Genomic DNA, 107,088 nt, shown 5'->3' on the forward strand with positions numbered 1-107,088 from the left:
AAGGTTATCAACAAGGCCTGATTGAGTAAAATTACTAGACCCGGTAATGACTCTCCCGGTATCCCTGTCACCTTCCACAAAAGTCATAATGTAAAGCTTTGCGTGGATATTTTCGGTGGGATAAGCCCTGATTTCCAGTTTTCCGTTTTTCAGCCATTCAATAAACTTAAGGATCCCCCCTTCAACTTCTGTTCTATCCTCAGCATTTTCTACTTCTTCCGTGACAGATTGTTCGAATTGTTCTTTTACTTCGGCGTGAGAATATGGAAGGAATGGCTGGTGATTGTTTTTTGCTTTTTGAATGAGTTCTATTGCCTGTTTGTTTGTACTTATCCCGATAAGAATCCTGATCTTTTCGGTATCTTCCAGGGATTTGTAGATGGCATGGAATCCGCTGGTATAGAAATAACCAACGAGTACATCAAAGAGCCGGGTGTCTGCAATAAGGACCCTGAATCTTTCCAGGAGGCTTCTATTTTCTTCATTGGTAATAAAGGTTAAATCTGAGTTCACAATGCGGCTATTCCCCATCTTCATTAAGAAGTCTTTTGTAACACTTTAGATTTTTGAAAAAACACCGCGAAAAGCTCCGTTAGCACCTTTTTGAAAATTAATATTCAATATTCAATGCTCAATGTAAAAGAATAGAGGCAAATGAGCAACAATTTGAGAATTGAACATTGAGAATTGAATATTGAACATTTTTCCTTGTCTGCGGAATTTGGGCTTGTAATTAGAAGGTGTTTCGTCATTGGTCATTGGTCAATTGCAGGGACATGGTGCTCCGTGTTCCTACGTTTTTTTAATCTGTACAATCGGGAGCATTCCCGTTTTTTTGTAACCGTTAATGATGGGGTCAGGACGAAACAACCCTGTCAGGGTTAACACTACTGCAACGTTTCATTAAAACATAGCGGAAGTTACAAAAAATCAGGAATGCACCCGTACAATCGCTGTAATCTGAGGGATCAATAGAGTTCTTCCTTATGGATGCAAGTACATCGCCAAAGCTTTCCAGCTTCATGCCGCACTCCAGTCATCGTGAAACATAACGACAGAAATCAGCGGTGGACTATTAGCCGTCCGCTGAATTTGATTGTTATACGGTTTTTTTTAATTTAAGTATTTTAGCTTGTGATGATTCCAATATTGAATCGCGAAGAAAAGAACTTGCCTCTAATATTTCTATGCCAATTAATTCTCCGCTTTCATTCAGCTCCGCTGTAATATTCGGGCTTAACTCAATGCTATCTGCTTCTTTTTCCTCAGAGATAATTATATGCAGAATATCTTCATCTTTAAAATATGCCATCTTTGTTTTATCCATATATGAACCTCCCCGTTTTAAGTCGGAAATTAATTTGTTGACGCGTAGTAGCATGAATTGAGATAGGTGTTATTTCACACCCCTGTTTCTCATATGGAATTATAACCAGTCTATCATCATGTTTACCTACTGCAATTAAACGTTGGGTTGCAGTATCGAAGTATATTTCTCCCGAATACCGCAATATATTTTCAACCTTAAGTAGTTCAAATCCTCTTAATTCGGCTCTATATTTCATATAGTCAGTCCATACGATCTTTGACTCTTCAGGGGTTCTCACATCCCCTCCAATGTTTTATATTTAATTACACTCTTATCTAAATTAAATTTTCAAGAAGCCAGTGGCCTTATTGGACACCAATGATTTAATTATACCGCATAACGACAAAGCCCACCTGCCGCTATGGAGCGCAGCGGAATCGCGGTCAGGTGCAGCGGTTTGTTAGACACCAAATCCTCATGTTTCAAATTCACCCCGAGGCAGCCCTGATTGACGGATGATGGATTGAAGCGTTCCAATTCTGACTTCATCAAGGTCTGGGACAGTAACCGTTATTGTGCCTTGGGGAAGTTTTTTTGCATGACGATGTGGCTACCACGGCGACGCACTTCTATGAAACCATGTGCTGCCAAAATCGAGCATACATCTTTGCCAGACAAAACTCGGAGTTTACCCAACTGCCACCTCAACCTGCGTTACGAAAACATCATCGTGAAGTCGATGTTTTATCTCTTCAGCGGATGCTGTCTCAAAAAACAGTTCTAATGCTTCCCGAAGGTTGTCCCGTGCTTGTTCAATACTATCACCTTGGCTTGCAATATCTAACTCCGGACACAGTGATACATGTCCATCACATTCACGTTCAATAATTGCTGTAAATTTCATTGATAACCTCCTATCTCTCTAAAATTACTCATCATATAAGGGGTGTGTTTATTATTCTAAAACCAGACGCTTTTGACTATAACCCCGAGCCGTACATAAGCGAGGCCATGAACCACTTATCGTCCGTCAAGTTTGCAAGAACAGCTTTCACTTCATCGCGAGTCATAACCACTGGCAAGCGTGTTGGTTTGCGGGTACATATGACCTTGCCGAGATCGCCGATTTCGCGGCCGATCACATGGCGATATTGGTATCTTTATACTTTTTTGTTGCGGCTTATTTTCGAGTCATTGGCTATCATTCACTGTTTGAAAATATCAAGTTTCTTTTAAATGGAGAGAGGATAGGAAATTGCGTTTCCCTGGAAAAGAAAGGATGGTAACACAAAAATAAAGAAGAATGCAAATTTTTTCCCGTATTTTACGTTTTACGAACCAGTCATCATGCCGCTTTAGCGGCACCCAGAAACGATGAAAATGTGTCTGGGGCATGCGTATATTGTAAACCGACCGGAAGACCGACATGAAGGACTGTGAGTGGATTGCGCAACTGCTTCAGCATGGGTTGTTGAACTCCAGTTTTGTGCCGCCAACTCCTTTTCTTTCCATTTTTTAGCATATTGTTGCAAAATAATAAATATTTACTTTTAAAATCATTACACCTTTGCTAAATTACTCTCTAAACCGGAGGAGGGTTATGTGAAAAAAACAATTATCATTATTTCTATTATTGTTATTACCGCGTTGTTAATTGAGCTATACGTTTATTATAAACATCATTAGGCAAATGAAAGGAGTTGCATAACGTGTCTGAAGAAAGAAGGGTTTCTCCAAGATTTGGGACTAACTTTCCTGTCACATTGTGTGTGGATGGCAATACTTTTCCCGCGAATAGCATAAATTTGAGTGAACGGGGGGGGTGTTGCGAGACCACAGAATATTTGCCCTCTTTTACGCCGGTTAAAATAACATTTGATCTGCCTGTTAAGAACGAAACTGTTGAGGGCTTTGGAATAATTGTGCGCGTTAGAAATGGAATGTATGCCGGGGCGAAGGAAAAAACATATCTGGCCAGTATACATTTTGATAACATTGGCGCCGATGAAAGATAAAAAATAGCAACGTATCTTTCTGAAGCCGGCAATATTAATGTGGGATAGAATTGCACCGGCAAGCACCTATTTTGAAAAAATGATTACAAACTATCCGGAGATGATATTAACATGGAAGACGGCTTAAAAAGGAGAAGTATACAATTGACAATTAATTTTGAATCTGTACAAAACTCGCCCATAAACATCGATAACGCCAGAAAAGCATTACTGCAAGCACTTATAGAAAGATCGTTTAAGTATGATGAAAGGCCTGTTTTCAAGCTTACATCCGGAAAGACAAGCAATTATTATATTAATTGTAAGGCGACAACCCTTAATCCATCCTCAATGTTGCTTATTGGCAGTCTTTTTTATGAAAAAATCAGGCATCTTGACGTAGATGCCATAGGCGGCCTAACCCATGGCGCAGATCCTATAGCATTTGCAACCGCCATGGTAAGCGCTATGTCAGAAGCCAGAGGTCAGAGGTCAGAGGTCGGAGATCAATGGTCAGACCTCAGAGTAAAACCAGTTCAGGCATTTGTTATCAGGAAGGAAGCCAAATCACACGGGCTTATGAAGGTTATTGAGGGCAATGTGTCGGAAGGCGATAAGGTGGTGATTGTGGACGATGTGGTTACCACAGGGGGTTCTACTATTCAGGCCATAGACAGGGCAAGGGAACACAAACTTGAAATTGTTAAGGTAATTGCGCTTGTAGACAGGCAGGAAGGCGGCAGGGAGAATATAGAAAAGAAAATGGTTATATTTGAGTCCCTCTTTACGCGGGATGAATTGATTGACGCTTATAAAAACAAACCGTAACCCTATCTCTCCCCAGCATAAGCCGGCACCCTCTCATTATAAATATAGTCAGACAAATAAGGTTTTCGAAAAATTGACACACCCCCCGGCCCCTCTTTTTAGAGGGGAGATGATGGGTGGTAAAAAGGTTACACATTAAATCTGAAATGAACGATATCGCCGTCTTTCATGACGTAGTCTTTGCCTTCCAGCCGCAAAAGCCCTTTTTCTTTTATCTTTTGTTCAGAACCCAGGGTGATAAGATCGTTATAATTATAAATTTCCGCACGGATAAAACCCCGCTCGAAATCCGAGTGGATTACCCCTGCCGCCTGAGGCGCTTTTGTGCCTTGAAGGATAGTCCATGCCCTTATTTCCTTTGGCCCGGCGGTAAAATAGGTAATCAATCCCAGTAATTGGTATGTTTCCCGGATAAGCTTTTCGAGTCCCGATTCCTGCAGCCCCATTTCTTCGTAATACGCCTTCCTTTCAGAAGGTTCCATTTGCGCAATTTCAGATTCGATATCTCCGGAAATGACGACAAACCCGGAGTTTTCTTTTTTTGAAAACCCGGTAATGGTGTCGATGTATTTTTTGTCCTGTTCTATGTCAAAGATATTTGCCACATATAATACGGGTTTCGACGTGATTAAATGCAGGTCTGCAATGTCGGCTTTTTCCTCATCGGTCAAACACAATAACCGTACCGGTACGCCATTGTTCAGGGCGTTTTTAACCTTTTTCAGAACATCAATAGTTGCCAGGTTTTTTTTGTCCCCGGTCTTTGCTAATTTTTCGCTCCTGTTTAATCTTTTATCTACCGTTTCAATATCCGCCAGGATCAGTTCTGTATTAATAATGTCGATATCCCTTTCCGGGTGAACACTACCTTCCACATGGATGGTATCGCTTTTTTCAAAACAGCGCACTACATGCAATAGGGCATTTACGTTTTTGATGTGTCCCAGAAACTGATTCCCCAGTCCCTCGCCCTTGCTTGCCCCTTTTACCAGTCCTGCAATGTCAACGAATTCAACTATTGTAGGGACAATTTTTTCCGTTGATATTATTTCCGCTATTTTATCCATACGTATATCCGGCACCGATACCACACCCACATTGGGGTCGATTGTGCAGAAGGGATAATTTGCAGATGCTGCCTTGGCAGATGTTAGCGCATTAAAGATGGTAGATTTCCCAACGTTTGGCAAACCTACGATACCACAGTTTAAACCCATTTTTTATCCCCATTTTTAAATGTAGAGACGCATTGCATGCGTCTCTCTGTTTTTGTCAACATTTTATTCACGCGCAGCAGTTTCCAGACGCATGCAATGCGTCTCTACAAGAATATTGAAATTCCTGAACGTTGTATTTATTAAAAACATACAATTTGTAAAAATACATACTACCTGTAATTTATCTTTTTCGCAAATTTGGATAACTATATGGACTTTACGGGGTTTTCTCAATAAAAAATTTGAAAATTATCGTAACGCTTTAGTTTTTTGAAAAATTCCAATAATAGCGATGTTTGCCGCACAGTGTAGGGACGAAGCATTTGCCCGTTTTGGGTATGAACGCATGTATGACAATTTGCGGCAAATGCTTCGCCCCCTACTTTTTCAAAAAACTAAAATGTTACAAATTATCAATAGGATAGTTATTTACCGCAGAAAGGACGGCTCTTATATTATATTGACAAGAAAATATGCGTGCGTTAAACTTTAGTACGAATAAAAAAAACGATTATTATGCTTTATATCTCCTCCTAATACCTGCGTTAAAACTGTTGTCGGCTAACCCGTGACGGTATAATATGTTCATTAAACACCTTTCCGATTTTTATAAAAGATACCTGTTTGCCCTCCTTATTATTGTTTCTGTAGCAATCCATGGCCTTTTTTTTTTCTTTTCTCCTCAGGGAAATCAGTTATTAAGCATCAGATCGCTCAGAGATAGTTTTGTGCGTGAACCGGATGAATTCACAATTACATTTGACCTGGAAAGTAAGGACGATAAAAAAGAACTCACGGCTTCTGAAGTATCGAAGGAAAAAAGCCTATTAGAAAAGGAGAAGAAGGATAAGACGTTTACGGATACTTCCCAAAACAAAGAAGAAGAGGAACCCTCCGCCGAAACAGACAGGATTGGTGAAAAAGGGGCTTCCGCAAAAGGCAAAAACCCGGATGACACAAGTGTGCTTAACAACGAACCATACGCAGGCGGACAGTCAAAGGTTCCTTTGCTGGGAAAAGGCGAACAGGGCATTTCCATTGAAGACCAGCGGCAAAACCAGGCGCAGAAAACGGTTGAAAAGCCTGGCAGTAAGGAAGAGAGAGTTGCAGAAAACAATGCTGCCAAGGAATCTCGGCAGACAGAAAAAAATCCAGCTCCTCAGAAAGAACAAATTGACTCCATAGGTATGCAGCAGGAAAGGGTTGACGTAAAAGAATACAAAAGAGTGCCCTCCGCGGGAAAGGCAGATGAAACCGATAAAACCACTACCCTGACGGATACCGATGGAAAAGAACTGCAGAAACAAACGTTAGCGGCAGAAGCCGGCGTTAGGCAGGAAAGATTCCCCGAGAAAATTTCCCGCCAGGAGGGGATACATGTTCTGGAAGAAACAAGGAATATTAAAAATGCGTCAAAGGTGGAAAAAGGCGAGTTGTTACCAGAGCCGCAAGAATTGCAAGGCATAAGGAAAAGTGAAATAACGAAAGAAACTGGAAAAGAGAGAAAAGACCATGTAACTACACCGCCAGCAGGAACATACGGTGTTACACAGCAAAATAAAAGAGAAACCACCGGGGAAAGCCAGAAGGTTGTAGCTGAAAAGGAGCAGCCCAAGGCCTCCTTTAATGTTGCTGCCAAGGATGAAGGCTCCGGCAATGATCCGGTGTTGTTTGAAGATACGCTGTCTAATGCAGAAATTCCAGGGGCGCCGTCTTTTAACGTTAAACAACACAAGTATGCAGCATATTTTAAACATATCCGGCAGAGAATATCATTGTATTGGTTTCTGGGATATGGCACACGGGCAGAGATTAACCTGGTGACGAACAAAGACAAGCCGATTATTATTGAATTCAAAGTGTTGCCAAATGGTGCTATTGAAGGGGTAAAAATTGTGGAGGATGCGGGTAATTTTCAACTTGCCTCGCGTATTGTTTCTTCTATTAAGAGTGCTTCTCCGCTGGACCCCTTTCCCTCACACATTAAGGAATCATCTATTAATGTAAAGTTTAATTTTTATTTTTTCTAATTATTCAGAAAAATACATAACAGGAGGAATAGTAATTTGGAATGGCTATTGGGAGCAGGGCCGATAATGATACCGTTATTGGTATGTTCGGTGTTTTCACTCGCAATTATTATGGAGCGGGCAATTAATTTAAGAAAGAACAAGATACTCAAACCTGAAATAATACAGACAATAGAAGCAATAAAGAGCCCGAGAGACATACCGTTTGCAATCTCAAAATGCGAGGTAATAGAAGGCCCTTTTTCGAATCTTTTGCGGCGTATTCTTTCGAATAACCACCTCTCGCGGGAAGAAAAGTTTATTGATATCCAGGCCATGGGAAGGCAGGAAACAAGGGTGCTTGAAAAGCGTCTTTGGCTTTTGGAGGTTATTACCGCAATCGCTCCCTTGCTGGGGTTGCTGGGTACCGTATTAGGGCTGGAAGATATCTTCGCCATTATCTCTGAACTGGGACTTGGACATGCGAAGGCGTTTGCCGGAGGCCTGGCGGTTGCCATACGTACAACGGTGTTTGGCCTGTGCATTGCAATTCCTTCTTTGGTTGCATATAATTATTTTGACAGGAAGGTGGATGGTTATGTCCGTGAAATAGAAGAATATTCCCTCACTATTCTCAACAAGCTTTATCCACCCGAAGTATAGAGAAAAGATATTTTTTGTTTGGAGTTACAATAAAAGGGCTTTTCAGAAAAGAATTAAAGGAAGACAATACATCGAAAACAAGCTTTAGAAAAAGGATAGATTTTATGAAGTTGCCATTAATTATCGAATCCTGGAAAAAAGGATAGTGGTATTTGGCGCGTGTGCCAGTTAATGGCAATGCCAACAAACCTGATGAATAGTAAAATCATAAACTAATTTTGTTTTGAAAAGAGGGCTGACAAATGAAATACCCGGTAGTGGTGCATAAAAGTGAATATGGCTATGATGTGCATTGTCCAATCTACCATGGCTGCCACAGCCAAGGAGATACTTTAGAAGATGCTCTGGAAAACATTAAAGATGCAATTCATACATATTTAACAATGCTTGCTGAGGAAAACAAAGGCGCTATTTATGAGGTAGAGGTAAATGCCTGATGCTATTTACTGGTAACACTTTAGTTTTTTGAAAAGAAGCTATATAAGCGGCGGAAAAGCACTGTTGATTTAAACAAATGCGACATTATTATTTCAATAATGGAATATTTCCTTTGATAATATGGATAAAGAATATTTTTTGGAATTGGAAGAAAAAACTATTGTTTATGTGCACTTTAAAACAGAAAAGGGATATGTTACAGAATTTGTCGTAAAGCTTTTGTCCGCGTTTGAAGGCGAATGGCATGAAATTCTTAGATATGATAGTGGACACGGCTGTCCACATAAAGATATTCTCAATACAGATGGAAAAGTTACAAGAAAAATCTGGTATGATTTCCTCGATAACGGACAGGCATTGACGATGGCAATAAAGGATATTAAAGACAATTTCGAATTTTACAAAGAAAGGTATCAGAAATGGCTGAAAGAATATTAAAAGAAAATGCTATTAAAAAACATCTGGAAGAAGAAGGTTTTAAGGAAATAAAGGCATCGAATAAGCGCGCTCTATGGTATAAAAAAGCATCCGAAAGCCCATCTTGTTTGAAACGAGTTCAAGAGAAAAAAGCCAAAATTTGAGTTATTTAAGGTGAGAGAAGCGACAGCGCACTCCGACGGTTAGGGCTTAAAATCTGAACAAGGGTAGAGACACATTGCAATACGTCTCTACAATTTAGTTAATAACACTCTATGCGAGCGATAGAGAAATCAACCATAGAAAACATGTGGGCTTCGGGTTACAAACCCTAACCCGTAGAAATTTGGTAATTAAACAATGAGATTCAGAGAAAAAACTCCTTCAAAATCATTTATTAATCTTACTCCATTGGTGGATATGTTGTTCATTATCCTATTATTCTTTCTGGTTACCTCAACCTTTATCGATCAGCCAAATATTCAACTGGAACTTCCCACGACAAAACACACACCAACCAGCAAAGTAGATGAACAAGTATTAAATATTTCCCGTGACGGAAGGTTATTTTTCCAGAATGAACCTGTTGAAAGAAAAGTACTTATACAGGTATTGAAGAAGGCTTTTTCTCAACAAACGGAAAAGACCCTTGTTTTGCGGGTGGACAAAAATGTTCCCTACGGACTTGTCATTGACGTAATGGATGCCGCTAAAGGGGCTGGTCTGAAGAAGATAGTCGCTCCTACTATTGTTGACCCTGAAAAACAACCATAGCAGAATTTTGTTTGCGGCTTTTATCATTCTATTATAAAATACTCGTTGTACTGGAGAGGAGAAACTATCCACCAATTAAAAAAGATTGAAGCTACTGATTTCACAGAGTATTGATATTTTTATCTGAGCAATCCATGGTTTCAGGAAGCTCTCCCCACGTTGACTTATTTATGAAGATAAATTGTAGAGAAACCGTTTAATGAACTTGTCAAACGCAGGAGTATGAACCTATGCTGAAAAAAAAATTTATAAAAAGCAAATGCGTAACGTGTAAACAATGCATGATCGAGTGTGCGGTGAGGCATTCATCGTCCCGAAACCTTTATGATGCTTTTACCGAAAATCCAAAATCGCAGTACCGCTTGCAAGTGTCTATCCGGAAAGATCATCCATATATGACGGTGTGCCAGAATTGCGCAAAACCAAAGTGTATGGCTTCTTGTGAGTATGGGGCAATTACAAAATATGAGGATGGAAATGTTGTAATTGATACCGCAAAATGTGTTGGGTGCTGGGAGTGTGTAAGTGCTTGCCCGTTTGGCGCCATTACCAAAAATACTGAACTTAAATACGCTTTTAATTGTGATGATTGTAAGGGATTCGATACGATGGCGTGTGTTGAGGCGTGTAAAACAGGGGCTCTTGTTTACGTATAGGACACAAAATAGCCTGAATTTATACGCTGCACTATTAAGATGTTTTTTTTACAAAACCCATTGCTTTTAAAACTTTTTGCTCAAGCAATAGAGTAACGTGACGGATTTTTTACAGATAAGTCCTGCTGGTTTGAGAATTTTTTCTATGCAATGCGGGTGTTTTTTTAAAATAACAAATAGGGTAGTTTGGTGTAGTGCTTACCTATGCTAAAAAAACACAGCAAATTTTTTGAATCATTGTTGTTGCTTGCCGATTGGTGTGCCTTGTCTGTTTCATGGATAACCGCGTATTATTTACGCTGTTATGCTGAAATTATCCCTGTGTATAAGGGTATACCTCCTCTCAAAAATTACATCATTTTATTAATTTTTATGATTCCCCTTTGGGGAATTGTATTTAAGACATTTGGTTTATATCGTCCCCGCCGGGTTTCTACTAAATTATCAGAGATTATAGATATTGTGAAGGCATCTACCTTTGCAACATTAATACTCATTTCCCTAACGTTTCTTTTCCGTCAGGATGAGTTTTCCAGGGTAATATTCCTCTTTTTTTGGATTATTAGCATCGTATTCCTGTGCTTTATAAGGGTAATATTCAGAAAGTTTTTGCGGTTTATACGGCACAAAGGTTTTAACCAAAGGTACGCATTGGTTGTTGGCACGGAAAAACTGGGACAAGAACTTACAGGCAAATTAAGAAAACATTTGGAACTGGGCATACAGGTAGCAGGGTTTGTGTCGGACGACGCAAGCATTATCGGCAAAAAAATCTCCGGAATAGAAGTTATAGGTAAATTTTCTGATATTCGTGATTTAATTACACGGCATAATATTGATATTGTTTTTATCACATTGCCCTTTCACTCACATTACCAATTAAAAGAGGTATTAGAGCATATTGGCGATGAAATGGTTACGATCATGGTTTTGCCAGATCTTTTTGATTTTGTGACATTACGCGGAAATGTTAGTGAATTTGAGGGCATGCCCCTTATAAGCCTGCGCGATACTCCACTTTACGGGTGGAGTGTTATTTTGAAGAGGACATTGGATGTTGTTTTTGCCATCATTGTGCTGGTCGTAGCAGCCCCAATTATGTTAACGATAGCAATAGTAATAAAACTCACCTCGGAGGGGCCTGTCTTCTATAAACAGGAAAGGATGGGGTTGGATGGAAGACTTTTTAACCTGCTTAAATTCAGGACGATGTGCATAAATGCGGAGGAACAAACCGGCCCTGTCTGGACAAAGAAAAACGATCCCCGTTGTACGAAAATCGGGAAATTCTTACGAATGGCAAGTTTAGACGAATTGCCACAATTTTTTAATGTGTTGTGGGGAGATATGAGCATTGTCGGACCGCGTCCTGAAAGGCCTGTTTTTATAAAGAATTTCAGAAATACCACACCAAAATATATGTTACGGCACAAAATGAAGGCGGGGATTACCGGGTGGGCGCAAGTTTGCGGTTTCCGCGGCAATACGTCCCTTGAAAAACGTATAAAATACGACCTATACTACATTGAACATTGGTCGATGAAATTTGATTTGAAGATTATCTGGCTTACATTATGGCGCGGCTTTATCAACAAACATGCCTATTGATTATGGAACATAGCGTTAAAAAAGCCCTGCTACTTTGTTTTCTTCTTTGTGCAATCTATGAGGGTTTCTTTTTTACGGATAAGGGAAACGTTGCTTTTCACGTATCAGCAGATGACCATATTCCTAACCATGTATGGGAAATCGAACCGGAGAAAAAAGGTATTGCAAGCATTATTCTTGACATTGCCTCGGAATCCTGCCAGGGAATAGACAAAACACATTACCTTCAACAATTAGATGAAATATGTGAAAGCATAAAAACATCTGTAGGAAAAAATAAAACGCCGGAGTATATCATCAGTACGATAAATGCTATTCTTTTTGATACATTCGGGTTTAAATATACACAAAAGGGGGATATTGAATATATATTTCTAAATAAGGTATTGGACAATAAAATTGGAAACTGTGTAGGATTATCTCTCCTGTATCTTTGCATAGCAGAGAATCTTCAATTGCCGGTATATGGAGTAAGTGTGCCGGAACATATGTTTGTGCGATATGATGACGGAAGTTATAAAATAAACATAGAGACAGGTTATAACGGACTTTCCATACCGGATCGTTATTACATAAACGTTCCAGGAAAGGCTATCTCTGAAAAAAGTATTGTGAATGGATATTATTTAAAAAACCTTACCGTGGATGAGGTGCTTGCCAGTGTTTATTTAAATCGTTCCCTTGTTCAAAAACAAAAAGGCAATTTAAAAGATGCATTACACGACGTGAACAAAGCTATGGCATTGCGCGATACCGATGCAGTTGCTTTTTGTGACAGGGGCGTACTCCACGAAAAACTTGGCAATAATGAACTGGCAATAGCAGACTATAACAGGGCGGTTGATTTGAATCCGGATTATGCGTCGACGTATTATAACCGGGGGTCATATCACGCCAAAATGGAAAATATTGATACTGCCATAATGGATTATAACAAGGCAATATCATTAGACCCCGGCTCAAAATTGGCGTATTATAACAGAGGCATCGCATTCTATTTAATTGGACAAATAGAATCAACAATACACGATTTAAGCATGGTGATAACTTTTGATCCGGCATATGCCCCTGCTTACGCAGCGAGGGGACTGGCATACGCCGAATCAAATGAACCGGAAAAGGCGTTAAACGATTTTAATAAGGCATTGGAACTTGATCCGGGCAATGTAGATATTTACATGAAAAGAAGCATCCTTCATGCCGATGCAATGCGTTACGAAGAGGCGATACAGGACATAACTACCTTTATTGAATCTGTTCCTGAAAATGCCTTTGCATATTACATAAGGGCAAAGGCGTATCGCGGAAGCGGGCGTTTCAGGGAATCTCTTGAAGATTTTAACAAAATGATAGCATTGAAACCAATGCTTGCAGGTGTTTATTATGAACGTGCACTTGTAAAAAAAATATTAGGAATGCCTTCTGAAGCCATTTCGGATCTTAATACCTCCATAGAACTCTTTCCTTACAATCCCCTTGCATATCTTCATCGTGCAAATACTCACCGCGATTTAGCATGTAAAGAAAAAGCATTAAAAGATTATGTAACCTACTTAAAGCTTAATCCCGAAGCGCCAGATGCCGATGAAGTTATGGAAAATATAAAAAATCTGAAGAGGTAAATAAAAAGCAGGATATCCTCTTTTGCCTCATGGTGGAGGGGCGAAGCATTTGCTGTAAATTGCCATAAATACATTCCTACCCAAACTGGCAAATGCTTCGCCCCTACTTTTTCAAAAAACCAAATCCAGAACTCAAGAAGTGTTCTTTTTTACAAAAAAAAGTATCTAAGTCAATTAATTACAGTGAGATAGACAAAAGTTTGAGCAAAGACATTGCCATTGCGATTCGTTCTGTTACCACCAAACATTTAATTTGGTGTCAAATCAAATTCCACCTGATCAGGAGTTCTGGAATTATTACAAGATCTTTATAAATGTGATATACATCATATTCATAAATAAATATTTTTTATATAATAGCAAATAGTGAAACAGGCAAAACACATGTTTATTGTTTATTCACGCTATTGACCATACCTTAAATTATTACTGAATAAGTAATAATACAAGCAAATTTCATAGATGTTTGGCACAAGTATTGCTACTTTATTAATTATCATCGATAATTGTTTAAAAATTAGCGATGAATAATAAGAATTGTGAAAACTATGTCTGCTATTTTGATATATTTAAAAGCTGTGAGTACATTTTCTAAATTTTCACCATGTGCATTGAAATTGTATTTTTTTTAATGTTATAGAAGAAGATGGGGGATTTATATGTTATCAGAAAAGATTATTACACAGGACGTATTTGGCCCAAATATAGATTCAAAAGATTATTCTACTATGAAACACACTATAGAAAATGTGGTAAAAAGGGGGGTTGATATTGCCTGTAGTCTATTTTTTATAATGCTTTTTTCTCCAATATTTTTCTTTGTTGCAGTTTTAATCAAAGTGGATAGTAAAGGCGCTGTTTTTTTTAAACAAAAACGCTGCGGGAAAAGTGGTAAAGAATTTTTTATGTTAAAATTCAGAACCATGGTTGATGATGCCGAGATTTTGAAAAAAATCTTCTTAATGAAATGGAAGGGCCGGTATTTAAAATAAAAAAAGACCCAAGGATTACAAGAATCGGATTATTTCTTAGAAAATGGAGCATTGATGAATTGCCACAGTTTATTAATATTTTAAAAGGTGAAATGAGCCTGGTGGGGCCAAGGCCTTTGGCGAAAGAAGAAATGGCAGGCTACGACCTATGGAAAAATATAAGGCTTACGGCAAAACCTGGCCTGACAGGTTTGTGGCAGATTTATGGCAGACCTACAGGGAAATTCGGTGATTGGGTAAAATATGATATAGCGTATGTACGTAGCAGATCAATATTTCTGGATATTAAAATTATCTTTTTGACCTTGTTTGCAGTATTGAGCAAAAAAGGCGCATGCTAAGCAATGCAAAGTCATTTAATTTTTAAGTCCTTGGGGGAAGGCAATTTAACCAGTAGTATCATTTTTTAATTTTCTATATCTTTCAAATGCCTTTCTTGCTTCTTCTTTCATACCTTTTTTTTCGTATAAGTTACCTAAATTGTTTAATATTTCAACGGTGTCTGGCTGTATTTCCAATACTTTTGAATATTCATAGATAGCACTATCTAACAGCTCTTTTTCTTCATAAATACGTGCCAGCGCTAGATGCAAGGTTGCATGTTTTGGGTTGACTGTTATTGCTCGTTTTAAAATTATAATAGCATTTTCCGACATATTTTCCTGGTTGTATGCTATTCCCAGACATAAATACGCTCTTAAATTGTTTTTGTTGAGAGATACCGCGTTTTCCCACTGTTCTATTGCTTTTTCATATTGACCGTTATAATAGGAAATAAGTCCCAATTCAAAGTAAGTGTTTGAGTTTAAGCTGATATTCAGTTTCTCAATATTTTCTAATTTTTCTTTTATTGCAACAAGTTTTTTGAGTGTATTGGCATCTAATGTTTTATTTTGAGTTTCAGGTAGAATCAATGAAGATATGAAGGCCTTTTTCCTTTCTGCAGAAAGGGCATTTTCCAATGCCTCTTTTTCTTTTTCAATAAAACCAACTGATTTGTCAAAAATATTCGTAAGTTCAAAATTTTTGTCCTTCAGTAAGGATATTTTCTGCTCAAGCCTTGTCGTTTTCTTTTCACTTTCTTTTTTAATAGCAGTTATTTCCAATAAATGATCTTCTCTGAATTTTTGTTCTAATTCCTTCATCTGTTTTTCGTGTTCTTTTTTTGAAAAATAATCCCCTTCATAAGAAGCGAGTTTTTCTTCAGATTCCTTTATCTTTTCCTCATAAAAAGACCTGGGAATGTATTCATTTTTTATTTTTTCATCATACTCGGCAATTTTTGCTTCGAACGCATTTTCATCGATCTTTTGCCGTTTCATGCGTAAAAATTTTAACGTCTTTATTTGTTCATCCTTTTCTAAAAGCAGTTTTTCATAATAAGGTTTTTCTTTAAGAAACCAATAGCAACAAAGGGAAACAACACAAATTGCAAAGATACTTCCGATAATCAAAGAAATCTGTTTATTTGTCCTGATAAAGGATGGTTTTTCTGCGATTGATGCAGTTTTTTTAAATTTATCAAGGTATTTAGAAATATTAAAAGAGATGAATTTCATGGTTGGAAAGCGTTTTGTTTTTATTTTGTAAAAATTGCAAATCGAATATTAGCAATTAGTCCCTGTTTGTTTATCAGGGGGGTAATAAGTCAGTCCTCAATCCTCAATTTCTGTAGGCTGTAGACGCTACGGTTGGCCTTTTATTACTCAGTTAAAATCATTTTTTTTGTTTATCATGAGAACGTCAGCTTCTTCACGCGTCATAGGAACAATTTCCATTATTTTCGCAGGTGTTCCATTGTTCGATTTTCTCACAGCCACTTTTGTCTGTGGAAGAAATTGTGATTTTCCGTATCTCGCTGTGATACGCGCAGAAGTGTGAATTTTTTCTTCCGTAATTTCACCGCGAAGCAACGTGATCGGACCTGGCACATCAATCAAATTTAATAGATAATCACCGGATTTAAAAAGGGCGGCTATTCTTTCATTTTCCGCTTCGTTCCTTCCTACAATGGCTTTTGTTGTATTATCTATTTTAAAATGCCTTCCTACCTTCAGAAGATTCACATCATTTACATCAGCATCGGATGTCTCTATCAAATCTCTCATGCGGTGCGCGAATTCCGGGTCAGTAAGCAAACATCCGCCGGCAGAACAAGGATAGTCTTTGATCTCAAAAACATCTGCCAGTTGTATCTGCTCTTTCCTGGAACGTCCTCTGATTTGAAGCAACTTTTCTCTGTCCACAAGCCCGAGTTTTTCGGGGATAGTCGGTTCCATATGCTTTGCGCACAATGGTCTCAATACCAGTCCGGTAAGATTTGCCTCTTTATCAATAATCCTCATAGCTTCCTTTCGCTGTGACATAGGCCTTTGCCCCAATACCTCCCCGGTGATAATAAAATCTGCGCCAATTTCGCGCATGTAGTCTCCTGCCGCATGGAAAATATTAATCCTGCAATCAATACACGGATTCATGTGTTTACCATATCCATGTTTTGGTTTTTTCACTATTTCCAAAAATCGATCTGTGGTATTAATTACCTTAATCGGTATTCCAAATTTTTCTGAAACTTTTACCGCCTCCAATTTGCAACTGCCATGTGAAGTACATCGGCAAAAAACTGTGACAAAGTTCAGCGCTATAACCTCAATACCTTGCTCCTGAATAACGCGTATCGCCAAAGTGCTATCTAAACCACCGGATAATAATGCCAAAGCCTTAGCCAACGTAATGCTCCTTAAAACAGTAAAAAAATAATCTTAACTTTCGTAACAATTTAGTTTTTTGAAAAAATAGGGGCGAAGTATTTGCCTGTTTGGGTATGAATGCATTTATGACAATTTACGGCAAATGCTTCGCCCCTACACTGTGATTATTGGAATTTTTCAAAAAACTAAAGTGTTACAAATTTTCAAAGTAACGCCTATTGCGGTCTTATTGAATGGTTTCTTTTCTGATCCAGTTCAGATAATCATTTGAGCCGCGAACTATAGGTACGGCGATAATTTCAGGTACCTCGTAACTATGCAATTGGCGGATACGGTCTGCAACTCTTTCAAAGAGTTCTTCCTTTGTTTTACAGATCATGAGCGCCTCATTCTCAATAGTAACCTTTCCTTGCCATTGAAATATGGATTCAATAGGATTCGTTATATTGCAGCAGGCAACTAACCTTTCATCCACTAATGTTTTACCTATTTCTCTGGCCTCATTTATTGAGCCTGCCGTTACAAATACAATTATTGTTTCCGTTATGTTAGCAGACAATTTTTTACCCTCTCAGTTCTTTTTCTATGGTGCTTTTATTGCATGTACCGCCATATTTCTTAAGGATCAATTCTATTTTTTCACTCTGTGCTTCATCTTCCGTAACGTAGACAAGCGAGCAACGGCAGCCGTTCGGGTTTTTGCAACGGTGATGCGGGGGTTTTATTGAATGATGTATTTCGTGGTTGGGTAAAAAATGTTTCCCATCAAGTTCTTTGCAAATATCACATGTTGAATCGTCCTTTGTTGCAGAATAAAACAAATAAGAAATTTCTTTAACACGATTTGTATTGAAAACATCTTTTTTTTGTTCAGTACGGCTTCTTGTACTCCCCTCCCTTTGTTTCCCCCTGTAGACTCTTTTTTAGCGAAAGGTACACCAGATAGATTATGGCAAAGATAATAATAAATCGCAACATTTCTGGTTTATCCGGTACCTTTTGGTTTTCTCAGCATGAATAAAAAAAGTCCTCCAACAACAAGCACCCCTTGTGTTAGTATGATACCCTTTATCCATATTGCAAAACAGTTCCAGAATAAATCGGCGCCACGAATTTGATCTATTGAGCGCGAAACGCTTACGAATGAATAAAGCGAAATTAGTGTAATAATCAGCGCCATAACAGTTATAATGAGTATTTTTAATTTTGGCTTTATGGTCATTTTTCCTCTCAAAGTTCATTTTTCTCCAAATGTAACAACTATTTCTTCAGAATTATTTTGTTTATCTGCAGATGCATTATTCTTCTTATTTTTCGCTTTCGAGATCAATTTGGCGGCAATATTGTATTCATGGAAAGCGTCATCAATCAAACCGCTTTTATCATAGGCATCTGCTAAATGATAAAGGGTTTGTATATTTTCCGGATCAATACTCAACGCTTTTTTAAACGCTGCTATCGCTTCTGAAAACATATCTTTGTTGGCATATGCCAAGCCAAGATTGAAATGTATTTTAGATGAACCAGGACTCAGTGCGATAAATTTGCTCCATGCCGATATTGCATCATCATAAAGGCCTGTTTGCATATAAACACTGCCTAGTTCTTTGTAAGCCTTGGAGAAAGCAGGATTTGAGGCAATAGCCTTGTTGTATATAAGGATTGCTTTTTCCGGCTGTCCTTTTTCTGCGTATGCCTCTCCAAGTTTGCACAGTGCATGGATGTTGTTCGGAGTGATTCGTATGATATTCTCATATTCTAAAATCGCCTCGTCATAAAGTCCGTTTTCCATGTAAATATCCGCGAGATTTAATCGGGCGATAATATTGGATGGGTCTTTTGCCAGGAGGTTTTTGTATAAATTTATGGCATCATTTACCATTCCCTTCATGGTATAGGTACAACCGAGATAGTAACAGGACATCAAATCATTAGGATACCCTACAAGGATATTTTTAAACGAAGAGAGGGCGTCGTCAAATAAACCACTCGCATACTGATTATAACCGATAATGTATCCGGGAGAAATGCCTTTAGTTTCGATTTGGAATTTTTTTTTCGTTACTTCAAGGCTTGCCTCCCTTTTGGCAATCTCTAAATTCTTTTTTGCCTCCATATCCTGCGGATTTATTTTTAATGCCCTCTGATGTTCGGCAATTGCCTCTTCAAACAAACCCTTCTTTGTGTACGCAAAGCCCAGATTATCGTGCGCCTTTGAGTAATCAGGATTCAGCTTAATGGCAAGTTTGAATTCTTCTATTGCGCTATCGTATTCTTGTATATTGCAATAGGACACGCCAAGGTTGTTGTGCGACTCTGCAAGGTCAGGATTCAAAGCAATAGCCCTTTTAAATTGGATGATGGCTTCATGAATCATGTCCTTGTCGAAATATTTCGTCCCAAGATTGTTATAATCCATTGCCAGTTGGTATTTTCTTGCTTTACTTTGGCTCACCGTCTCCCCTGTGTGACTAAAGGAACAGCCAGCACAGAACACTACGAGGCACATGAAAATCAATGTTTTCTTCAATTGCAAATTCCTTAACAAACAGTAGTTACAGGATAAATTCTTTTCGGCATTTTGCAGTATTAGTTATTTTAATCTATAGATAAATACTTTCAAAGTCAATATTAAAAAACAGTGATAGAAAGACATCTCCATGATTTCAAAGGAGGAAAAGCGGAATCTTTTTAATGGCATTTACACCTCTCCGTGTCTCTTAGTTGCTTGAGTATTTCACAAAAGTTCCATCACTGCATTTCTCAATGTATTGGTAACATAAATGGTGTATTCCCGATCAGTCCTTGAATTATCAAAGGAGAGCGGTTTGCCAAATGATATTTTCACGTTCCTGTTTTCGGGATACGATAAGAATCCGTGCTTTGGCATAAATCGGTTGCTTCCACTTATTGCCATCGGGACGACCCTTCTTTTTGATTTTAAGACAATAAGTGATATCCCTCTTTTGAATGTCCCCAGTGTGCCGTCTTCGCTTCTTGTGCCTTCCGGGAATATCACCAGTGATTTTTGTTTTGCGGTTAACTCATTAATTGCTTTTATGAGACTAGTGTATGCCTTTCTGTCCTCCTCTCTTTTAATAGGTATATGTCCGGAAACGGTCATATATGCGCCCAATACCGGCACGTGAAATATAGCCTCTTTCGAGATAAAACTAAAATTTACCGGAATGTACGCAAGCGAAAGTTTAATATCCATCATGCTTTGATGGTTTGCAATAAAGATGACAGGTTCGTTTTTTGGAATATTTTCCAATCCTTCCAAAGCAACCTTCATACCAATGATCTTAAAAGAAATACGGCTGAAAACCCTTTCCATCGTGTTAAATACCTTTTCTTTATTCTTTGTGTCCATACTGAGAAGTATTGACAGAAATGTGGCAAGCATCCAGGTAAAAACAAATGTTAGCCATGAAAACAGTGTGAAAAATATCTGATAGAGTTTATACATTTGGGTTTGGGTTCGCATTTGATTTCCTTAAGATGATTGCAGTATCACAGGGCATTTTAGTACTTATCAGTAATTTCTTTGCATTTTTTGGCTAAATATTTAATTGTCACTTCTGTAATCGGCAATCTACTGTCGGCAGTCGGCAAATTGCAGATTGAGGACTGAGGACTGTTTTCGTGCTTGTTTGGTTCTGGTTCTGGTTATGGCAGCTCAGGTGTATTGTTGTGGAGGATTGTATAACAAAAGCTACGGATACAAGCCTTGGTGTGGCAAAATAAAATAGCTACTTCAGGGTAACAAATCCTTTGTTTTTAATATACACCGTGATTGTTTTGTTAGAGCTTAGGTACTCTTCAATAATTCCCATGAATTCAATGACAGAATTGACATTTTTCGTTCCGACTTTGGTAATCAAATCGCCTGGTTCTATGCCTGCATGCCCGGCAGGGCTATTATCGTCCACTTCAAGCACCAACACACCTTCTTCTTTTTCCAGTCCAAGCGATCTCGCGATTTCATACGTTACATCATTGACAATCAGCCCTATTGAAAACTTCGAGGGTTCATCTTGTTTTCTAAAAGCGGCATATGTTCTTCCGGAAAGGTCTTCGGGTTGCTGTTCAACTATGGCTGTAAGGATGTTTTCCTCCCCATTTCTTAAAACTTTAATCATGATACGGGCATCTATCTTCGCATGTCTTATAACGCGTTGCAAATCCAGTGAATTTTTTATAACATCATCATTCATTTCACATATAACGTCTCCGGGAAGGATTCCCGCCTTAAATGCAGGGGTTTCGCTCCATACTTCCATGACAAATACACCCTTGTCTTTGACTAAGCCAAAGTGTTTTACCATATCATACTTATTTTCAAAACCAAGCTTCAACGCAAATTCATCGGTAATATCCTGTGTTCCAATACCCAGGTAACCCCTCACGATTGTACCGGTATTTATTATGGTTTCGACTGTCTCTTGCGCGATGCTTGCAGACAACGCAAAACCCACGCCTTGAAATCCGCCGGAACGGGTGGCAATTGCGGTATTCACACCAATAACTTCCCCTCTTAGATTAACCAATGGTCCTCCACTGTTACCAGGGTTAATGGCCGCATCTGTCTGGAAAAAATCTTCATAGAGAAAGGGAAGCGCAAGCGGGATTACATGTGTTCTTCCTTTGGCGCTGATAATACCCATGGAAACTGTTTGCTGAAATCCGAAAGGATTGCCGATAGCAATAACCCAATCCCCTACCTGTACCTCTTCAGGGTTGCCAAACCTTGCCGGCATAAATCCTTCACCATCGATTTTTATGACCGCCAGATCGGTATTTGGGTCAATGCCAATGATGGTAATATCATGATATTGCTCCTCGTTATACGTGACCACCGTAATTTCTTCCGGCGAATAATCGCTGATAACGTGATTGTTAGTCAAAATGTAACCGCGTTCATCCACTATAATGCCGGAACCAAGTCCTTTTTTGGGAATTGCACCGGCATGCGGGACCTGGTCAGGATTTGCCGGTTGGGCGGGATGATTATCTCCCCCATATACCTTTTTCCGTAATAAGGCTTACAACGGAAGGTTCCCAGCGGAATATGATTTGGAATGGTATTGGTCGATGAATGATGGAATATATATATTGTTGTTATAGTAAGTGATTTTTGGGAATAATCGTTATAACGTGATTGTTAGTAAAATGTAAGGTTCATCATATAATGAAAGTCTTTTTGGGAATTGATGATGGGGTTTGGTAGGATTTGGGTTGGGGGGATGATTATCTCTCCCATATACTTTTTTCCGTAATAAGGCTTACAACGGAAGGATTCACCAGTGCAGGAACCTTTCGAAATATTTCTATGATTGGTTTTGCGTGTTTTTCGAGTTCGACAAGTTCCTGCCTCAACGCCTCTGCATTAATATCCTGATTTGAGAAGACAAACCTATTGCTTGGGAAAAGGAAGAATGTTAGCAGCAAAACAAGAAAGAGTTTTTTGGTAATTTTCATTTTTATTTTGATAGACCTTTCAGCTTTAAAATCAAATAAATACTCCCCCCAAAGAGAATTATATTGGCAAAAAAAGTACTAATAACAATTTTTTTTGCATGTTCAGGGTCGTTAATATTATGTACTTTAATAATGGCACAATACGTAAGGAAGATGATACTGCTATAAGAAATGCATATCCCGGTTATAAATAGGACTTTTTTTATTAAAGGGGCATGTTTTGAAATTGTTATCATATACAATCGTTAAGGAGTCGCAAAAGAAACATTCCCTTACAACTAAACAGAAACACAACTATGCGGGAACACTATAATGTATTGTCAATAATTATACTTAAATTTAAAGAAACATAAAAACAAATTTTACATTAGTCACATTGGAACTTTTTATGAAATATAGTTGTTTTATAAAGCAACATTACTCTCCTTTTTTCAATGGCAAGCTGGTTTTTGTTTTCCTCCTTTTCTACAAAAACCAGCTTGCTGCCTTTTTGGGGGAATTTTATGTTGCAATGATAAGCACACCGAAACGCAGAAGGAAAACAAGCTGGAAATCAAGGGAGGTATTTGTTGCTATGGTGGTATTGAGTAATAGTGGATTGTTATACGAAACGGCAGTCTGTTTTCATTGACGAAACAGTTTAAACATATGTATCAAGAAACGAACCAACTTGCCTGCTAAAGGATATCTTTTCTAAGGGAATGGGTTTGTAATTCTCTGCTATCTGAAGGTTTTTCCCGTCATTGTTCACCTTTTTCATTCCATCAATTTTTTGCCCCGCCACCGTATTTCCCTTTTGTGTTTTTTCTAAGTTATTTGTTTTTATGGTATTAAGTATTTTTTTTATGTTTTCTGCGCGGGTATTTACTTCATTGCCTTTGTAAAGTGCATGCGTTTCTGGTTTTGGCGTTGGTTTTGTTTTTGTTTGAGAAGACAATCTTTGTATTTGTTTTAACAGTTCTGACGTCGATGAGTTCACATTATTTATCATATTTTTACTTTCCCCAAAACCACCTAATAATCCCATATACAATTTCTAAAGTTGCATAGCATACGAGCTATTTTCATGCCCAAATACGATAGTTACACGTTTTCGCCATGAGAGAAATAAAATAAAGCAGGAAACGATATTGTTTTTTTACTCGATATCTTTCTCCGAATAGATGATGTATTTGTATGTAATTTAAATACTTATAATTAGCGATATGTTTTCGGTAAGGCATGTTTCTTTGAAAAGAATGCGGATTATTTTTAATGTGGATACGCTGTTAATAAAATTTTTTTGGAAGGGGCTTTTATAAAGCATAGGATTTATTCACCGTTTAAAAAAAACGATTATTGGTGATACCGTTGTGAAATTGGTCACAAAAACCAAAGAATTATTTGGTAAACGTAATTTGGAGAATTGCATTTCCCCTCATTTATGCTATAATCATTTTATAAAGTATTACATATTAATTTTTAATAAAGATAAAATAAGGGGGCGAAAGGATTCGACCGGATTGTACGATATATAGGTTGCGTATTGAGGTTGTCAGGCGGCCTCATTAAAAACCTGGCAAAACAATTAAATGCCGAAGAACCAATGGCAATGGCTGCTTAATTGACAGCCACGTTTCATCCGTTTTACCTGCGAAATTGATGAAACGAAGAATAGCAGGTTAGTTTAGACCTTTTGCACCGCGGGGTCTTAAATGAACTAGTAGTTGTGCTAGCTTTTAAAAACCTTGTCTGTTAGGGTTTTAACGGCGAAATTAAAAAACAGACTATATACGTAGAAGCCTATATTGAAACATCTAGGGACGCGGGTTCAATTCCCGCCGCCTCCACCAATTAAGTTATTGTAATTAAATATCTAATGATTTTAACCTGTCAAAAATAACATCCCCAATGTGTCCATGGAAAGCCATTAATTTCTTTTGTTAATGGCTTTTTTGGTAATAGTTCCCCTACCCCTATTCCTTCACTAATTCCTTCTGCCGCACAATTTTTCCCAAGGTGCAATTACATGGAGTTTCCAAATGTGTTTCGTTTGTTGCCATTCAATTGCTTCATTAATTCACAATTGAAGCGTAGGTGGCGAAGCATTTGATATAGATTGTCATAAATGCGTTCATACCCAAACGGGCAAATGCTTCGCCCCTACTTTTTCAAAAAACTAAAGTGTTACGAAAAAACAAGATGACACAGACATTAAGTTATTTGGCACTGCGTAATTTGGTGCAAGTTTAAGCGCGGCAACAAAAGCTGCTCTGCAGATAATCGGGGTAAACGAAAACACAAAGAAGATTTAAACAATCGGCACAACAGATTCTATATTTATTTTCAAAGGCAGCCCCCTCCCTTGTCCGGTCTGACGGTTCGCGTTCGTTCTTTTTTGTCTTCCGTGTCCATAGCATTAGTTTGATGGTGTTTCTGTGTAGTTAAGAATTACTTGTTCAATCTCATCCTTGTCTTTTTTGTTGTCCGACATAATCAATAATTTGTCGCCCTGTACTATGGTAGTTGTCCCGCTTGGTGTAATATATTTGTCACTACGGTTAATCAATACAATAAGTGATGTTTTCGGAAATTTGAGTTGAAAAATTTGTCTGCCGATTGCGTTTGAATTCTCTTTTATTTCTACTTCAAAAAGTTCATTTTTAAAATTGTCCGATAGTTCCAGTTCCAGCGGATAACGGGTTTTGAATTTTACAGGTTTAAATAAATAAAGCCACTTTGCAACAATCGGAATGGTTGTTCCTTGTAGCATTACAGAGGACAGCACGATAAAAAAAACAATATTGAATATCATTTCTGATTTTTCAACACCTTGAATGAGTGGATAAGTGGCAAATACAATAGGAACTGCACCTCTTAACCCAACCCACGAGATAAGCAAGCGTTCCCTGTTTCTCATTTTAAAAAATAAAAGACAAAGAAATACGGCAAGTGGTCTTGCTACAAACATCAGAAAAAGAGCAATGACACTTCCTGTTCCAATGAAAGGCAACATTTGTTTTGGAAACACAAGCAAACCAAGAGCAAGGAACATCACAATTTGCATCATCCATGCCTGCCCGTCATAAAACCGTATAATGCTTTTTTTGTGAATAAAATTTTCATTGCCAAGAATAATTGCTGAGAGGTAAACAGCAAGAAAACCATTGCCATTGAAAAAAGTAGTAATGCCATAAGTAAAAAATATGAGAGCAAGCGTCAGGACGGGATAAAGCCCGTCATGGTCAAGATTTATCTTATTAAGCATCCATATCATTGCCTTACCCAATAAGTAACCCGCAATTGCGCCAATAATCATTTGTTGAAAGAACATTGGAATTAATAAAGCAAAAGAGGTACCTTTATGCACGAGCAAAGATGTAATACCAATAGTCAGGAAATATGCCATCGGGTCGTTGCTACCCGATTCCAATTCCAGCAATGGTCTTAAATTTCCTTTTAGCCCTATGCTTTTTGAACGAAGAATAGAGAATACCGCAGCAGCATCAGTTGACGATACAATTGCACCGATTAAAAGTCCTTCTGTAAGTGTAAAGCCAGAAATATAGGAAATGAAAAATCCTAAAGAAACTGCTGTGAGCAATACTCCCAAAGTTGATAGAGTAACACCCTGCCACAAAACAGGTTTTACACTTTCCCATTTTGTTTCAAGTCCGCCCGAAAACAAAATAAAAGTCAGGGCAATAGCACCAAGTGATTGTGCAAGATTGGGGTTATCAAAGTGGATGCCACCAATTCCGTCCGAACCTGCAAACATACCCACTGCCAGAAAAATAATAAGCGCAGGAACGCCAAGTTTTCCTGTTGTCTTGCTGGCAAGAATACTTAACAATAATAATATTGAACCAATTAAAAGTAGGTTTTCTGTCGTAAGTGTCATTTCAAGGCAGTCCCATTTTTTACTCGTCAGTGTCCACTAAGCACGATCGTTTTGAAATGAAGCACAACTTGTTATATGCGTCATAAAAATACTCATATCCCATCTCCCATCATTCTTTAGGAGTATATGCGTAACTGCTGTTGCTTATTATCTAATTGACTTTGTAACCATTAATCGTAATATATTAAACGACCAAAACACGACTCGTTCCCAAACCTTGTGCTGAACATAGTGAAGTATCAGCTTGGGAACGCCGGCCTGTGGGCAGACAGGCAATTACGCAGGAAACTCTGTTTCCGGCAGGGATAAGAAACCAGACATATTGATTTTATTTTGAGAAACCGGAGTTTCTCTAACAAGTCGGTGTTAGACCGTAATGTTTACGCTGAATAGTTACTTTCAAAAAACGAAAACGTTACAAGAAAAACTTATCGTGACGATGCCTCTTCCACAGCCAGGTCTGCCTGGATGAGACCATATCCGCTGTCATAGTCAAATCCTGATTCTTCCATGTCAAGTGCGGTATCTTTAAGTATGGAATAAATGTCATCCGGCGATAGAAGTGGATTTGCTTCCAGCATTAATGCGACAACTGCCGCCGCATGAGGCGCCGCCGCTGATGTTCCAAAGAAGTTTGGGAATCCATCTTCCTCCCAATCCGTTCCGAAAAAAGTAGTATTCACTCCGTCAATGGCTACAATTTCCGGTTTTTTACGCACTTGTGGAGTTGAAAAGGTTCCATTTTCATCAAAAAATACCACTGTGTGCCCCGCGGAAGAGTAATATTCCGGAATGGCCGGATCAACGCCAAGTTCAGGCGTCTCAAAATATGCCGATGCGCCAACCGCAACTCCGCCGGCTGCGTTCGCATGCCCGTAGATTGTGCCGCTTTTTGTAGCATATTCGTTCAACGTTCCTTCAAAATTAAATAGCACGTATTTTATAAGCCTTGGCGCAGGCCCTTTGATATTTTCAATTACTATATTAAAATCTGTGTTTCCTGAACCAATGGGATTGTAATAATACAAGGCCTCCACCGGGTCGCCACCAATATTATTATCTATACCGTATGCAAGGACTGTTGTTGGCGGGTCGTTGGTAAGAAAGACGTCGATGTCGTTTTGGGAGACTGGAGGGCTTACCGAGTAGAAAGGAGAATCCCATTGAAGGACAAGGTAAACCTCTGTTCCTGGCGGTATGGTTATGCCCTGAAATGTATCGGTGTCAGCGCCGGGGTCAAAATCATGCGGTTCACCGAAAAACACGGGGGCTTTGCCACTCCGACGAAAGAGACTTTCATAGGCGTCCCGCCCTGAATTGCCTGCCGCTGAAAAATAGACTGCGCCCAAATCCTTCACAATATCAACCGCCTGGGCAATAATTCCGTCCTGAAACATCGGCTCTGCAAAATATTGCACATCATCCACAATGACATGTGCGCCCGCATCCGTTTTTAATTTTATAATTCCTGCGGCAAAATCCGCCATGCCATTAAATGCCGAATGAAATGCGAGACCTGCTCCCGGCGCAACATCGTGTATGATCTGCATCATCGCCCGTCCTTCATCCGAACCGGAAGAGCAGCCAGACTCTTCTTCCAGTACGGTAATTTCGAAGGGGAGGTCGTCATTTCTTACGTCATCTACTGCGCCATCCAAACAGTTAAAACTGTCCGATAAAACTCCTATGGTAATCCCTCTCCCATCAATTCCATAGGTATTGCGCGCCAAATCAGATTTCATCGCAATATCGCCCTGACCATCCACCTTTCCCGCGCGGGTTATGGCGTATGAAGGCCTTGCAAAACGGAGGTTTTCCAGTGCATCCATATTTTTAACCGCTTCGATGGGCATCAATCCCGATACCATATTACCATAAACAACTGCCTGCTTCATGCCGAGTGATTCAAGATGTTCTTTTAAAATAGCTGCATCATTTACGGCAACAGCATCAATAACCACCATATCCCCTTCTATTCGGTAGAGGGGCATTTCCGGTTCAAATTTTGCGATTTTTGCAGGAAATTTCGATTTTTCTTTGTAGGCAAGATATTCATCATATAATACGGTCAAACCGTGTTTTGCCCGCGTAAATTGCTTTTCCCTTGCAAGAATCATCTGCTGCACCGCTTCGGTTTCCCTCATTTCCGCATGAAGAAGATTTGGAGCAAAAATATTTAAGAGTACTGCAGCAAGCAACTCATATTTTAATAATTGTCTCATATTGGCTCTCCGTTCTATGGCAACTTCTCAATAAGTTAGGGTATAGAATCAAACAAATCAGGTTTTCTAAATTTGATCCCAATTATTTGAAATTTTTTAGTTAAAAGGGTAAGCAATTCATCTGCTTCGACAAGCTCAGCACAAGCGTATACTCGTTATTATTTAAAAAACTTAAACATCTGTTTTTAAACTTATCATAAATATCATAAATATCATAATATTTATAATGCAATATTTTTTTGCGAAAAAATTTCCGTAATCGTAGCACTTTAGTTTTTTGAAAAATCCAGGGGGTATTTTAAAAATGTAGTCTCGTTAGGGGTGGCGGTCTGTTTGTAGCACAATAAAATTCAATCCCGAAGAATTATAACAATTTACTGCATGGTTTGAGGATTTCCCGTTCTATCGTTTGTGGTCTGTGACTCATGAAAGGTAAAAATGCTTACATTAAAAAAACTTATTGCCCAATTGCTGTTTCCAGTTCCATTATGTCTTGAAATATTGATAGTCGGCGCCGTGTTGATGTTCTTTTCCAGAAAGCAGAAACGTGGGAAGTATATCGTTTTGTCTGGCATTCTGCTGTTTGCATTTTTCTGTTACTCCTCTCCTGTTTCCAAAGTCTTTATCAGACGTTTAGAATATAAATACCCTCCTCTTTTATCAATACAATCCTCCGATGATACAAGAGGAGCTATTGTTCCCGAAGTGAAATGGATTGTTGTTTTGGCCGGAGGGCATACTTCCGATCCGGATATACCGATAACCAGCAGGGTTTCCGGGGAAACGCTCGTTCGTCTTGCGGAAGGGATACGGCTGCACAGGTTGGTGCCTGAAAGCAGGATTGTTTTATCTGGGGGAAGGGTTTTTGATCCCGTTTCAGGAGCGGAAGCAATGGCAGAATTGGCAATGGCGCTTGGAGTCGAAGAGGAATCACTGATTTTGCAATCCGAATCAAAAGATACGCATGATGAGGCGAAATTTGTAAAACCCATTGTGGGGAATGACCATTTTATTTTAGTTACATCGGCAAATCACATGGCGCGCGCAATGGGAATGTTCAGAAAATCAGGGATGAGTCCCATACCTGCTCCTGCGGGGCACACTATTCTGAAATCACAAACAACCGCGCCCGGTGATTTTTTCCCAAGTTCACATGGTTTTGATAAGGCAGAACAAGTATTTTACGAGTACCTTGGGATACTTTGGGCTTTGCTGCGGGGGCAGATATAAATGCAACAAGCATCCCTTTTTGGAATTATCGTCAAACAAATCTATTTTCAGAAAAACATTACCGCTAAATTTCTGAAATCAGATTTGTTGTTATGATTTGCTTGACTATATTTAGATTCTGTGTTTCCAGTATTTTGGTTCTCTATGTAAATGCATGACGGCTACAATGCAAACCCCTTCTTTCTCTGCGGAATATAAAATTCCATATGGAAATCTTCGGACTAACGACCGTCGGATATCTTCCTCTATAATTGGCCAGGCTTTTGGGAAAGCTATCATTCTTTCAATAGCTGAATATACCTCAATAGCAAAGTCGTATCCCAAACCTGATTCCCTTTCTTCATAATACTCAATCGCTTCAATGAATTCTATCTCTGCTTCGGGATGAAAGGAATATTTCACTTTAAGAACTTATTCCATATTTTTTCAAATACTTCTTCACCTTGTATTGTTTTTACTTTACCAGAACGAAGTTCCTCAAGTCGTCGTTTAGCCACTGATACCCATTTTTTTTCTATTTCCAATTCCGGTGGGTTTAGACTTTTTAACAAAGAATCAATAACCATCGCCCTTTCTTCAACAGGCAAAGAAGTTGCTTCTTCTATAAGGTCTTTTATTTTCATAATTCTGCAATAGTTTAGTTTTTTAAAAACGTATTCAATTCACTGCATTTTTACAAAAAATTGAGGTGCATCCCCCTTGGAGTATTTTGGGTTTTGCTGCGAGGCAAATATAAATGCAACCCGCAGCCTTTCTCTGAATTTTCAGGCCAGTTCTTAAAAACGGGTTTCCTGATCTACAGGCGAAACCCTTCCAGTTTTTTTACTCTAAAGACCACGCTTCAACGGCTCCAACATCTTTTTCAAATCCCTTGAGATACCTGAAATATTCTCCGTCCGTGTTGAGAATAAGCCGTGTCTGTGAGCTTATTGTGGTTTTATATGTTTCCAGTGTTTTGAGAAAGGAATATAATTCCGGGGCTTTTGTATATGCTTCCGCGTAAATCTTAATGGCCTCTGCATCAGCTTGTCCCCTGGTTTCTTCTGCCGTACGATACCCTTCCGATTCGATTCTCTCCAGTTCCTTCCTCATCGTGCCTAAAATTTCAGCTTCTTCCCTTCTCCCTTCTGATTCATATTTATTTGCGATGCGGATACGTTCCGAGCGCATACGATCATAAATCTTTGGGATTACTGCCGCCACGTAGTTAATGTATTTTATTCTCACATCCACCAATTCAATCCCGTACCGGTCTTCAAGCGAGCGTCGTGCCATAGCAAGAATTTCTGCTGTAATTTCATCGCGGCCTTTTTTAATGATTACTTTTTTTGTTTCTTCCGCTACTTCAAGCTCCTTTGTCGTATATTCCAGTTTACGATTGGAGTTTCGGAGAACCTCTTTTAACGGATAGGCGCTCACAACGTTTTTCACAGCCGACTCGATAACCTCATCAAGCAATCCCTGTCCGCGTGCTTCTATGCCCAGCGAAGTATAAAATTTGAGAGGATCGACAATTTTCCATCGCGCCCAGGAAGCTACGCCTATGTTTTCCTTATCCCTTGTGAGAATATCACTAATATCACCCGTCCAGTTTAGTATGCGTTTATTAAAATATCTGACGTCCTGAATAAATGGGGTTTTTACATGAAGTCCATGTACCACCGTCGTTCGCACGGGTTTTCCAAACTGCGTGATAACGGCCTGCAATCGTTCATCAACAACATACAGGGAACTTTTCAGGAATATTGCAATGATGCCTATTGCGATTAGTATAATTATAACGTTCCTTTTCATTTCTTCATTCCCTCCTCATTGAGGCCAAGGATAGGTAATAATCCTTTTAAATCTTTATCGATAATATACAATTTTTCGCATTTTGGCAACACATCCGCCATCGTCTCAAGGAAGAGCCTCCGCCTTGTTACATCTTCCGCCTTTTTGTATTCTTCATATACTGCAAGAAATGCCTTTACGTCCCCTGTTGCTCTGTTTATCCTTCTTACATAATATCCTTCAGCCTCCCTGATTGCCTGCTCTTTTTTCCCTTCAGCCGCAGGCAGTAGTTTATTTTTCTGACCTTCCGCCTCATTAATGATTTTGTCTTTGTTTTGTATTGCCTGGTTTACCGCATTAAAGGCGTCCTTGACGGCAAGAGGAGGATCAACTCCTTTGAGCAAAACCGATTGAATGCTGATACCGCATTTATATTCATCCAGGCCTTTTTGTATATTTTCTTTGGCCATTTGCTCTATTTCGATCCTGCCAATGGTTAAAACTTCATCGATGGAGAGGTCTCCCACCAGTGTCCTCATTACCGATTGCGAAATGCCACGGATTGTTTCACGAACGTCCCTTACATTGAAAAAATACTCTTCTAAGGCTTTAATTTTGTAGCGAATAACCCAATTCACTTCCGCACAATTAAGATCCGCGGTAAGCATAAGTTTTTCCTCCTGCGCCGCAGGGAATTCATAGTCCACAATACTCGTGGTGCCGCGTTGTCTTGTTCTGAAGCCAAATTCCTCGTTATAGATTGTTTTTACCTCTCCTTTTAGTATTTTATCAATGCCGTAAGGAATTTTAGTATGCAATCCTGGTCCAACCGTTTCTTTATATTTTCCGAACCGTAAAACTACCGCTTCTTCATTTGCCTTTACCGTGTAAAATGCCGAATACCCGCTAATGATAATGAAGATCAGCATAATGATGGGTGGGAGAAACTTTTTTAATGGCTGCAAGGATATTTGTTCGAAATTTATATCCGGCTGTTTTCTGCGCGGTCCATAATCAGGCATTTACGACCTCCTTTTCTCTAATCACTCAATTGGCAGCACGGTGTTGTGCATTGCCGTATCAATGCGTTGTTGACATTGATTATTTTTACAAAATCTTTATAATCGTATCTTTTTCAAAAACAGGTATTTTGTAACCCTTCCCCTTCTCAGCAGCTTTAATCCCACGCTTTTGGGGTAAATTTTCCAACCACAGTACATACTATCCACTTTCCCTCATGTTATCAACAACTTCTTTTGTATCTCCGGGGGTGACAACGCTACCAACAATACTCCGGAAGCGATAAGCCCAAGTGGATGAATAAGAAACATTCTGCAGATGAACCTGGTTTCTTTTTAGGACTTGGCATTTCGGATTTCACCATTAAATATTTTGCCAGAAAATATGGGTTCTCAAAAGTCAGTCTTACTTATTCCGTCCGTTGAATGGTCGATAACTTCAATAATTTCTTCTGGTTTCTGAATTATTCTATGCGCACCGCTCCTTTTAAGTTCGTCTTCAGGACGGAACCCCCACAGAACACCTACAGGAAGCATGCCTGCAGCAATGGCCGTTTCCATATCAATGGGCGTATCGCCAACATAAATAATTTCCGACGGAGAAACGGCCAGGTATTCTGCAATTTCTTTTGCGCCTGCGGGATCGGGCTTTTTAGGAACATCATCGCGCTGGCCTATTATCCGGTCAAATTTCCAGTTCGGCAAAAATGCTGCTACGCATTTTTTTGTAAAGTAATCAGGTTTATTTGAAAGGACTGCCATTTTTAAGCCGCGCAATGTGATCAAGTCCAGCATCTCGGCAATCCCTTCGTATGGTTTTGTTTTTATATTCCAGTTTTTCCGATATTCTTCACGAAATTCCCCTACGCAAGAGTTTATTATGTCCTCATTTTTTATTTCGTCCGGCAATGCGCGTGTGATAAGCGCAGCAACTCCCTCCCCAACAAAATACCGATACTCTTCCATTTCGTGCGTTGGAAAATTATTTTTCTTTAATACACGGTTCGCGGCATTGCATAAATCTTCCAGAGAGTCTATAAGCGTGCCGTCCAGATCAAAAATAATTGCTTTAAAAGACATATTTCTTACCTCATATATTGCCGTTTAATAATCAAACAAACCCATCATTGCGAAAGCCACGAGTAACAGAGTTGTGCTAAACGGACATCGCACAACAAAAATAAATGAAGCATTCTGCCCGCACATCAACCCTGGCATAGTATGCTTACATGTGCTACTTTTGATACCATTTTCCGTTTCTGTCCTGTAGCCAGTCGCCCTTTAGCGCTTTTTTTGCAATCTGCAATGCCCTGCGACTGCCTACCTGCCCGATGCTTGCGCCTTCCTTTTTTGCTATAATAGCATACACCTTTTTTCTGTCCTCATTTTCCGCATTAACAACCTCTTCGTTTTCACGGTTTGCCTGCACATACTGTAAATATCCTGTGTTGTTTTCACCAATAATTCCCTTCGATTTTAACTCTACTATGAGAGGAAGGCGTTTTTCCATTTGCACTTTTATTGTCTGTATATTATCGGCAAAGATTACTGTAGCGACAGGACAAATTCCACTCAATAAAATAAGAAAAAACATTGCAAAAAAATTTGACTTCATTTATTTTTCTCCTTCTGACAAAAATCTCTTAATCAATAAAAAACTACTGGCCAGGGTTTGGCGTCTCCGCTGCTTTAGAATCACCGACTTCCCCGCCGAGTGTTTTTGCGGCTTCATCAAGGTTGCCAAAAAAATTATCCAGCTCCCTATCTATTCGTATATTCACATCAATGGTAATTTGCATTGGTTTGACTTCAAGTTCTACCTTATGTTCCGTTTTACAACCATGCAAGACAAGAAAAAACACTATACATAAAATGACACTATTTTGTTTCATCAATCCCTCCTTAACTGTAATTCCTTACGAATACATTGGTATAAAAGCAAGAATACCCTATCACAATAATTATCTTAGCGCAACATTTGGGCGTAACCAAATTCGAAATACGAAACAAATTCTAATGACAAAAAACTCAATATTCCGTAGCACTTTAGTTTTTCGAAAAATTCCAATAATAGCGCTGTTTTCCGCACGATGTAGGGACGACGGATGATGGATGACAGACATCTTTCGTCTCTCGTCTCTCGTCTCTCGTGCTTCATCTCTCGCTCTTACGTTTTTCAAAAAACTAAAGTGTTACTAAATCTTTATATGTTACTGATATTGTAATAATTCCCCCAAGCCTGCGCTATAGTGTAATAATTCATCAATGGGTAATGTAAAGTTAAAATGAAAGAGTATTTTCTGGAAACGAGCCTTTGGTTCTCCTTTTGCTTTCACCAGTCCTGATTTTTTTGTGTAGGCAAACGGGAGTAAATTAACAGGCGCTCCCTCCATCTGTAAATAAACGTGGAGGTCTTCTCCCTTGCTCAACAACGAAAGCTTTGCCCAATCATAGTGGAAATCCTTAAGGGCTTCCATCGCAACATCCGTTTGTATACCCTTTTGTGTGCCGGCCGCGCCAGGAATAAGCGTTTCTGTATTAAAACGAATAATGCCGCCCTCCCCGGGCGTGGAATAAAGAAAACCATCGGCAATTTTTATCTCTCCATTTTTATAACTGATAGGCAAACGACCATTTACAGAGCCTTCACCTTCAGCGGATGCGAGATGAAACTGTTTTAAAACAGTCGCCAGTCTCAACCGGTCGCAGTAACAGATAATATCTAATCCATCATTGCCTGGTTTTAAGCGCAGGCCATGCGTATAGACATTCCCCCCGCACCAGAGAAAACTACTTTTTTTAAGGAAAAGGGAAGAAGGGGATTCTATTTGAAACGACGCCTCGCCTTCGCTTATTTCTATATCTCCCCACGTGAAACGCTGGAATTTCAGCACTTGTCCAGGATCGCTGCGGAGGTTTAACAGGTCGCTCATGGCAAGTTGAAGTTCCACTCCTTCTATCGTCATCTTTTTTTGAGGACTATCTATTTTCGTATTGCGAAGTAACACCATGCCCGTGCTTGTTCCCCTGGTTCCATCAAAGCTCCAATTACCGCGGATGTCGGCAATGCCATTAAAAAATATCCCGCTAAATTGCGATGCAACAGAAGATAATTCAAATTGCAGTGTCTTTTCCGGTTCCGCAGAGTTGAAGTCTACCTTGGAAATAAAGGTATTCTCATCATTCAGACCCGCCATACCCTTAAAATTTACATTAAAACCAGGGAACAGTAAGCCCTTAAACAATCCTGTAAAATGAAGGTTTGCGCCGTTTTGATAGGGCGTTGCGACAATTGACCCGATGTTTATGCCGCCATAGTTTATATCATCGATGGCAACATAGGGGTAATTCGTATCTTCCGCAATACTGTCGTTATCTTCGGAAGCTGGGAATGGCCATTGAATGGGAATCTTCGCCTGTATCTTCCTTGCATTAAAATCGTGAGAAGCACATTCCGCATCAGTTATTTGCACAAATGCCCGGAGAGAAGAACTCTCCGTAGAGTTTAGCAATCCGCTGCCCTGCAATGAGACAAGAGGAATCAGTATATGCATATTATCCCCCTTATACCGCACATGAGTGAGGTTTGCATCAAATTGCAGAGAACCGCTGGTATTCAGACCTTCTCCCTGTATGGAAAGCTCTTTGGGGAAAAGAGTCATTGTTTCGGTTCCCCGGGAAAAAGTCAAAGGGTGAGATGTCCCGGCAGAGTTTAGTGAAAAACGCCACTGCTTTCCCTGGGTTTCTCCTTTAAGAAAAATTGGCAGCTCTGCTGACTGGCCTAATTTTAGGCCAATATGGGGATCGTTGTTCATCAATTCTTTCTTTAAAAACACCTTCACGCTCCCTTCGGCATTCAGTGTGTCTTCATCCATATTCACCGTAAGGTGACTATCAGGATTCATTGATACTTCAAATGGGAGGAGCGACATAACACTAAACCGGTTAAAATGCATTTGAACGATATTTTTTGTTCTTGTGATGGTTATTATTAACGGAACATCTTTCGATGTATTTTTAAATTGCAGGTCATTATACACTACATCCATATCAGTAAGATCAAGCCGCAATGCCAAATCAGAGGTCGTAAAATTATACATTGCACTGCCATTTATCCTGGATTTTATCCTTACTCCATGGAAGATATTCGCATGTTGCGGGTCTAATCTGTACTGTATTGCGTAGCCGGAAGGTTGTTCTTCCTTATTCTCAAAGACTGGGTATATCCGCATACTGAAAGGGATATAAAAATCTTCAACGCCTGATTTCAAAAGAACTGCGGCATGCCGTATTTCTAGTTCTCCAATGTTAATGGGAATTCTTTGTGAAACCGTTTGTTGTTCCCGTCCGGTATTTGAGGAATTTCTGAAGAGTTTGCCGAAATCTATTCCGGGAATACCCATTTTGCCGTCTTTAAACTCCGCCCGTATCTCCACCCCGCTGATTATTATTTTTTTAATATGCCTTCTTGCCAGCCCCATTAAAGAATAATCAATGCGGATAGAATCGAGGGAAATGGAGGGATTTTCCGGGTTACCCAATCGAACCGAAGTTACATCTAACCCGGTAAAGCCAAATTTTCTGATTTTACCGGTTGATTGAACGAATCCTGCTTTGTTAAAAAGAAGAGGGAGAATTTTCTTTTCTAAAATTACCGGAATCGAGAAATAGACGCCGCACAAAGAAGAAAAAAATTATGCCGCTAATAAAGAATGAACGAATTGCAATATTCTTAATATAAGACATAAATAATTAATATCCTAATATGGACAGGCAAGAACACAATAAGTACGAAATACGAAACAAATTGCAAAATACAAAATCCCAATGAAAAAACCGGGGTTTGAACATTTGAAAATTTTACCCCGTTAGATACAGAATTATCAAATAATAGATGTATTATTGAATGTTATCTAACGGGATGAATTTAGAATTTGTAATTTGTTTCGGATTTCGTATTTAGCATTTCGGATTTTACCATTAGGGGTGGGGGAACTATTGCGTTTTTTGGAATTTCATATTTTCGGGTTTGGTAATAGTGCTCGTATATGTGTTTTATGATAGAGACAACACACTGCCAGGGGCATAAGGCATGAGGATGTAAGAATTGTATAAGCGGCTGATAGTGCAATTCCAAAATAATAAAAAGTAAAGGTATTAAAAACAACCATCATTACTATGTTATTTTGGTATCGATATGCTAACGAAGCATTTTTTTACCCACTCGGCGTTTAAAATATATCATAAGCTCTCTCATTAAAAGCCACTTACCTTCCAATGCCCACAGGTGAAAAGGAAGGATACAGCCACACCGCAGACAGTCTGCTTGCTGTCCAAACATACAAGGTTTTTTAATCTGGCCCTGCGGGTCAAAACAAAACGATACTTTTTTGAAAATGCAATTCCGTGTCACCTCCTTACATTTGTCGGATTTCATAAGCTTAAGCACATGGACCGGCATTCCTATAAAATCACCATACTTTTCCTCCTTTAATCGAAGCAATGTATCTACTATATCATCCCGCAGTTTCCAGCCAGGCCAAAAATCATTGTTCGCCAACCCTTTTACCGGCGTATGTATTTGAAACAAACAACCCCGAACGCCAACCTCTTTCCATTCCTCAATAAAATATTCAATTTCACGGTAATTCATTTTATTAATTACCATTGAAACGCTAATCTTTAAATCGTTTCTCCCCGCATTTTTTCTTATTATGTCATAACAACCATTTCCACGGATGGCTTCATGTGTCTCCTTTTTGCCGTCAACCGATATATAAAAATTCACATCCGGCCAATTGGGAAGTTCCAGTGTTCCGTTTGTGACAATCAGATTTGACCGGAAATACTTCATGCAGCGCTCCAGCAAATCTTTCCGAAGCAAAGGTTCACCGCCAATCCATGAACATTGATAAAAGGGGAAACCTGTTTCTTTCAGTCCCTCCAGTTTTTCAATCCACTCATCGTCACTCAACTCCGGTTTTTCTGCGTAATCATGCGCATAAAAATAACAGTGTTTGCAACGCAAGTTACAACGGTTGGTAATATCAATCGCACCTATTGCCCCTTTTGGTTTGCCATAGAGGTCGAAGGTGGCTAGATCGTATAATTTAAATAAAGTTTTTGTTTGCTGAGAACCAATGCGACGGCAGGAAAAATCGAAAAGTTTATCTCTAAAGGTATGCTTTGGGCATGTCTTTATTTCTTCTGCTTCCCTGATCATTTTATAACAGAAAAATCAATTTTATAGGTTTTTTCCCGTCCCCTCGTTTTTATGATAACCTCAGTTTTTGCATACGTATCTATCTTGTCATACCGAAAGACCCCTATCACACTTTGTTTACCGTCCTTATGCTTTCTCCCAAACTCGGTTTTTTGCGGCAAGATGTTGTTTAAACCTTGTTTTAATGTAATCTGCACGCCTCCTGGGGTTTGAATGCCTTCTTCTAAAACAAGTACAATTACTTTAAAAAAATCCGCAGATTGTATTTCATTTATATCGTCGGCGGTCGTTTCCTTTTCTTTCACCGCATTCATGGCAGAAACAATGGCAAGTTCAATGTATTTACTCATAATCAATCCACTATCTAATTCAGGATATTTTCCAAAACAAGCATTTTTTATCACAGTGCCTTTAAAAACATCCATACCTTTATGCTTCTTCCCGTAACCAATCGCCGCAGCAATCTGTTCTTCGTTCATTTCAGATTCAAAGGCATTTACGATGCGGGAAGAGACAAGTATCGCCATAAAAATGGCGGCAAAAAAACTTCTCGTAATGAACATGATGAAACTCCCCCACAACTGCTTTGTGGTAAAGGTTGTCGATGGAAATAGGTTACTCGTCACACAAAATAAATTCTTTGCCTGTAATCATGCTGATCTTTTTCCCGAGGTTTTTCATTTCTTTGAAACCTCCTCTGACGGATGTTTCGCCAAGTTCATCAACCAACATGGTTTTTCCGTTGTTAAGATGCAATAAAACTGCGTATGTCAAATAGCTGTCTGTTATTGATTCTTTCTCATTTTTTACTAATTCTATTTTTTTAATTTGCGTAAAGGGAAACACTTCCACCTGGTCAAAAAAGAGCGTCCGCCTAATCTGCCTGGTCGCCTGCTCCGTTTTGCCGTCAATGATGATTGTTTTAAAAAGAGAACTCAAAACAATCTTATCCGTAGATTTTTTTGTAGCTTTCATGGCACTTTTTGCAGTCTTTTTCATGCTTGCTGTTTTTGGTTTTTTTTTGTTTATTGGCATTGACTTGTTCCCCTTTTCAATGCAAATGCATTAAAATTACACATCATTATCGAATTTTATTTGGTTACGTAGACGGGAATATATCACATGTGATTCACATAGTCAAAAGTATTATTTGCATTGCCATTGTCCCATCTGCTTATTATAAGAGTGTTTAATAAAAATTTCACCGGGCAAGATACTATAGCCACGATGAAAAATCAACTTAAAATATCTTGCTTCTATTAGTACCTTATCAGTAATATCTTTGCATTTTTGGCCAAAATATTACATGGTGAATCCGAAATGCTAAATACGAATCCACCCCCTGCCCCCGCCAGCGGAGGACATTCTCCACGCCTTGGAAGGGGTGATGGGGGAGGATTTTGGAATTTGTTTTGGATTTCGTACTTCGAATTTCGTATTTTTTATTTCCTGTTTGTTTGGTTCTGGCTATGCCAGTTTAGAAATTTCAATATTTTTGTAGAGACGCATTGCATGCGTCTCTACATTAACATCAACAGCAGCAGCAGCAGCATAAAGTAGGTGCCAAGGGCAGCCTGATTTATTGTTTTCCCCTTGTGCTTTAAAAGACACTTTAAGACTGTTTACAGATAAAAAAAGCTTCCCTTCCTATTCATTTAATTGCCGGAAGGGAAGCTTTTTGTTTAAAAGACCTCCAAAATGCATCGAAAATATTTTACTGTTTACGTATGTTACTTGATTTCAATCTTTGCCTGCTGCTTTAATCTGTCCAGCAGGGAATCGGCATTTTGTTTTAATATGTCCAGTTTAATTTCAGGTTTTAATTCATTAAAATCAATTTCCCCGCCCTTTTTGATATCAGTAACCTTTATGATATGATATCCAAACTGGGTCGTTACAACATCGCTCACCTCTCCCACTTTTAAAGCAAAAGCCGCCTCCGCAAATGGTTCCACCATCTGGCCCTTTCTTACAAAATAGCCAAGATCTCCGCCTTTTTTCGAGGACGGACAATCAGAATATTCTTCGGCAAGCTTGGCAAAGTCTTTTTTCCCTTCAGCGATCTCAGCTTTTACCTTTTCTATCTTTTGCTTTGCCTTTGCCAGATCTTCTTCACCCTGCAGGTTACGCGTATCTACTAAAATATGGCTGGCCTGAACCTCAGTGCCATCATATATCTGTCTGTTTTTTTCAAAATAGTCTTTTACTTTTGCATCGCTTACGGTATCAGCAAAGTATTTTTCCAAAGACAAAGAAATTGTAATATCCCTCTTTAAGTCTTCGATATTGCTACCATGTGATTCCAACACTTCTTCCAGTGACTTTCCTTGCAACCCCGGATTCAGTTTTATATCCTCACGAACTTTATCCAATTCCGTCTTCAGCGCATCATCGCCTATTGCAATCTTATTCTTCTTAATAAATTGCAAAAACAACTTCTGTGCCACCAAGCCATCAATTATCTGTTTTTCAACAGAAGCAATTCTGTCCGGAGGTAGCTGATTCTTAAATCTCTCCAGCACTCGTTCCACCTCTGCCTTCGTAATGCTTTCACCATTGATAGTCGCAACCACCTTCTTTGAATCACCTATCTGTTTTGCTTCCGTTGTTTTTTCTTGTTGCTTTGGGGCAGTCGCTTCTTTCTCTTTTGACGCCATGGCGGAATAGCTAAAACAGATGCTTGCTATTCCACATAAGACAAATCCCAAAACCTTGCTACGGCACTTTAACATTTATTTCTCCTATTCAAAAACCATTATGTAACCTCTTTAACGTTTATCCATTTCATCATTTTTCGCAATTCTCTGCCAACTTTTTCAAGCTGGTGTTCTCTATCCTTCTTTTCCAGGGCGTTAAAACTTGGACGACCAGCCTGATTTTCCAATATCCACTCTTTGGCAAATTGCCCCGACTGTATTTCGCCTAATATACGTTTCATTTCTTTTTTTGTTTCTTCTGTAATGATGCGGGGGCCACGGGTCAAATCACCGTATTCTGCAGTATTGCTTACCGAATACCGCATATAACTAAGGCCGCCCTGATAGAAAAGATCCACTATCAGTTTAAGTTCGTGCATGCATTCAAAATAAGCCAGCTCCGGTTTGTAACCAGCCTCAACGAGGGTCTCAAACCCTGCCTTTACTAATGCAGATACCCCACCACATAGTACCGCCTGTTCGCCGAACAGGTCGGTTTCCGTCTCCTCGGCAAAGGTAGTTTCTATCACCCCTCCTCTTGTGCCACCAACCCCATGCGCATATGCCAATGCCTTTTCCTTTGCTTTTCCAGTAACATCCTGATGGATTGCCATAAGACAGGGAACTCCGCCGCCTTTTTCAAATTCAGAGCGAACCAGATGGCCTGGCCCCTTCGGCGCTACCATAATTACGTCTACATCGCCGGAAGGAACTACCTGTCCAAAATGAATGTTAAACCCGTGGGAAAAACATAATGTCTTTCCTTTCGTAACGTGAGGCTTGATTTGCGTTTCGTAAATAGCCCTTTGGGATTCATCAGGAAGAAGTATCTGGATAAAATCGCCCTCTTTTGCCGCTGCCTCCGCACTCACCGGCTTAAACCCATGCTTAACGGCCAACCGATAGTTAGCCGTACCTTCTCTGGTAGAAACAATTACCTCCATACCGGATTCCCTGAGGTTTTGCGCCTGAGCGTGTCCCTGACTGCCATAGCCTATGACGGCGATCTTCTTTCCTTTTAAAACGCTGATATCAGCATCTTTTTCATAATATATTTTTATCATAACCCTTCCTTTTGTCTTTCAGTCAAACAATACCAATCACGCTTGATCTTTTACCGTGCTCCCCTTGTGATAGCAATGCTCCCCGTTCTCACCAGTTCTTTTATTCCATAAGGACGCAATAACGCCAGCATTGCTTCAATCTTATCCTCTATTCCGGCAATCTCGATAACGAGATCTCTCAGGCCAACATCTACAATCTTTCCTCTGAAAATATTCACAATCTCTATAATCTCGCCGCGTTTCCCGATAGGACAATTTATCTTCAGCAACATTAAATCCCGTTCGACAAACTCTTCATTGGTAAAATCGGTGATCTTAATAACGTCAATAAGTTTGTTGATCTGTTTTCTTACCTGCTCCAGAATAGCGTCATCTCCCCTGACAACTATCGTAATCCTGGAAAGATCGGGATTTTCGGTCTCGCCCACGGCAAGGCTATCGATGTTAAATCCCCTGCCGCTGATTAAGCCGGTAATCCGGGCAAGAACCCCAACTTTGTTCTCTACTAACACAGAAATAACGTGACGCATATCTATGGTACCATCCCTGAAAATCCGAAAAAAGCCAATGCCATAAGGCCTGTGCATATAAACGCAATGGGAAGCCCCTGTAAAGGTTTTGGTATGCTAAGCAACGCCAGGCGCTCCCTGATACCAGACATTAGTAATATGGCTACCGTAAAACCGATACCCGCACCAAAGCCCTGAACGATTGCTTCTATAAACCCTAAATGCTGCGGAGAATCCGTAGTGTTTAAAAGCGCCACACCCAACACGGCGCAGTTTGTGGTAATAAGCGGCAAAAAGACGCCCAGACTGTCGTACAACGCAGGAACCATCTTGCGAAGCATCATTTCAACTAACTGTACGAGCGTTGCAATCACAAGGATGTAGCTGATCGTCTTTAACACCTCAATAAGCCCTGTTTCCCCAATGGAAGGGAAAACCATACCCACAATGTTCGCATCGCCCGGCAACAGAATATAATTGTATAAAATCCACGTAATAGCGGAAGCAAGCGTCATTACAAACGTTACGGCGGCGCCCATGCCAAGCGCCGAGGATGTCTTTTGAGAAACACCAAGGAATGGGCAGAGCCCCAGGAATTTTGCCAGTACAAAATTATTTACAAAAACAACACTAACAATTATTATCGCTAACTCTTTAATCATTTTTCTGATAAACCTTCATCGATTTTTCACTCTTTAGTTGCTTTCTCCAGTTGAATAAACCCATGAGAAGACCTGTAATAATAAACGCACCAGGCGCCATAATCATTATTGAAGCAGGCTCATAGCGCTCGGACAGTTTTAATCCAAAAAGAGTGCCCGCCCCAAGCATTTCACGCACACCGGAAACAAGGCAGAGGGATAAAGTCCATCCCAAACCAATACCCAAACCATCTAATATGGAAACAAATGGTTTATTTTTATAAGCAAAGGCCTCCGCACGATACAAAATAATGCAATTGACTACGATAAGAGGAATAAATATTCCCAACGAGGCGTTTATCTCTGTTGGCAAATACGCCTTCATCATTAATTCAACAATCGTTACAAACGAAGCAATAACAACAATAAAGCAAGGGATTCTAATCTCGCGGGGGACATACGGGCGGATGAGAGAGATGATAAAATTGGAAGACACAAGAACAAAGGTCGCAGCGCCCCCCATTGATACACCATTCTTTAATGAAGTTGTTACTGCCAGGCTGGGACAAATACCTAACACCAACACAAACAATGCGTTATACTTAAAAAGACCTTTTGAGAATTCCTGCCAATTACTTTGTGCCAATATTTTTTTCCTCTTTAAATTTTTTTTTAAAAACTAAACGTTTTAGGAATAAAAGTCAAGGACAAATTAAGGCATAAAGAGAAACACCCTGCCCTAAAAACAGTTGGCATACTTCTTCCCATGGTTTCAATAGCGTAGTTTTCTCACCGCAATTTAATGGAATTTAAGAGTCAGTACCTTAAAAGTAATTTCTTTGCATTTTTGGGCAAAATATTTATAGTCAAATAGATAGTAATAATTTAGGTTTTTGAAAAACTCTAATAATATCGATGTTTGCCGCATAGCGTAGGGGCGAAGCATTTGCTGTAAATTGTCATAAATGCATTCATACCCAAACGGGCAAATGCTTCGCCCCTACTTTTTCAAAGAACTAAATTGTTACAACAATTGAGGTTTTCGAAAGATGGATGAATGCTAAGGATTTGCACATTTTAAATAAAATTCATTGCAAGGGTGGGCGGCATGGATAAACTCTGCTTGTCCATGCCGCTCACCCTACCTATCTGTTCTGGCCATGTCAGGTTAGACTAACTATTTTTACCTTATTTTGTAGAAAGAGGGATTAAAAACGATGCCAAATACCTTTAACGCCAACTTTGCGGCAACCGCAATTGGAAGTCTTCCCCATGTTGATATTGAATGCGCCACCAACCTTATGTTTGAAACGCTCCGTGAAATTCCATGCTGGGTCCAGTTGCCCAAATATGACCGCAGGGAAGATATGTGTATTCAATATACAGAAGGGCTTCCGTGCATTAAAATAGATGCAGAAAAAAAGACGGTAAGTATTGATGACACGAACGATACGGCATCCGGGTTGGAAAAATTCTATGAGGCGTATTTAAAAAACGATCCTGATTTGTTTCAAATAAACAGGGCGTGTTCTGTGGGATTTTATGCTATGCTGGAGCGTCTTGACCAATCGCTTCCGGCGTCTCTTCGTGCTGTAAAAGGGCAGGTTGTAGGTCCTGTTACCTTGGCAGGTTCTCTGAAACTTGCTTCCGGCATTTTGGCGCTTTATAGCGACGAATTCTTTGATGTGATTGTTAAATTGTTGTCAATGAAGGCATACTGGCAATTTACTAAATTAGCCCGATATAAACTTCCGGTGTTAATGTTTGTTGATGAACCGTATTTAACCAGCTTCGGATCTTCATTTATGAATATCAGCCGGGAGAGAGTCATTGGCGCTCTAAATGAGGTATATGAAGGTATTCAATCTCGCGGCGGCTTAACAGGCTCTCATTGCTGCGGCAATACCGACTGGGCAATGCTTATGGAATCGAATGTTGATATTGTAAGTTTTGATGCGTATGAGTTTATGGATAAGTACCTGATGTATTGGCGTGAAATAATTGCATTTATGGAAAGAGGCGGTTATCTGGCATGGGGAATTGTTCCTACGTCAGCAAAGATAGCGGACGTATCATTGGATGATCTGGTAAAAAGATTGGAGGAAGGGATTCAATTTCTCGTCAATAAGGGATTATCGAAAACGTTGATTAAAGAGCGGTCAATGGTGACGCCAAGCTGCGGCGCCGGAACATTAACGATAGAAGAGGCTGAAAAGGTAATGAAATTAACGGGTGAAATTTCTGCAGCAATGAGGCAGAAGTACAACTAAGACAATGTTATTATGCATAAGGGAATGCTGTTATGCTTGATGTAACCATAAACGTATTGGCTAAATTGAACGAATCAGGTCATAGGTAGATTGAAAAACAGCATTGTCCTTTACGATATAGACAGTACCATACCCAACCTTGCGCTCATGAAGATCAGCGCCTTCTATAAAAAGCAAGGGTATCGCGTTGCTTTATCCGGAGATATTGGATTTAGTAAGGCCGACAGATATTACGCCAGCACGGTCTTTTCCATCAAATCCTCACATGAAAAAGTTGCTACTCTGAAAAAGATATACCACAATAACATAGATATTGGCGGTTCCGGAATATGTCTCAATACGCGTTTGCCACCGCAAATTGAATCCTGCTTTCCCGATTACAAATTGTACAATCATACGGCATATGCGATTGGTTTTTTAACAAGGGGTTGCAGTAAAAGGTGTGCGTTTTGTCTCGTTCCAAAAAAAGAAGGGAAAATCAAAAAGACGTCTTCGTTCGAAGACTTCGTTCCCTCCGGGCAACGGAATATAATGCTGCTTGACGATAACCTGCTAACATATCCACGCTCTGAAGATATACTCTACGAAATAATCAACAAAAAATATGCCGTTAATTTCAGCCAATCTCTTGATATACAATATGTAGATGAACATATTGCTCAACTTCTGTATAAGATCGATTCACGAAACTCTAAATTTACAAAACCCATGTTTTACTTTAGCTGCAATAGTGTTAAGGCTGTCAAACATTTTTTAGACAGGAAAGATATTTTAAAAAGTTTTGGAGAAGACAGGGTTACGGTAATTGCAATGTATGGTTTTGATACACGCCTGAGTGAAGACTATGAACGGTTTGTCCTTATGAGAAAACTCAGGCTGATTCCTTTTCTTCAGGAATATTATCCGATCGAAGGCGTGCCGCCAAGACCGCCAAAAAACTTTTTTGACATGGATATGAATGACGTTATCCGCCTTACATTCCGGAGGAACGGAATAAATTGGGAGAAATACCTGCGTTGGCTCAACAGGCTTTATTTCACCACCTTTGGTAAGTACTATTTACCGCTCATAAAAATTATTTATCGGTACAATAATAAAAATGCCATACATAAATATTTAAAAAAACCGCATCTGTTGACCAATGAGTTGTATCGGTTTCATGAAAACAATTGATTAGAATGTTGTTTCGCTGCATTATAATCACTTACAAATGCAAAAGGAGTCAAATAAGCGGGTAAGAATATTCTAATGGAAGACCTCTTAGCTTCCTCCCAAAAACGTTTTTGATATACCTTACGGGTTCACAAATTGTGATTTCTCAAAGACTGTAGTTGTAGAGCGAAGAGTCTCTTCGCTCTACATTTCACATTTTGTAAACCAGCAAGGTATATTTACGAGAGTACTCAAATTCATGGAAATGCAAACAAACACAGCTTCTTTGGAATTAGGGGACACTTCCAATATTTCTTGCAACATCTGTAATTTATTACTGCGTTTAACGGTATAATTTAAGGAATAATTTGTTAGATACAAAAAATTGAAAAAACTAAAAGAGTATTGTTAGAAAGTATTATCATTGGCGGACCTAACAAAACGGGAAAATCAGAGATACATCCCATATTTTCTGCTTGATCTGGTGGGGAAATAAGGGAAGTGTCCCTATAATTCCTCTGTCTTCAGACATGGGGAGTATCAAATAAAATACTGGTTATTATTCGCTATTATAGGGGTAATAATAGCGGCAACATCACTTTCGTGCCAGGCATTGCCTGTTACCCACGAACAAGATGTTGAAATCAAAGAGGTACATAAAGACTTCAACACCGAGGACATAAGAGAGGCGGTTAAGTCCGCCTCTGATATAATCCGAAACCTCGAAAAAGAGGTTGTCCCTGAGCTCATAGAGCTTGGGCGGCAATTCAGAGAGCTAATGGAGCGTCTGGCTGGAACCGGAACGGCGTATAGGGAATAATTATTGTATATTTCCCTCGGGATTGTTAACATGTGCAGGATTGTAAAACACATAATACTTTGTTCTCACAGGAGGGTTATTCCTATGGTGAAGGGATTCTTCGCATCAGCTATAAAAAAAGTAACACTAGAGTTAATATACCAGGTAGTTGACGAGCGGACAGTAGAGATACTGGCAAAAATAGAGGAAGTACGAAAGAGACAGGAAGATGATTTCAGGTATCTTGTCCAAAAGATAGATACCGATATAAGCAGCATAAGAAGTGAAATGGGGCAGTTGCGAAACGAAATCAAGGGCGAGACAGAAAGTCTGAGAGGTGAGATCGGAAGTCTGAGAGGCGAGATCAAGGGCGAGACAGAAAGTCTGAGAGGTGAGATCGGAAGTCTGAGAGGCGAAATAGGAAGTCTGAGAAACGATATAGGGCAGCTTAACCAAAGGATAGACACTATAATACAATTACTGGTAAGCCAAAAACACCAAGGGTAGCAGACGACCGCGCAAAAGCCTCGACAAAGAATCAAATACCACAAACAAGCCGCAGGGACAAACAATGTCCCTGCGGCTTGTTTCATTTATAAAGCAGGCATGAAGTCACACCTTGATCTGTGATTATCTGGCAGTAATGATGAATACCATACATACTAATCACTAATCAAGGTGCGACTCTTTCTTTTCCTCTTTTCTTCAGTCGAATGATCACAGAGGTTATTTATTAGAGGATAAAAACAGAAAATTATGCTAATTTCCACCATTTTATTTGTTTTATCAGCGTTCCCGGCGCCCTCTGTGGTGAACTATTACAGAGTTGGAAGATGTTTTTCACGATTTTGTGGGACAATAAAACGGTATTTTGTTTTATCTCATTATCGACTTACTTATTATTCAATTCTTTTAAAAGATCCCGAATCTTTTTCATATCTTCCCAAACCTTTGCTTTTTCGCCAGGATTTCTCAGGAGATATGCCGGGTGAAAAGTAGCCATGGTGGGAATGCCTTTATAATCATGGAATTTACCGCGAAGGAAACCGATAGGTTCTTTTGTGTTAAGTAACGTCTGGGCAGCAAAAGTACCCATGGCACACAATACTTTAGGTTTTATTATATCAATTTGTTTCGTAAGCACGGGGATACACAGGGCAATTTCATCAGTAAGCGGGTTGCGATTACCCGGAGGCCGGCATTTCAATATATTTGCAATATAAACATCACTGCGTTTCATATCGATTGCTTCTATTATTTTTGTAAGGAGCTGGCCTGCCCTGCCAACAAATGGTTCTCCCTGAAGATCTTCATCACGCCCTGGCGCCTCGCCAACAAACATGAGACTGGCCATGGGGTTTCCTGCGCCAAACACCAGATTTGTCCTCGTTTCGCCGAGAGGACATTTGTGACAAACCAGCGTTTCGTTTTTGAGTTCTTCCAGCAATTTTGCCTTGCCTTCTTTTGGGCGTGTCGTTAAGGGTTTTTTATCGTTCGATTCTGTTTGGGGTGCAGAAGTTTTTGGCATATCATTTTTCTGTGTAATTGTTGTGGTGGATCTTACCCGATTGTTTTGTGCGTTAAGGGAAATTACCTCTACCCCGAATGTTTCTTCAAATGCCAGTCTCGCTTTGAGGTCTTTTATGATACCTGCTAATTCGGTTTTTAAATCCGGCAAATGCATTGATTCTAATAAGAGCCTTCCTGTAAAGCTTTTTTAATTTCCCCGAGTATTAATCGCTGCGCATCTTTAATGCTTCCTTCTATTTCACAGCCTGAAGCGTATTTGTGCCCCCCTCCGCCAAATTTCATTGCAATCTTGTTTACATTAAAACCGTTTCTGCTCCGCATACTTACTTTGACAAAATGAGATGACGTCACATCGCGGAATAATATCCCCACAGAAACCCCATCTATTGAAACGGGGATATCCGCAAATTCGTGTGTATCGATAGGATCAACCTTTGCTTCTTCCAGCATTTCTTTTGTAAGGAATACGGTAGCAACCTTATTATCCAAATGCAGTTCTATTGTATTAAGCGCTTGCGCGTACAATTGCAATAAGCGAAAGGAATTTGTGTTGTAAACATTTTTAGATATTTCCGCATGTCTTGCCCCATGCTCCAGAAGAAATGCCACCGCCAGAAAGACAGCCGGAGTCGTATTGCTATGGGTGAATCTTCCGGTATCGGTCACAATAGCAATATATATCGCCGTGGCAATATCAGGGGTAATGGTAATATCCATTTCTTTAATAAGGGATAATATCATTTCTCCTGTGGAACTCATATCTTCAAGCACCCAGTTGATGTCACCAAAAAGCTCATTTGATATGTGGTGATCGATGTTTATTATGGCGGCGTCTTTTGGCACGAAATCAGCAATCTTTCCAATTCTGGCAAGCGTAGGACAATCCAGACAGAAAACTACTTCTGGTTTTTCTGAAGGAATATCCGGATAAATATACATTCCGGAGGTAGGGGCGATCCATTTATAAATATTGGGAACGATAGATTCGTTCACAATGTAAACAGATTTATTCAATTGTCTAAGGACATAAAAAAGGGCTATTTCTGAACCCAGCGCATCTCCATCTGCACGGACATGCGTGGTAATATAGAAACGTTTATGCTGATTGATTATTTTGACGATTTCGTCTTTACGTAGGGTCGTGTCGGAAGGTTTCATTTTTCATATATGGTATTTTTAAAATAATGAACAAACCGGATTTTAAAACAGTTGCAACTTATTGTCAAACCCTTTGCAAAACTTCTTTTCAGGCCGTTCTTTTCACTTGCATTTCATTTTTATATACATTAACATTTTTGCCTGAGAATTTATTGTAGTGTTGTAGGAAACTCCCCATTTTATAGCGGGGTGGGAGGAGAATTTGTGATGGATAAAAAAGACATCTGCGGCCAGGAAGAAAGAATGAGAATTACCTTAAACGGTGAAATAAAAGAATGTCCTGCGGGGACTACTATCGAAAAACTGCTGGAGTTGTATACTATTGATAAGCATCGCACTGCGGTAGAGTTAAATGCACAAATTATCCCGCGCAAGGAGCATTCTTCCCGAATAGTAAAAGATACAGATGTGCTGGAAGTGGTTACTTTTGTAGGCGGCGGTTAATACAAAAAAAAGAGGGAACATGGATAAAAGGTTAACGATCGGCAGTCGTAAATTTACATCCAGGCTTTTCGTTGGCACTGGGAAATACCCCACTCTTGATATAATGGCAAAGGCTTTAGAGGCTAGCGGCGCTGAAGTGATTACAGTTGCTGTCAGAAGAGCAAAAATCAACGAATCGGAATCCCTGTTTGATTACATTGATACAAATAAATACACAATTTTGCCCAACACGGCAGGATGTTATTCTGCCGATGAAGCAATCAGGGTTGCACACCTTGCCCGTGAAACAGGGCTATCCGACATGATTAAGCTGGAAGTTCTCGGCGACGAGAGAACGCTTTTGCCTGATCCTATAGATACACTGAAAGCAACAAAGGTATTGGTCAATGAAGGTTTTACCGTACTGGTATACACTTCTGACGATCCTATTGTTGCGAAAAAACTGGAAGATGCCGGAGCTACCTGCGTTATGCCTGCAGGTTCTCCTATTGGGTCAGGACAGGGCATCCTTAACAGAAACAATATAAGGATTATTCTTGAATCCGCCAAAATCCCCATCATTGTTGACGCAGGTGTTGGTACTGCATCAGATGTTGCAATGGCGATGGAGCTTGGCTGTGAAGGCGTGCTGTTGAATACAGGCATTGCCCATGCAAAAGATCCTGTGAAGATGGCAATAGCCATGAAATTGGCCTGCGAAGCGGGTCGTTTTGCCTATCTTGCCGGCCGTATCCCTAAAAAACTTTACGCAAATGCAAGCAGTCCAGAAAAGGATTTTTAATCTTTTTCCCGTCAGATCATTTTCATGTGCTCCAACATTGTTAACCCTCAAAAAACAATTACTACTTCCCTTCCTATTATGAATAGGGACAATTAAATAAATATGCTTGCGAAAAGAATCATACCTTGCCTTGACGTCAAAGACGGGCGTGTCGTGAAAGGAACAAATTTTGTAAACCTGAAGGATGCAGGCGACCCGGTAGAAATAGCCTCTTTATATGATAAAGAAGGCGCTGACGAATTAACCTTTCTTGACATTACTGCGTCTCATGAGAAAAGGGATATTATTCTGGATGTTGTCCGAAAGACGGCAGAACAGGTATTTATTCCCTTTACTGTAGGGGGAGGGATTAGAAACATTGAGGATATTCGCCGGTTATTAAATGCAGGCGCTGACAAGGTTTCAATTAACACCGCTGCGGTAAAAAATCCTGAATTTGTCACGGAAGCTTCCAGAAGATTTGGAAGGCAGTGCATCGTGGTTGCCATAGACGTTAAGCAGGTACCAAATAACGTAAAATGGGAGGTATATATCAATGGCGGCAGAACGCCAACCGGATTAGATGCCGTTCGCTGGGCAATTGAAATGGAGGAGAGGGGTGCGGGAGAGATACTTCTTACCAGTATGGATCATGACGGTACGAAAGACGGATACGGCATTGAGTTGAACAAAACGATCTCGGAATCAGTAAACATACCGATTATTGCATCTGGTGGCGCCGGAAAACGAGAACATTTTTATGATGTCTTCACCGTGGGAAAGGCGGATGCTGCCCTGGCGGCATCGATATTTCATTACAGAGAAATTTCTATGCGGGAAGTAAAAGAGTATTTAATCGGAAAGAATATCGCAATAAGGAGAGGATGACAACATAAACATCGGTGGTATACATGCATCTATAAAAATAAACCCATGAACATTTTGAATACATCAACATACCTTGCCAGAATATGAAAAATGTTGGTAAGGATATGCAAAAAAGAGGTTTTTACATCACAACAATATAAATCCCCTGCGGCAGTTTCACGCCGCAGGGGATTTATTGGTAAAAGTAGACAATAAGCCGAGTCTTGTCGTGGGTGATCATTCATCTAGCCTCGTTGTTGCCAGCGAGATCTAACGGCCTACCCGAAGGTATAGCGAAGCGGGCAGCTTCATCCCTCCCTATTTGGCCTTTCTCCCAGTGGGGTTTGCCATGCCTCCAACGTCGCCGCCGGAGCGGTGGGCTCTTACATTAAGCCTTTCGGCCCCGCCATTTCACCCTTATCCCATCGAAAAAAAGATGAGACGGTATATTTTCTGTTGCACTTTCCTTCCCGTCGCCGGGACTCCGCGTTACGGAGCACTGCGCCCTATGGAGCTCGGACTTTCCTCCCGTCCAATAATAAATCCGAAGATTCATTATAACCGGCGATCACCTCGTCTACTTTTATACTTTTTTATAATTCTTCCCGATCATTGCTGCCGTCATCCAAATATAAAATGCGGCCGCAACTGTGGCAGTACGTGATATCTTTATTCGACATAAGCAGGTTGATTGTTTGAGAGGTAACGGACATGAAACAACTCTGGCATACCTTATTTACGACACCCACTACAGCAATGCCGTCCTTATTGTTTGTCAATCTGTCATATTGTTGCAATGTATTATTATCGAGGAGCGCTGCGAATTTATTCCGTTTTTCTTTGAGCGCTACAATTTCTGCATCCATTGCTTTCATATCAGTTTCTACCTTCTTTTGAAGTTCTATTAAAAGAACTTCTTCATGCTCAATTTCTTTTTCAAACGTGCTTTGCCGTTGCTGCATTTCCTCAAGCTTTGTTATCATTCCAAGTATGGCGTCTTCTATGAGAGATTTATCCGCTTCCTTCCCCCCGATCTCCGTCTTAAACGCACTGAATTCTTTATTCGTTTTTGCCTGATTCATCTGTACGTTTAATTTATCAATTTCTCCCTCTTTCGTTTTCAGTTCGAGTTCTTTCATGCCAATGTTCTTTTGATAATTCTTTATATCCCGCACAATATCTGCCAGCTCGTCCCTCTTTTTTTTAATTTCGCCCTTCTTTTTCTCTATATCATGGGCTCTGTATAGCTTATCGCCTTCCAACCTTTTCAGCTTGCTATCTATTGATTGTAATCTGCGAAGCGTCTCTATTTTTTCACTCATTGATTTCCCATCACTTTTATGAATAGTCCATATTGGATTTACTAAATCACATTTTAAATAGTACTGCCAATGCCATCCAAAAACCCTTCCAGCTTTCTGCTTCTGATCGGATGCTGTAATTTCCTCACCGCTTTTGCCTCTATTTGCCGCACTCTTTCTCTTGTTACCTTAAAAATCTTTCCAACTTCTTCCAGTGTATATGTATAACCATCCCCTATGCCATAACGAAGTTTTATAATCTCCCTCTCACGGTATGTCAGCGTTTCCAGCACCGATTCAATCTTGTCTTTTAGCATTTCCTGTGTTGCCGCGGCAACCGGCGATTCTGCCTTTTCATCTTCAATAAAATCTCCGAAAGAACTGTCTTCGCTCTCGCCAACGGGACGGTCCAGCGAAATCTGATGCCGGGATATTTTCAGTACCCTTCTCGCCTCTGGCACGGAAATCTTTACCTCTCGTGCAATCTCTTCTATTGTAGGTTCCCGTCCTTTATCCTGTAACAGTTTTTTTGAAATATTACGTATCTTGCTCATGGTCTCGATCATATGTACAGGAATGCGGATAGTTCTCGCCTGATCCGCAATGGAGCGGGTAATGGCCTGCCGTATCCACCACGTTGCATAGGTGCTGAATTTATATCCGCGCCGGTATTCATACTTGTCCACTGCACGCATAAGCCCTGTGTTTCCCTCCTGAATAAGATCGAGAAAACTCAGGCCGCGATTCCTGTATTTTTTCGCAATGCTCACCACCAATCTAAGATTTGCCCCTGAAAGCTTTCTTTTTGCTGACTCATGTTCCTTGTAAATACTTTCGATAGAAAGCAGGCGCCGTTTCAAACGTTCGCCCGTCTCTAAAACGGTATTCTCCAGAGCCAGATATTGTTCCTCTAATTCCTTATAATGATTATTAGCTTTTGAGCGGCCATTTTTCTCTCCAATCTGTTGTTCAAGCTGCTCCATTTCGAGCGCGATCTCCTGGAGTCGCTTCATCATCGGTTGTATTCTTTTTGTTCGAATATTAATTTCTTCGAGACGGCGGATGCCCTTCCGTCTTCTATTCCGGATCGTTCTTAACAGCTTTATTTTTTCTTTCTCCGGTGTTTGTTTTCGTTTCAGCCGTTGATAATCTTCCTTATTTTTTTGAATAATTGACCGTAAATATTTTGCGCTTCTGGGAAACTCCTCCAGAATGTCATCTTTGTAATTTTCCACCATTGCGTCAACTTTTAGCGTACGGTCAAAGGAAAGCTCCCCATTGTTTACATCCTCAACTATCTTCAAACAGGTCTGCAAAGAAAGGTCAGAATGCAAAACCTTTTTCAAAAACCCACGACGTGTAATCTCTATTTTTTTTGCAAGCATGATTTCCTCATCCCGCGTAAGAAGTGGAATCTCTCCCATCTGGGTTAAATACATCCGAACGGGATCATCTATCTTCTCCGTAACAGTGGAAACCTCGCCAAATCCGAATTCGCTTTCCGAATAATGTTCTGCTTCTTCAGAATCAACAACTTCACGACCTTCAATATCCGCCTCGTCAATCAGATCGATTCCCAGTTCGTCCAGCATCATCAATATATCGTCTATTTTTCCTGGTGGAATCTCTGCATCATCAGGCAACATATCGTTGAGTTCTTCGTAGGTTAAATACCCTTTTTCTTTACCCTTTTGCGTAAGTAGTTTGATTTTTTGATTCAAGTTTTCCATTCAGAGATTAGACCTCCCTATACTATTCATCTCATCCTATAAAATAAAGCGGGGAAATATTCATTTAGCCTGCCCACTTAAACTTTATTTCATAATTTTAATGCAATTAAAAATGACGCTCGTATATCGCTTCGGCAAAATGTTTACCCATACCCTCATTGCAAGCGCCATGAAAGCACTCTTAAGTCTTTTGAGAAACAAGAGATTGCTTCGCCGTACCACTCTTTGCAATGACATTGTTTGGTGTATGCATTTTACAGAAACGAGATACTAGGGTTTATTTTTTAACGCGTGAATATTTCTGCTCTTTTTATGATATTCTTCCAGCAGCATAACAATATCTTCTTCTTTATGAGAAGACCGTGCAGTTTCCAGCATCTTTTTCTTTGTAATATGAATATCCTTTCTTCTGTTTCGTCTTTTGAAGAAAAGAATACATGCCTCCAATCTATCTCTGTAATCGGTCATGTCTTGAAATTCCCGGGTGGTAACAATGTCAACCAGCAACTTATTCAGCCGCGCTTCGCCAATTGAATGCAGTACATCTTCTTCTTTGACGGCCTTGTTTTTCTGATATATTTCTACTATTCTTCCCGCTATCTCAAGGAAATCTTTGTTATCAAACTCTTCCGGAATCTTTTCGTTTATTATCCGTGGTATAAGGCTGTTGCAAGATAACATCAAATATAAAATTTCCCGTTCAGCCATAGAAGAAGCATCCAGCCTCTGCTTTGTTTTCTGGTTATTGTTGTTGGCAGGAACAGAAAGAGGCCTTTTAACATTTTTTATATGTGACCACAAGGCTGCTTCATCGATAGACATTTCTTCTGAAATTAATTTGATAAGCAGGTTGCGTTTTATAGCATCAGGCGTCTTCATGGCTGTAGCAAGCACATTGTTAAGAGCATTTGCCTTGCCATGTACGGTGGACATGTCCCATTTAGTTGCGGCAAATTCTATTTTAAAGTGAAAAAAGTCCTTTGCACTATCAATATATGATAAGAACTTTTCGGGACCTTCCGCCAGCAAAAAATCACATGGGTCATATCCCTTCGGCAATTGGGCAATTTTTACATCAAATTCTTCTTCGATAAAGATATCCAGGTTTCTGTCCGAAGATTTTTGGCCGGCACTGTCTGCGTCTAAAAGGAGTATTACCCGACTGCAATATTGTCTCAAACTCCTGAGATGTTGTTTTGAGATAGCAGTCCCAAGAACCGCCACAGCCCATTCTATCCCATGCTGATGCGCCATTATTACATCGGTGTACCCTTCCATGAGAATTACTTTTTGTTTTTTTAAGATGGCACTTTTCGCAATATCAATGCCGTACAATATATTACTCTTGTTAAAAAGAACCGTCTCCGGGGAGTTTAAATATTTTGGGAGGGAATCATCCAGCGCCCGCCCTCCAAAACCCACCACCTGCTTTCTTATATCCAGTATTGGAAATATCAGTCTGTCCCGAAAACGGTCATAGTAAGAATCGCGCTCCTTTTTTTGTATAATTAATCCTGCCTGTTGCAACTGGTACATCGAAACATTGCCCCCTTTGCACATTTTTACTAACGAATCCCATTCTGCCGGAGCATAACCAATGCAAAAGTTTTTGATGGAGTGGTCATTTATCTTCCGTTTCAACAAATAGTCTCTGGCCTTTTTCCCCTTCATTGCATCAAGCAACATCTTCTGATAGAAGGTTGCGGCAAACCTGGTTGTTTCGTACAGATGCGTCTTTTTTGAAGATGAAAGGGACGTTTCTTTCGCATATATTTGGGTAAGGTCGACACGTGATTTTGAGGCTACCAGTTTCACGGCCTCCACAAAATCCATCCCTTCCTGTTTCATGACAAATTGAAAAACGGTACCACCTTCCCCACACCCAAAACACTTGAAAAGTTTCTTATCCGGGTTAACAAAAAAAGAAGGTGTTTTTTCTGAATGGAAAGGACACAAGCCAATAAACGCCTTTCCGCTTTGCTTTAACTGAATGTATTCTGAAATGATCTGAACTATGTCTGCGGCAAACTGAATTTCCGCAATCTTTTCTTGTGGAATAAAATGTACCATTGAATTGGAGATAGGTAAGATGAATTATTTTGTTTGCGCTATCCTAAAACTTTTTAATTATATCAAGATAACAATTAATGTCAATACATTGGGACATAATTGTCAAGACAATTTAAAACACTTGTAATTCTATAATTTTGTGATTTAATAATAGAGTTTATCGATCAAAACCAAACTTCCCTGTCATCCTGTAAAGGCATAATGGTGCAAAAATGTCCCAATCCAATGTTAAAAAATATTTAGAAATCTGCGGCAATACAAAAGAAGCTTCTATTCCCATTTTACAGTCGATTCAGGAAGAGTATGGATACCTTCCTCTTGATGTTTTAGATCAGGTTTGTGAGGAGTCGGAGATAACAAAATCCCATCTCTATGGCGTAGCCACGTTTTATGCACAGTTTAAATTAACCCCCAAAGGGAGAAATGCCATTAAAGTGTGCAAAGGCACCGCCTGCCATGTGAAAGGCGCTGATATTACCATTGTAGCGATGAAAGACCAACTGGGCATTGATATTGACCAAACAACGGAAGATGGAGCGTTTTCCATGGAAACGGTGGCTTGTCTAGGGTGTTGCTCTCTTGCCCCTGTAATTATGATTAATGAAGATGTATTTGGTGGATTTTCATCAGCAAAAGTGCGGGGGACGCTAAAGAAATATGGAAAAGAATAATCAGCACATAAGATTTGTAATTGGTTTAGGAAGTTGTGGCATAGCAGCAGGGGCTAAGGATCTCTATGGAGAATTAGCCTCAAAAATTGAAAACAATCCCGATGTTTCTTTAAGCCACACATCATGCAATGGAATGTGTTTTAAAGAACCAATCCTGGAAGTTTTTTATCCCGATGGCAACCATCTGATGATGGGAAACGTTCATAAAAAAGATTTAGACAAGATATTGGATCCCCTCCTTAATCAGGGCGCAATTGATGAAAAATTCATCATCGAAGATTCAAGTAAGCCAGACAGAAGAGAAGATTTTCGGCAGAAACAGCATAAGATTGTTTTAGAAAACTGCGGTATTATCGATCCTGACGATATTGCGCCCTATATTAAAAAAGGCGGCTATGAGGCAGTTAAAAAAGTTTTGGGAACTATGTCTCCGCAACAGGTTATCGAGGAGATAAAGACTTCCGGATTAAGGGGCAGGGGCGGTGCTGGATTTCCAACAGGTCTTAAATGGCAATTTGCCAGAAATAGCACCGGAGAAAAAAAATACATGATCTGCAATGCAGACGAGGGTGATCCCGGCGCATTTATGGACAGGGCAGTTTTGGAAGGCGACCCACACAAGGTAATTGAGGGATTGATAATTGGTGGATATGCAATTGGTGCAGAACATGGTTATGTGTATGTTCGCGCCGAGTATCCTCTGGCGATAAAGCGGTTAAAATTAGCCATTAGTCAGGCAACAGAAAAAAACCTTTTAGGTCACAATATATTAAATAGTGAATTTTCTTTTCACTTAAAGATTAAAGAAGGTGCAGGCGCCTTTGTTTGTGGAGAAGAAACAGCGCTGATTGCCTCTATAGAGGGCGAACGCGGACATCCAAGATTAAAACCACCTTTTCCTGCAGGATCAGGATTGTGGGGGTATCCTACGAATATAAATAATGTTGAAACACTGGCTTCAGTACCATGGATTATCAATAATGGCGCGAAAATATATGCCTCATACGGAACGGAAAAAAGCAAGGGAACGAAGGTTTTTTCACTGGCGGGAAAAATTGCCAGAGGTGGACTTATTGAGGTTGATATGGGAACTCCTTTACGAGATATCATATACACCATTGGTGGGGGGACATCTTCAGGTAAACCTTTTAAAGCAGTTCAATTAGGCGGGCCTTCAGGTGGTTGTGTTCCGGAAAGGTTGCTTGATACGCCGGTAGATTATGAAAGTATCTCTGTAACAGGTGCAATTATGGGATCCGGCGGTATGGTAGTTATGGATGATGATACCTGTATTGTGGATGTCGCTAAATTTTTCCTTACTTTTACGCAAAACGAGTCATGCGGTAAATGTACCTTCTGCCGTATTGGAACTAAAAGGTTGCTTGAGATACTGGAAAAGATAACAGAAGGCAGAGGGGGTATGGCTGATTTGGATGAACTAGAGAGCCTTTCAGAAAAAGTCAAAGATCTTTCACTGTGCGGATTGGGAAAAACAGCCCCTAATCCTATTATGACCACACTCAAATATTTTAAAGATGAATATGTAGAACATATTAAAGAAAATAAATGCAGGGCTGGCGTATGTAAAGAACTCATCAAATTTTCGGTTATTGAGGAGGCATGTACTGGTTGCCACTTATGCTATAAAAACTGTCCGGTAGACGCTATAACCGGAGAGACGAAAAAGGTTCACCATATTGATCAGAAAATCTGTATTAAGTGTGGGATGTGTTATGAAGTCTGCAAATTTGACGCTATTTTAAAAGGATAATTATGTCAAACAAAGTCAACGTTACTATCGATGGAAAGGATTACCAGTTTGATACTGGTATGACCATATATGATGCGGCGAAATCGCTGGGGGTGGAAATCCCGACTCTTTGCCATAATGATAAAATATCGCATTACGGAAGTTGTTGGGTTTGTACGGTAGAGCAGAAAAGCGGTCGTGGGGGTATGGTGCCATCTTGTTCCACTAAATTGGAAAATGGCATGGTGGTGGAACTGGAAAACGAAAAGGTCCGGGCATCACGGAAGGCTGCGCTGGATTTACTCCTTTCAGATCATTTTGGCGATTGTTATGCGCCATGCAACCAAAAAGGCTGTCCTGCTAATATCAATATACAAGGTTTCCTTTTTTTAGAAGCAAGGGGGCTGTATAAAGAAGCGGCGAATCTTATTCGGGAAAAGGCACCTTTCCCAAATGTTTTGGGACGTGTTTGTCCAAGGCCATGCGAGGAAGTTTGCCGCCGTCAAAAAGTGGATAAACCGATATTAATTGGCATTCAAAAGCGCTATATTTCTGAAATGGAAGAAAAAGAAGGCGGCCCCTTTTTGCCGAAAACACCTCAAAAATCTTCAGGCAAAAAGGTAACGATTATAGGGGCGGGACCTGCCGGTCTTTCCGCAGCATACTATCTCAGATTACAAGGGCATGAAGTAACTATCTACGAACGCCATCCGAAACATGGAGGAATGTTACGTTACGGAATCCCATACTACAGGCTTCCAGAAAAAGTTATGGATTTGGAAGGAGACGCCATAATAAACCAGCTAGACGTCACTATTCATTATAATACGGAGGTAGGGAAGGATATTGATTTTGAAAAAATCATGCAGGATTCTGACGCAATCCTCCTGGCTGTGGGGGCTTCCAGGGCATCGTATATGAATATAGAAGGAGAGGATTTGCCAGGAGTTTTTTCTGGCATAGATTTGCTGGAAAAACTTGCTAAATATGAACCTGTAAATATTGGAAGGCGTGTGGTTGTTGCTGGGGGAGGAAGCACAGCAATGGACGCCGCAAGGGCTTCTGTGAGGTTGGGAGCAAAAGCAACTATTGTGTATCGGCGTACAGAAAAAGAAATGCCCGCCCATCATGCCGAAGTCCGGGATGCCTATGACGAGGGGGTGGATATTCAGGTATTAACCAATCCCATAAAAATAGAAAAATCCGGCAAAGGCCTTAAAATAATCTGCGTAAAGATGGAACTGAGTGAACCCGATGAGAGCGGAAGAAGGCGCCCCGTCACCTTAGAAGGCAGTGAATTTGCAATTGAGGCAGATTCGATTATTATGGCCATTGGCCAGAAAACGGACTTTTCTTTTGTTAAAAACAAGGCGGTGAATAAATGGGGCATGTTCGATACAAAAGGAAACAGCTACCAAACAGTTGCAGACCCAAGAATTTTTGTTGCCGGAGATTGTTACAAAGGGCCTGATCTTGCCGTTCGTGCAGTTGCAGATGCAAGAAAGGCCGCACAGTCAATAAATCAATTTCTTAACGGGGAAGAGGTGGTGGGAGAAAAAATCCGCTTCAGTTCCTATCCGGGCGACCTGGATACTTTGCCCGCTGAAATGTTTGAATCTTTTAAACCTGTTACAAGAAAAGAAATCGATTTGCTGCCGGTTGAAAAACGCCTTGGCAATTTTGAAGAAGTCGAATGTAGTTTTACCAGAGATGAGATGACAAATGAGGCGAATAGATGCCTGGAATGTGGATGTAATGTAGTGGACATTTGTTCGTTAAAGAAGCATTCTCAGAAATACCAGGCTGATCAGAACTTATATGTAGGTGAGAGAAGAACTTACAAAACCGATTATTCCCATGAAAAAATAAAGATGGAAATACATAAGTGTATAAATTGCAATGCTTGTGTGAGGGCCTGCGATGAAGTTAAAAAATGCTATATATTGGGCGATGCGGGAAGGGGATTTTCAACACGCATTACTCCCATGATAAATATTCCTTTAGGCGAGACTCACTGCGATGGTTGCGAGGAGTGTGTTAATGTTTGTCCGACTGCCGGAGTACGGATCGATAGGGATATTTATTTGACGAACACCTGCGAATGAGTAGGCGCAGTAGGTCTGTATCACCTCTTGGTTCGTGATTTCAGCATATCAAAAGTCATTTTAAGCCTTAGATTCTTTTCCATACCCGCTCGCATGCTATTTATCCTGCGGCTTACGCTTATTCCAGCATACATCCAATACCCATACCGGCACGACTATAGATCACCGCACGTTCACTTTTGTTTCTTTGCCCCCGAAAGCCTTCTGCCGTTTTTTTTCTCTAACTGTCTGCTTTGGATTGCTTTGTGAATCGTACTTGAATTGATATTTAATTTCTTGCCTGTTTCAGAAACACCCTGCCCTCTGTCCAGTCGCTTTTATACCTTTTCTCTTACCTCAGGTGTAAGCAGGTGGGCGGACATTGTTCGCACTGCCTGACGAAAAAATCCCTTCGGACCATGTTCTCTTAGCCGCTTTACACTCAGCTTCACACTTATTGCTAAAACACCAAAGGCCTTTACTATTTGTTGTTGACACTCCTACAGTCGGCGGTCGGCCGATTGCCTATTGAGGACCGAGGACTGTTTTCGTGCTTGTTTGGTTCTGTTTGTCCCGGTTTAGGTATTTAGGAATTTCTCAAACCTATCCATCCCTTTTTCAATATTCTCCATTGACGTTGCATATGAAATCCTTATGTGTGCGTCAGCACCGAAAGGAGCACCGGGAACAAATGCAATGTGTGCCTTTTCTAGCAGGAGAGAGACGAGATCAAAAGAACCTTTTAAGGAGAGGTTTTCACAAAGACGGGATACATTGGGGAAGGCATAAAAAGCCCCTTGCGGCAATAAGCAGGAAATGCCTTTTATGGTATTAAGTCTTTCTACGATATATTTCCTGCGCCGGTCAAATTCTTTCACCATGACGGTTACCGACTCCTGACTGCCACGAAGGGCTTCAAGTCCTGCAAGCTGGGTAATAGAATTTGCACCGGAAGTGGTATGATCCTGAATATTGGTTGCCGCTTTAATTATTTTTTCAGGTCCCGCGGCATAGCCCAGACGCCAGCCGGTCATTGAATAGACTTTTGAAAACCCATTTACCGTTACAACTTTATTATAGCAGTCGTCATTAATCGCCGCCGGGCTGAAATGCGCAGCACCATCATAAAGAATTTTTTCATAGATTTCATCGGAAATTACATATAGTCCCTTTTCAACGGCAAACATAACTATTTCCCGCAATTCCTCTTCTGTATAAACCATGCCGGTAGGGTTGGAAGGGCTGTTCAAAAAAAGTAGTTTCGATTTGGGCGTAATAACCTTCGCCAGGGATTCCTTCGTAATCTTAAAACTATCTTTGTCAGTCGTTTCCAGGAAAACGGGCTTTGCCCCTGCCAATGTCACCATTTCCGGATAACTAACCCAATAAGGGGAGGGTATGATTGCTTCGTCTCCGGTATCGCATAGAACGAGTGCTATATTGCAAATAGATTGTTTTGCCCCTGCGGAAACAAGAATTTGTGATGAGGCGTATTTCAGGTGGTTGTCGTTAAAAAGTTTTTCACAGATCGCCTCTTTTAATTTTGGCACACCGGAAGTGGGGGTATATTTGGTAAAGCCGTTTTTAATAGCTTTTATGGCAGCGTTTTTAATATTTTCCGGCGTGTCAAAATCCGGTTCTCCGGCGCCAAAACCAATTACATCTTTGCCTTCAGCGGCCAATTGTTTTGCCTTGGCGGTAATGGCAAGGGTGGCTGATGCTTGTATCTCTCGCGCAACTCTTGATAATACCATAAAAAAAAAGACTCCTTCTCTAAACAAAAAATGAAAACATATATAAAATGGAAGACACTGCTCAACCCGAAGTGTTTATAAGTAGTGAATCAGTTTAGTATAGCAGGTAGCTTCGCCCCATAAGCGCTAACGTAAAACGCCAAATTAATCTAAATATGTACAGAAATCAGAGGTCCTAAACCGGAGACCGGGAATGGGCAGTGTAATTATTAAAAAAATTTGCCCGGATTTAATATTCCTTTTGGGTCAAACAAGCGTTTGATATCTTTCATAATCTGCAATTCCTGCGGCGCTATTTCAAGCGGCAGGAATTTTGATTTTACATTTCCAATGCCGTGTTCTCCGGAAATGGTTCCACCTAACCTGATAGTGCTGCGGATAATTTCATCAATCATTTTTTCCGCAAACGGACGGTCCCCTTCTTCCTCATACATAACATTTACATGGATATTGCCATCCCCGATATGTCCGAAATTTGCAGCCTTCAGGCGAGGGTAACGGGAGTTCGTGTCGTTAATAGCGTGAAGTATTTCTAATATCCGGCTTCGGGGAACACAAATGTCCTCATTGATTTTATACGGTGCGATTTTATAAAGAGCGGGCGAAAGAATGCGCCGAACCTCCCAGAGGTCATTGCGCTCTTTCGCATCACTTGCGGCGATAATCTTAATTGCGCGGTGTTCTGAAACAAACGTTTTTACCCGTGCAATTCCTTTTTGAACGCTTTTTTCTTCCCCGTCAATATCTATGATAAGGATTGCGTTTGCATCTTCCGGCAATTCGATTTCCTGCCGGTATCCTTTGATGCAATCGATGCTTGATTTGTCAATAAATTCAAGTGCACGGGGCAGAATATTGTGAGAGATGATGGTACTTGCTGATTCCACGGCGTCTTTTGGCGTAGGGAAAAAAACGAGAAGCGTTTCAATTTTTTCCGGCAATGGAATCAGTTTTACTGTGATTCTTGTAAAAATACCAAGCGTACCCTCAGAACCAACAAGGAGCCGGGTGATATCATATCCGGTAACGCTCTTAAGCGTTTTGCGTCCGGTATTAATAACACTTCCGTCGGCAAGAACCACTTCCAGTGCAAGGATGTAATCCCTTGTTACGCCGTATTTTAAACCGGTGATCCCACCAGCGCATTCCGCCACATTACCCCCGATAGTAGAGAATGCTGCACTTGCAGGGTCAGGGGGATAAAAAAGATTATATTTGGCAGCTTCTGTTTGTAATGTTTGTGTAACAACGCCGGGTTCTACGGTGGCAACAAGGTCTTCCGGAACGATTTCCAGGATACGGTTCATTTGGGCAAAGTCTAATACCATGCCGCCAAAGACAGGAACCGCGCCGCCGGTAAGTCCTGAGCCGGCTCCACGCGGATAAACCGGAATTTCATGTTCATTTGCGAGCCGCACCGCTTCCACAACGTGTTGCGTCGTCTGCGGCCGCACAACAATATCGGGAAGGTATTTTTGTTTTGAGCCGTCGTATGCATAGCATATCCGGTCTTCAAGGGCAATAAGGACGTTTTTTTCCCCTAAACATTTTCTTAATGGGGCAAGCAGGTTCGTTATTTCGGATTTACTGGCAGTACAGGATTTCATAGACAATGCCGGCAAAATGCTATTCGATATTAACGGTAAAGGAAGTAAATAAGTATTTATTTGACAGGAAATTAGGGGATTAATCTAGTATATTTGAAGAAATAAGTCAAATTATTTTCTCTTTGTGTGCATTAAGCCTATACATTATAAACTCCGGTATGGTCAGATGTTTTGCCAGACCGAGGAAAACAGGGGTTTTAGAAAAAGCATAGAAATGTCAGAAGAAGCCCAAAAAAAGACATGCATGGTTTGAGTATTACGAAAAATGCGGGACAAATGCGAGAAAAACGTGCAGGCATTTTGGTATTTCTCCCGATACGTTTTACCGGAGGAAGAAGCGTTATCGTCCGGGCGACCCCTCTTCCCTTGAGGATGAAAAAATCCCGCAGGCCAAAGCAGAAAAGGTGCTTATAGATACCCAGAGAAACAACTGACAGGATAAAAGTATTACTCGAAATATATTTTGTAAACAGTCATCATGTTGCATTTGCAACACCCAGAAACGATGAAAATGATTTTATAACCATATCATGTTGTAATATATGTACTTAAACTATTTTTTCTAGTCTTACTTTCGAGTTGGAAACATCTGGCATTTCTGTTTCTGTACCGGTTCAAATATATATGGCCATCCAAAAGGTCTCAGCTTGTCATTGCGAGGGCTTTTTCCGAAGCAATCTCATAAACCGTCATAGAGACCCTTCCATCCTGTATTCATTAATTAATTCTATTTTTTTAGCCCTTGAGCCACCCTTAATTTGCTTCTCCCGCGATATGGCGTTTCTTACGTTACGAAATATCTCGTAGTATACTGATTGCTTCGGAAAAAGCCCTCGCAATGACAAGCTGAGACCCCTTGCAATGACAAGCTGATGCAATTGTAATGACAAAATAAGTCTTCCTTCATCATTTTGCATTTGCAACACCCAGAAACTATGAAAATGGTTTTATAGCCATATCATATTGCGGTACCTGTGTTTGAGCTATTTTTTGTAGTCTTATTTTCGAGCCGGTAAAAAAGAGATACAGGACTTGCTGAAGGAGGAGAACATTATCATCTCGCTACCGACACTGTACAGAATAATTAACCGGTTAGAAGCCGAGGGGCAACAATTTCTGCCGCAAAAGAGGAATGGAAAAAACGACCGGAAGATAAAGGGATACGAAGCATATCTTTCCCTTCCGAAGCTCTGGAATAATTGTCGGACGTCAAAGGCATAATGCATAGCGCAGCAAGGCCGCAACCAAAAAGTAGAGACGCACGCGTTCCTGCAATTTAATAGTGCCTGGCCATATGAAGTAAAATGTTTTATGGCTTGACAAGGCAAAAAAATTCTTTTATTGTAACGACAAAATCCTGTATGTTTTTTATTTCCTGTATACCAAGCAGTAATAATATGATAAAGGGGAAATAATGCCAGATATTATATCCGGAACAAAACTTCTCAATGATTGCCGTTTGTTATTTGGCCCTGACATTGTAAATATCACCAGTTTCTTGCAAAACATGTTGCCTTCCGAACTCAGGATGGTTTACAGGAAGAAGGTGCTGGAAACCCACCCGGACAGGGCTAAAATGCTGGGAAGGTTAGAATCCGATATGATACAGCATTTTAAAGAGATAGTTCTGGCGTATGAAAGACTAAATCTTTTCATAAAGAGCCAAAGTGCGAACGTGCTTATCGCCGGAAACAAAACAACAAAACAAAGGGAGGATGTACAAAAGACCGTAAGGCATACGGCACATTCTAAAAAGCAAAACAATGTTACAGAATTTTTTTACAAAGGCAGCATTCCAAAGCGGAAACTACTGATTGGTCAATATATGTATTATTCAGGCGCTATTTCGTGGAGGACATTGCTATCCGCTATTTTTTGGCAGAGGAAGCAAAGACCGCTTATCGGGCAGCTTGCAAGAGATTGGAATATTTTAACGACTGAAGATATACGAAACATCTTGACAACAAGAAACCATCGTGAAAAATTCGCTGAATACGCATGCCGGAACGGTTTTATAACACATTTTCAGTATTTGGCACTTCTGGGAAGACAGCGGAGGCTTCAGCGTCCTTTCGGCGAATATTTCCTGCAACAAAATATTTTAAACGTAAAAGAATTGGATGAATTAGTTAAAAAACATAAAGCATGGAATCGGGAGGCGAGAGAGGTTGTTAGTCCTGCCGGGCATAGTAGGTAGTACCTCTGTGACATTTTATTCTTACGTTCTGCACGAAAACCGGCAGGATATTAACTCTGACAGGGTTGTTTCTTTCCAAAAAATTGCTGCAATTCTGAAATAAAAATGTCGCTGTAATGGTAATTTAAGGATAAAAACGCCTCTTTTCTCCAATAAACAAATGTTTAAATTTTCAAAATGTTGGAACGGACAAGTATCACCAAGAGAGAAGACCAAAGATAAAACTACTATGTCTATAGGTAAACACAGAGATTTCAGTTGAAATTCAATATAAGACTAATTGCCGTATTATCAGTATATTTTTTGTTAGGGACTTGGATTGTTTATACATTTTTAAAACAGGAAAAAACTGATGAAATTGTTTTTAGTGTTGGCGCAGGTACAAAAGAAATTTCCTTTATCAGAGAAATAATTGCTGCGTATGAAAAAGAAAATCATGGAATAAAAGTAAAATTAAATGCCCTTCCCTCCCCCTCAGATCAACAACACCACTATTATCTCTCCACTTTAGACGCCGGAACCAAGTATGTAGATGTTATGCGAATCGATACCATTTGGATCCCTGAGTTCGCATCAGCACATTGGATTGAGCCTCTGAATGCCTATATTAACAGCAAAGAACGAGGTGCGTTCATTCCTGTAACGGAAAAAACGAATGTTTACAATAATACCCTTTATGCAATTCCCTGGAATATTAATATAGGACTTCTCTATTATAGGAAAGATTTACTGGAAAAATATCATCTTCCTCTGCCTGTTGACTGGGATCAGTTTGTGGCAGTATGTGAAAAGATTTCAGGAAAGGAGGATGTTTACGGATATTTATGGCAGGGCAAGCAGTATGAGGGTTTGGTTTGCAATTTTATAGAATTTATTGGCAGTAACAATGGTCAAATAATTGATGATACCGGAAATACTGTGATAGATTCTGCACAAAACAAAACAGCCCTCCAGCTTATGCATGATTTAATCTGGAAATATAAAATCTCTCCACAAAATACTTATAGCGAGCTAATGGAGGAATCTTCAAGGCATTTGTTCCAACAGGGTAAGGGACTTTTTTTGCGGAATTGGACATATGTGTGGGATTTATGCCAGGAAGACATAACACTGAAAGACAAAGTAGGTGTTGCCCTGTTACCAAAGTTTCCCGATGGATCGTTTGCTTCCGTATGTGGAGGATGGCATCTGGCAATAAATGCAAACTCCGGGAAAAAAGCACAGGCATGGAAATTAATTGAATTTTTAACCTCCGCCAAAGTTCAGAAAAGACTGGCAGAAAATGTATCGTGGGCGCCCACGAGAAGTTCCTTGTATAAAGATGCGGAGTTGATTGAAAAATTGCCCTTCCTCCCAATAGTAGAACAGTCGCTTGAAAATATACAAATGCGGCCAAATGTCCCGTATTATCAATGGATTAGCGACGTCTTGCAGAAATATCTCAGCAAGGTATTATCCCGTCAAATGGAAATTCAGGAGGCATTGCAGATCATGCAGGATAAAATAGAAAGGATTAAGGATGATTTTGCAAAGGAATAGATTCCCCTATTTCTGCTTAATCCCAGGATTAGTATTAGTGGCGCTGTTTAGTCTATTCCCGTTCATTGATACGCTTGTGCTTTCTTTCAAAAACTCAAAAACAATACTGCCTGACGAAACATTTAATGGTTTTCATAATTACAAAGTTTTAGTATCGTATTCACGCTTTTGGCATGCTCTTTTTTTTACCCTTCTTTTCACCTTTGTTTCGATATCTCTTGAGGCAATAGTAGGTTTATGTTTTGGGCTTATGCTCAATCTTATTTCTGAAAAAAAAGGGTTTTTGAGAATTTTTATATTAATACCCTGGATAATACCGACTGTAGTAACGGCCAGAATGTGGCAATGGATGCTGGATTACAACCTTGGCATTTTGAATTATCTTTTAGGAATTATTGAAATTGGCAGAATTAATTGGCTCGGAAATTCATTTGTCGCTTTTTTATCCCTGGTGATGGCAGATGTCTGGAAGACGTCTCCGTTTGTAGCTATAATTGTATGGGCGGGCCTTTCTGCCATACCGCGTGAAATATACAAGGCTTCCATAATTGATGGGGCAAACAGTTGGCAGTCTTTCAGATACATAACGCTTCCATTAATACTACCCATATTGGGGGTGGCCGTTTTGTTCCGTGCAATTGACACCTTAAGGATATTTGATCTTGTTTATGTTTTGACAGGCGGCGGGCCAGGAGGAGCTACTGAAACGTTATCGGTATATTCTTACAGACTTTTCTTTTATAAAGGCGATTTCGGACAGGGAGCTGCAGCTTCTGTATTTATTTTGCTTCTGGTCGCAGGGTTCAGCTATTTTTACATGAAAAAGTCTTTTGGAAAGACGGAGACAAATCAACCATGAAGTATATCATAATAACTGATCTGGACGGAACGTTGTTAGACCATACCACCTATTCCTTCGAAAAGGCAAAAGAGGCCCTGGCGTTGGTTCGTGCGCGTAACATTCCTGTAGTAATCTGTACGAGTAAAACACAGGCCGAGATTGAGGTATATCGTGAAAAACTGGACAATAAAGACCCTTTTATCCCTGAAAATGGCGGTGCTATTATTATACCGGACGGATATTTCAAATCTGTCATTGATAAAAAAAACGGGAACTATAGCATAGTCAGGCTTGGAACCCCCTATAAGGAAATTGTAGCTGCATTACACAAGATAAGGGAATCTTGCGGTATTGCCATAACAGGTTTTTCCGATTTAACGCCCGGGAAAATTTCGGCTATTACGGGAATCGATATTTCTTCCGCGATACGAGCGAAACAGCGTCTTTATTCTGAACCAATTTTTATAGAAAGTGGTCATGAAAATATTAACAAAATCAAAAAAATATTTAATGCTTTGGGTTTTAATTTTATGGAAGGAGGACGTTTTCATCACATTTTTAGCTTAAATACCGACAAAGGGAAAGCAGTAAGAATGCTAATCAATATGTATTGCGATCATTATCATGATCAAATACGCACAATTGGCATTGGCGACAGCCATATAGATCTGCCTATGTTAGCCGCGGTAGATGTTCCCGTTATTGTCCGGAAAAAAACGGGAGATTATGATAAAAGGATTCAGCTTCCAAATCTTGTTTATGCCGATGGAATTGGCCCGGCAGGTTGGAATAGGGAGATATTAAGGATATTCGAAGACCTATAAAAAGAGGAAAAACATGGGAGATTTTTTTCAAAATGGTGAGATTACCACAATTCACAGGTTTGACACCACCACAATAGAAAAGATAGAGCATGGCATTGAAAAATATGCCTATTCACGGCCTGTTGCGCTTGTTTTGCCGGCGACGCCCGTTGAACTGAAAGGAACTGCTTTACGGGGAATCGTTGAACAGATTAAGGAGGTAAAGTATATAAGCCAGGTTGTTGTGACGCTTGGTCGGTTTAATGAAAGCGAATTTGCCGAAGCAAAACGATTTTTTTCGGTTCTCCCTCAGGAAACAAAATTAATCTGGAATGACGGAGAAAATATTCAAAATCTGTATAAGCTTTTAACGGACGAGAAGATATCTGCGGGCATTGACGGAAAGGGACGGTCAGCATGGCTCGCTTATGGATATGTGCTGGCGACAGAAAAATCAAAAGTAATTGCCTTGCATGATTGCGACATTACAAACTATAGCCGTGAACTTTTGGCACGATTATGCTATCCTGTGGTAAATCCCAATTTGGATTTTGAATTCTGCAAAGGATACTATCACCGTATTACCGATCGGATGCACGGCCGTGTCACAAGGTTATTTGTGACTCCTTTCATCAGGTCGTTGAAAAAAATAATAGGCAATAACGATTTCCTCGAATACCTCGACAGCTTTCGTTATCCGCTTGCAGGAGAATTTTCAATGGCAACCGACCTTGCACGTATTAACAGAATACCGGGAGATTGGGGACTGGAGGTGGGTGTTTTGGCTGAAGTTTACAGAAATTGTTCGATGAGAAGGATTTGCCAGGTTGATTTGTGTGAAACGTATGAACACAAACATCAACCGTTATCTGACGAAGACCCAACCACCGGGCTTACCAAAATGAGCATTGACATCGCTAAGTCCATTTACAAAAATCTGGCTAGTATGGGTGTTGTTTTTTCAGGTGAATGCTTCAGAACGCTGAGGGCTACATACCAAAGGGCAGGTCATGAATTCATTGAAAAATACAACCACGACTCTGCAATTAACGGGCTTGTTTTTGACCGTCATCAGGAAATGAATGCCGTTGACGCATTCGTCAAAAGTATTGGCATAGCAGGAGAACAATTTCTAAATGACCCATCGGGGATACCTTTTATTCCAAATTGGAACAGGATTATTTCTGCAATCCCCGATTTCTTTAATAAATTAATTGCTGCAGTAGAAGCTGATAATACAAAAACGCGTTAATCTGAAAAATATACCTTACATTTTCGGACATATGGAGTAGGGTAAAGATTGTGCATCGATACAGAGTAATTTTATAATTAACCGGGGATAAACAAAAAGAAGGGGGGGATTTTCATGATCAATTTAAAAAAGAAGTACTCATCAGCCGTTCGTCAAAATGTACACATGTGGATAAGTAAAATGCAGGAGGTGGATATAATTGTCGGCATTCCTTGCTATAATTGTGAAGACACCATTTCGCATGTTGTGGCAGTATCCGCTGAAGGTTTAAAAAAATATTACCCCGATAAAAAATGCGCTGTATTTGTTTCCGATGGTGGTTCCCTTGACGATACACGAGAAAAGGCTTACTCCGCAACCATTCCTGACGGCATTGAGCGCCGCGTAACGATTTACCGGGGTACTCCTGGAAAGGGAACGGCATTCCGGGCAATTTTCGAGGTTGCCCAATTATTGAAGGCAGACGCCATCGTTGTTGTTGATGCTGATTTGAGGAGCATTACACCGGAATGGATTAAGATGCTTGCTGACCCCATTATAAACAAACAGGCAGGTTTTGTTGCCCCTTTATATCTTCGCCATAAATATGATGGCACCATTACAAACAACATTGTTTATCCGCTTACCCGTGCTTTATATGGCGCAAAAATCCGGCAGCCCATTGGCGGAGATTTTGGATTTTGCGGCGACCTGGCGGCATATTATGTAAACGAGGATGTGTGGGAGTCAGATGTTGCCCGTTTCGGAATAGACGTCTGGATGACTACTACTGCCCTTAATGAAGGGTTTAAAATCGTGCAGGCGCATTTGGGAACAAAGGTTCATAATGCAAAAGACCCGGCGGCGGATCTTGGCCCCATGTTTCAGCAGGTTATCAGTACTTTATATTATCTGATGAGTAAATATGAATCAAAGTGGAAACAAGCGGAAAAGACTGTGGATATAGAAACCGTTGGAATTACCGGCGAGGCGGCAAAGGTTGAGCCTGTATCGGTTAATTTTACAAAATTACTGGCAGAATTCAGCGATGGGTTTGAACAATTTGAACCCTTTTATGAACAGATACTTGATGCTGAGAATTTTAACCGTTTATATGATATTTCAATAGATTTCAACAAAACCGGAGAGATACATTTCCCTTCAGACCTTTGGGCAAGGATATTGTGCGACTTTGCCTTTACGTATAACCACTGGCAAAGGAACAGAAGGCGGCTTGTTGACATGTTAACGCCCCTCTATTTCGGACGAACAGCATCATATTGCCGTGAAGTGAAGGAAATGGATTCCACAGAAGCAGAAGACATCATAGAATTACAGGCAATGGAGTTTGAAAAACAAAAACCTTATTTGATAGAAAAATATAAAAAGGAATAGGTATTGGAATAGCTCCTGTTTTTGTTGACTACACACGACACCAAAACAGTAGTAAATTTTTGTCAATGTCTTGTAATACGCTGTTTCTTGCAATAATTACGTCTGCATTTAAAGCATCACCTTTTTCGATAAGGACTCGAAAAAGGCATACATTTTTATTTACTAAATATTGGGGAAAAAAGATTCTTTCCCTCATAGTGGAGAGTTAATTCGAAAACGTATGAATGAATTTATTTGCGGTATGCCAAAGGCGGAGCTTCATGTTCATATAGAGGGCACATTAGAACCCCAACTTATGGTTGCCATTGCAGAGAGGAACAAAATAAAACTCCCGTATAAATCGGTAGAAGATGTGCGAAGGGCATATACATTTGAAGACCTCTCGTCTTTTTTGGAGATATATTACAGCGGTATCCAGGTGCTATTAACCGAACAGGATTTCTATGAAATAACATGGAACTATCTGAAAAAAGCATCCTCACAACATATACGGCATACAGAAATGTTTTTTGACCCGCAAGCGCACATAACAAGAGGTATATCGTTTGAGTCCGTATTTATAGGTATTTTAGGAGCCATGATGGATGGAGAAAAGAAACTTGGTATTTCTGCGAGGTTAATAATGTGTTTTCAACGCTGTATGAGTGTAGCGTCTGCAATGGAAGCACTGTTGTTATCTTTGCCCTATAGAGAATGGATTATTGGCGTTGGCCTGGATTCATACGAGGTTGGGTATCCTCCCAAAAAATTTGCTTCTGTTTTTGCAAGAGCCAGGCAGGAAGGATTTCTCACGGTTGCGCATGCAGGAGAAGAAGGCCCTTCTGAATACATCTGGCAGGCTTTACATTATTTGAAAGCATTGCGTATTGACCATGGAACTGCCTGCATACAAGATATGCAATTAGTGGCTCTGTTAAAGGCAGAGAGCATCCCTTTGACGGTGTGCCCCTTATCTAATATAAAATTACATATATTTGATTCTTTGAAGATGCATCCTTTAAAAAAGATGCTTGATATGGGGCTGCATGTCACCATCAATTCTGACGACCCCGCTTATTTTGGCGGATACATAAATGAAAACCTCCTTGCTGTCCAGGAAGCTTTGCGTTTAGATCATAACGATATTTACCGGCTCGCCAGGAATTCCTTTCAGGCAACATTCCAGACTGCAAAAGAGAAGATGACATTATTAAAAGAACTCGACTGTTTTATGCTGAAACACCAACCACACTTAACTGAAGAATCGTTCAATTATGCATTTGAACGATAACAGATGATGTCTATTTAATTCGTTTTCAATTCTAATTTTTGATCACGCACTTCTTCTTGCAAAGCAGGTACGGCAGTCGTGAATAATTCTTTTATTTCATCCTGATTATAAACGACAGCAGGGTCTTTCCCCGTTCTCCATTTTGTAATCATAGAATAAGACATATAGTCGCTATATGCCTTACTGTGATCCCCTTGCATACTATAAATTTGCGCCCTGTTGTAATAGGCGTCTTCATAAAGAGGGTCGATTTTCTTTGTAATCTTATCATACCATTCCATTGCCTTGTCCATCCGATCCATTCTATGATAAATCGTACCGATATTGTATGCGGCATTAGCATGTTTCGGATTTCTTCTCAATACTTCCCTGTTTTCTTCCAAGGCCTCGTCGTACCGCTGTTGTAATGCATAGACAATTGCCCTCTGATACCGGGCTTCTATGTTTTCCGGGTTTATTTCCATCGCTTTATTATAATGGACGAGGGCTTCTTCAAATTTTTTCTCTCTTAAACTCATTAAACCAAATACAACATAAACGTTGGAATATTTTGGATTGATTTCAAGAGTGGTATTTAGCTCTTTTATCGCCTCATCAATTTTACCCTGCCTATGCAATGCAATCGCAAGATTATAATGGGCGTTATCATAATTCTCGTCGATTTTAGTGGCATCGCTAAATATTTTTTCTGCATCTTCATATAAGCCCATATCCAAATAACCAACGCCGAGGTTAAACATTATATACGGGTTATTTGGATCAAGTGACAGCGCATGTTTATAATTTTCTATGGCATCGATATCTTGTTCTAATTTATGTAAAAAAAGGCCCAGTTCCACATGCGTTAACGGATTATCAGGTTCATTTTCAATTGCAATAATTCTTTTTTGGAATTCATCTGGCGGTGCGCCTATTTTATCAAAAGTTTCTGCTAGTTTTTTGTGCGCCTCAATAAAGCCCGGTTTTATATCAATAGCACTTCGAAAATCCTTAGCAGCATCTTCTAATTTCCCCAGCTTAAAGTAAACATCACCTCTGCCATAGTATGCTATTTCGGAAGACTTATCCGACTCAATAGCTTTCGTATATTCACTAAGTGCTTCTTCTAATTTATTTTCCTTTGCCAAAGTGTTTGCTCGCTCAATATGTTTCTCCCGTTTGCCACATGCAAATGAGATACAAACCATAGAGAGTAATAGTAACAGGTAAAAAAACTTTAACTTCATTGCCGGAATCTCCAACGAAAATAAAAAGTAGAATATTTGTCGCTTATGTTTAAGTATACGAAAGTATAGGTAAAATTTCTTGTATTTCAACTCATTTATAATAAAAAAGGAAGCTGTGCATTACTGCACAGCTTCCTTTCATAAACATCTTTTATACTAATGAAAAAAGTTACGTTATTAATGCTCTTTCATGGATCTTGCAGCTGGATCATGGCCAGATTCATGATGATGCGCACTGTGTGAACCAGCGGTAATGCCGAGTTCCTTGAGTTTTCTCTCAATGTACTCAACCTCTTCAGCAGGTGCATGATGTGTGTCTAACCAGCCTGGATCTGGACAAAGATCGAAGATCGTCTTGCCAGGGTGATTCTTTACGATATATGGCCCGGTCAACTGATCCAGCCATTCGCCTGTTTTCCAGAACTGCTCAGGCTGCCATGAAATACCAACCTTCTTTTCCAAAGCAGCAAGCCTTCTTGCACGTGAAGCATTCTGCTTTACGTTGACCAACCAACGATCCATACCGAATGAACCGTCTGAGTAGGTAGCATCATTCCAGGAGCCGTGCGCCATGCCCTTGTAAATGTATGTCTGGAAGTAACCAACACTTTCAAAACAAAGCCTCTCCACATCAGTAACGTTTGACATTCTAAACTCTCCGGATTCGCCAGTCTTACCACCGTAAGCTTCTCCATCATGGTACGCGCCAATCTTCAAACTCCAGATGTGCTGACCTGACCAATCAGGACAAAGATCCTTTGGCATGGGGTCTAGTACACCGTCAATAAGAAGATCTTCCGCTACCTTGAATGTTTCACGATACTTCAAACTAGCGTCTTTAACAGACTCGTCCATCGCCTGCAAATTCTCGCGGGCGAATCTTGGTGAATGACAGTCGTCACAGATAGATACCCAACGGTCTCTCTTTTCCTTCCAGAGTGGTGCACCACGATCAGCCATCGACATACCCATACTGGTATATACGATACTTGCTCTCTGCACGTTATGATGCCCGCCCCTCATATGACAGTACTGGCAGGTAGGACCAACGTAATCAGCATCAGAAAGCTTCTTTGAGAAGTCAAACTGTTCCGTATCCCACTTGTTAACCTGATATACCGTACCATGAAGACCTATATCATAAGCTTCCCAATCCCTGTGATCTTTACCCCAGTGACAGGTCTTGCATTGCTCGGAGCGTCTTGCAACTGCCGGATCAAACTGATGCCTCTGGTGGCAAGTGCTGCACCTTTCTTCAGGGCTGGTATGGCAGAAAGTACAACCCGCTGTATCTCCGGGTGGCCTTTCAATTGACCATGCACACTCAACCTGAGCGAAACTGGAACAAGATGCGTGGGAACCAATTCCTCCCTGCCCTTGCTCATTGTACTGCGTTTCGTGACATTCTGCTGTCCCGCAAGCCTTTGATGAAGGCATAGTTAACTTCTGATGGTTGTTGCCGTGGCAGGTATCACAACCAGTTGGTGCCGGCTCTGCCTTTGAATGAGCACTCTTATTATAATCCCTTACAATGCCGGGAGTCATAACTGAGTGACAAGCAACACACTGCTCCAGCTTAAATGTGCCCTTAATCGGGTTTGAAGGCCTTACCTCATCCCTGTTGTACATATAATCCGGGATGTAATAACGGTACGCAGGCAATGTCTTCCAAAACTTGCTGTATTTTCCCGGGTATGGTGACCTCTGTGCATCTTTTGGGTAACCCATATATTTTGCTTTCAAACCAGAGAAAAATACCTTACCACTATTATCAGGCTCCCCAGGCATACCATAAACTTCGTGTGGTACCCAGTGAGTGATAATTTCTACAGCCTTGGCTTCTTTCACCATAAGGCTTGAAACAGTACCTATAACGCCACAACCAATCAACGCTGATGCCAATGTAACTTTCAAAAATTTACGCATGATACTTTTTATCTTCCTCCTTTCTCGCATTTCTCTCATACCACAATCACGTTTGATTGCGGAACAATAAACATACTTCACCACCTTGGAACCCCTCAAACCACCCCCTTTCCGAAACACTAAACCTAAACTGTTAAACGCTATCTCTAAAATTAACTGTAGACTGAACTTCCTTACCATCGTTTTTTTCGGACAGATTATTATACTTAATCTGCTTTTCAAGTCAATACAAAAAGCGAATAATTTTTACTCTTTGAATTTTGCCGACGGATGTCTGATTGCAAAAATAATTGATAGTGCCTGCACATCAGAATATAGCCTAAACACCCTGCTTTACCTTGTGAAAATTATGATTGTCAATTTGCACAATTACGCGCTGACAACAACTATTTCTGAGGCAAGGCCTCAAAATTTTTCTTTTTTTGAATTTAATGATGACTGAATTCCAGGGCCATTTGAAAATTGCCCATAATTTTTGCAACAACCTATTGCAAAAGATTGAACAAAAGGCAAGCAACATCTATGCCGTCTTTATTTTTATGTTTATTAGTTTATAACCTATTGGTGAACAACAGCATACGGGTTTTCTTAAATTAATATCACTTACGGAGATAGACGCGAAACGGTCACCGGATATCTATCTTATAGCAATGCAAGTATAATAAACAATGCGACAGCAACATGTTAAACCATGTCTATATATGGTCATTGTCCGGCGGAAGTCGGTCATATCGATATATTCTTCATTCGTTAAAATTTAAAAACCATGTACCATTTTAATTTTTTGAAAAATCATTCCATGTGCAAGCTCCATGCTGCCGCATGGGGGGGGAAATAATAAAATCTGCTTTAGCAGGAAATTAAGCCGATGCACTTCGCCACATGGGAGGGTAAAATCCACATTGACATGTTTCCAAGAGTTGGAGAAATGCGCGAAAGAGCCTGATGATAAGTGATGCGAAAGCAGCAAGCAGTAATGATAACAGAAATAGATTTTTGCTTTATCGTTATCCTGATTTATGATAAGAAAACAACTTGCTGTCTTTCGTTTCTCAACTTAATTTTTTGTCACTTTTTATAAAAATCAGGGATTCTTTATCTATAATCTATATCTTATCTATATCTATCTTAAAACGATATCTATCTTAATACGATGAAATTTTGAGAGGATACGAAAAGGATTCTTTGAAAGGGGAAAAATGCCTTACGAAGCTATAAACAAGAGATGTTATGAAAAGAAACGCACGGTGCTAGAGTATGCCCTTACAGCATTGCAAATAGCCGAAGTAATGATTTTTATAAAATACAAGGAATATATTGCCGACAGACAGGTACTTGATATCGGATGTGGCGCCGGAAGGACAACTTTACCGCTGGCGAAATTAAGCAAGCATTACATTGGGATGGATTTTTCTCTTGATATGATAGCACTCTGCAAGGAAAAATTCGCCAATACAACTTTTCTCCATCATGACGTCAGAAATATGAAAATTTTTGAGGATGACACGTTTGATTTTGTATTATTTTCATATAATGGATTAGATTCTATGGGCAATAATAACCGGCTAAAAACCTTAAAGGAAATTCATAGAATACTAAAAAAAGATGGGGTATTTGTGTTTTCTTCTCATAATAGAAATTACCGCCTTGAAAATTCCTTTCCCAGGATGTCTTTTGCACCCTGCCCATACGTTCAGGCAAAACTCTTTGCAAAATATTTTAGCTCAGTGATTAATTTTTTAAAAAATAAAAGGCGGGAACAGTTTAACGAAACATACGCAATTATTAATGATAAGGCACATAGTTATGCTTTATTAACTTACTATATAAATAAAAATAATCAACTATTACAAAACAAAGATATTGGACTAGAAACGGTGGAAATGTACGATATCTTTGGCAATACATTACATCCTGGCGATAGCGATAACCATAGCGCATGGATTTATTATGTTACAAAAAAAACTTGAAACCACTGGGAATACGGTATTAATCACAATCAGGACTACTTTCATGCCTCGTTGTGACCTCTGCCCTTGATGGCTAAAATGGAAACGAGAGATGAAATAATTTAAACCGGCTATAAAACAAGCGATGTTTTAAAAACCTCACCTGCTTTAGAACCAATTAGTGTTCCTGTATGACAAAATTGGCGCCATCATTCTTTGAGGGGATGTATTCACCGATAGGGCAAAGAGTCTTGCTCTCTTTTTCACATCGTATAAGAATCTTCCACAACGCCTCAAGGCTCTCTTTTTCATGTTCCGTTTCCGGAGTCATCTTTATTCTTGACGGGCTTTCAATAGAAATTTTCATGCAATCGCTCCTTGTAGTGATGATTATATAAAATGGTGGAGACAAGGGGATTCGAACCCCTGACCTTCTCATTGCGAACGAGACGCTCTCCCAACTGAGCTATGCCCCCGCCCCTATTTCAATACAGCTTAAAAGAAGGTATATTTTTTTCTCAATATAACAATCTCTTGATTCAATTTCACTATTTTTTTGATAATTTTAAACATTATACATTTTTTCACCTCAGTTACTTATATTGATTTCTTTTTTGGATTGACATAGAACAAAAGCTCTGATACTCTATGCCGCAAATAATATCGAAATTCACCTGTGCCCACTATCAACGTCGGTAAGTTTGTGAAAAGCCGTGAGATGACAATGTAGAGCAAGGTGTGAAGAATGCTGTTGAAGATCATGATTTTTGACTGGCATTGTTATCCTTATCGTGTAAAACGGCTTCTTAAAAGTGCACTATGATATATTTCTCACTTGCAATAGGCATTATTTTGGTACTATTCCTCAGTTTTGCCACGAATGAGCTATGGGTGAAATATATCAACAACAAGCTTCTTAAAGGATTTCTCCTGCCCGGAGCTATTGTTCACGAACTTAGCCATGCTCTTTTATGTCTTATTACGGGAACCACCATCAGCGAACTTAATTTGTTTCGAACGGATAACACTGGGATAAAGTATGATAAACCAAAGGTCCCCTTTGTTTTCGACTTTATTATCACCTCTGCGCCTCTTTTTGGCTGTGCGTTTTCCATCTTATTAATATCAGGTATTCTGTCCAATCCCATTCGCGTAAACAATGCATTTCCCGAAAAAATTCCTCTTTCATTTAATGGACTTTTCAATTTAATCCGGTATTTGCTTGATTCGGTATGGATTACTTTTCATTCTTTTCGCAGCCAGTTTCATATAGAAGAAGTGCGGCATGTACTGTTCCTTTTTGCTATTATTGTATTTACCGTATCAATGTCCCCGCATAAACAGGATTTTAAATATCTGATACCCGGATTCGCCATCCTTTTTGCTATACTCTTCTTTCTTGAAAAATTTGGTGTATCTTTGCTAAAAAATTCATGGTGGAGTTATTTTATAAAAGAGCTGTGGACAATAACCACGCTCTCCATTTCCGTACTTGCGACACTACTTTTTTTTACTTTAATCATTATGGGATTTATAAAAGGGTACCGGTTGACGTTTGGACAAAAAGGGTCGAACAAATAATTATAAAGAGATTCATTTTAGCACATTCCCCACCCCCCTTGGATATGTGTACATAGCAAAAACAAAAAAAGGTATCTGCAGAATAGCATTTCCGCTCACCTCAGGGGATGATTTGCCCCTCCATGACCAATGTGCAATCTATACAAGACTTCACGAAAATGATGCTTTCCTGAAACACGAAATCGCTGTTTTAAAAAAATATTTTGAAGGGAAAAAGGTTGTATTTGATTTTTCGCTTGATTTAAGCATCGGAACTCTTTTCCAGAGGAAGGTATGGGACAAACTGCGGGAAATCCCTTACGGTGAATGCCGTTCCTATAAATGGGTGGCAGAACAGATTGGTAATCCTAAGGCAGCGCGGGCAGTAGGGATGGCAAACAATAAAAACCCTTTGCCGCCCGTCATTCCCTGCCACAGGGTTATAGGGGTAAATGGCAAATTAACGGGATATGCAACGGGGATTCACGTCAAGCAATGGTTGCTGGAAATGGAACAAGGCGCTAAATCTTTTCCGATGAAACGCCGGGGTATTGTTTAATGAGAGGTGCATTGTCACGTATGATGTGTTTGCTTTTCTTTAACTCTTCACGCAAATATTTTGGCAAGTTGAAAAGCGAATGATGGGTAATGCTGTCATAATAGCGCAATGCTGAATTAACCCGATTCCCGATTCTGAAATCGATTTCTTCTCCGGTGATGTCTAAATCCCCCAGATTGTGCGTTGCTATGGTAAAACCCCACAGACATGCATACGACGGTATGTAGGTGGTGTATGGAAATACGTGCGGGAATACATCGTTTAGCGTATGGAATATACCGGAAAACAGGTCATTATCCGTAACAGAAACCGCGCCGGACTGAACAACAACAATGCCGTCCTTCTTTAGCCTGCCTGCGGCGATCTGATAAAATTCCCTCGTAAAAAGCATGGCAGAAGGGCTGCCGCCAACAGGGTCATTTACATCAATAATAATAACATCAAACTGTTGATCTGTATTCTCCAGATATTTCCTCCCGTCTTCAATAACAAGCGAGGTTCGTTCATCATCAAAAGCCCCTTCATGAAATGAGGGGAGGCTTTTTTTCGCACACGAGATTACCTCGTCATTGATGTCAACCATTACCGCCTTTTTTACCGATTTATGGCGAAGCGTTTCTCTCAGGGTTGCGCCCTCGCCTCCGCCAATAATAAGGACGCTTTGCGCCTCCGGATGCATTATAAGGGAAGGTTGCACCAGGGATTCATGATACACATACTCATCTGACTCAGCCGACTGGAATTCATTGTCAAGTATAAGGCATTTGCCAAAGCTATAAGTATCAACAACAATTATTTTTTGATGTTTTGATTCTGCCTCGTACACAATGTTTTTGAATGCCAGTTTGTGAAGTTCATAGTCGCTGAAATAATCATCTATCCAGTTTAAGGGTAATTTTTCCATGGGGTTATTTTTGTAATAAAGATTGATATTGATCAAGGGTATATTGACGGCAAACTGTTTTCGGCTTCATGGAGAAGAAAATCGCCTCTTCTTAATTCCATAGTAAAGGTTTCTTTTGCATGAAATGCTTGTGAAATGTACGAGGCCGCGTTATGAGGATTCATAGTGCTCCCGCACAAAAAAATATCCACCGCTGCATATTCGTGCTCCGGCCATGTGTGAATTGATATGTGTGATTCAGCCAGAATAGCAACTCCGGTAATACCATAAGGGCTAAAATGATGGCATATCACGTCGACCAATGTTGCATTCGAAATCTCGGTTGCCTTTTCAAGGATGTTTTTCACTGAGGAGACATTGTTAATAATGTCTCTGCAGCAACCCTTCATTTCCAGAATAATATGTTTCCCCAATAGAGCCAACGGTCACATCTCCTTTCCCTGTATGATTTTTGCAGGCATGGTGGTTTATTGTTTGCATAAACGGCTTTTAAAAATAGTTTACAAAAACGGTATTTTCAGGAAAAGGCTCTTTGGTTTTGGTATAAATTATTTGTACTTTTGCTATCCTGTTTTCCCCATTTTATCATCAACTATGTCAGGATACACCCCGATTAGACAATGTTTAAGCGTTAAGTGAAATGCAGGAAAATCTGTAAAAAGTTCTATTTTAAATGGATACATTTCCGTTGTCAAGAAACGAATATAAAGCAAAAAGACCTCTTTACAAAATAAATATTTTGACTATCAAAACATTGCAAGATATATTCTAATGCGCCCATGAAACATCCATTAAAGAAAAATCCTATCGAAAATCCTTGCTACTACCACTTAGTTGGTATTGGCGGCATTGGAATGAGTGCTATAGCACAGGTATTGAAAGAAATGGGACACCATGTCAGCGGCTCTGACAGGAATTTTGATAATCAAATTGCAGGTAATATATTTTCAAAACTCTCTTCCCTTGGCATCAACCTGACCCCCCAGGATGGTTCAGGCATTAAAGAGACAACGGATGTTGTAATTGTTTCTTCCGCAATAGAGGAGCAAAATCCGGATATTAAGAAGGCGCTTTCCCTCAATAAAAAAATTACAACACGCTCGAACATTCTTGCTGAAATGTTTAATACTAAATTTGGAATTGCCGTTGGAGGAACAAACGGTAAAACCACCGTCAGCAGTATGGTGGGCTATGTGCTCGACCATGCGGGAATGTCTCCCACAATAATCGTGGGCGGGTGTATTAAAAATTATCTTACTCCTGACTTTCCTGGCAATGCAAAGGTAGGCGATTCTGATATTGTTGCTATTGAGGCGGATGAAAGCGACGGGAGTATCGTCAATTACACACCAAAAATCTCCATCATTACAAATATGTCAAAAGACCATAAACCGATTGAAAGCATCTCAAAATTGTTTGAAACATTTTCTCAAAATACCCGGGATTTGCTTATTATTAATGATGATTGTCCGGAACTAAAAAAAATACCTTTCAGACACAAGAATACCATAACGTTTGGCTTAAGAAAATCCGCAGACATTTATGCTTCCAACATAATAAACAGACCATGCCTCTCGACATTTGACATTAATGGACAATCATTTGAATTAAAACTGCCTGGAATTCATAACGTATCAAATGCATTGGCTGCAATTTCCGTAGCAAGGCATATGAACATAAAGGATAATGAAATTGCCGACGCATTGTATGAGTATAAAGGCGTACAGCGGCGGATGGATAATATCGGGGAATACAATGGCATAAAAGTGATAGACGATTTCGCCCATAATCCTGAAAAAATCGCAGCGGCAATACGCGCAGTAAAAATTGGAGGGAACAGGGTAATTGCAGTTTTTCAGCCACATGGATTCTTTCCCGCTCGTTTTATGAGAGAGGAACTGATAAATGCATTTATACAATCACTTTCCCCTGAAGATATACTTTTTATGCCTGAAATCTATTATATTGGCGGTTCTGTCAGCAAAGAGATTTCCTCTGCAGACCTTATCCGTGAAATAGGGAAAAGCGGCAGAAATGCATTCTTTGTAGAAAAAAGAGGGGATATTATACCGGAGATAGTAAGAACAGTAGAAAAGGGGGACTGTATATTGGTAATGGGCGCAAGGGATAACACCTTGACCGACTTCTGTCACGAGATCTTGCATACACTTCAGAAAAGTATGCCGTATTGCTGAAAAGTATCTTTTTGAAGGAAAATATTTTAGTGCAAGGCTAACGTTTATCTGCCCAATATCTACTATACAAAATTAATTTGTACCTCAAAGATTAAGTGTGTTTCGATTATGATGAGTGGGCGTTTTTTTTAGCAAGGCAAAAATATGTAAAGAATTAACTACATATTCCAAATCTTTTTGAATTGATGGATTTAACTTAACTGAAACTTCTCTAAAACTCCCCTCACTTGCAAAACGTAATATTCTGTTTTTCATAATGGATGACTCCGGTATATTCTATAAAATTAAAGCATGGTTTTTGTAGTATTGTTTAATTTGTTAAATGCGCAACGTACATGCCAAATAAGGCACACATATGATTCTTTGGCAAGAGAATGTAGTTAACCATCCAATAATACAATGGTTATGTCATAAGCTCATCTCGTTTATCCGTGTTTATAAAACGTTACTTTTTAAACTGTGTATATAAATACGACTTATTCTTCGTTTAAGAAAAATTACATACCTTTTGTTTTATCAGGAATATTAGTTTAAATGAATACGGAAAATAAGGGCTTTTTATCATGGTTTTTACAAAGGGTCACTGCCTTGTTGCTGGTATTGGGCATATCGGTGCATTTCTTTTTATTTCATTTTAGTCCGAGTCGTTATACTTCCCGCTACTATGATGAGATTGTCAATCGCTTTTGTTCTCCTGGGTGGATTGCCTTTAACATTTGTTTGCTTGCATTGGTAATCTTCCATGGTTTGAATGGAATCTGGGGGATTTTTGCAGATTACAACTTTAAAAGGAGGTCTGGTGGTCTATTCAAACAAGCCTTATGGTTTATGGGAATGGTTTTATTTGGCACAGGAGTGTATATACTTATTTGGTTTGCTAAAATAAAAGCTGAGGGATTAGTACCTTAGCAGTAATTTCTTTGCATCTTTTGACAAAATATTAAGGGTCACTTCTGCAGTCGGCAGATTGCAGATTGAGGACTGTTTTCGTGCTTGTCTTGTTTGTCTCTGGCTATGCCAGCTCAGGGTAATTAACCAATAATGCAAATACTTGGAATTACCGTGACATGTAGCATTTGCACTGTTTTTTGAGTTTTGTTGATGATTACACAAAAATTAAAAGAAACCCTTTATGATCTTTGGAGAAATAAAAACATTGGCATGGCTGCCTTTTGGGCACATCGTATTTCAGGCATATTGCTGACACTGTTTTTATTTCTCCACATATGGACACTAAGCGCAGTCTTTCGCGGTAAAGATGCGTATGATTACACAATTAGTAAGTTCGACACAGATTTTGGCTATATTTTTCAATATATTTTACTTTTAACAATAGCATTTCACCTGCTTAATGGAATAAGGATTACCATTATGGATTTTTGCGGGTTTACCCGCAGCCAGAAACAAATGCTGAGACTTGCCATCTTCATTCTCTTTATAATAGCAGTTATTGGTTTTTATTCAGTAGTCCTGTAAATACATAATGAATGCATTAGATGTTTCTTTTCAAAAAACTACATTGTTGCGGGAAATTAAATACAGTATTGCCGCACCTTTTTGGGGCGGGGGGTTGCCATGAAACGATATGAAGTTATTGTTGTCGGCGGGGGATTAGCAGGCTTAAGGGCGGCCATTGAAGTAAATCGCCACAACGTTAAGATCGCAATAATTTCCAAGGTACATCCACTGCGATCTCATTCTATCGCAGCACAAGGGGGAATAAACGCCCCTTTGGGAAACCATTTCCGCGGGATTTATGACACCTGGGAAAAACATGCATTTGACACCGTAAAGGGGAGTGATTATCTGGCGGACCAGGATGCAGTAATACGGATGACAAAAGATGCGGCAGATCGTATTTATGAGTTGGAGCATTGGGGATGTCCTTTCAGCAGGACAGCGGAGGGGCGGATCGCACAAAGGCCTTTTGGCGGAGCAGGATTCCCGAGGGCTTGCTATGCCTCAGACAAGACAGGACATGCATTGTTACATACCCTGTATCAACAAATCATTCAATTGAAACATGCATCAGAACGGGAAGAAATGGTGATGTATGATGAATGGCTGGTTACAGACCTGGTAATCGAAGAAGGCGTTTGTGTCGGTGTGATTGTGATGGATATCATTAGCGGGGAGATTGAGGCGTTACAGGCCGGAGCAGTAATTTTTGCAACGGGAGGGTCTGGAAGGATATATGGCAATACAACAAATGCTTTGATTAATACAGGGCTGGGCATGGCAATCCCGTATTGGGCTGGCGTGCCATTGAAAGACATGGAGTTCATTCAATTTCATCCCACAACTACTTTGGGGAAAAATATTTTAATCACAGAAGGGTGTCGTGGAGAAGGTGGATTTTTGCTGAATAATAAAGGCGAGCGATTTCTTGAAAAATATGATGATTCCCGAAAAGATATGGAAATCGCGCCCAGGGACATTATTGCAAGAAATATCGTAAGAGAAATTATGGCGGGGTATGGCTATGATGATAGTTATGTGTTTTTGGATTTAAGACATTTGGGAAGAGAGAAAATTTTACAGAGATTACCCGGCATAAGAGATATATGCATGGAATTTATCGGTATAGATCCTGTTGATTCCCTTATACCAATTAAACCGGGTCAGCATTATACTATGGGAGGGATTGACTGCAATATCGAATGTGAAACGAAAATAAAGGGATTGTACGCTGCGGGAGAAAGCGCCTGCATCAGTGTCCATGGAGCTAACAGATTGGGTGGAAATTCTCTGTTGGATACTATTGTGTTTGGCGCAATCGCAGGAGGGAATGCCGCTAAATACGTGCAAAATTCAGAGAGGCAAAAAAGTGAAAATCGCCTCAATGATGTCTTAAAGCTAACAAAACGAAACATCGACAAGATTGGTAAATCGACAGGCGCCGAAAAACCGGTAACAATTAAAAATGAACTAAATAAAATAATGGATGCTAAGGTGGGAATTTTTCGCAATGCCCCTGACTTGCGGGCAGCAGTATGTGAAATAAAAGCATTACAGGAAAGGTATCGACAAATTAAATTAGATTATACGGGATCGCGGGTAAATTTAGGGTTGGTTTGGGCATTGGAACTAAAGGGGAATTTAGATGTAGCGGAAGCATGCCTAATGGGCGCATTGGCACGGGAAGAAAGCCGCGGAGCTCATTTTCGCACGGATTTTCCCGGAAGAGACGATACAAACTGGCTAAAACATACGTTGTCCTATTTTACAGAAGAGGGAGTCAGGCTTGATTATGCTCCGGTAAATATAGGACCATTTGTACCAAAAAAGAGGCAGTATTAAGGCACGCATGCGATCCAAAAACACACATTGATATAATCAGCATAGAAAGCGCTTCTGTAAACTATTTGTAACTATTCAGCGTAAACATTACACGACTCCCGGCGGGTTCAGGTTGCAACCCAATGTCATTAAGTTAAGAATTATTGTAACACTTTGGTTTTTTAAAAAAACGTATTACCGATAAGCTCCGTAGGAGCGGCCGGTCTTCCTGTCAATCATATACAGGCCGCTCCTACGGAGCTATTTACCTGTTGAATTTTATTGTGCTACAAACAGACTGCCTCTAAAGGGGCTACATTGTTTTTTAGGCTCTTCAGGCAGGTTGCTTAACTTAATGACATTGGCTTGCAGCCTGAGCCTATGAGTTTATGTGTATAATGGGGCCATGTACTGCGGTAAAATTCCAATGCCCAAATCCCAACACAGGTACCACAATATGATATGGTTATAAAACCATTTTCATCGTTTCTGGGTATTGCAAATGCAACATGATGAGGTGACTTATTTTGTCATTACAAGGGCATCAGCTTGTCATTGCGAGGGTATCCGTTTTGTCATTGCGAGGGTCTTTTCCGAAGCAATCTCATAAACCTTTATAGAGATCCTTCCATCCTGCATTCATTCCATTAATTAATTCTATTTTTTTAGCCCTTGAGCCACCCTTAATTTGCTTCTCCCGGGATATGACGTTTCTTACGTCACGAAATATCTCGTAGTATACTGATTGCTTCAGAAAAGACCCTCGCAATGACAAGCGGAGACCCCCTGCAATGACAGGCCGAGACCTTGAAATAACATGCAATGACAAGCTGAGGCCCTTTGGATGGCCCTATAAATTTGAACCGGTACAGAAACGGAAATGCCAGATGTTTCCGACTCAAAAGTAAGACTACAAAAAATAGTTTAAGCACAGATACTACAACACGATATGGTTATAAAACCATTTTCATCGTTTCCGGGTGTTGTAAATGAAACATGATGACTGGTGATTTATTTTGTCATTAAAAGGGCATCAGCTTGTCTTTACGAGGGTATCCGCTTTGTCATTGCGAGGGTCTTTTCCGAAGCAATCTCATAAACCTTCATAGAGATCCTTCCATCCCGCATTAATTCCATTAATTAATTCTATTTTTAAGCTCTTGAGCCACCCTTAATTTGCTTCTCCCGCGATATGGCGTTTCTTACGTCACGAAATATCTCTTAGTAAGTATACTGATTGCTTCGGAAAAAACCCTCGCAATGACAAGCCGAGTCCCTTGCAATAACAAGCCGATATCTTTTGGATGGCTCTATACATTTGAACCGGTACAGAAACTGAAATGCCAGATGTTTCCGACTCAAAAGTCAGAACTCCTGAAGTGCCTTTTTTATCAAAAAGTAGCTAAGCTTATTAATTACAGTGAGATAGGTAAGGATTCAATAGAAGGCATCCCCATTGCTGGATGGAAAATGGCATGACCCTGTTTTTACTCCCTCCGCTGGAACGTGGAGACTGGGGCGGGAGATACACGCGTCTTGCCAGTCACAAATTTGCGTCTTGTGTTTAATTTGGTATCAAATTAAATTCCACCAGATCAGGAGTTCTGAAAGTAAGACTACAAAAAATAGCTCAAGTATATGTACCACAATATGATATGGTTATAAGACCATTTTCATCGTTTCCGGGTGTTGCAAATGCAACATGATGACTGGTTGGAATTTGGAATTTATTTGTCATTTGTTCTGCTGATAGAAGATTGGATTGAAGGGATAAAACGTTTGGTTCAGGTTACAAACCTGAACCAACGAATGAAGTTTCCATTGCCATTACGTACCCAATCAGATACTTCACTATGTTCAGTACAAGGTTTGAGAACGAGTTGTGCTCCGGTAGTTTAATAGATTACGCTGAATAGTCACAACTATTTGTTAATTACAACAACCTTACACCGTAAAACAAAAAAGGGACGCCTGTTTTGGACGTCCCTTCTTTTTTTACTATCTAAGATTCGTATTGTATTTATTCTTTAAAAGGTGATCACTTCTTTTCTTTTATCTCTTCTATCGTTGTTTCACCTTCCAAAATTATAAAATCTTTAAATTTTTCAAACTTTTTATCTTTTAGTCCTTTTACTTTTATAATATCTCCAGTTGTTTTGAAAGGTCCTATTTTTGTTCTATACGCAACTATTTCTTTTGCCAGTTTTTCACCAATGCCCGGCAACATTGCCAATTGCGCCTCAGTTGCCGTATTAATATTTACATGCCCTTGCAGCTTCGCCTTTGCAAAACTAACGTTACCCTGACCTACGATAAAGGCTACTGCAAACATTAACAAAACAACCATTACGCGTTTTTGCACTCTATGCATCAACATTCCTCCTTTAAAAAAACTTAAAAATAAAAGTCACGATCTATACTTGTGTTTTGTCAAAATATTTCTGCATTGCAAAATACTTATTCCTTCTCCTTCTTATCTCGTAGCGATTCAATTACTTCATCAATCAAACCATATTCTTTTGCATCATGTGATGACATGTAAAAGTCGCGGTCAACATCTGCCTCTATACGTTCCAAAGGCTGTCCTGTATGTTTTACAAGGATTTCGTTTAAACACTTTTTCATTTTCAGAATTTCTTCCGCCTGGATGCTAATGTCAGTCGCAGTACCCCGCATTCCTCCCCAAGGTTGGTGCAACATGATACGTGTATGGGGGAGACCAAATCTTTTGTTTTTTGTGCCACCTGCAAGGAGAATAGCAGCCATGCTGTATGCCTGCCCAATACAGAAAGTGGCAACATCGCATTGTACAAATTGCATCGTGTCGTAGATAGCTAAACCAGCAGTTATGGATCCTCCGGGCGAGTTAATATAAATATTAATATCCTGATTTTTGTTTTCATTCTGAAGAAAGAGTATCTGTGCTATAACTAAATTTGTTAACGTATCTTCAATGGCTGATCCGATAAAAATTATACGATCTTTAAGTAACCGCGAGAAAATATCATAATGTCTTTCTCCATGCCCCGTTTTTTCCACAACATACGGAACAAAAAGCGCCCCTTGTTTCATTTGTGGAGAAACATCCGGAAACGCACCATTTTCTAAACGCGACAAATAATCTTTATACACAAAAACTCCTTTAGGTTAATAAATCAGAAATTATTTCGCTGCTTCCTGTTCAATTTTTGCTTCCTTTAACAAAAAAGCCAATGTCTTATCTTCCCGCATTTCGTTCCGTAAATAAGATAAGTTTCCCTGTGTTTCCAGTTGTTTTCGAACAACTTTTTTATCTGTGTTATAAGAATATGCAATTTCCACTATTCGTTGTTCAACTTCGTTTTCAGTTACAAATATTTTTTCTTTTTTCGCAATATACTCAATTATAAGCGATGCCTTTAATTCTTTCACTACGGATTCTTCTGAAGCGCTTTTCATTGATTCAGTTTGTTTTTGCACCTCTTCAAACGGAACGCCTCTTTTTACCAAATCAAGCTGATGCTTATATACCCTTTCTTCTGCATGTTTGTTAATAAAGTCCTTCGGCAGATCAAATTGTGTTTGAGCCAAAAGTGTATCAAGAATCTGCGTCCTCAAATCGTTTTCTGCCCAGATATTCTTATTTATTTCCAGGCGCTTTCTGGCATTTAATTTTAAGTCTTCCAGTGATTTAAAATTTAAGGTTTTGGCAAGATCCTCATCTATTTCCGGAGGGCTTAAACGTTTTATCTCATTAACCACAAGTTTTATACTTGCTTCTTTTCCACGATATTCTTTTATGTTGAACGTATCAGATAATACAACATTAATCGTACATGTGGCACCAGTTGTATTTCCTTTTAAATATTTTACCAACTCAGGGATTTCCGTATGAGCAATTTTGCTTCCGTCTACAACACTGACTTCTATGTCATTGTCTTCAAAAACAGTTATACCATTTACTTCAACTTTGCAGTCACAAATAATAAGATCCTTTTCTTCTATACCTCCACCACTCACAACAGTAAATTGCGCTTTTTGCAGCGCCAATTCTTTTAGGAGCTTATCAATTTCTTCTTCAGACACATCGATCGCCTTCTTCTTTAACTGTAAACCTTTATATTGGCCTACTTCAAATACAGGCAAAACTTCAAGCGTAACGTCAAAGGTGAGCGGTTTCCCGATTTCAAGATTCAAATTTCCGAACTCAGGGTCAAATTTAGGTTCGCCTACAGGTTCGATTTTGTTTTCTTCTAATGCCTTTTCATACGATTCGCTTATGAGGGATTGCTTCACATCTTCTTTGATTTGGGTTTCGAATCGTTTCTCAACCAGTTTTCTGGGTACGTGTCCTTTTCGAAAACCTGGAAGCTGTACAGAACTACAGGCTTCCAGCGTCTTTTTCTCTAATTCGCTTTCTATTGCTTCTTTGGGAATTTCAAACTTTAAAAGCTTCTTACAAGGCCCTGCATTTTCAATTGTTATATTCATGATTCATCATTCCGTATTCTAACACTTGCTAAAAAATTGGAGCGGGTGATGGGGCTCGAACCCACGACATTCACGTTGGCAACGTGATGCTCTACCACTGAGCTACACCCGCTTTTTATATTCGCATATTTATGCGAGGGGGGGGAATCGAACCCCCACACCGTTAAGGTACAAGATCCTAAGTCTTGCGCGTCTGCCAGTTCCGCCACCCTCGCAGACCTCTGTTTAAAATCAAGAAATAAAATTTCTCAATTAAAATTACAATTGCGGCATAAAAATATATCAACCGAATAAACAGCAATTACGTTTAAATATTTCTTGCAATTTTGCTAAGCCGGTATCGCGTTTCACTAAAACAGAGACCTATTGTCTTCCATTATAAACAACGACTGAGCAGTCTTTAATCTTACATTTGCAAGGTATTGAGTTTTCAATGCCCTCATCGTAATGGTACTGTTTTAATTTCTATTAAACGATATGCCCGACGTACTAAAAACGGCAATCTTATTGATGCGCCCTGGAGGGATCGAACCTCCGACCCACTGATTAAGAGTCAGTTGCTCTACCATCTGAGCTAAGGGCGCAAAAGGTTAATTATTGAAAAAATTTAAGAATGGCGCGCCCGGCAGGACTTGAACCTGCAACCTTTGGATTCGAAGTCCACCACTCTATCCAATTGAGCTACGAGCGCAAAAAAGACGCAATGCCGGCGCAGTCGTTCATACATCAAAATTGGACAATAAAACAAAGTCGCAATTATATAGAAGATAGGACAAATGTCAACCTGATTTCACCCCGCAAAAATTCTATCACGAAATAAATATGGCGTCCAAAACCGCTAATAGACACTTAATGTATTTAAATACGCTGGTTCTTTTATTATTAAAGAATAACGAAAGAATGTATCAATCAGGAATTGAAAAAAATGGGGTGAGCGACGGGATTCGAACCCGCGACCCTTAGAGCCACAGTCTAATGCTCTAACCAACTGAGCTACGCTCACCACAAATGTATATAAGGCTTAGCTGAAATGAATATGGCGCGCCAGGAAGGATTCGAACCCTCGGCCGCCGGATTAGAAATCCGATGCTCTATCCATCTGAGCTACTGGCGCAAAAACCGCAAACACAACAAAGTCAAAAATTTGCGACATACCCGAAAAATTTACTACCGCTGTAAACTACAGAAAAAAAGAATAAAAACACTGTATTTTTTATCGAAATGCCGTAAAACAAGCCTGTTGGTATTTCGGTAAAATAGGTACATTTGCTTTTTTGCATAATTTGAAGATTTTATATAATTAATTACCTTGAAGCAAGAAAAAAACAAAAGAGAGGGAATGGGAACTACCTCTTACACCTGTCATTTTTATTTTTGGGACAGACTGCATGGCGGTGGCGTAACGGCGGTCTGCCTGCAATCTTTTTTCCCGAATAAATTTCTCCGATCCGGAAGGCAGACCTTTTCAATTTTTCCCTATAACGGAACTTCACCCCAAATAATTAAACCCTGCAACTGGAATTAAACTGCAACCTTCACGAAACGCGAAATCCGAAACAAATTCTAATGACAATTGGAGATCGCCAGATGCTTTGCATGGTATTAACGTCCATTCTCTGCTATAGCGCAACTCTGCAGGGGTCGCTAACTACGGGAAAGCCGTATGGTTTAAAAGGGGATGTTGGTTTGGTAACAAATATACCTGGCGACGATTGGGGGCTGGAGGTTTTAACGCTAGCCTACCAACTGGTCATATGCTTGTTTCTAAAGTATATTATTTAACTCCATTCTTAAGCCCTTTAGCACAGGCGATTCAAGAGATTCGTTTTTCCCGTATGTCTTATACAACCGGTAATGGTTTTCTTCCAGCATATAGATTTCTATCTCTTAGGTCTCCGGTATCACGATCCAGTATTCCTTTACACCAAATCTCGCATAAAGATTTTTCTTTTGCACAATATCTCTATATGCGCTATTTTCAGAAACTATCTTAATTACCATGTCAGGTGATCCCTGGATATTCTTTTCACCAATGATACTCAACCTGTCTCTTGAAACAAATAGGATATCCGACTGAACAACATTTTCTTCATCAAGATAAACATCATAGGGAGCATCAAAGACCTCCTCCAGATTATTATCTGCTACAAATTTCTCAATAACAAATTCAATCTTCCTCGAAATCCTTTGATGCCTCGTGCTCGGAAATGGTGTTATAATTAATTCTCCATCAATCAGTTCGTACCTTTTATCATCAGAAATTTTCAAATAATCTTCATAGGTGTACTTTTTATTTTCCAGAACCGGTGTCATGGCGAACCTCCTTATTTTCACTTTATAAACTTCAAAATACTAATAATTGTCGCTCCCTGACCTATCAGGAATATAAATAACCACTTGATAATTTCGGCCTTTGCATTAGCAAGATCATTTCTTACCTTATTAATATCTTCTTTCAGCTCTTCACGAAGTTTAGTCATATCGTTTTTCGTTTCTATTTGGAATTTGGTAATATCATCCTTCAGTTCACTTCGCAAATTGGCAATATCATCCTTCAGTTCACTTCGCAAATTGGCAATATCATTTTTTGTTATTAAACTTAAGCTATTTATATCGTCTTTCAGCTCTTCACGGAGTTTAGCAATATCATCCTTTGTTGCCAAAAAACTTTCCTGCTTCTTTTGGTATTCCTCCAAAGATTTTTCTAATGCCTTTGTCAAAGTGCGCGCCTCATCTTCTTTGAATTGTGATTTTAAGTCTTCGTAAATCTCAAGGGTGTTTATAATGGGCATAAAAACCTCCGTATCTTAAAGTAACATGCAATGTGCATCGGTAAGAGTTCTGACTATGGCAGATTTTTAGGCGCTTGGCGCTATGTTAAGAACTGTTGGCATTATTAGTTATTTTCTCAAAAAAATTCAGGCAGGATGCTATTTGGATAACCATAGGGCAATAATAGTTCCCATGAGTGTAATCCAGAAACCAAAAAGCCATTTGAGCATATCTATCTTTGCCGCCCCGATTTTGTCCATTAAATCAAGCCTGGAATTTTAGATTTTACCCTCAAGCTCGCTCTTTACCCATTCAATCTTTGTATCGAGTTTGTCAAGCTTACCTTCGATGTCTATCTTTAGCAATTGAAGGTCAGTTTTCGTAGCAATATCGCCCTTAAATGATTCAATGAACTCTATGGGCCTCTTCTTCGCCGATTTTGGGTTCAGGGTTTTTTATAAGGTCGTAAGACTTATACATAACACAAAAGTAACAAAATCATTATGTGAAATCAACGGCAAAAGGGGAAGATTGGTTGCGTTTCCTTTCTTCATAGTGTGTGCCACATAACCAAAGAGGCACATGCAAAAACCAAGGGACAAATCTCTAAATCCCATCTTTCACAGGTGCATTTAAATACTTTCTCCGTGTCCATCTGCGTTTATCTGTGTCCTATAGCTTGGCAGTAATCTTGAACGGTTTCTAAATTTACACGAACAACAAATAATTATTGTGATACAGCGTGAATGCCTTCTTTTTTGAATTCTATCATCATTGCATTTTCATAAACTTTTTCCAGAAAACCGTAACCAAGTTTATTATAAACTTTAAAGAAGATTTCGATAATCTTCTCGGTCAGATCTTTAAATTTAATATGCCGATAATCCGTGTCCATCAGTGTTCATCTGTGTCCAAACCATTTCTAAAATCCGATCTCCACAGAAATAATTGGTTTCATTGTTATCGCCAATCCTCTTCAGTCTTTATGGGTAATTTACGGATACGATGTCGTGTCTCTTCTACAACAACAACTGACCCTCTTTTAAGCGAATCACAAGATTCATCCAATACATGTTCAAGACGTTTCATGACATGTGGTGTGCGAGTATTTCGAAGTCGGAAAAGAATAACACTAACTAATATTCCTTCAGAAAGGGCAATAATTTCTCCGAAATCTAAATCAAAAGTCAAAATAATACGCCCCTCAGAGGCAGCTTTTTTAAAAATTTCCCTATCCGAAAGTTTGTGTAAACCTTCTTCCCGAAGATGCACTGCATCGTGTCCGTTTTCCCTTAGCCATTCAACAACCTTCATGGCAATACCCATATCTGCAATAAATCTCATTTTAACCACTTATACCGTATGGACTTCCTCCTGTGCCAACCACGCTGCATACTCTAATGCCTGCTGTATATCTTCACGTTCCAGGTCTGGATAGTCAACCAGTACCTCCTCAATAGTAGCCCCATGTGCAATTTGCCCAACAATTACAGAAACCGGGAATCTCATACCTCTAATACACGCTCTTCCACCCATAATCTGAGAATCAAATGTTATTCTATCAAACATATTTTCTCTCCATTTAATTATTTAGCCACGAATAAACGGTAGAGTAGAAACAGACGACGAGAATTTAGGCAGAAGTTTGTTTTCTCTGTTTGCTGGCTGGTTTTCCGCCAGTGCCACCATATCTCCGCCATATACTTATCATCTGCCCCCCTCGTCAAACCGTGCATGCGATTTTCCCGCACACGGCTTTCCGACAGTCTTCTTCTTAAGCTTTCACAGGTTGTCTGACAGGAACATATTTTGTCGGGTCTATTAGTCCATATCTATTGACTAATTCCTTAAACGCTCCCCGATTATAGAGCTTGCTCCTGCGCTGACTTTTCCTCTTATAATATCTCGTCAATCTCCTGAAAAGATAATATCGTAGGTCTCTTTTCACCTTGTTTGGATACGTTACTCCCTTTATTGTGAAATAATTTATCCATCCTCTTGTTATTGCATTCAATTCATTAGCTACTTTTTCCGCCGCTTTATGCCCATTGCCCTTGAGGTAGTTTCCTATCTTTTCCCTAACCTTCTTTTGTGATTTCTTGCTTGGTTCTATGTTCCAGTATTTCTTGTGTTTCCTATTGAGATAGTCTAATGCTTCACGAGGTATTCGCTTTGCCATCAGTACCCAATCATCCGCATAACGTATGATTTGTTATCCCATACTTATAGAAAACCCCATTCTCTCTATTGACTGCTTTATCGAGCATGTGCAGATATATGTTTGCTAATAATGGTGATATTACGCTTCCCTGCGGTGTTCCTATCTTATTTTTCCTCCAGCCACCTGGTTTGCCTTCCTCTACCACCGGTGCTTTTAACCACATTTTTATCAAGTGCAGTACGTTCTTGTCGCTTATCCTCATCCCTATTAACAGTAACAATTCCTTGTGCGGTATTGTGTCAAAATAAGAACTAAGGTCTGCGTCAAATACCTCTGTTTTCCCTTCTCGCAGTCTTTCTTTGATTTTCCTCACAGCATCGCCCGCTGAACGTCCCGGTCGGAATCCGTAGGAGCTATCTTCAAAGTCTGCTTCGAATATCGGCTCTATTACAAGCTTTACACTCATCTGCACTACCCTGTCTTTTATCACAGGGATTCCCAATGGTCGTGTCTTACCGTTGGTTTTAGGTATGTACACTCTCAGTACCGGCTGTGGTTCGTAGGTTTTGTTTTCAAGTTCCTCTATTATCTCTCCAAGAAACTTCTCCACCCCGTATGACTCCACATCTTCAAATGTAATCCCGTCTGCCCCGGCGCTTCCTCCATTGGATTTGCAGCGCTTGTACGCCTCTCTCAAAAAATGCAACATTCTCACCTTGTCATACAATACATAAATTTATACACAATCTATCAGATAAATCTTTGACTAAGTGTCTTGTTATTGCTGTAAAACTTCATTGCCTGTCAGCGAAAGTTCAGATACCTGTGGGCAAGCCTGTTTCTTTATTATGAACGGGAGCATTCCCGATTTTTGTAAAAATGTCATTAGCGGGGAGAGGGAAAGGAATAGTAACACAAGCTTCCTGTTTGAGGGTAAAATGCCACAAGCAGGATGCTTGTGTTACAATGTACAATTAGTTAACCAAAAATCGGGAATGCGCCTGTTGTTCAAACTATGTCCCCCGCTGGCGGGGGTGCAGGGGGTGGACTGGATTTCTCCATCGATTCAACTACCCCTTTATTATGAAAACAAATTTGACCCTCTTTCCCACGCTCCGCAGACTGGTCAAATGGACAATTTTATCCTGCTTCGTGACATGCATTCCCGCAGAACGTAGGAATGAGAAGAAAAATTTATGGCTATTCATGTTATAAACCTCCCAGATTTCCTCCGCAGACAATTCCACCCCCTTAATCCCCCGCCAGCGGGGGACAGGCTTGCCACATCCCCCTTGCTGCGTTGTTTTGCCCCAATCACACAAACGGTTACAAAAAATCGGAAATGCTCCTATTATAAACCCGGATACGAAAGTGGAAAATTTTTCTCTGATTCCCAAATTTGTTTAAAAAGAATTTGAAAAATATTTCACATGGCATATACATATTAGCTAAGGTCTTTTTGCAAAGCCCATTTGTTCAAAATCTTTATCAAGTGAATGTCTTTTTTGTTTTCTAAGGCAACTCACGCGCTGGTATCAATAAAGATTTTCATTTCTTTATTCCGTACAAACAGAAATAGTGTCTTTCAGAAGCATCGTTCCATTTGCCTTCAGCAGCGCCTTTACCAAGTTCTTCCCATACTGACCACGCTTCATTACTGTCTTTTTCCATAATACATTCCAGTGTTTCGAAGATTTTTTTAAATTCTTCCTCTGGCATAGCATCCTCTCTCTCCTTTTAAAAACGTTGCGTTACGAATCTCCTCATAAATTTTATGGTAAATCTTTGTTTGATTCGATTTCAGAAACTATATCATCCACCGTCATTCCTTTAAATATTTTATCTTTCATTTCAGTATAGTTTCCTTTTCCAGCGCTAAACTGGTTTATAAACCGTATCGTTTTGCTAACGCCAAGTTCTTTAAAAAGAACTTCAAACGCTTCTTTATTTATTTCATTATTTGTTATCGTAATCATTTTCATACTCCTCTATAAATTCTATAGGAGAAACAATTTTTGTATCTAGCTTTTTGATCTTGCTTGCACTTTTGCGAAACCTATCGTCGCATGTGCAAAGATAATCTATTTTTTCTACATCAGCAATCGCAAGGTGTAGCGCATCGATTGCCTTTATATTTCGCATTTCAAATTCTTTGGCTCTCTTAACAATTTTATCAGACAAAGTAATTCTTTCTGAATGTAACGATATTACTTTTAATCCAGAAGATATTCGTTCCGGATCAGGTGTTTTCTTTAACTCAAATTCTACCACTGATGAGGTAATCAGGTCAATCCTTCCATCCTCAATCAGTTCTATAATACCTAAATCCTGCAAACGATTTTCGCAATGCGAAAATCAGTATTTTCCACTACCAAGATTGGCAAAAAGCGATAACAGATATCCGTTTTTTAGCAATTGTGGTAGCGCTATTGTACTACTTTAAACAAAAAGACATGGGAAATTGTCGGAAACGTGCTCTCTGATGCAATGAAAATCAAGATAGGGATGTACTGTCTCCATCTGCGGTATACTTACCACTCTCAAAAGACTAAAAAAACGAAATACAACGTCGGTTTTCTACTGAAAAACTACATCCAGTGACATGCGTTCCCACTTTTCCCATTCCTCCTGATGGAGAAATTTCTCCGGCAATTTTAATGTCATCTGCCGGCTTCTCTCCACCAGTTTCCCTGCCACACGGATTAACCACAGTCTCATCGTCTTTACTTCCCACTGTTGTATCACTCCACCACTGAGCAATCCCATCCACTTCAAAAGATTATACGCTAACACCGCACACTGAAATAGCGCAGCATTGGCCAAAAATTCACCCGTACGTATGTGCCCCGCATTCATCTGTCCTTTACTCTCTTCTATCAAAGTCTCGCAGGTAGCCCTCTTTCCATAACAACGATGCGCTTCCATCGGACTTAACCGCTCCGTTGTAACGTAACAAAAATACTCATACACGGACACTTCTACTAATTTCTTTTCTCTTTTGACCAATTGCCGCACTGCCACAAAACGTCTCGCACGATCCCACCCTGCACATCGATACCAAAATTCAGCCTGTTCCCATCCTGGCTCCCCTTTCACCTCATTCCATTTCTGCCCTTCAAGCAATCCTTCCAGATTCTTCAGCTTTACCTTAATCAGATATCCCGCCAATATTGACTCAAGGTATTCAAGTAATTCTCCGGTAAAAAAACCGCTGTCTCCCCGAAATACCACCCTTACCCCCTTATTCATGTACGCCATACATTCCTTCATGAACTCTACTACTCCGTTACTCGTGTAGGCGCTTCCACAGCGGAACCAACTATGTAATACCTCCTTTGTTTCTGCAATAAATGCCATTAAGGGATGATACGCCTTCTGCCCCTTCTTGTGCGGATTATATCCTACCTCTGCACCCTCCTGTTTCCCATATACACCATCTACGGTAGAATCAACATCTATCCATACTTCGCAAAGAGCACTCCTGAGTTTATGGCCTGATCTCACCGCACGCTTCCATATCTTTCCCCTAAACCGGTGGATCACCCCCGTCAGTTCCACTATATCTCCCTGACTCGCCAGCTTCATAATACGTCCTATCGTAGTATCTACAGGTACCTCTTTCCACCCGGACATCTTCTTCAATACCTCATCTGTACACACCTTCATCACCTCTACCATCGATGTCGCCCCTGCTATCAACCCTATCACTACCATTTGTACCGCATCGATAAACTGATACCGGGCATTTGCTCCACGATCCTTATGGACCGCTTCATGGACTCTCTCCCGGAACATCAGCTTACCCATAAAATTCAATACCGGTAAAAGCCCTGCATGTACCGTTAAGCCTTTCCCGCTCATCTCTGCCTTGATTTTCGGTTGTCTTTTGCTGTATTTTTTTGCTATATTCTTCATCGAAATGGTGAATCTCCTTTCAGGTGTTTTTTGTTATCAATATACCGCCGAATACCTTGGAAATCCTACCATTTCAATCCTATTCCTGCAACAAGGCTTTGCCTTGTTTGCAGGATTTAGGTAATACTTAAAATCGCTTCTGTCTCAATTCTAATACGAATTTGAGATTTATCATCAAATGGTCTTTGAATGCTACAACTATCAAAATAAATTCTCATTTTATTTAATTAGAAAACATTTGAGTTCTTCAGTATCTTCTTGATACGTAGAAACATGGAATGACGGGCAAAACCGGCACTGAAAAGGGTACAACATTATTATGAACCCGATTGCGAAACTGTGAATATTTTTTGTGATTTCCATATTTGTTTAAAAGTAGTTTGGAAAATATTCCCCACGTCATATATACGTTAGCAAAGGGCTTTTTGCAAAGCCCATTTGTTCAAAATCTTTATCAAGTGAATGTCTTTTCTGTTTTCTAAGGCAACCCACGCGCTGGTATCAATAAAGATTTTCATTTCTTTATTCCGTATAAATAGAAATCGTGTCTTTCTGAAGCATCATTCCATTTGCCTTCAGCAGCGTCTTTACCAAGTTCTTCCCATACTGACCACGCTTCATTACTGTCTTTTTCTATAAGACGTTCCAGGATTCCAAAGACTTTTTTAAGCTCATCCTCTGGCATAGCATCAATCATATCTTTAACAATCTTCCTTATTAAATGTAAAGCAAAACACTGATGTAGTGGCTACAGGTTAAGATTTGTGTTCCCTGTTTCTCTCCGTTTCCTCTGAGAGTGTCACACACCATCTCAACCATACCCTATTTCCAGCATCTTCTCATCAAACCTTACGTGAGGTTTTTCCCTCATACGGCTTTCCTGCTCCCTTCTCAGCAAGGCATTATACACCTATCGATATGAGGGAATAATAGGGATGGCAACCATTTATTTTTTCTTTGGCGGTCTTCCCTTTGATAATGCCATTAATCTCTTTTTTTATAAAAGACTTGCCACCGCAAGGTCTGCCGGTTTTTGTATTCTGACGTATGCCGTTTATTACTGCATTATCATCGCTTTCCATCTGATATGACAGTACCGAGGGTCAGATCTTGAATCTTGACACTCCAATGTTCATAGCTGACATATTTACTTTACACAAGCCATGCATGTCTAAGTGCCTCAGCAACATTGGAAAACAGGGACAACGATATTTACTAAAACTGACAAGCCAGCAACCTTTATCTTTTAATTTATCACATTCTTTAAAGTATTTAAATCTTTCCTGATTTCTTCTTCAAGCTCCTCCGACGGATAATTATAGGTTATACTCCTTATAATAAGAGACGCAAAGAAAAATTAAAATACTACCTTTGCGCCTGGTGAACCATTACCTACCTTGCTGCCTCTGCGATCGTTCAACTGAGTGTTCGTCTGCGCTCACACCGAAGACTCGCGACTAAGTCTCCGCTTTCTCTGCGGTAAACAGAACTGTCACACAATATTTTATTCGTTGTTTCAGATACGGGAATGTTATATAATCCGCGTTTATCAGTATTTATCCGTGTCCTAATGGATTAATATTACATGAAAATAGCCATTAATACGACATCTGCCGTTGCCGGCGGAGGTGTCACCTATATAAAAAATCTCTTAACGTATTTGTCAAAAATAAACACTCACCATCAATTTCTTATACTCACAACACTCAAAGGAAAAGATGTATTTTATTTTCAACACCCCGATTTTACATTTTTATCTTTTAGAATGGCCTCAAGAAATCCTCTATTACGCATTTTGTGGGAACAATTAATCTTGCCTTTTATCCTGAAAAAAGAAGGCGTTGATGTTCTTTTTTCTCCTGGGAATATATGCCCTCTTTTTTCAACGATACCAAATGTTGTCATGATACAAAATCTTGCCCCATTCGACGATGCAATTATTGATGCCGAACGTAAAATTCAAAAGTACAGACTAAAACTCCTAAAATTATTAACTATAGCATCCATCAAGAGAGCAAAAAAGGTAATATTTATATCAAAAAAGGCGATTCACGATATGAAGAATCTTGGGCTTTCTTTAAAGCATGCCAATCTCATATATCATGGAAAGAATGAAGAATTATTTCATGAAAACGTTGATTTAGATAAAAAACAACAAATAGGCAACAAATATAATCTTAGTAAATTTATACTTTATGTTTCAAATATCCATCGTTATAAGAACTTTTTTGAGCTTATAAAGGCATTCTCACTAATCTGTAACAAAATAGATAATGAGATAAAACTTGTATTAGTGGGGAGATGTTTTGATGATGGTTATTATGATGAAATGATGCGATTTATACGAGAAAGGAAATTTGAAGAAAGGGTCTTATTTCTGGGAGAGGTGTCGTACGAGGAGCTTCCTTTTCTTTATGCTTCGTGTTTACTTTTTGTTTACCCTTCTACCTGTGAGAATTGCCCAAATATTTTAATAGAGGCAATGGCTTGTGGCGCTCCAATACTATCTTCTAATATAGAACCCATGCCGGAGATGTGCGGAAACGCTGCTGTATACTTCGACCCTATGAATCCTATTACCATGGCAGATACAATATGCAGAACAATAACAGATAAGAATTTAATTTTAACATTGAAAAAAATTTCATTAAAAAGGGCAGAAAATTTTTCATGGGAAAATGCAGTAAAAAATACATTAAGAGTTTTTGAAAGTGCGGTTTAACAATATTTGTGATAACTGCACGGTTAAAGAGACACAACACTATCTGACAACTTACAAATTTGTTGCTTTTATATCTTTCATTTACTTCAATGCTTCTTCGCTTCTCTTTGCTAATTTTAGAATAAAATTGCTATTCCCAAATTGCTTCCAAATAATTTTCCTGGCTACAGGATTGCGAATTAGTTCACGGACTACAGATACCCCCCTTTTTAACATATTTGTTCCTGGTTTGGAGTACCAGACTTTTCTTAATGCATCCATTCCTCGCATTTTTCGAAAGTATCCATTTGAGTCCATTTCATTTTCAATCCAAAACAAAAATTCCTGCCAGTTTTTTTCATTCATCTGCGATGGATCAAAACGTCTATATTTGCGTTGAAAATTACATATAAATGCAGCAACAGCTTTCACCTGTTGAATTCTGCCAAAATCAAAATCAGATATATTCTTTTCATGTTTTCTTAAACAAAGTATTACATCGTCACAACAAGCAAATTGACCATGTCCTACCATTCTAAACCACAAATCAATATCTTCTGCATGACGAAATCTTTCTCTATATCCTTCTAATTTCATAACTACTCCACGGCGAAAACATGCAGTTGGATGTGGAAAAAACTGGTTATGTGCCTCTAAATTGTGTATTAGTTTATTATGATGAGAAGGATATTTATTAACCTTTAAAAAAACTCCTTTTGTATTAATTTGCTGACACCATCCACCAAGAAGAATTAAAGAAGGATTTTTCTCAATTGCCTTTATCTGAACTGCAAACCGATGGGGCAAAGCAATATCGTCTCCATCCATTCTGAATATCCATTCACTTTTCGATTCAAATAAGCCTCTGTTAAGAGCTACAACTATACCACTATTAAGTTGATTTATTACTTTTATCCTAATATCTTTTTTTGCATACTCATTTAATATTTCTGGTGTCTGATCAGTTGAACCGTCATTTATAATTATAAATTCAAACTCTTGAAACGTTTGGTGAAGAATACTCTCTATTGCCTCTCGTACATACTGCTCACAGTTGTATACCGGCATTACTACACTTATTAAAGGAACTTTAGGCATTAATAAATCCCTGTATTTTTCTATTTAATAATTCCAACGACTCGTAATACCTTATCAAATCTTTTCTCCCATGTATGGTTCTTTATAGCCTTTTCCTTCCCAGCTTTAGCAATGGTTTCCCTTTCATCAGGATGTGTAAGATAATATTCAACTTTATTAACGCATTCTTCGGGATTACGATAAGTTACTATTTCCTTCCCTATATCATAAAGCTCATATAAATCAGGATTATCATGAGTTAAATAAAAACTCCCTGACATCGGCCCGTCAAAATCCCGCATCTTCAACGAATAGAAATCTGTACAATGACCAATAGTGCCTACACCTAATACTACGCGGGACTTAGAAAAAATTTCCGGTAATATTTTTACATCTATCCTCCCATTTGGCCAGCCATTCCCATAAGATGTAACTCTGATACCTTTTTTCTCGATAGCCTTAACAATTTTACGTCTAATCCCATAATTTGCTCCCACAAAACAGACATCGTACTCCTTTGTAACAGTACCTGGCTTATATAACTCTGGATCACTTGCCTCCGGTAAGTAAATAGCTGGACAACCCTCTGTTTGATACCATAAGCAACATTCCTTTGCTGTTGTACAGACAAGATCTACTGCCCCAATAAGACCGGATGTTCCCATCCATTTGCCATCAACTTTTCTCAATCGAAATGCATGCCTATCATCCATAGAAATATTGACAACTGGGATTCCCATATTTCTCACAGCTTGCAATATACTGGAATCCATTGTCCCGCCCCACATCTGGCCGATAACAACGTGCAAAGGATATGAATTAATGTTGTCATGGACAATTGCCATTAGTCGTTTTCCGTTAATTTGGGCAACATCTACTCCCTTTTTATCAAAAAGCATTTGTCCATATAGACCAGATTTTTGATCAAAAGCAATAACCTCTCCGAACTTTCGTAAACCCTGTATAATCCCTCCAAAATCTTGCCCCTCATCTGTTCCTACATAGATAATTCTTAAATTCCCTTTTGGTAATGGCCTTATCTTGATATTTCTTTCACTAAAAGAATCAGCCAACTGATTTGGAATATTATTTTCCTGATATATGATTTTTCTTTCGGCAGAAAGAACCTCATAATATTTTTTTATAGTTGCGTAATTTCTTTTTGTTTGTTTTGCCTTCCAATATGCATTTATAG

General features: G+C 39.6%; 109 protein-coding genes, 7 tRNA genes, 2 other RNA genes and 2 pseudogenes (1 of these 120 running past the window's edge). 45 read left to right on the forward strand and 75 right to left on the reverse strand.

The window, feature by feature from the left end:
- From M5U24_RS10725 to M5U24_RS10740, 4 genes are all read right to left on the reverse strand, one after another.
- Positions 1–513: the beginning of a helicase-related protein gene (locus tag M5U24_RS10725; protein ID WP_298202410.1), read on the reverse strand. Its footprint begins 2,688 nt before the window's first position; only the first 513 of its 3,201 coding nucleotides appear in the window; it begins with the start codon at positions 511–513; its stop codon lies off the left edge, out of view.
- A 343-nt stretch (positions 514–856) separates the two neighbouring features.
- A complete protein-coding gene (locus tag M5U24_RS10730; RefSeq protein ID WP_164995561.1) occupies positions 857–1,024 on the reverse strand; it encodes a hypothetical protein in 168 nt (55 codons plus the stop codon).
- A 75-nt stretch (positions 1,025–1,099) separates the two neighbouring features.
- Positions 1,100–1,327 carry a DUF2283 domain-containing protein gene (locus M5U24_RS10735; protein WP_099325593.1) on the reverse strand — a complete coding sequence of 76 codons (228 nt, stop codon included), beginning with the start codon at positions 1,325–1,327 and terminating at the stop codon, positions 1,100–1,102.
- Positions 1,328–1,997: 670 nt separating this feature from the next.
- Positions 1,998–2,213 (reverse strand): type II toxin-antitoxin system HicB family antitoxin, encoded by a 216-nt coding sequence (locus M5U24_RS10740; RefSeq protein ID WP_099325592.1) that lies wholly within the window; start codon positions 2,211–2,213, stop codon positions 1,998–2,000.
- A gap of 805 nt (positions 2,214–3,018) precedes the next feature.
- Between M5U24_RS10740 and M5U24_RS10745 the strand changes: the two genes are divergently transcribed.
- Positions 3,019–3,324, forward strand: coding sequence for a PilZ domain-containing protein (locus M5U24_RS10745; RefSeq protein ID WP_298202412.1), 306 nt, complete (start codon positions 3,019–3,021; stop codon positions 3,322–3,324).
- 111 nt (positions 3,325–3,435) lie between these two features.
- Positions 3,436–4,131 (forward strand): orotate phosphoribosyltransferase, encoded by a 696-nt coding sequence (gene pyrE, locus M5U24_RS10750; RefSeq protein ID WP_164995562.1) that lies wholly within the window; start codon positions 3,436–3,438, stop codon positions 4,129–4,131.
- A 128-nt stretch (positions 4,132–4,259) separates the two neighbouring features.
- On the opposite strand, the gene ychF is transcribed toward pyrE, so the two are convergent.
- The gene (gene ychF, locus M5U24_RS10755; protein ID WP_298202413.1) at positions 4,260–5,348 is read right to left on the reverse strand and encodes a redox-regulated ATPase YchF; all 1,089 of its coding nucleotides are present in this window, start codon (positions 5,346–5,348) and stop codon (positions 4,260–4,262) included.
- A gap of 581 nt (positions 5,349–5,929) precedes the next feature.
- Between ychF and M5U24_RS10760 the strand changes: the two genes are divergently transcribed.
- From M5U24_RS10760 to M5U24_RS10810, 11 genes are all read left to right on the forward strand, one after another.
- A complete protein-coding gene (locus M5U24_RS10760; protein WP_099325588.1) occupies positions 5,930–7,378 on the forward strand; it encodes a TonB C-terminal domain-containing protein in 1,449 nt (482 codons plus the stop codon).
- Positions 7,379–7,414: 36 nt separating this feature from the next.
- Positions 7,415–8,020: a MotA/TolQ/ExbB proton channel family protein gene (locus M5U24_RS10765; RefSeq protein WP_157820565.1), complete on the forward strand. Its 606-nt coding sequence runs from the start codon at positions 7,415–7,417 to the stop codon at positions 8,018–8,020.
- 242 nt (positions 8,021–8,262) lie between these two features.
- Positions 8,263–8,457: a type II toxin-antitoxin system HicB family antitoxin gene (locus M5U24_RS10770; protein WP_099325586.1), complete on the forward strand. Its 195-nt coding sequence runs from the start codon at positions 8,263–8,265 to the stop codon at positions 8,455–8,457.
- Positions 8,458–8,578: 121 nt separating this feature from the next.
- Entirely contained in the window at positions 8,579–8,896 is a 318-nt protein-coding gene (locus M5U24_RS10775; protein WP_099325585.1) for a hypothetical protein, read from the forward strand.
- The gene (locus M5U24_RS10780) at positions 8,878–9,039 is read left to right on the forward strand and encodes a hypothetical protein (RefSeq protein WP_157820564.1); all 162 of its coding nucleotides are present in this window, start codon (positions 8,878–8,880) and stop codon (positions 9,037–9,039) included. The genes M5U24_RS10775 and M5U24_RS10780 overlap by 19 nt, the downstream gene beginning before the upstream one ends.
- A 196-nt stretch (positions 9,040–9,235) precedes the next feature.
- Positions 9,236–9,649 carry a biopolymer transporter ExbD gene (locus M5U24_RS10785; RefSeq protein ID WP_099325584.1) on the forward strand — a complete coding sequence of 138 codons (414 nt, stop codon included), beginning with the start codon at positions 9,236–9,238 and terminating at the stop codon, positions 9,647–9,649.
- 230 nt (positions 9,650–9,879) lie between these two features.
- Entirely contained in the window at positions 9,880–10,305 is a 426-nt protein-coding gene (locus tag M5U24_RS10790; protein WP_099325583.1) for a 4Fe-4S dicluster domain-containing protein, read from the forward strand.
- A gap of 204 nt (positions 10,306–10,509) precedes the next feature.
- The gene (locus M5U24_RS10795) at positions 10,510–11,913 is read left to right on the forward strand and encodes an undecaprenyl-phosphate glucose phosphotransferase (protein ID WP_099325582.1); all 1,404 of its coding nucleotides are present in this window, start codon (positions 10,510–10,512) and stop codon (positions 11,911–11,913) included.
- Between the two features lie 2 nt (positions 11,914–11,915).
- Positions 11,916–13,535, forward strand: a complete 1,620-nt coding sequence (locus tag M5U24_RS10800; protein ID WP_164995566.1) for a tetratricopeptide repeat protein — start codon at positions 11,916–11,918, stop codon at positions 13,533–13,535.
- 659 nt (positions 13,536–14,194) lie between these two features.
- A complete protein-coding gene (locus M5U24_RS10805) occupies positions 14,195–14,527 on the forward strand; it encodes a sugar transferase (RefSeq protein ID WP_298202416.1) in 333 nt (110 codons plus the stop codon).
- The gene (locus M5U24_RS10810; protein WP_298202417.1) at positions 14,503–14,868 is read left to right on the forward strand and encodes a sugar transferase; all 366 of its coding nucleotides are present in this window, start codon (positions 14,503–14,505) and stop codon (positions 14,866–14,868) included. The genes M5U24_RS10805 and M5U24_RS10810 overlap by 25 nt, the downstream gene beginning before the upstream one ends.
- A 45-nt stretch (positions 14,869–14,913) precedes the next feature.
- Here M5U24_RS10810 and M5U24_RS10815 read toward each other — a convergent pair whose 3' ends face one another.
- The 10 genes and pseudogenes from M5U24_RS10815 to M5U24_RS10860 form a co-directional block, all read right to left on the reverse strand.
- The gene (locus M5U24_RS10815) at positions 14,914–16,086 is read right to left on the reverse strand and encodes a tetratricopeptide repeat protein (RefSeq protein ID WP_099325579.1); all 1,173 of its coding nucleotides are present in this window, start codon (positions 16,084–16,086) and stop codon (positions 14,914–14,916) included.
- A gap of 147 nt (positions 16,087–16,233) precedes the next feature.
- On the reverse strand, positions 16,234–17,256 hold the full coding sequence (locus M5U24_RS10820; protein ID WP_099325578.1) for a hypothetical protein: 1,023 nt from the start codon (positions 17,254–17,256) through the stop codon (positions 16,234–16,236).
- Between the two features lie 208 nt (positions 17,257–17,464).
- On the reverse strand, positions 17,465–17,797 hold the full coding sequence (gene cutA / locus M5U24_RS10825; RefSeq protein WP_197705188.1) for a divalent-cation tolerance protein CutA: 333 nt from the start codon (positions 17,795–17,797) through the stop codon (positions 17,465–17,467).
- Between the two features lie 4 nt (positions 17,798–17,801).
- A pseudogene (locus M5U24_RS10830) lies at positions 17,802–18,101 on the reverse strand (hypothetical protein); the annotation flags it as partial.
- 122 nt (positions 18,102–18,223) lie between these two features.
- Positions 18,224–18,460 (reverse strand): hypothetical protein, encoded by a 237-nt coding sequence (locus tag M5U24_RS10835; protein ID WP_099325576.1) that lies wholly within the window; start codon positions 18,458–18,460, stop codon positions 18,224–18,226.
- A 15-nt stretch (positions 18,461–18,475) separates the two neighbouring features.
- A complete protein-coding gene (locus tag M5U24_RS10840) occupies positions 18,476–19,693 on the reverse strand; it encodes a tetratricopeptide repeat protein (RefSeq protein WP_169703911.1) in 1,218 nt (405 codons plus the stop codon).
- Between the two features lie 282 nt (positions 19,694–19,975).
- Positions 19,976–20,725, reverse strand: coding sequence for a lysophospholipid acyltransferase family protein (locus M5U24_RS10845; protein ID WP_298202420.1), 750 nt, complete (start codon positions 20,723–20,725; stop codon positions 19,976–19,978).
- A 265-nt stretch (positions 20,726–20,990) separates the two neighbouring features.
- Positions 20,991–21,380 (reverse strand): PDZ domain-containing protein, encoded by a 390-nt coding sequence (locus M5U24_RS18510; protein WP_298202464.1) that lies wholly within the window; start codon positions 21,378–21,380, stop codon positions 20,991–20,993.
- Positions 21,357–22,226 (reverse strand): annotated as a pseudogene (locus M5U24_RS18515) (trypsin-like peptidase domain-containing protein); the annotation flags it as partial. The pseudogene M5U24_RS18515 and the gene M5U24_RS18510, both read right to left, overlap by 24 nt.
- A 262-nt stretch (positions 22,227–22,488) precedes the next feature.
- Complete coding sequence (locus M5U24_RS10860; protein WP_298202421.1) at positions 22,489–22,719, reverse strand: hypothetical protein; 231 nt, start codon at positions 22,717–22,719, stop codon at positions 22,489–22,491.
- Between the two features lie 388 nt (positions 22,720–23,107).
- Here M5U24_RS10860 and M5U24_RS10865 point away from each other — a divergent pair, with 388 nt between their 5' ends.
- Positions 23,108–23,350 (forward strand): hypothetical protein, encoded by a 243-nt coding sequence (locus M5U24_RS10865; protein WP_298202422.1) that lies wholly within the window; start codon positions 23,108–23,110, stop codon positions 23,348–23,350.
- A gap of 9 nt (positions 23,351–23,359) precedes the next feature.
- Here the strand turns inward: M5U24_RS10865 and M5U24_RS10870 are convergent, their stop codons facing one another.
- Positions 23,360–23,710 carry a hypothetical protein gene (locus M5U24_RS10870; protein WP_298202424.1) on the reverse strand — a complete coding sequence of 117 codons (351 nt, stop codon included), beginning with the start codon at positions 23,708–23,710 and terminating at the stop codon, positions 23,360–23,362.
- A 488-nt stretch (positions 23,711–24,198) separates the two neighbouring features.
- On the opposite strand from M5U24_RS10870, the gene ssrA reads away from it, so the two are divergent.
- Positions 24,199–24,551, forward strand: a transfer-messenger RNA (tmRNA) gene (gene ssrA / locus M5U24_RS10875).
- 566 nt (positions 24,552–25,117) lie between these two features.
- Here the strand turns inward: ssrA and M5U24_RS10880 are convergent.
- Entirely contained in the window at positions 25,118–26,599 is a 1,482-nt protein-coding gene (locus tag M5U24_RS10880; RefSeq protein WP_099325569.1) for a potassium/proton antiporter, read from the reverse strand.
- Between the two features lie 428 nt (positions 26,600–27,027).
- Positions 27,028–28,821 carry a S8 family serine peptidase gene (locus tag M5U24_RS10885; RefSeq protein WP_099325568.1) on the reverse strand — a complete coding sequence of 598 codons (1,794 nt, stop codon included), beginning with the start codon at positions 28,819–28,821 and terminating at the stop codon, positions 27,028–27,030.
- Positions 28,822–29,259: 438 nt separating this feature from the next.
- On the opposite strand from M5U24_RS10885, the gene M5U24_RS10890 reads away from it, so the two are divergent.
- Positions 29,260–30,051 carry an ElyC/SanA/YdcF family protein gene (locus tag M5U24_RS10890; RefSeq protein ID WP_099325567.1) on the forward strand — a complete coding sequence of 264 codons (792 nt, stop codon included), beginning with the start codon at positions 29,260–29,262 and terminating at the stop codon, positions 30,049–30,051.
- Between the two features lie 111 nt (positions 30,052–30,162).
- Here M5U24_RS10890 and M5U24_RS10895 read toward each other — a convergent pair whose 3' ends face one another.
- The 16 genes from M5U24_RS10895 to M5U24_RS10970 all read right to left on the reverse strand — a co-directional run bounded on the left by M5U24_RS10895 (position 30,163) and on the right by M5U24_RS10970 (position 44,622).
- Positions 30,163–30,453 (reverse strand): plasmid stabilization protein, encoded by a 291-nt coding sequence (locus M5U24_RS10895; protein WP_099325566.1) that lies wholly within the window; start codon positions 30,451–30,453, stop codon positions 30,163–30,165.
- On the reverse strand, positions 30,450–30,674 hold the full coding sequence (locus tag M5U24_RS10900) for an addiction module protein (RefSeq protein ID WP_099325565.1): 225 nt from the start codon (positions 30,672–30,674) through the stop codon (positions 30,450–30,452). The genes M5U24_RS10895 and M5U24_RS10900 overlap by 4 nt, the downstream gene beginning before the upstream one ends.
- A 199-nt stretch (positions 30,675–30,873) precedes the next feature.
- On the reverse strand, positions 30,874–31,845 hold the full coding sequence (gene hflC, locus M5U24_RS10905) for a protease modulator HflC (protein ID WP_295100361.1): 972 nt from the start codon (positions 31,843–31,845) through the stop codon (positions 30,874–30,876).
- A complete protein-coding gene (hflK, locus tag M5U24_RS10910; protein ID WP_099325563.1) occupies positions 31,842–32,846 on the reverse strand; it encodes an FtsH protease activity modulator HflK in 1,005 nt (334 codons plus the stop codon). Before hflK ends, hflC begins: the two co-directional genes overlap by 4 nt.
- A gap of 390 nt (positions 32,847–33,236) precedes the next feature.
- Positions 33,237–33,923, reverse strand: a complete 687-nt coding sequence (locus M5U24_RS10915; protein ID WP_099325561.1) for an HAD family hydrolase — start codon at positions 33,921–33,923, stop codon at positions 33,237–33,239.
- A 154-nt stretch (positions 33,924–34,077) separates the two neighbouring features.
- Positions 34,078–34,458 (reverse strand): YdbL family protein, encoded by a 381-nt coding sequence (locus M5U24_RS10920; RefSeq protein WP_099325560.1) that lies wholly within the window; start codon positions 34,456–34,458, stop codon positions 34,078–34,080.
- 43 nt (positions 34,459–34,501) lie between these two features.
- Complete coding sequence (locus M5U24_RS10925) at positions 34,502–34,735, reverse strand: YnbE family lipoprotein (protein ID WP_099325559.1); 234 nt, start codon at positions 34,733–34,735, stop codon at positions 34,502–34,504.
- A 318-nt stretch (positions 34,736–35,053) separates the two neighbouring features.
- Positions 35,054–37,525 (reverse strand): YdbH domain-containing protein, encoded by a 2,472-nt coding sequence (locus tag M5U24_RS10930; RefSeq protein ID WP_298202430.1) that lies wholly within the window; start codon positions 37,523–37,525, stop codon positions 35,054–35,056.
- A gap of 518 nt (positions 37,526–38,043) precedes the next feature.
- The gene (locus M5U24_RS10935; RefSeq protein WP_099325557.1) at positions 38,044–39,066 is read right to left on the reverse strand and encodes a radical SAM protein; all 1,023 of its coding nucleotides are present in this window, start codon (positions 39,064–39,066) and stop codon (positions 38,044–38,046) included.
- Positions 39,063–39,629: a hypothetical protein gene (locus tag M5U24_RS10940; protein WP_099325556.1), complete on the reverse strand. Its 567-nt coding sequence runs from the start codon at positions 39,627–39,629 to the stop codon at positions 39,063–39,065. The genes M5U24_RS10935 and M5U24_RS10940 overlap by 4 nt, the downstream gene beginning before the upstream one ends.
- Before the next feature lie 52 nt (positions 39,630–39,681).
- Positions 39,682–40,101, reverse strand: coding sequence for a hypothetical protein (locus M5U24_RS10945; protein ID WP_099325555.1), 420 nt, complete (start codon positions 40,099–40,101; stop codon positions 39,682–39,684).
- 695 nt (positions 40,102–40,796) lie between these two features.
- The gene (locus tag M5U24_RS10950; protein ID WP_099325553.1) at positions 40,797–41,798 is read right to left on the reverse strand and encodes a peptidylprolyl isomerase; all 1,002 of its coding nucleotides are present in this window, start codon (positions 41,796–41,798) and stop codon (positions 40,797–40,799) included.
- Between the two features lie 23 nt (positions 41,799–41,821).
- Complete coding sequence (gene ilvC / locus M5U24_RS10955) at positions 41,822–42,826, reverse strand: ketol-acid reductoisomerase (RefSeq protein WP_099325552.1); 1,005 nt, start codon at positions 42,824–42,826, stop codon at positions 41,822–41,824.
- A gap of 50 nt (positions 42,827–42,876) precedes the next feature.
- The gene (gene ilvN / locus M5U24_RS10960; RefSeq protein WP_099325551.1) at positions 42,877–43,356 is read right to left on the reverse strand and encodes an acetolactate synthase small subunit; all 480 of its coding nucleotides are present in this window, start codon (positions 43,354–43,356) and stop codon (positions 42,877–42,879) included.
- A 2-nt stretch (positions 43,357–43,358) separates the two neighbouring features.
- Entirely contained in the window at positions 43,359–43,997 is a 639-nt protein-coding gene (locus tag M5U24_RS10965) for an RnfABCDGE type electron transport complex subunit A (protein ID WP_164995581.1), read from the reverse strand.
- On the reverse strand, positions 43,990–44,622 hold the full coding sequence (locus M5U24_RS10970) for an electron transport complex subunit E (protein WP_230405706.1): 633 nt from the start codon (positions 44,620–44,622) through the stop codon (positions 43,990–43,992). Before M5U24_RS10970 ends, M5U24_RS10965 begins: the two co-directional genes overlap by 8 nt.
- Positions 44,623–45,193: 571 nt before the next feature.
- On the opposite strand from M5U24_RS10970, the gene M5U24_RS10975 reads away from it, so the two are divergent.
- The 4 genes from M5U24_RS10975 to M5U24_RS10990 all read left to right on the forward strand — a co-directional run bounded on the left by M5U24_RS10975 (position 45,194) and on the right by M5U24_RS10990 (position 48,704).
- Positions 45,194–46,246 carry a hypothetical protein gene (locus M5U24_RS10975; protein ID WP_099325548.1) on the forward strand — a complete coding sequence of 351 codons (1,053 nt, stop codon included), beginning with the start codon at positions 45,194–45,196 and terminating at the stop codon, positions 46,244–46,246.
- Positions 46,247–46,336: 90 nt separating this feature from the next.
- On the forward strand, positions 46,337–47,419 hold the full coding sequence (locus M5U24_RS10980) for a hypothetical protein (RefSeq protein ID WP_099325547.1): 1,083 nt from the start codon (positions 46,337–46,339) through the stop codon (positions 47,417–47,419).
- 592 nt (positions 47,420–48,011) lie between these two features.
- Positions 48,012–48,218: a hypothetical protein gene (locus tag M5U24_RS10985; RefSeq protein WP_164995582.1), complete on the forward strand. Its 207-nt coding sequence runs from the start codon at positions 48,012–48,014 to the stop codon at positions 48,216–48,218.
- Positions 48,219–48,302: 84 nt separating this feature from the next.
- Complete coding sequence (locus M5U24_RS10990; protein ID WP_099325543.1) at positions 48,303–48,704, forward strand: hypothetical protein; 402 nt, start codon at positions 48,303–48,305, stop codon at positions 48,702–48,704.
- Between the two features lie 385 nt (positions 48,705–49,089).
- On the opposite strand, the gene M5U24_RS10995 is transcribed toward M5U24_RS10990, so the two are convergent.
- A complete protein-coding gene (locus M5U24_RS10995; RefSeq protein WP_197705187.1) occupies positions 49,090–49,875 on the reverse strand; it encodes a uracil-DNA glycosylase in 786 nt (261 codons plus the stop codon).
- 11 nt (positions 49,876–49,886) lie between these two features.
- Positions 49,887–50,885 carry a bifunctional oligoribonuclease/PAP phosphatase NrnA gene (locus tag M5U24_RS11000; RefSeq protein ID WP_099325542.1) on the reverse strand — a complete coding sequence of 333 codons (999 nt, stop codon included), beginning with the start codon at positions 50,883–50,885 and terminating at the stop codon, positions 49,887–49,889.
- A 207-nt stretch (positions 50,886–51,092) separates the two neighbouring features.
- On the opposite strand from M5U24_RS11000, the gene thiS reads away from it, so the two are divergent.
- The 3 genes from thiS to hisF all read left to right on the forward strand — a co-directional run bounded on the left by thiS (position 51,093) and on the right by hisF (position 52,977).
- The gene (gene thiS / locus M5U24_RS11005; protein WP_099325541.1) at positions 51,093–51,329 is read left to right on the forward strand and encodes a sulfur carrier protein ThiS; all 237 of its coding nucleotides are present in this window, start codon (positions 51,093–51,095) and stop codon (positions 51,327–51,329) included.
- A 19-nt stretch (positions 51,330–51,348) separates the two neighbouring features.
- On the forward strand, positions 51,349–52,110 hold the full coding sequence (locus M5U24_RS11010; protein WP_099325540.1) for a thiazole synthase: 762 nt from the start codon (positions 51,349–51,351) through the stop codon (positions 52,108–52,110).
- Positions 52,111–52,212: 102 nt separating this feature from the next.
- Entirely contained in the window at positions 52,213–52,977 is a 765-nt protein-coding gene (gene hisF, locus M5U24_RS11015; protein WP_099325539.1) for an imidazole glycerol phosphate synthase subunit HisF, read from the forward strand.
- 177 nt (positions 52,978–53,154) lie between these two features.
- On the opposite strand, the gene rnpB is transcribed toward hisF, so the two are convergent.
- From rnpB to dnaG, 4 genes are all read right to left on the reverse strand, one after another.
- Positions 53,155–53,540: RNase P RNA component class A (gene rnpB, locus M5U24_RS11020), an RNA gene on the reverse strand.
- A 9-nt stretch (positions 53,541–53,549) separates the two neighbouring features.
- Positions 53,550–54,278 carry a C4-type zinc ribbon domain-containing protein gene (locus M5U24_RS11025; RefSeq protein ID WP_099325538.1) on the reverse strand — a complete coding sequence of 243 codons (729 nt, stop codon included), beginning with the start codon at positions 54,276–54,278 and terminating at the stop codon, positions 53,550–53,552.
- A gap of 53 nt (positions 54,279–54,331) precedes the next feature.
- On the reverse strand, positions 54,332–55,987 hold the full coding sequence (rpoD, locus tag M5U24_RS11030) for an RNA polymerase sigma factor RpoD (RefSeq protein ID WP_099325537.1): 1,656 nt from the start codon (positions 55,985–55,987) through the stop codon (positions 54,332–54,334).
- A 270-nt stretch (positions 55,988–56,257) separates the two neighbouring features.
- Entirely contained in the window at positions 56,258–58,057 is a 1,800-nt protein-coding gene (gene dnaG / locus M5U24_RS11035; RefSeq protein WP_099325536.1) for a DNA primase, read from the reverse strand.
- A 212-nt stretch (positions 58,058–58,269) separates the two neighbouring features.
- Here dnaG and nuoE point away from each other — a divergent pair, with 212 nt between their 5' ends.
- Genes nuoE through M5U24_RS11050 form a run of 3 tightly spaced genes read left to right on the forward strand, consistent with a single transcriptional unit; the run spans position 58,270 to position 62,583 of the window.
- A complete protein-coding gene (gene nuoE / locus M5U24_RS11040; protein WP_099325535.1) occupies positions 58,270–58,728 on the forward strand; it encodes an NADH-quinone oxidoreductase subunit NuoE in 459 nt (152 codons plus the stop codon).
- The gene (gene nuoF, locus M5U24_RS11045; protein ID WP_099325534.1) at positions 58,715–60,499 is read left to right on the forward strand and encodes an NADH-quinone oxidoreductase subunit NuoF; all 1,785 of its coding nucleotides are present in this window, start codon (positions 58,715–58,717) and stop codon (positions 60,497–60,499) included. Before nuoE ends, nuoF begins: the two co-directional genes overlap by 14 nt.
- 2 nt (positions 60,500–60,501) lie before the next feature.
- Complete coding sequence (locus M5U24_RS11050; RefSeq protein WP_099325533.1) at positions 60,502–62,583, forward strand: FAD-dependent oxidoreductase; 2,082 nt, start codon at positions 60,502–60,504, stop codon at positions 62,581–62,583.
- A 557-nt stretch (positions 62,584–63,140) separates the two neighbouring features.
- On the opposite strand, the gene M5U24_RS11055 is transcribed toward M5U24_RS11050, so the two are convergent.
- From M5U24_RS11055 to M5U24_RS11065, 3 genes are all read right to left on the reverse strand, one after another.
- Positions 63,141–64,316, reverse strand: coding sequence for a pyridoxal phosphate-dependent aminotransferase (locus M5U24_RS11055; RefSeq protein ID WP_099325532.1), 1,176 nt, complete (start codon positions 64,314–64,316; stop codon positions 63,141–63,143).
- Positions 64,317–64,525: 209 nt separating this feature from the next.
- On the reverse strand, positions 64,526–65,923 hold the full coding sequence (locus tag M5U24_RS11060) for an FAD-linked oxidase C-terminal domain-containing protein (RefSeq protein WP_099325531.1): 1,398 nt from the start codon (positions 65,921–65,923) through the stop codon (positions 64,526–64,528).
- A 689-nt stretch (positions 65,924–66,612) separates the two neighbouring features.
- On the reverse strand, positions 66,613–66,840 hold the full coding sequence (locus M5U24_RS11065) for a hypothetical protein (protein ID WP_157820559.1): 228 nt from the start codon (positions 66,838–66,840) through the stop codon (positions 66,613–66,615).
- Between the two features lie 115 nt (positions 66,841–66,955).
- Here M5U24_RS11065 and M5U24_RS11070 point away from each other — a divergent pair, with 115 nt between their 5' ends.
- The 8 genes from M5U24_RS11070 (at position 66,956) to M5U24_RS11105 (ending at position 75,199) form a co-directional block, all read left to right on the forward strand.
- Positions 66,956–67,144, forward strand: a complete 189-nt coding sequence (locus tag M5U24_RS11070; RefSeq protein ID WP_099325530.1) for a hypothetical protein — start codon at positions 66,956–66,958, stop codon at positions 67,142–67,144.
- Positions 67,145–67,337: 193 nt separating this feature from the next.
- Positions 67,338–68,120: a J domain-containing protein gene (locus M5U24_RS11075; protein ID WP_099325529.1), complete on the forward strand. Its 783-nt coding sequence runs from the start codon at positions 67,338–67,340 to the stop codon at positions 68,118–68,120.
- Positions 68,121–68,378: 258 nt separating this feature from the next.
- On the forward strand, positions 68,379–69,659 hold the full coding sequence (locus M5U24_RS11080) for an ABC transporter substrate-binding protein (protein WP_099325528.1): 1,281 nt from the start codon (positions 68,379–68,381) through the stop codon (positions 69,657–69,659).
- 37 nt (positions 69,660–69,696) lie between these two features.
- A complete protein-coding gene (locus tag M5U24_RS11085; protein WP_230405708.1) occupies positions 69,697–70,518 on the forward strand; it encodes a sugar ABC transporter permease in 822 nt (273 codons plus the stop codon).
- Positions 70,515–71,324, forward strand: coding sequence for an HAD-IIB family hydrolase (locus M5U24_RS11090; protein WP_099325526.1), 810 nt, complete (start codon positions 70,515–70,517; stop codon positions 71,322–71,324). The genes M5U24_RS11085 and M5U24_RS11090 overlap by 4 nt, the downstream gene beginning before the upstream one ends.
- Before the next feature lie 13 nt (positions 71,325–71,337).
- On the forward strand, positions 71,338–72,555 hold the full coding sequence (locus M5U24_RS11095; protein WP_099325525.1) for a glycosyl transferase: 1,218 nt from the start codon (positions 71,338–71,340) through the stop codon (positions 72,553–72,555).
- A 114-nt stretch (positions 72,556–72,669) separates the two neighbouring features.
- Positions 72,670–73,929 (forward strand): glycosyltransferase, encoded by a 1,260-nt coding sequence (locus M5U24_RS11100; RefSeq protein WP_099325524.1) that lies wholly within the window; start codon positions 72,670–72,672, stop codon positions 73,927–73,929.
- A 220-nt stretch (positions 73,930–74,149) separates the two neighbouring features.
- Positions 74,150–75,199, forward strand: coding sequence for an adenosine deaminase (locus M5U24_RS11105; protein ID WP_099325523.1), 1,050 nt, complete (start codon positions 74,150–74,152; stop codon positions 75,197–75,199).
- 14 nt (positions 75,200–75,213) lie between these two features.
- Here M5U24_RS11105 and M5U24_RS11110 read toward each other — a convergent pair whose 3' ends face one another.
- Together M5U24_RS11110 and M5U24_RS11115 are read right to left on the reverse strand one after the other, a co-directional pair.
- Positions 75,214–76,425, reverse strand: coding sequence for a tetratricopeptide repeat protein (locus M5U24_RS11110; RefSeq protein ID WP_099325522.1), 1,212 nt, complete (start codon positions 76,423–76,425; stop codon positions 75,214–75,216).
- Between the two features lie 177 nt (positions 76,426–76,602).
- Positions 76,603–78,351, reverse strand: a complete 1,749-nt coding sequence (locus M5U24_RS11115) for a hydrazine dehydrogenase (RefSeq protein WP_298202439.1) — start codon at positions 78,349–78,351, stop codon at positions 76,603–76,605.
- A gap of 1,199 nt (positions 78,352–79,550) precedes the next feature.
- Here M5U24_RS11115 and M5U24_RS11120 point away from each other — a divergent pair.
- Positions 79,551–80,321 carry a class I SAM-dependent methyltransferase gene (locus tag M5U24_RS11120; RefSeq protein ID WP_099325520.1) on the forward strand — a complete coding sequence of 257 codons (771 nt, stop codon included), beginning with the start codon at positions 79,551–79,553 and terminating at the stop codon, positions 80,319–80,321.
- A 157-nt stretch (positions 80,322–80,478) separates the two neighbouring features.
- Here the strand turns inward: M5U24_RS11120 and M5U24_RS11125 are convergent, their stop codons facing one another.
- Entirely contained in the window at positions 80,479–80,667 is a 189-nt protein-coding gene (locus tag M5U24_RS11125) for a hypothetical protein (protein ID WP_099325519.1), read from the reverse strand.
- Between the two features lie 33 nt (positions 80,668–80,700).
- Positions 80,701–80,776, reverse strand: a tRNA-Ala gene (locus M5U24_RS11130).
- Positions 80,777–81,119: 343 nt separating this feature from the next.
- Here M5U24_RS11130 and M5U24_RS11135 point away from each other — a divergent pair.
- Both M5U24_RS11135 and M5U24_RS11140 read left to right on the forward strand, forming a co-directional pair.
- On the forward strand, positions 81,120–81,881 hold the full coding sequence (locus M5U24_RS11135) for a hypothetical protein (RefSeq protein ID WP_164995587.1): 762 nt from the start codon (positions 81,120–81,122) through the stop codon (positions 81,879–81,881).
- Positions 81,882–81,927: 46 nt separating this feature from the next.
- Positions 81,928–82,419 carry a methylated-DNA--[protein]-cysteine S-methyltransferase gene (locus tag M5U24_RS11140; protein WP_099327044.1) on the forward strand — a complete coding sequence of 164 codons (492 nt, stop codon included), beginning with the start codon at positions 81,928–81,930 and terminating at the stop codon, positions 82,417–82,419.
- Here the strand turns inward: M5U24_RS11140 and speE are convergent.
- Both speE and speD read right to left on the reverse strand, forming a co-directional pair.
- Positions 82,382–83,323, reverse strand: a complete 942-nt coding sequence (gene speE / locus M5U24_RS11145; protein WP_099325517.1) for a polyamine aminopropyltransferase — start codon at positions 83,321–83,323, stop codon at positions 82,382–82,384. The genes M5U24_RS11140 and speE overlap by 38 nt on opposite strands.
- A gap of 32 nt (positions 83,324–83,355) precedes the next feature.
- On the reverse strand, positions 83,356–83,745 hold the full coding sequence (gene speD / locus M5U24_RS11150) for an adenosylmethionine decarboxylase (RefSeq protein ID WP_099325516.1): 390 nt from the start codon (positions 83,743–83,745) through the stop codon (positions 83,356–83,358).
- Between the two features lie 357 nt (positions 83,746–84,102).
- Here speD and murC point away from each other — a divergent pair, with 357 nt between their 5' ends.
- The gene (gene murC, locus M5U24_RS11155; RefSeq protein WP_298202440.1) at positions 84,103–85,518 is read left to right on the forward strand and encodes a UDP-N-acetylmuramate--L-alanine ligase; all 1,416 of its coding nucleotides are present in this window, start codon (positions 84,103–84,105) and stop codon (positions 85,516–85,518) included.
- Between the two features lie 84 nt (positions 85,519–85,602).
- On the opposite strand, the gene M5U24_RS11160 is transcribed toward murC, so the two are convergent.
- The gene (locus M5U24_RS11160) at positions 85,603–85,773 is read right to left on the reverse strand and encodes a hypothetical protein (RefSeq protein ID WP_298202442.1); all 171 of its coding nucleotides are present in this window, start codon (positions 85,771–85,773) and stop codon (positions 85,603–85,605) included.
- A gap of 279 nt (positions 85,774–86,052) precedes the next feature.
- On the opposite strand from M5U24_RS11160, the gene M5U24_RS11165 reads away from it, so the two are divergent.
- From M5U24_RS11165 to M5U24_RS11175, 3 genes are all read left to right on the forward strand, one after another.
- On the forward strand, positions 86,053–86,427 hold the full coding sequence (locus tag M5U24_RS11165; RefSeq protein WP_099325514.1) for a hypothetical protein: 375 nt from the start codon (positions 86,053–86,055) through the stop codon (positions 86,425–86,427).
- Between the two features lie 192 nt (positions 86,428–86,619).
- Positions 86,620–86,994 (forward strand): succinate dehydrogenase, cytochrome b556 subunit, encoded by a 375-nt coding sequence (gene sdhC, locus M5U24_RS11170; protein ID WP_099325513.1) that lies wholly within the window; start codon positions 86,620–86,622, stop codon positions 86,992–86,994.
- A 99-nt stretch (positions 86,995–87,093) separates the two neighbouring features.
- The gene (locus tag M5U24_RS11175; RefSeq protein WP_298202444.1) at positions 87,094–88,818 is read left to right on the forward strand and encodes an FAD-binding protein; all 1,725 of its coding nucleotides are present in this window, start codon (positions 87,094–87,096) and stop codon (positions 88,816–88,818) included.
- Positions 88,819–89,401: 583 nt separating this feature from the next.
- On the opposite strand, the gene M5U24_RS11180 is transcribed toward M5U24_RS11175, so the two are convergent.
- Positions 89,402–89,572 (reverse strand): hypothetical protein, encoded by a 171-nt coding sequence (locus M5U24_RS11180; protein ID WP_298202446.1) that lies wholly within the window; start codon positions 89,570–89,572, stop codon positions 89,402–89,404.
- Positions 89,573–90,057: 485 nt separating this feature from the next.
- Here M5U24_RS11180 and M5U24_RS11185 point away from each other — a divergent pair, with 485 nt between their 5' ends.
- The gene (locus M5U24_RS11185; RefSeq protein ID WP_169703153.1) at positions 90,058–90,276 is read left to right on the forward strand and encodes a hypothetical protein; all 219 of its coding nucleotides are present in this window, start codon (positions 90,058–90,060) and stop codon (positions 90,274–90,276) included.
- Positions 90,277–90,835: 559 nt separating this feature from the next.
- Here M5U24_RS11185 and M5U24_RS11190 read toward each other — a convergent pair.
- The 9 genes from M5U24_RS11190 to M5U24_RS11230 all read right to left on the reverse strand — a co-directional run bounded on the left by M5U24_RS11190 (position 90,836) and on the right by M5U24_RS11230 (position 94,381).
- On the reverse strand, positions 90,836–91,174 hold the full coding sequence (locus M5U24_RS11190) for a helix-hairpin-helix domain-containing protein (RefSeq protein ID WP_298202447.1): 339 nt from the start codon (positions 91,172–91,174) through the stop codon (positions 90,836–90,838).
- 80 nt (positions 91,175–91,254) lie between these two features.
- On the reverse strand, positions 91,255–91,929 hold the full coding sequence (locus tag M5U24_RS11195) for an ATP-dependent Clp protease proteolytic subunit (RefSeq protein WP_295103459.1): 675 nt from the start codon (positions 91,927–91,929) through the stop codon (positions 91,255–91,257).
- Positions 91,930–91,959: 30 nt separating this feature from the next.
- Positions 91,960–93,267: a trigger factor gene (gene tig, locus M5U24_RS11200; RefSeq protein WP_164995590.1), complete on the reverse strand. Its 1,308-nt coding sequence runs from the start codon at positions 93,265–93,267 to the stop codon at positions 91,960–91,962.
- Positions 93,268–93,304: 37 nt separating this feature from the next.
- Positions 93,305–93,379, reverse strand: a tRNA-Gly gene (locus M5U24_RS11205).
- Between the two features lie 20 nt (positions 93,380–93,399).
- Positions 93,400–93,482 (reverse strand) — tRNA-Leu (locus M5U24_RS11210).
- A 296-nt stretch (positions 93,483–93,778) separates the two neighbouring features.
- Positions 93,779–93,851, reverse strand: a tRNA-Lys gene (locus M5U24_RS11215).
- 30 nt (positions 93,852–93,881) lie between these two features.
- Positions 93,882–93,958 (reverse strand) — tRNA-Arg (locus M5U24_RS11220).
- A 235-nt stretch (positions 93,959–94,193) separates the two neighbouring features.
- Positions 94,194–94,270 (reverse strand) — tRNA-His (locus M5U24_RS11225).
- A gap of 34 nt (positions 94,271–94,304) precedes the next feature.
- Positions 94,305–94,381: transfer RNA gene (locus M5U24_RS11230), tRNA-Arg, on the reverse strand.
- A gap of 452 nt (positions 94,382–94,833) precedes the next feature.
- Here M5U24_RS11230 and M5U24_RS11235 point away from each other — a divergent pair.
- Positions 94,834–95,049, forward strand: coding sequence for a hypothetical protein (locus tag M5U24_RS11235; RefSeq protein ID WP_169703155.1), 216 nt, complete (start codon positions 94,834–94,836; stop codon positions 95,047–95,049).
- Positions 95,050–95,154: 105 nt separating this feature from the next.
- Here the strand turns inward: M5U24_RS11235 and M5U24_RS11240 are convergent, their stop codons facing one another.
- The 7 genes from M5U24_RS11240 to M5U24_RS11270 all read right to left on the reverse strand — a co-directional run bounded on the left by M5U24_RS11240 (position 95,155) and on the right by M5U24_RS11270 (position 98,909).
- Positions 95,155–95,580: a Uma2 family endonuclease gene (locus M5U24_RS11240; protein WP_169703156.1), complete on the reverse strand. Its 426-nt coding sequence runs from the start codon at positions 95,578–95,580 to the stop codon at positions 95,155–95,157.
- A gap of 17 nt (positions 95,581–95,597) precedes the next feature.
- Positions 95,598–96,059, reverse strand: a complete 462-nt coding sequence (locus M5U24_RS11245) for a coiled-coil domain-containing protein (protein ID WP_169703157.1) — start codon at positions 96,057–96,059, stop codon at positions 95,598–95,600.
- A 707-nt stretch (positions 96,060–96,766) separates the two neighbouring features.
- Positions 96,767–96,934, reverse strand: coding sequence for a GxxExxY protein (locus M5U24_RS11250; protein ID WP_169703158.1), 168 nt, complete (start codon positions 96,932–96,934; stop codon positions 96,767–96,769).
- A gap of 65 nt (positions 96,935–96,999) precedes the next feature.
- Positions 97,000–97,383, reverse strand: coding sequence for a DUF5615 family PIN-like protein (locus M5U24_RS11255; protein ID WP_164995593.1), 384 nt, complete (start codon positions 97,381–97,383; stop codon positions 97,000–97,002).
- 9 nt (positions 97,384–97,392) lie between these two features.
- Positions 97,393–97,608, reverse strand: coding sequence for a DUF433 domain-containing protein (locus tag M5U24_RS11260; protein ID WP_164995594.1), 216 nt, complete (start codon positions 97,606–97,608; stop codon positions 97,393–97,395).
- Between the two features lie 205 nt (positions 97,609–97,813).
- Positions 97,814–98,218, reverse strand: coding sequence for a group II intron maturase-specific domain-containing protein (locus M5U24_RS11265; protein ID WP_164995595.1), 405 nt, complete (start codon positions 98,216–98,218; stop codon positions 97,814–97,816).
- Positions 98,219–98,228: 10 nt separating this feature from the next.
- Positions 98,229–98,909 carry a reverse transcriptase domain-containing protein gene (locus M5U24_RS11270; protein ID WP_169703159.1) on the reverse strand — a complete coding sequence of 227 codons (681 nt, stop codon included), beginning with the start codon at positions 98,907–98,909 and terminating at the stop codon, positions 98,229–98,231.
- Positions 98,910–99,138: 229 nt separating this feature from the next.
- Between M5U24_RS11270 and M5U24_RS11275 the strand changes: the two genes are divergently transcribed.
- A complete protein-coding gene (locus M5U24_RS11275) occupies positions 99,139–99,378 on the forward strand; it encodes a hypothetical protein (RefSeq protein ID WP_157820552.1) in 240 nt (79 codons plus the stop codon).
- Between the two features lie 370 nt (positions 99,379–99,748).
- Here the strand turns inward: M5U24_RS11275 and M5U24_RS11280 are convergent, their stop codons facing one another.
- The 6 genes from M5U24_RS11280 to M5U24_RS11305 form a co-directional block, all read right to left on the reverse strand.
- A complete protein-coding gene (locus M5U24_RS11280) occupies positions 99,749–99,919 on the reverse strand; it encodes a hypothetical protein (RefSeq protein WP_157820551.1) in 171 nt (56 codons plus the stop codon).
- A gap of 53 nt (positions 99,920–99,972) precedes the next feature.
- Positions 99,973–100,176, reverse strand: a complete 204-nt coding sequence (locus tag M5U24_RS11285) for a hypothetical protein (RefSeq protein ID WP_169703637.1) — start codon at positions 100,174–100,176, stop codon at positions 99,973–99,975.
- Positions 100,157–100,534: a PIN domain-containing protein gene (locus tag M5U24_RS11290; protein WP_099325499.1), complete on the reverse strand. Its 378-nt coding sequence runs from the start codon at positions 100,532–100,534 to the stop codon at positions 100,157–100,159. Before M5U24_RS11290 ends, M5U24_RS11285 begins: the two co-directional genes overlap by 20 nt.
- Positions 100,535–100,777: 243 nt before the next feature.
- The gene (locus tag M5U24_RS11295) at positions 100,778–102,115 is read right to left on the reverse strand and encodes an IS1380-like element ISCku8 family transposase (protein WP_099324609.1); all 1,338 of its coding nucleotides are present in this window, start codon (positions 102,113–102,115) and stop codon (positions 100,778–100,780) included.
- A 514-nt stretch (positions 102,116–102,629) separates the two neighbouring features.
- The gene (locus M5U24_RS11300; RefSeq protein ID WP_099325497.1) at positions 102,630–102,812 is read right to left on the reverse strand and encodes a hypothetical protein; all 183 of its coding nucleotides are present in this window, start codon (positions 102,810–102,812) and stop codon (positions 102,630–102,632) included.
- A 205-nt stretch (positions 102,813–103,017) separates the two neighbouring features.
- Positions 103,018–103,197, reverse strand: coding sequence for a hypothetical protein (locus M5U24_RS11305; RefSeq protein ID WP_099325496.1), 180 nt, complete (start codon positions 103,195–103,197; stop codon positions 103,018–103,020).
- A 503-nt stretch (positions 103,198–103,700) separates the two neighbouring features.
- On the opposite strand from M5U24_RS11305, the gene M5U24_RS11310 reads away from it, so the two are divergent.
- Positions 103,701–104,837, forward strand: coding sequence for a glycosyltransferase family 1 protein (locus M5U24_RS11310; RefSeq protein WP_099325495.1), 1,137 nt, complete (start codon positions 103,701–103,703; stop codon positions 104,835–104,837).
- 81 nt (positions 104,838–104,918) lie between these two features.
- Here M5U24_RS11310 and M5U24_RS11315 read toward each other — a convergent pair whose 3' ends face one another.
- The gene (locus M5U24_RS11315) at positions 104,919–105,914 is read right to left on the reverse strand and encodes a glycosyltransferase (protein WP_099325494.1); all 996 of its coding nucleotides are present in this window, start codon (positions 105,912–105,914) and stop codon (positions 104,919–104,921) included.
- A gap of 20 nt (positions 105,915–105,934) precedes the next feature.
- On the reverse strand, positions 105,935–107,088 hold a 1,154-nt coding region (locus M5U24_RS11320; protein ID WP_298202456.1), incomplete at its 5' end, for a glycosyltransferase.

The organism is Candidatus Kuenenia sp. (assembly GCF_027493735.1).
Taxonomy (GTDB): Bacteria; Planctomycetota; Brocadiia; order Brocadiales; family Brocadiaceae; genus Kuenenia; species Kuenenia stuttgartiensis_A.

Coding starts and splice junctions, on each gene's coding strand:
- rpoD (WP_099325537.1), bottom strand. CDS start 55,987: ATGGAAAACTTGAATCAAAAAATCAAACTACTTACGCAAAAGGGTAAA.
- hflK (WP_099325563.1), bottom strand. CDS start 32,846: ATGCCTGATTATGGACCGCGCAGAAAACAGCCGGATATAAATTTCGAA.
- M5U24_RS11250 (WP_169703158.1), bottom strand. CDS start 96,934: ATGGACACGGATTATCGGCATATTAAATTTAAAGATCTGACCGAGAAG.
- M5U24_RS10900 (WP_099325565.1), bottom strand. CDS start 30,674: ATGAAAATAAAAGACCTTATAGAAGAAGCAACTTCTTTGCCTGTTGAA.
- M5U24_RS11255 (WP_164995593.1), bottom strand. CDS start 97,383: ATGAGATTTATTGCAGATATGGGTATTGCCATGAAGGTTGTTGAATGG.
- M5U24_RS11285 (WP_169703637.1), bottom strand. CDS start 100,176: ATGATTACGATAACAAATAATGAAATAAATAAAGAAGCGTTTGAAGTT.
- M5U24_RS10770 (WP_099325586.1), top strand. CDS start 8,263: ATGAAATACCCGGTAGTGGTGCATAAAAGTGAATATGGCTATGATGTG.
- M5U24_RS10915 (WP_099325561.1), bottom strand. CDS start 33,923: ATGTCTTTTAAAGCAATTATTTTTGATCTGGACGGCACGCTTATAGAC.
- dnaG (WP_099325536.1), bottom strand. CDS start 58,057: ATGGTACATTTTATTCCACAAGAAAAGATTGCGGAAATTCAGTTTGCC.
- M5U24_RS10860 (WP_298202421.1), bottom strand. CDS start 22,719: ATGAAAATTACCAAAAAACTCTTTCTTGTTTTGCTGCTAACATTCTTC.
- M5U24_RS10950 (WP_099325553.1), bottom strand. CDS start 41,798: ATGTTAAAGTGCCGTAGCAAGGTTTTGGGATTTGTCTTATGTGGAATA.
- M5U24_RS11185 (WP_169703153.1), top strand. CDS start 90,058: ATGACAAGCCGAGTCCCTTGCAATAACAAGCCGATATCTTTTGGATGG.
- nuoE (WP_099325535.1), top strand. CDS start 58,270: ATGTCCCAATCCAATGTTAAAAAATATTTAGAAATCTGCGGCAATACA.
- M5U24_RS11095 (WP_099325525.1), top strand. CDS start 71,338: ATGGGAGATTTTTTTCAAAATGGTGAGATTACCACAATTCACAGGTTT.
- M5U24_RS11310 (WP_099325495.1), top strand. CDS start 103,701: ATGAAAATAGCCATTAATACGACATCTGCCGTTGCCGGCGGAGGTGTC.
- M5U24_RS11075 (WP_099325529.1), top strand. CDS start 67,338: ATGCCAGATATTATATCCGGAACAAAACTTCTCAATGATTGCCGTTTG.
- M5U24_RS11010 (WP_099325540.1), top strand. CDS start 51,349: ATGGATAAAAGGTTAACGATCGGCAGTCGTAAATTTACATCCAGGCTT.
- murC (WP_298202440.1), top strand. CDS start 84,103: ATGAAACATCCATTAAAGAAAAATCCTATCGAAAATCCTTGCTACTAC.
- M5U24_RS11270 (WP_169703159.1), bottom strand. CDS start 98,909: ATGTTGCATTTTTTGAGAGAGGCGTACAAGCGCTGCAAATCCAATGGA.
- M5U24_RS11315 (WP_099325494.1), bottom strand. CDS start 105,914: ATGCCTAAAGTTCCTTTAATAAGTGTAGTAATGCCGGTATACAACTGT.
- ychF (WP_298202413.1), bottom strand. CDS start 5,348: ATGGGTTTAAACTGTGGTATCGTAGGTTTGCCAAACGTTGGGAAATCT.
- M5U24_RS11135 (WP_164995587.1), top strand. CDS start 81,120: ATGATATATTTCTCACTTGCAATAGGCATTATTTTGGTACTATTCCTC.
- M5U24_RS10870 (WP_298202424.1), bottom strand. CDS start 23,710: ATGATAAATAATGTGAACTCATCGACGTCAGAACTGTTAAAACAAATA.
- M5U24_RS11240 (WP_169703156.1), bottom strand. CDS start 95,580: ATGACACCGGTTCTGGAAAATAAAAAGTACACCTATGAAGATTATTTG.
- tig (WP_164995590.1), bottom strand. CDS start 93,267: ATGAATATAACAATTGAAAATGCAGGGCCTTGTAAGAAGCTTTTAAAG.
- thiS (WP_099325541.1), top strand. CDS start 51,093: ATGGATAAAAAAGACATCTGCGGCCAGGAAGAAAGAATGAGAATTACC.
- M5U24_RS11160 (WP_298202442.1), bottom strand. CDS start 85,773: ATGAAAAACAGAATATTACGTTTTGCAAGTGAGGGGAGTTTTAGAGAA.
- M5U24_RS10740 (WP_099325592.1), bottom strand. CDS start 2,213: ATGAAATTTACAGCAATTATTGAACGTGAATGTGATGGACATGTATCA.
- M5U24_RS11295 (WP_099324609.1), bottom strand. CDS start 102,115: ATGAAGAATATAGCAAAAAAATACAGCAAAAGACAACCGAAAATCAAG.
- M5U24_RS11060 (WP_099325531.1), bottom strand. CDS start 65,923: ATGAAATCCTGTACTGCCAGTAAATCCGAAATAACGAACCTGCTTGCC.
- M5U24_RS11190 (WP_298202447.1), bottom strand. CDS start 91,174: ATGTTGATGCATAGAGTGCAAAAACGCGTAATGGTTGTTTTGTTAATG.
- M5U24_RS10920 (WP_099325560.1), bottom strand. CDS start 34,458: ATGAAGTCAAATTTTTTTGCAATGTTTTTTCTTATTTTATTGAGTGGA.
- M5U24_RS10890 (WP_099325567.1), top strand. CDS start 29,260: ATGCTTACATTAAAAAAACTTATTGCCCAATTGCTGTTTCCAGTTCCA.
- M5U24_RS10940 (WP_099325556.1), bottom strand. CDS start 39,629: ATGTTCATTACGAGAAGTTTTTTTGCCGCCATTTTTATGGCGATACTT.
- M5U24_RS10760 (WP_099325588.1), top strand. CDS start 5,930: ATGTTCATTAAACACCTTTCCGATTTTTATAAAAGATACCTGTTTGCC.
- M5U24_RS11065 (WP_157820559.1), bottom strand. CDS start 66,840: ATGCAAAATGATGAAGGAAGACTTATTTTGTCATTACAATTGCATCAG.
- M5U24_RS11105 (WP_099325523.1), top strand. CDS start 74,150: ATGAATGAATTTATTTGCGGTATGCCAAAGGCGGAGCTTCATGTTCAT.
- M5U24_RS11055 (WP_099325532.1), bottom strand. CDS start 64,316: ATGGTATTATCAAGAGTTGCGCGAGAGATACAAGCATCAGCCACCCTT.
- M5U24_RS10780 (WP_157820564.1), top strand. CDS start 8,878: ATGGCTGAAAGAATATTAAAAGAAAATGCTATTAAAAAACATCTGGAA.
- M5U24_RS11120 (WP_099325520.1), top strand. CDS start 79,551: ATGCCTTACGAAGCTATAAACAAGAGATGTTATGAAAAGAAACGCACG.
- nuoF (WP_099325534.1), top strand. CDS start 58,715: ATGGAAAAGAATAATCAGCACATAAGATTTGTAATTGGTTTAGGAAGT.
- M5U24_RS10945 (WP_099325555.1), bottom strand. CDS start 40,101: ATGCCAATAAACAAAAAAAAACCAAAAACAGCAAGCATGAAAAAGACT.
- M5U24_RS11235 (WP_169703155.1), top strand. CDS start 94,834: ATGACAATTGGAGATCGCCAGATGCTTTGCATGGTATTAACGTCCATT.
- M5U24_RS10990 (WP_099325543.1), top strand. CDS start 48,303: ATGGTGAAGGGATTCTTCGCATCAGCTATAAAAAAAGTAACACTAGAG.
- M5U24_RS10735 (WP_099325593.1), bottom strand. CDS start 1,327: ATGGATAAAACAAAGATGGCATATTTTAAAGATGAAGATATTCTGCAT.
- M5U24_RS11125 (WP_099325519.1), bottom strand. CDS start 80,667: ATGAAAATTTCTATTGAAAGCCCGTCAAGAATAAAGATGACTCCGGAA.
- M5U24_RS11090 (WP_099325526.1), top strand. CDS start 70,515: ATGAAGTATATCATAATAACTGATCTGGACGGAACGTTGTTAGACCAT.
- M5U24_RS10935 (WP_099325557.1), bottom strand. CDS start 39,066: ATGATCAGGGAAGCAGAAGAAATAAAGACATGCCCAAAGCATACCTTT.
- M5U24_RS11175 (WP_298202444.1), top strand. CDS start 87,094: ATGAAACGATATGAAGTTATTGTTGTCGGCGGGGGATTAGCAGGCTTA.
- M5U24_RS10835 (WP_099325576.1), bottom strand. CDS start 18,460: ATGACCATAAAGCCAAAATTAAAAATACTCATTATAACTGTTATGGCG.
- M5U24_RS10885 (WP_099325568.1), bottom strand. CDS start 28,821: ATGAGACAATTATTAAAATATGAGTTGCTTGCTGCAGTACTCTTAAAT.
- M5U24_RS10785 (WP_099325584.1), top strand. CDS start 9,236: ATGAGATTCAGAGAAAAAACTCCTTCAAAATCATTTATTAATCTTACT.
- M5U24_RS11100 (WP_099325524.1), top strand. CDS start 72,670: ATGATCAATTTAAAAAAGAAGTACTCATCAGCCGTTCGTCAAAATGTA.
- M5U24_RS18510 (WP_298202464.1), bottom strand. CDS start 21,380: ATGATTAAAGTTTTAAGAAATGGGGAGGAAAACATCCTTACAGCCATA.
- M5U24_RS11280 (WP_157820551.1), bottom strand. CDS start 99,919: ATGCCAGAGGAAGAATTTAAAAAAATCTTCGAAACACTGGAATGTATT.
- M5U24_RS10775 (WP_099325585.1), top strand. CDS start 8,579: ATGGATAAAGAATATTTTTTGGAATTGGAAGAAAAAACTATTGTTTAT.
- pyrE (WP_164995562.1), top strand. CDS start 3,436: ATGGAAGACGGCTTAAAAAGGAGAAGTATACAATTGACAATTAATTTT.
- speE (WP_099325517.1), bottom strand. CDS start 83,323: ATGGAAAAATTACCCTTAAACTGGATAGATGATTATTTCAGCGACTAT.
- hisF (WP_099325539.1), top strand. CDS start 52,213: ATGCTTGCGAAAAGAATCATACCTTGCCTTGACGTCAAAGACGGGCGT.
- M5U24_RS10865 (WP_298202422.1), top strand. CDS start 23,108: ATGAAATATAGTTGTTTTATAAAGCAACATTACTCTCCTTTTTTCAAT.
- M5U24_RS11025 (WP_099325538.1), bottom strand. CDS start 54,278: ATGAGTGAAAAAATAGAGACGCTTCGCAGATTACAATCAATAGATAGC.
- M5U24_RS10925 (WP_099325559.1), bottom strand. CDS start 34,735: ATGAAACAAAATAGTGTCATTTTATGTATAGTGTTTTTTCTTGTCTTG.
- M5U24_RS11275 (WP_157820552.1), top strand. CDS start 99,139: ATGCCACAAGCAGGATGCTTGTGTTACAATGTACAATTAGTTAACCAA.
- hflC (WP_295100361.1), bottom strand. CDS start 31,845: ATGAAAAGGAACGTTATAATTATACTAATCGCAATAGGCATCATTGCA.
- M5U24_RS10815 (WP_099325579.1), bottom strand. CDS start 16,086: ATGAAATTCATCTCTTTTAATATTTCTAAATACCTTGATAAATTTAAA.
- M5U24_RS10880 (WP_099325569.1), bottom strand. CDS start 26,599: ATGACACTTACGACAGAAAACCTACTTTTAATTGGTTCAATATTATTA.
- M5U24_RS10795 (WP_099325582.1), top strand. CDS start 10,510: ATGCTAAAAAAACACAGCAAATTTTTTGAATCATTGTTGTTGCTTGCC.
- M5U24_RS10975 (WP_099325548.1), top strand. CDS start 45,194: ATGCCAAATACCTTTAACGCCAACTTTGCGGCAACCGCAATTGGAAGT.
- M5U24_RS11115 (WP_298202439.1), bottom strand. CDS start 78,351: ATGCGTAAATTTTTGAAAGTTACATTGGCATCAGCGTTGATTGGTTGT.
- M5U24_RS10805 (WP_298202416.1), top strand. CDS start 14,195: ATGTTATCAGAAAAGATTATTACACAGGACGTATTTGGCCCAAATATA.
- M5U24_RS10845 (WP_298202420.1), bottom strand. CDS start 20,725: ATGCGAACCCAAACCCAAATGTATAAACTCTATCAGATATTTTTCACA.
- M5U24_RS11165 (WP_099325514.1), top strand. CDS start 86,053: ATGAATACGGAAAATAAGGGCTTTTTATCATGGTTTTTACAAAGGGTC.
- M5U24_RS11245 (WP_169703157.1), bottom strand. CDS start 96,059: ATGCCCATTATAAACACCCTTGAGATTTACGAAGACTTAAAATCACAA.
- sdhC (WP_099325513.1), top strand. CDS start 86,620: ATGATTACACAAAAATTAAAAGAAACCCTTTATGATCTTTGGAGAAAT.
- M5U24_RS11110 (WP_099325522.1), bottom strand. CDS start 76,425: ATGAAGTTAAAGTTTTTTTACCTGTTACTATTACTCTCTATGGTTTGT.
- M5U24_RS10810 (WP_298202417.1), top strand. CDS start 14,503: ATGGAAGGGCCGGTATTTAAAATAAAAAAAGACCCAAGGATTACAAGA.
- M5U24_RS11050 (WP_099325533.1), top strand. CDS start 60,502: ATGTCAAACAAAGTCAACGTTACTATCGATGGAAAGGATTACCAGTTT.
- M5U24_RS10965 (WP_164995581.1), bottom strand. CDS start 43,997: ATGATTAAAGAGTTAGCGATAATAATTGTTAGTGTTGTTTTTGTAAAT.
- M5U24_RS11300 (WP_099325497.1), bottom strand. CDS start 102,812: ATGATTGATGCTATGCCAGAGGATGAGCTTAAAAAAGTCTTTGGAATC.
- M5U24_RS10790 (WP_099325583.1), top strand. CDS start 9,880: ATGCTGAAAAAAAAATTTATAAAAAGCAAATGCGTAACGTGTAAACAA.
- ilvC (WP_099325552.1), bottom strand. CDS start 42,826: ATGATAAAAATATATTATGAAAAAGATGCTGATATCAGCGTTTTAAAA.
- ilvN (WP_099325551.1), bottom strand. CDS start 43,356: ATGCGTCACGTTATTTCTGTGTTAGTAGAGAACAAAGTTGGGGTTCTT.
- M5U24_RS10730 (WP_164995561.1), bottom strand. CDS start 1,024: ATGAAGCTGGAAAGCTTTGGCGATGTACTTGCATCCATAAGGAAGAAC.
- M5U24_RS11260 (WP_164995594.1), bottom strand. CDS start 97,608: ATGTTTGATAGAATAACATTTGATTCTCAGATTATGGGTGGAAGAGCG.
- M5U24_RS11265 (WP_164995595.1), bottom strand. CDS start 98,218: ATGGCAAAGCGAATACCTCGTGAAGCATTAGACTATCTCAATAGGAAA.
- M5U24_RS10800 (WP_164995566.1), top strand. CDS start 11,916: ATGGAACATAGCGTTAAAAAAGCCCTGCTACTTTGTTTTCTTCTTTGT.
- M5U24_RS11000 (WP_099325542.1), bottom strand. CDS start 50,885: ATGAAACCTTCCGACACGACCCTACGTAAAGACGAAATCGTCAAAATA.
- M5U24_RS11305 (WP_099325496.1), bottom strand. CDS start 103,197: ATGGAAAGCGATGATAATGCAGTAATAAACGGCATACGTCAGAATACA.